Source organism: Nocardiopsis lambiniae (genome assembly GCF_031845465.1).
Taxonomy (GTDB): domain Bacteria; phylum Actinomycetota; class Actinomycetes; order Streptosporangiales; family Streptosporangiaceae; genus Nocardiopsis; species Nocardiopsis lambiniae.
Map to the genome: position 1 here is coordinate 1 of NZ_JAVREP010000003.1, position 113,733 is coordinate 113,733.

Annotated in this window: 101 protein-coding genes and 1 CRISPR repeat array (1 of these 102 only partly in view); of the genes, 42 read left to right on the top strand and 59 right to left on the bottom strand. The window is 71.0% G+C overall.

Translation table 11 applies throughout. From position 1 onward, the window contains the following. The coding region (locus RM479_RS06090; protein WP_311510737.1) for a trehalase-like domain-containing protein at positions 1 to 1,150 on the bottom strand (1,150 nt) is incomplete at its 3' end. A 516-nt stretch (positions 1,151 to 1,666) separates the two neighbouring features. Beyond that, positions 1,667 to 2,374 (bottom strand): class I SAM-dependent methyltransferase, encoded by a 708-nt coding sequence (locus RM479_RS06095; protein WP_311510738.1) that lies wholly within the window; start codon positions 2,372 to 2,374, stop codon positions 1,667 to 1,669. 142 nt (positions 2,375 to 2,516) lie between these two features. Between RM479_RS06095 and RM479_RS06100 the strand changes: the two genes are divergently transcribed. From RM479_RS06100 to hisG, 3 genes are all read left to right on the top strand, one after another. Continuing rightward, positions 2,517 to 3,350: an SDR family NAD(P)-dependent oxidoreductase gene (locus RM479_RS06100; RefSeq protein ID WP_311510739.1), complete on the top strand. Its 834-nt coding sequence runs from the start codon at positions 2,517 to 2,519 to the stop codon at positions 3,348 to 3,350. Positions 3,351 to 3,450: 100 nt separating this feature from the next. Next, a complete protein-coding gene (locus tag RM479_RS06105; RefSeq protein ID WP_014913038.1) occupies positions 3,451 to 3,714 on the top strand; it encodes a phosphoribosyl-ATP diphosphatase in 264 nt (87 codons plus the stop codon). A 76-nt stretch (positions 3,715 to 3,790) separates the two neighbouring features. After that, on the top strand, positions 3,791 to 4,645 hold the full coding sequence (hisG, locus tag RM479_RS06110; RefSeq protein ID WP_274810629.1) for an ATP phosphoribosyltransferase: 855 nt from the start codon (positions 3,791 to 3,793) through the stop codon (positions 4,643 to 4,645). Positions 4,646 to 4,698: 53 nt separating this feature from the next. Here the strand turns inward: hisG and RM479_RS06115 are convergent, their stop codons facing one another. Then, complete coding sequence (locus RM479_RS06115) at positions 4,699 to 6,117, bottom strand: cellulase family glycosylhydrolase (protein WP_311510740.1); 1,419 nt, start codon at positions 6,115 to 6,117, stop codon at positions 4,699 to 4,701. A gap of 54 nt (positions 6,118 to 6,171) precedes the next feature. Between RM479_RS06115 and RM479_RS06120 the strand changes: the two genes are divergently transcribed. Together RM479_RS06120 and RM479_RS06125 are read left to right on the top strand one after the other, a co-directional pair. Continuing rightward, a complete protein-coding gene (locus tag RM479_RS06120) occupies positions 6,172 to 6,684 on the top strand; it encodes a hypothetical protein (RefSeq protein WP_311510741.1) in 513 nt (170 codons plus the stop codon). A gap of 160 nt (positions 6,685 to 6,844) precedes the next feature. Next, positions 6,845 to 8,704: a hypothetical protein gene (locus tag RM479_RS06125; RefSeq protein ID WP_311510742.1), complete on the top strand. Its 1,860-nt coding sequence runs from the start codon at positions 6,845 to 6,847 to the stop codon at positions 8,702 to 8,704. A 22-nt stretch (positions 8,705 to 8,726) separates the two neighbouring features. Here RM479_RS06125 and RM479_RS06130 read toward each other — a convergent pair whose 3' ends face one another. Next, entirely contained in the window at positions 8,727 to 9,110 is a 384-nt protein-coding gene (locus RM479_RS06130) for a DoxX family protein (protein WP_311510743.1), read from the bottom strand. A gap of 304 nt (positions 9,111 to 9,414) precedes the next feature. Between RM479_RS06130 and RM479_RS06135 the strand changes: the two genes are divergently transcribed. Further along, positions 9,415 to 10,104, top strand: a complete 690-nt coding sequence (locus RM479_RS06135) for a spermine/spermidine synthase domain-containing protein (protein ID WP_311510744.1) — start codon at positions 9,415 to 9,417, stop codon at positions 10,102 to 10,104. Between the two features lie 191 nt (positions 10,105 to 10,295). Here RM479_RS06135 and RM479_RS06140 read toward each other — a convergent pair whose 3' ends face one another. The 7 genes from RM479_RS06140 to trxA form a co-directional block, all read right to left on the bottom strand. Beyond that, positions 10,296 to 10,511: an EF-hand domain-containing protein gene (locus RM479_RS06140; protein ID WP_311510745.1), complete on the bottom strand. Its 216-nt coding sequence runs from the start codon at positions 10,509 to 10,511 to the stop codon at positions 10,296 to 10,298. Positions 10,512 to 10,613: 102 nt separating this feature from the next. Then, entirely contained in the window at positions 10,614 to 11,516 is a 903-nt protein-coding gene (gene pstA / locus RM479_RS06145) for a phosphate ABC transporter permease PstA (RefSeq protein ID WP_311510746.1), read from the bottom strand. Further along, positions 11,513 to 12,520 carry a phosphate ABC transporter permease subunit PstC gene (gene pstC, locus RM479_RS06150; RefSeq protein ID WP_311510747.1) on the bottom strand — a complete coding sequence of 336 codons (1,008 nt, stop codon included), beginning with the start codon at positions 12,518 to 12,520 and terminating at the stop codon, positions 11,513 to 11,515. Before pstC ends, pstA begins: the two co-directional genes overlap by 4 nt. 173 nt (positions 12,521 to 12,693) lie before the next feature. Further along, on the bottom strand, positions 12,694 to 13,791 hold the full coding sequence (gene pstS, locus RM479_RS06155; protein WP_311510748.1) for a phosphate ABC transporter substrate-binding protein PstS: 1,098 nt from the start codon (positions 13,789 to 13,791) through the stop codon (positions 12,694 to 12,696). A 372-nt stretch (positions 13,792 to 14,163) separates the two neighbouring features. After that, on the bottom strand, positions 14,164 to 14,949 hold the full coding sequence (locus tag RM479_RS06160; RefSeq protein WP_274810639.1) for a winged helix-turn-helix transcriptional regulator: 786 nt from the start codon (positions 14,947 to 14,949) through the stop codon (positions 14,164 to 14,166). A 61-nt stretch (positions 14,950 to 15,010) separates the two neighbouring features. Then, on the bottom strand, positions 15,011 to 15,865 hold the full coding sequence (gene pstB, locus RM479_RS06165) for a phosphate ABC transporter ATP-binding protein PstB (protein WP_311510749.1): 855 nt from the start codon (positions 15,863 to 15,865) through the stop codon (positions 15,011 to 15,013). Positions 15,866 to 16,238: 373 nt separating this feature from the next. Further along, positions 16,239 to 16,610, bottom strand: coding sequence for a thioredoxin (gene trxA, locus RM479_RS06170; RefSeq protein ID WP_274810641.1), 372 nt, complete (start codon positions 16,608 to 16,610; stop codon positions 16,239 to 16,241). Between the two features lie 231 nt (positions 16,611 to 16,841). Between trxA and RM479_RS06175 the strand changes: the two genes are divergently transcribed. Together RM479_RS06175 and RM479_RS06180 are read left to right on the top strand one after the other, a co-directional pair. Further along, the gene (locus RM479_RS06175; RefSeq protein ID WP_311510750.1) at positions 16,842 to 17,201 is read left to right on the top strand and encodes a YidH family protein; all 360 of its coding nucleotides are present in this window, start codon (positions 16,842 to 16,844) and stop codon (positions 17,199 to 17,201) included. Further along, entirely contained in the window at positions 17,198 to 17,569 is a 372-nt protein-coding gene (locus RM479_RS06180) for a DUF202 domain-containing protein (RefSeq protein WP_311510751.1), read from the top strand. Before RM479_RS06175 ends, RM479_RS06180 begins: the two co-directional genes overlap by 4 nt. Positions 17,570 to 17,903: 334 nt before the next feature. Here the strand turns inward: RM479_RS06180 and RM479_RS06185 are convergent, their stop codons facing one another. The 3 genes from RM479_RS06185 to RM479_RS06195 form a co-directional block, all read right to left on the bottom strand. Then, a complete protein-coding gene (locus RM479_RS06185; protein WP_311510752.1) occupies positions 17,904 to 18,887 on the bottom strand; it encodes an NAD-dependent epimerase/dehydratase family protein in 984 nt (327 codons plus the stop codon). 109 nt (positions 18,888 to 18,996) lie between these two features. After that, positions 18,997 to 19,710, bottom strand: coding sequence for a PIG-L deacetylase family protein (locus tag RM479_RS06190; protein ID WP_311510753.1), 714 nt, complete (start codon positions 19,708 to 19,710; stop codon positions 18,997 to 18,999). A gap of 119 nt (positions 19,711 to 19,829) precedes the next feature. Beyond that, entirely contained in the window at positions 19,830 to 20,537 is a 708-nt protein-coding gene (locus RM479_RS06195) for a WbqC family protein (protein WP_397221586.1), read from the bottom strand. A gap of 388 nt (positions 20,538 to 20,925) precedes the next feature. On the opposite strand from RM479_RS06195, the gene RM479_RS06200 reads away from it, so the two are divergent. Both RM479_RS06200 and RM479_RS06205 read left to right on the top strand, forming a co-directional pair. Next, on the top strand, positions 20,926 to 22,425 hold the full coding sequence (locus RM479_RS06200; protein ID WP_311510755.1) for a glycosyltransferase family 2 protein: 1,500 nt from the start codon (positions 20,926 to 20,928) through the stop codon (positions 22,423 to 22,425). Positions 22,426 to 22,592: 167 nt separating this feature from the next. After that, entirely contained in the window at positions 22,593 to 23,000 is a 408-nt protein-coding gene (locus tag RM479_RS06205) for a DUF3817 domain-containing protein (protein WP_311510756.1), read from the top strand. Here RM479_RS06205 and RM479_RS06210 read toward each other — a convergent pair. The 4 genes from RM479_RS06210 to RM479_RS06225 form a co-directional block, all read right to left on the bottom strand. After that, positions 22,976 to 23,782 (bottom strand): SURF1 family protein, encoded by an 807-nt coding sequence (locus tag RM479_RS06210; RefSeq protein WP_311510757.1) that lies wholly within the window; start codon positions 23,780 to 23,782, stop codon positions 22,976 to 22,978. The genes RM479_RS06205 and RM479_RS06210 overlap by 25 nt on opposite strands. Positions 23,783 to 24,203: 421 nt before the next feature. Continuing rightward, the gene (locus RM479_RS06215) at positions 24,204 to 24,722 is read right to left on the bottom strand and encodes a type II toxin-antitoxin system RelE family toxin (protein WP_311510758.1); all 519 of its coding nucleotides are present in this window, start codon (positions 24,720 to 24,722) and stop codon (positions 24,204 to 24,206) included. Further along, positions 24,722 to 25,027: a prevent-host-death family protein gene (locus RM479_RS06220; protein ID WP_311510759.1), complete on the bottom strand. Its 306-nt coding sequence runs from the start codon at positions 25,025 to 25,027 to the stop codon at positions 24,722 to 24,724. The genes RM479_RS06215 and RM479_RS06220 overlap by 1 nt, the downstream gene beginning before the upstream one ends. Before the next feature lie 556 nt (positions 25,028 to 25,583). Beyond that, complete coding sequence (locus tag RM479_RS06225) at positions 25,584 to 26,102, bottom strand: DinB family protein (protein ID WP_311510760.1); 519 nt, start codon at positions 26,100 to 26,102, stop codon at positions 25,584 to 25,586. A 151-nt stretch (positions 26,103 to 26,253) separates the two neighbouring features. On the opposite strand from RM479_RS06225, the gene RM479_RS06230 reads away from it, so the two are divergent. Beyond that, a complete protein-coding gene (locus RM479_RS06230; RefSeq protein WP_311510761.1) occupies positions 26,254 to 27,018 on the top strand; it encodes an alpha/beta fold hydrolase in 765 nt (254 codons plus the stop codon). Between the two features lie 3 nt (positions 27,019 to 27,021). Here the strand turns inward: RM479_RS06230 and RM479_RS06235 are convergent, their stop codons facing one another. Beyond that, entirely contained in the window at positions 27,022 to 27,414 is a 393-nt protein-coding gene (locus RM479_RS06235; protein ID WP_274810653.1) for a VOC family protein, read from the bottom strand. Between the two features lie 372 nt (positions 27,415 to 27,786). On the opposite strand from RM479_RS06235, the gene RM479_RS06240 reads away from it, so the two are divergent. From RM479_RS06240 to RM479_RS06255, 4 genes are read left to right on the top strand one after another with little or no spacing between them, the layout of a single operon-like run. Further along, positions 27,787 to 28,671 (top strand): ABC transporter ATP-binding protein, encoded by an 885-nt coding sequence (locus RM479_RS06240; RefSeq protein ID WP_311511012.1) that lies wholly within the window; start codon positions 27,787 to 27,789, stop codon positions 28,669 to 28,671. Then, on the top strand, positions 28,668 to 29,525 hold the full coding sequence (locus RM479_RS06245; RefSeq protein WP_311510762.1) for an ABC transporter permease: 858 nt from the start codon (positions 28,668 to 28,670) through the stop codon (positions 29,523 to 29,525). Before RM479_RS06240 ends, RM479_RS06245 begins: the two co-directional genes overlap by 4 nt. After that, on the top strand, positions 29,515 to 29,796 hold the full coding sequence (locus RM479_RS06250; RefSeq protein WP_311510763.1) for a helix-turn-helix transcriptional regulator: 282 nt from the start codon (positions 29,515 to 29,517) through the stop codon (positions 29,794 to 29,796). The genes RM479_RS06245 and RM479_RS06250 overlap by 11 nt, the downstream gene beginning before the upstream one ends. 27 nt (positions 29,797 to 29,823) lie before the next feature. After that, entirely contained in the window at positions 29,824 to 30,369 is a 546-nt protein-coding gene (locus RM479_RS06255) for a hypothetical protein (protein WP_311510764.1), read from the top strand. 3 nt (positions 30,370 to 30,372) lie between these two features. On the opposite strand, the gene RM479_RS06260 is transcribed toward RM479_RS06255, so the two are convergent. Beyond that, positions 30,373 to 31,035, bottom strand: a complete 663-nt coding sequence (locus tag RM479_RS06260) for a class II aldolase/adducin family protein (protein ID WP_311510765.1) — start codon at positions 31,033 to 31,035, stop codon at positions 30,373 to 30,375. Between the two features lie 293 nt (positions 31,036 to 31,328). On the opposite strand from RM479_RS06260, the gene RM479_RS06265 reads away from it, so the two are divergent. The 6 genes from RM479_RS06265 (at position 31,329) to RM479_RS06290 (ending at position 40,830) form a co-directional block, all read left to right on the top strand. After that, positions 31,329 to 32,879, top strand: a complete 1,551-nt coding sequence (locus RM479_RS06265; RefSeq protein WP_397221479.1) for an aldehyde dehydrogenase family protein — start codon at positions 31,329 to 31,331, stop codon at positions 32,877 to 32,879. A gap of 102 nt (positions 32,880 to 32,981) precedes the next feature. Beyond that, positions 32,982 to 34,553: a GMC family oxidoreductase gene (locus RM479_RS06270; protein WP_311510767.1), complete on the top strand. Its 1,572-nt coding sequence runs from the start codon at positions 32,982 to 32,984 to the stop codon at positions 34,551 to 34,553. After that, complete coding sequence (locus tag RM479_RS06275) at positions 34,550 to 35,860, top strand: quaternary amine ABC transporter ATP-binding protein (RefSeq protein WP_311510768.1); 1,311 nt, start codon at positions 34,550 to 34,552, stop codon at positions 35,858 to 35,860. Before RM479_RS06270 ends, RM479_RS06275 begins: the two co-directional genes overlap by 4 nt. A gap of 10 nt (positions 35,861 to 35,870) precedes the next feature. Beyond that, complete coding sequence (locus tag RM479_RS06280; RefSeq protein WP_397221588.1) at positions 35,871 to 37,823, top strand: ABC transporter permease; 1,953 nt, start codon at positions 35,871 to 35,873, stop codon at positions 37,821 to 37,823. A 37-nt stretch (positions 37,824 to 37,860) separates the two neighbouring features. Beyond that, complete coding sequence (locus RM479_RS06285) at positions 37,861 to 38,775, top strand: glycine betaine ABC transporter substrate-binding protein (RefSeq protein ID WP_311511013.1); 915 nt, start codon at positions 37,861 to 37,863, stop codon at positions 38,773 to 38,775. Positions 38,776 to 38,928: 153 nt separating this feature from the next. Next, entirely contained in the window at positions 38,929 to 40,830 is a 1,902-nt protein-coding gene (locus tag RM479_RS06290) for an endonuclease/exonuclease/phosphatase family protein (protein WP_311510770.1), read from the top strand. 9 nt (positions 40,831 to 40,839) lie between these two features. Here the strand turns inward: RM479_RS06290 and RM479_RS06295 are convergent, their stop codons facing one another. From RM479_RS06295 to purS, 6 genes are all read right to left on the bottom strand, one after another. Further along, complete coding sequence (locus RM479_RS06295) at positions 40,840 to 41,094, bottom strand: hypothetical protein (RefSeq protein ID WP_311510771.1); 255 nt, start codon at positions 41,092 to 41,094, stop codon at positions 40,840 to 40,842. Positions 41,095 to 41,286: 192 nt separating this feature from the next. Continuing rightward, entirely contained in the window at positions 41,287 to 43,581 is a 2,295-nt protein-coding gene (gene purL / locus RM479_RS06300; RefSeq protein ID WP_311510772.1) for a phosphoribosylformylglycinamidine synthase subunit PurL, read from the bottom strand. Positions 43,582 to 43,659: 78 nt separating this feature from the next. Next, positions 43,660 to 44,187 carry a hypothetical protein gene (locus tag RM479_RS06305; protein WP_311510773.1) on the bottom strand — a complete coding sequence of 176 codons (528 nt, stop codon included), beginning with the start codon at positions 44,185 to 44,187 and terminating at the stop codon, positions 43,660 to 43,662. A gap of 46 nt (positions 44,188 to 44,233) precedes the next feature. Then, on the bottom strand, positions 44,234 to 44,929 hold the full coding sequence (purQ, locus tag RM479_RS06310; protein WP_311510774.1) for a phosphoribosylformylglycinamidine synthase subunit PurQ: 696 nt from the start codon (positions 44,927 to 44,929) through the stop codon (positions 44,234 to 44,236). Positions 44,930 to 45,226: 297 nt separating this feature from the next. Beyond that, complete coding sequence (locus tag RM479_RS06315; protein WP_311510775.1) at positions 45,227 to 45,721, bottom strand: ATP-binding protein; 495 nt, start codon at positions 45,719 to 45,721, stop codon at positions 45,227 to 45,229. 193 nt (positions 45,722 to 45,914) lie between these two features. Then, positions 45,915 to 46,160: a phosphoribosylformylglycinamidine synthase subunit PurS gene (gene purS, locus RM479_RS06320; RefSeq protein WP_274810668.1), complete on the bottom strand. Its 246-nt coding sequence runs from the start codon at positions 46,158 to 46,160 to the stop codon at positions 45,915 to 45,917. A gap of 377 nt (positions 46,161 to 46,537) precedes the next feature. Between purS and RM479_RS06325 the strand changes: the two genes are divergently transcribed. The 4 genes from RM479_RS06325 to RM479_RS06340 all read left to right on the top strand — a co-directional run bounded on the left by RM479_RS06325 (position 46,538) and on the right by RM479_RS06340 (position 51,274). Beyond that, on the top strand, positions 46,538 to 47,134 hold the full coding sequence (locus tag RM479_RS06325) for a sigma-70 family RNA polymerase sigma factor (protein WP_311511014.1): 597 nt from the start codon (positions 46,538 to 46,540) through the stop codon (positions 47,132 to 47,134). A 616-nt stretch (positions 47,135 to 47,750) separates the two neighbouring features. Next, complete coding sequence (pdhA, locus tag RM479_RS06330) at positions 47,751 to 48,857, top strand: pyruvate dehydrogenase (acetyl-transferring) E1 component subunit alpha (RefSeq protein WP_274810670.1); 1,107 nt, start codon at positions 47,751 to 47,753, stop codon at positions 48,855 to 48,857. 2 nt (positions 48,858 to 48,859) lie between these two features. Further along, positions 48,860 to 49,837: an alpha-ketoacid dehydrogenase subunit beta gene (locus tag RM479_RS06335; RefSeq protein ID WP_311510776.1), complete on the top strand. Its 978-nt coding sequence runs from the start codon at positions 48,860 to 48,862 to the stop codon at positions 49,835 to 49,837. Between the two features lie 21 nt (positions 49,838 to 49,858). Continuing rightward, complete coding sequence (locus RM479_RS06340) at positions 49,859 to 51,274, top strand: dihydrolipoamide acetyltransferase family protein (RefSeq protein WP_311510777.1); 1,416 nt, start codon at positions 49,859 to 49,861, stop codon at positions 51,272 to 51,274. Between the two features lie 127 nt (positions 51,275 to 51,401). Here RM479_RS06340 and RM479_RS06345 read toward each other — a convergent pair whose 3' ends face one another. From RM479_RS06345 to RM479_RS06355, 3 genes are all read right to left on the bottom strand, one after another. Continuing rightward, complete coding sequence (locus tag RM479_RS06345; protein WP_311510778.1) at positions 51,402 to 51,956, bottom strand: DUF397 domain-containing protein; 555 nt, start codon at positions 51,954 to 51,956, stop codon at positions 51,402 to 51,404. A gap of 208 nt (positions 51,957 to 52,164) precedes the next feature. Next, entirely contained in the window at positions 52,165 to 52,347 is a 183-nt protein-coding gene (locus RM479_RS06350) for a DUF397 domain-containing protein (RefSeq protein WP_311510779.1), read from the bottom strand. Then, on the bottom strand, positions 52,329 to 53,216 hold the full coding sequence (locus RM479_RS06355; RefSeq protein WP_311510780.1) for a helix-turn-helix domain-containing protein: 888 nt from the start codon (positions 53,214 to 53,216) through the stop codon (positions 52,329 to 52,331). Before RM479_RS06355 ends, RM479_RS06350 begins: the two co-directional genes overlap by 19 nt. 227 nt (positions 53,217 to 53,443) lie before the next feature. On the opposite strand from RM479_RS06355, the gene RM479_RS06360 reads away from it, so the two are divergent. The 7 genes from RM479_RS06360 to RM479_RS06390 all read left to right on the top strand — a co-directional run bounded on the left by RM479_RS06360 (position 53,444) and on the right by RM479_RS06390 (position 57,482). Further along, positions 53,444 to 53,620: a hypothetical protein gene (locus RM479_RS06360; protein ID WP_311510781.1), complete on the top strand. Its 177-nt coding sequence runs from the start codon at positions 53,444 to 53,446 to the stop codon at positions 53,618 to 53,620. Beyond that, positions 53,620 to 53,790, top strand: coding sequence for a hypothetical protein (locus RM479_RS06365; RefSeq protein ID WP_274810678.1), 171 nt, complete (start codon positions 53,620 to 53,622; stop codon positions 53,788 to 53,790). The genes RM479_RS06360 and RM479_RS06365 overlap by 1 nt, the downstream gene beginning before the upstream one ends. Further along, positions 53,784 to 54,137 carry a hypothetical protein gene (locus tag RM479_RS06370; protein WP_311510782.1) on the top strand — a complete coding sequence of 118 codons (354 nt, stop codon included), beginning with the start codon at positions 53,784 to 53,786 and terminating at the stop codon, positions 54,135 to 54,137. The genes RM479_RS06365 and RM479_RS06370 overlap by 7 nt, the downstream gene beginning before the upstream one ends. A 174-nt stretch (positions 54,138 to 54,311) precedes the next feature. Then, entirely contained in the window at positions 54,312 to 54,524 is a 213-nt protein-coding gene (locus tag RM479_RS06375; RefSeq protein WP_274810680.1) for a hypothetical protein, read from the top strand. Continuing rightward, the gene (locus RM479_RS06380) at positions 54,524 to 55,675 is read left to right on the top strand and encodes a methyltransferase domain-containing protein (protein ID WP_311510783.1); all 1,152 of its coding nucleotides are present in this window, start codon (positions 54,524 to 54,526) and stop codon (positions 55,673 to 55,675) included. The genes RM479_RS06375 and RM479_RS06380 overlap by 1 nt, the downstream gene beginning before the upstream one ends. 126 nt (positions 55,676 to 55,801) lie before the next feature. Next, positions 55,802 to 56,868: a CRISPR direct-repeat array (repeat unit 29 nt; unit sequence GTGCTCCCCGCGCACGCGGGGATGGTCCC). Positions 56,869 to 57,039: 171 nt separating this feature from the next. Beyond that, positions 57,040 to 57,225, top strand: a complete 186-nt coding sequence (locus RM479_RS06385; protein ID WP_311510784.1) for a hypothetical protein — start codon at positions 57,040 to 57,042, stop codon at positions 57,223 to 57,225. 62 nt (positions 57,226 to 57,287) lie between these two features. Next, positions 57,288 to 57,482, top strand: a complete 195-nt coding sequence (locus RM479_RS06390) for a type II toxin-antitoxin system RelE family toxin (RefSeq protein WP_311511015.1) — start codon at positions 57,288 to 57,290, stop codon at positions 57,480 to 57,482. Positions 57,483 to 57,860: 378 nt separating this feature from the next. Here the strand turns inward: RM479_RS06390 and RM479_RS06395 are convergent, their stop codons facing one another. After that, positions 57,861 to 59,762: a serine hydrolase domain-containing protein gene (locus RM479_RS06395; RefSeq protein ID WP_311510785.1), complete on the bottom strand. Its 1,902-nt coding sequence runs from the start codon at positions 59,760 to 59,762 to the stop codon at positions 57,861 to 57,863. Positions 59,763 to 60,004: 242 nt separating this feature from the next. On the opposite strand from RM479_RS06395, the gene RM479_RS06400 reads away from it, so the two are divergent. Beyond that, positions 60,005 to 61,639, top strand: coding sequence for an OmpA family protein (locus tag RM479_RS06400; protein ID WP_311510786.1), 1,635 nt, complete (start codon positions 60,005 to 60,007; stop codon positions 61,637 to 61,639). Positions 61,640 to 61,696: 57 nt separating this feature from the next. Here the strand turns inward: RM479_RS06400 and RM479_RS06405 are convergent, their stop codons facing one another. Continuing rightward, entirely contained in the window at positions 61,697 to 62,626 is a 930-nt protein-coding gene (locus RM479_RS06405) for an AEC family transporter (protein ID WP_311510787.1), read from the bottom strand. A gap of 122 nt (positions 62,627 to 62,748) precedes the next feature. On the opposite strand from RM479_RS06405, the gene RM479_RS06410 reads away from it, so the two are divergent. Continuing rightward, positions 62,749 to 64,065 carry a PQQ-binding-like beta-propeller repeat protein gene (locus RM479_RS06410; RefSeq protein WP_311510788.1) on the top strand — a complete coding sequence of 439 codons (1,317 nt, stop codon included), beginning with the start codon at positions 62,749 to 62,751 and terminating at the stop codon, positions 64,063 to 64,065. A 2-nt stretch (positions 64,066 to 64,067) separates the two neighbouring features. On the opposite strand, the gene RM479_RS06415 is transcribed toward RM479_RS06410, so the two are convergent. From RM479_RS06415 to eccCa, 6 genes are all read right to left on the bottom strand, one after another. Then, positions 64,068 to 66,506, bottom strand: a complete 2,439-nt coding sequence (locus RM479_RS06415; RefSeq protein WP_311510789.1) for a protein kinase domain-containing protein — start codon at positions 66,504 to 66,506, stop codon at positions 64,068 to 64,070. A gap of 40 nt (positions 66,507 to 66,546) precedes the next feature. Next, positions 66,547 to 66,867, bottom strand: a complete 321-nt coding sequence (locus RM479_RS06420) for a cytochrome b family protein (protein WP_274810687.1) — start codon at positions 66,865 to 66,867, stop codon at positions 66,547 to 66,549. 14 nt (positions 66,868 to 66,881) lie between these two features. Beyond that, positions 66,882 to 67,178 (bottom strand): WXG100 family type VII secretion target, encoded by a 297-nt coding sequence (locus RM479_RS06425; protein ID WP_274810688.1) that lies wholly within the window; start codon positions 67,176 to 67,178, stop codon positions 66,882 to 66,884. A gap of 35 nt (positions 67,179 to 67,213) precedes the next feature. After that, complete coding sequence (locus RM479_RS06430; protein ID WP_311510790.1) at positions 67,214 to 67,462, bottom strand: hypothetical protein; 249 nt, start codon at positions 67,460 to 67,462, stop codon at positions 67,214 to 67,216. A gap of 221 nt (positions 67,463 to 67,683) precedes the next feature. Beyond that, positions 67,684 to 68,817: a hypothetical protein gene (locus RM479_RS06435; protein ID WP_311510791.1), complete on the bottom strand. Its 1,134-nt coding sequence runs from the start codon at positions 68,815 to 68,817 to the stop codon at positions 67,684 to 67,686. Between the two features lie 544 nt (positions 68,818 to 69,361). Next, complete coding sequence (eccCa, locus tag RM479_RS06440; protein ID WP_311510792.1) at positions 69,362 to 73,264, bottom strand: type VII secretion protein EccCa; 3,903 nt, start codon at positions 73,262 to 73,264, stop codon at positions 69,362 to 69,364. Between eccCa and RM479_RS06445 the strand changes: the two genes are divergently transcribed. Both RM479_RS06445 and eccD read left to right on the top strand, forming a co-directional pair. Beyond that, positions 73,245 to 73,433: a hypothetical protein gene (locus RM479_RS06445; protein ID WP_311510793.1), complete on the top strand. Its 189-nt coding sequence runs from the start codon at positions 73,245 to 73,247 to the stop codon at positions 73,431 to 73,433. The genes eccCa and RM479_RS06445 overlap by 20 nt on opposite strands. A 133-nt stretch (positions 73,434 to 73,566) precedes the next feature. Beyond that, positions 73,567 to 74,901 (top strand): type VII secretion integral membrane protein EccD, encoded by a 1,335-nt coding sequence (gene eccD, locus RM479_RS06450; protein ID WP_311510794.1) that lies wholly within the window; start codon positions 73,567 to 73,569, stop codon positions 74,899 to 74,901. A gap of 19 nt (positions 74,902 to 74,920) precedes the next feature. Here eccD and RM479_RS06455 read toward each other — a convergent pair whose 3' ends face one another. The 3 genes from RM479_RS06455 to RM479_RS06465 all read right to left on the bottom strand — a co-directional run bounded on the left by RM479_RS06455 (position 74,921) and on the right by RM479_RS06465 (position 78,497). Then, complete coding sequence (locus RM479_RS06455) at positions 74,921 to 75,409, bottom strand: GerW family sporulation protein (protein ID WP_311510795.1); 489 nt, start codon at positions 75,407 to 75,409, stop codon at positions 74,921 to 74,923. 196 nt (positions 75,410 to 75,605) lie between these two features. After that, the gene (locus tag RM479_RS06460; RefSeq protein WP_311510796.1) at positions 75,606 to 77,657 is read right to left on the bottom strand and encodes a WD40 repeat domain-containing serine/threonine protein kinase; all 2,052 of its coding nucleotides are present in this window, start codon (positions 77,655 to 77,657) and stop codon (positions 75,606 to 75,608) included. Positions 77,658 to 78,134: 477 nt separating this feature from the next. Then, complete coding sequence (locus RM479_RS06465) at positions 78,135 to 78,497, bottom strand: hypothetical protein (protein WP_274810702.1); 363 nt, start codon at positions 78,495 to 78,497, stop codon at positions 78,135 to 78,137. A gap of 638 nt (positions 78,498 to 79,135) precedes the next feature. Between RM479_RS06465 and RM479_RS06470 the strand changes: the two genes are divergently transcribed. Then, positions 79,136 to 80,350, top strand: a complete 1,215-nt coding sequence (locus RM479_RS06470; protein WP_311511016.1) for an MFS transporter — start codon at positions 79,136 to 79,138, stop codon at positions 80,348 to 80,350. Positions 80,351 to 80,595: 245 nt separating this feature from the next. Then, positions 80,596 to 80,955 carry a VOC family protein gene (locus tag RM479_RS06475; protein WP_311510797.1) on the top strand — a complete coding sequence of 120 codons (360 nt, stop codon included), beginning with the start codon at positions 80,596 to 80,598 and terminating at the stop codon, positions 80,953 to 80,955. Positions 80,956 to 81,319: 364 nt separating this feature from the next. On the opposite strand, the gene RM479_RS06480 is transcribed toward RM479_RS06475, so the two are convergent. The 17 genes from RM479_RS06480 to RM479_RS06560 form a co-directional block, all read right to left on the bottom strand. Further along, positions 81,320 to 83,137, bottom strand: coding sequence for an acyl-CoA dehydrogenase (locus tag RM479_RS06480; protein ID WP_311510798.1), 1,818 nt, complete (start codon positions 83,135 to 83,137; stop codon positions 81,320 to 81,322). Between the two features lie 263 nt (positions 83,138 to 83,400). Beyond that, complete coding sequence (locus RM479_RS06485; RefSeq protein WP_311510799.1) at positions 83,401 to 85,119, bottom strand: thiopeptide-type bacteriocin biosynthesis protein; 1,719 nt, start codon at positions 85,117 to 85,119, stop codon at positions 83,401 to 83,403. A 40-nt stretch (positions 85,120 to 85,159) separates the two neighbouring features. After that, positions 85,160 to 86,464, bottom strand: coding sequence for a hypothetical protein (locus tag RM479_RS06490; RefSeq protein WP_311510800.1), 1,305 nt, complete (start codon positions 86,462 to 86,464; stop codon positions 85,160 to 85,162). Beyond that, on the bottom strand, positions 86,461 to 88,263 hold the full coding sequence (locus RM479_RS06495; protein ID WP_311510801.1) for a TOMM precursor leader peptide-binding protein: 1,803 nt from the start codon (positions 88,261 to 88,263) through the stop codon (positions 86,461 to 86,463). The genes RM479_RS06490 and RM479_RS06495 overlap by 4 nt, the downstream gene beginning before the upstream one ends. Before the next feature lie 78 nt (positions 88,264 to 88,341). Beyond that, entirely contained in the window at positions 88,342 to 89,910 is a 1,569-nt protein-coding gene (locus RM479_RS06500) for a hypothetical protein (protein WP_311510802.1), read from the bottom strand. After that, positions 89,903 to 91,039, bottom strand: coding sequence for a lantibiotic dehydratase C-terminal domain-containing protein (locus RM479_RS06505; protein ID WP_311510803.1), 1,137 nt, complete (start codon positions 91,037 to 91,039; stop codon positions 89,903 to 89,905). Before RM479_RS06505 ends, RM479_RS06500 begins: the two co-directional genes overlap by 8 nt. Next, positions 91,036 to 93,678: a lantibiotic dehydratase gene (locus RM479_RS06510; RefSeq protein ID WP_311510804.1), complete on the bottom strand. Its 2,643-nt coding sequence runs from the start codon at positions 93,676 to 93,678 to the stop codon at positions 91,036 to 91,038. Before RM479_RS06510 ends, RM479_RS06505 begins: the two co-directional genes overlap by 4 nt. Then, positions 93,675 to 94,538, bottom strand: coding sequence for an ABC transporter permease (locus RM479_RS06515; protein ID WP_311510805.1), 864 nt, complete (start codon positions 94,536 to 94,538; stop codon positions 93,675 to 93,677). The genes RM479_RS06510 and RM479_RS06515 overlap by 4 nt, the downstream gene beginning before the upstream one ends. Continuing rightward, positions 94,535 to 95,464, bottom strand: a complete 930-nt coding sequence (locus RM479_RS06520; RefSeq protein ID WP_311510806.1) for an ABC transporter ATP-binding protein — start codon at positions 95,462 to 95,464, stop codon at positions 94,535 to 94,537. The genes RM479_RS06515 and RM479_RS06520 overlap by 4 nt, the downstream gene beginning before the upstream one ends. A gap of 85 nt (positions 95,465 to 95,549) precedes the next feature. Then, positions 95,550 to 95,726, bottom strand: coding sequence for a thiazolylpeptide-type bacteriocin (locus RM479_RS06525; RefSeq protein ID WP_306368971.1), 177 nt, complete (start codon positions 95,724 to 95,726; stop codon positions 95,550 to 95,552). A gap of 335 nt (positions 95,727 to 96,061) precedes the next feature. Beyond that, entirely contained in the window at positions 96,062 to 96,244 is a 183-nt protein-coding gene (locus RM479_RS06530) for a thiazolylpeptide-type bacteriocin (protein WP_220564355.1), read from the bottom strand. Positions 96,245 to 96,649: 405 nt separating this feature from the next. After that, positions 96,650 to 97,207 carry a GNAT family N-acetyltransferase gene (locus tag RM479_RS06535; RefSeq protein WP_311510807.1) on the bottom strand — a complete coding sequence of 186 codons (558 nt, stop codon included), beginning with the start codon at positions 97,205 to 97,207 and terminating at the stop codon, positions 96,650 to 96,652. A 663-nt stretch (positions 97,208 to 97,870) separates the two neighbouring features. Next, positions 97,871 to 98,080, bottom strand: coding sequence for a hypothetical protein (locus RM479_RS06540; protein WP_311510808.1), 210 nt, complete (start codon positions 98,078 to 98,080; stop codon positions 97,871 to 97,873). A gap of 896 nt (positions 98,081 to 98,976) precedes the next feature. After that, a complete protein-coding gene (locus RM479_RS06545; protein ID WP_311510809.1) occupies positions 98,977 to 99,363 on the bottom strand; it encodes a type II toxin-antitoxin system VapC family toxin in 387 nt (128 codons plus the stop codon). Between the two features lie 5 nt (positions 99,364 to 99,368). Then, complete coding sequence (locus RM479_RS06550; RefSeq protein ID WP_311510810.1) at positions 99,369 to 99,599, bottom strand: FitA-like ribbon-helix-helix domain-containing protein; 231 nt, start codon at positions 99,597 to 99,599, stop codon at positions 99,369 to 99,371. Between the two features lie 201 nt (positions 99,600 to 99,800). Next, on the bottom strand, positions 99,801 to 104,819 hold the full coding sequence (locus RM479_RS06555; protein ID WP_311510811.1) for a DNA repair ATPase: 5,019 nt from the start codon (positions 104,817 to 104,819) through the stop codon (positions 99,801 to 99,803). A gap of 11 nt (positions 104,820 to 104,830) precedes the next feature. Next, positions 104,831 to 106,930, bottom strand: a complete 2,100-nt coding sequence (locus RM479_RS06560; RefSeq protein WP_311510812.1) for an SPFH domain-containing protein — start codon at positions 106,928 to 106,930, stop codon at positions 104,831 to 104,833. Between the two features lie 312 nt (positions 106,931 to 107,242). Here RM479_RS06560 and RM479_RS06565 point away from each other — a divergent pair, with 312 nt between their 5' ends. The 3 genes from RM479_RS06565 to RM479_RS06575 all read left to right on the top strand — a co-directional run bounded on the left by RM479_RS06565 (position 107,243) and on the right by RM479_RS06575 (position 109,556). Beyond that, positions 107,243 to 107,860: a hypothetical protein gene (locus RM479_RS06565; RefSeq protein ID WP_311510813.1), complete on the top strand. Its 618-nt coding sequence runs from the start codon at positions 107,243 to 107,245 to the stop codon at positions 107,858 to 107,860. Further along, on the top strand, positions 107,857 to 108,324 hold the full coding sequence (locus tag RM479_RS06570) for a hypothetical protein (protein WP_311510814.1): 468 nt from the start codon (positions 107,857 to 107,859) through the stop codon (positions 108,322 to 108,324). The genes RM479_RS06565 and RM479_RS06570 overlap by 4 nt, the downstream gene beginning before the upstream one ends. Positions 108,325 to 108,632: 308 nt before the next feature. Continuing rightward, a complete protein-coding gene (locus tag RM479_RS06575; RefSeq protein WP_311510815.1) occupies positions 108,633 to 109,556 on the top strand; it encodes a hypothetical protein in 924 nt (307 codons plus the stop codon). Between the two features lie 27 nt (positions 109,557 to 109,583). Here RM479_RS06575 and RM479_RS06580 read toward each other — a convergent pair whose 3' ends face one another. Continuing rightward, positions 109,584 to 110,225: an OB-fold-containig protein gene (locus tag RM479_RS06580; protein WP_311510816.1), complete on the bottom strand. Its 642-nt coding sequence runs from the start codon at positions 110,223 to 110,225 to the stop codon at positions 109,584 to 109,586. Positions 110,226 to 110,403: 178 nt separating this feature from the next. Then, positions 110,404 to 110,754 (bottom strand): nuclear transport factor 2 family protein, encoded by a 351-nt coding sequence (locus tag RM479_RS06585; protein ID WP_311510817.1) that lies wholly within the window; start codon positions 110,752 to 110,754, stop codon positions 110,404 to 110,406. 199 nt (positions 110,755 to 110,953) lie between these two features. On the opposite strand from RM479_RS06585, the gene RM479_RS06590 reads away from it, so the two are divergent. After that, positions 110,954 to 113,733 carry the 5' portion of an AfsR/SARP family transcriptional regulator gene (locus RM479_RS06590; RefSeq protein WP_311510818.1) on the top strand. The gene runs 202 nt beyond the window's last position, so the window shows 2,780 of its 2,982 coding nt (coding positions 1-2,780); it begins with the start codon at positions 110,954 to 110,956; its stop codon lies beyond the right edge, outside the window.

Consider the following 113,733-nt stretch of genomic DNA (forward strand, 5'->3'; position numbering starts at 1 on the left):
GCAACTCCAACACCACCGGGCGCTCGGAGGTGGGCTGCACGGTGGCGTGCGCGATGTCGTCCACCCCGTCGTGATCGATCCGCCAGGCCACCCCGGGCGAGTACAACGCGATCGGGAAGGGCGCCCCTTGGACCACCAGCCCGTCGGGGTGGGCGGTGATGCGCACCGGGGCCCGCCCGAAATCGGGGCGCGGCGCGAACTCCACCACCGCCGGCGCGGTCCCGGTGATGGCCCGCACCAGATCGGTGCGGCCCGGCCCGGTGTCGGTGGCCAGGTGATCGATGACCTCCAAACGCGAGAAACGGGTGCGCACCGTCATCGTGTCGGGCTCATAACGCTGGCCCAGGGGCCGACCCCGGTGCGCGGGGGCGATCGCGAACACCCCCGCCCCGCGCCCGCCCAGCAACTCCGCGAACAGCGCCGGGGAATCGGGTTCGGGGTGGCACAACCACAACAGGCGGGCGTCGGGGCCCACCAACGCCACCGACGCCTGGTTGGACAGCAACGACATGCGCTCGATGGGGGTGGGGCGCTCCCCGAACACCCAGGAACGGCGCTCACCGGCCAGCAGCGCCAACAGCGCCGCCGCCGCGGGGGTGTGGGCGACCCGGTGCGCGGCCACCGACGGCTCGGCCAGATCCCCCACCCGCACCCCGGCGTCCGCGCCGCCCAGGTGCAAGAACACCGGTTCCTCGCCGTCGCCGCCGCCGATGTAGAGCACGGCGGTGGCGTCGGTCTGGGTGCGCAGGACCTCCAGGGCCTCGGCCTTGCCGTGGGCGGAGGGGTCCACGATCAGGTCGGTGTCGAACTCGGTGCCGTGCGCGCCGACCAGGCGCACCTCGGCGGGCAGGCGGGACAGGGCGGCCAGGTCCCGCAAGGGGCGGGCGGAGATGACCGCGCACACCGTGCCGGGCAGCTCGGCCAGATCACGCAGGGCGCGCACGGCCTCGGGCAGGGGACGCCGGTCGGGGGTGGTGTCGGCGTCCAGGGGGGCCAGCGCGCCGTCGTAGTCACAGGCCACCAGCAGCCGCGAGGCCCGGGCCAGAGCCGACACACGCCGACGCACATCGGTGGGCAGGGGGTCGGGGGTCGCGCCGGTGGGCTCTTCCGGCATCTCCGGAGTCACCTCCGCAGCCTGGGTGAGCGTCACGTTGCCTCCTCCGCTGGTCCATGTACGACCTGGGGAAATGGGTGATCTGTAGGACTCCGCGCGCATACTTCCGGTTCACACGGAACTGGTGTGAAGAACGTAGAACCCTGGGCTTGTGGCGCGGGTGGGGCTTCAGGGGACTTGAGGCAGATCTCAGGAACTTTTAACGCGGATATGGATGAAAGGGATCGCGCGAGCCGTCAAGATCCGGTCCTCCGGAAGACAACGCGAGACTACCTGCGCTTTGTGGTTCCTGTGACATCGGAGTTGTGTGATGGGGATCACGAAAAGATGACTTTTCCGTGGTCGGCGGGATGCGTCCGAGAGGGAGGGTTTCCGCCCACCGCGGCTCTTCGGACGATGAGAGGCCGGTCCGACACGGCCGCGATCCCTCCCGCTTCCGGCGATGTGCCTTCCGACACCCCGGGTCGAACCCGAGGGAACGCCGATGACCTGCCAGGACGCCTGATCGAAGCGGATGGAGGGGGACCCGCCGCGAGGGCGGGCCCCGGACGGTCAGGAGGACTTCTCCGGCTTGCGCAGGTGGTGCACGAAAGCCGGCGGGACGTTGGCGAACACCTTGTCGGACCGGATGCCGTACCGGTCGATCCGGTCCTGCACCAGCCAACTGGTGCGCGCCTGCCGCAGGTAGTCCTCACGGCGGGCGATGACCGCCTTCACCTCCTTGGTGTACAGGTAGCCGTAGAAGGACAGGTAGCCGCCCGGGCGCAGCACCTCGAAGTAGTAGTCGAGGATGTCCCGCACGGTGTCGACGGTGAAGTTGGCGAACGGCAGGCCCGACACGATCACGTCGTAGGTGCGGTCGGTGCCCATCTCGTCGACCAACATGGCGTGCACCGTCGCCTGCGGGGCGATCGGTGCCAGCACGGGGTCGGTCTCCAGCAGACGTTCGATGTGGCCGGCGAACTCGGGGTTGGCCTCCACGAGGTCGACGGTGTCCCCCGGGCGCATGGCGGCTGCGATGCCACGGGTGATCGCCCCCGTTCCAGCGCCCACCTCCATGATCCGCAGTGGTTCTTCGGATACCGGACGGACGCGGACGTGTTCGGCCATCGCGTGGGCCAGCGCGGGGCTGCTCGGCACGATGGAGCCGGTGGCGTGGAAGGTCCGCAACGCCTGGGTGAAGAACAGCCTCGTGTCGCGCAGGCGCTCGTCCAGCCGAAGGGCGGACAGGGGTCCGGTGGTGCTCTGTGTCTCGGACATGATCGAACGCTAACCCCTGTCGGCCCCCGGCGGGTGACACGGGTGATCCCGCGTGGTGAATTCACCTGTGGACCATCCCACCCGGGTTTCGGGAACCCCGGCGGTACAGGGCATCGCGGGCCCTTCCCGCTACGCTTGTCCCATGAGCGAAGCGGTCGACACACCCGGAACCGACCGGGGACGCCCCCGGACCGCGCTGGTGACCGGCGCCTCCGCCGGGATCGGTGAGGAGTACGCGCGCCGCCTGGCCCAACGCGGATACGGGCTGGTGCTCGTGGCCCGGCGCGGGGAACTCCTGACCGCGCTGGCCGAGGAACTCGGCGAACTCTACGGCGTTCCCGTGGAGACGATCGCCGTCGACCTGGGCACCCGCGAGGGCGTCGATCGGGTCGTCCGACGCCTCACCGCCGACGGCACCGATGACCGGGCCCCCATCGACCTGCTCGTCAACAACGCCGGACGCGGCGACGGCGGACCGTTCGTCGACCAGGACCCCGACGAGATCGACGCCATGCTCGACCTCAACGTGCGCGCCGTCCTCCACCTCACCCGCGCCGTCCTGCCGGTGCAGATCGCCCGGCGCGCCGCCGACGACAAGGCGAAGGTGGGCGTCATCACCGTCTCCTCGCTGGCCGGCGAACCGGTGGTCAACCCCGGCGGTTCGGTCTACGGGGCGAGCAAGAAGTTCCTCACCCTGTGGAGTGAGAGCGTGTCCGCCGAGGTCCGGTCCTCGGGCGTGACGGTCACCGTGGTCCTTCCCGGGTTCGTGCGCACCGACATGACCCTGGGCGTCCAGGAGAGGGGGCTGCCCGAGTTCGCGTTCGTGCCCAAGGACCACATCGTCCGCGACTCGCTGCGGGCCTGGGCGGCGGGCCGCCCGCACGTCATCCCCGGTCCTCAGTACAAGACCGCCGACGGTCTGCTCAAGGTGCTGCCGCGCACCCTGGTCCGGGTGCTGGCCCGCCGGATGGTGTGACGTACTCGTGCCCGCATACTGAGACTTCTCGCCCTCCCTGCGGCGCCGGCCCTCCGGACCGCCTACCCTGGTAGCGCACTGTCGGTCGAGGAAAGACACCATGAAGACCTTCGAAGAGCTGTTCGCCGAGCTGTCCGAGAAGGCGCGCTCCCGCCCCGAGGGGTCCGGGACCGTCGCCCAGCTCGACGCCGGCGTCCATGCCATCGGTAAGAAGGTCGTCGAGGAGGCCGCCGAGGTCTGGATGGCCGCCGAGTACGAATCGGACGAGCAGGCCGCCGAAGAGATCTCGCAGCTCCTCTACCACCTCCAGGTCCTGATGCTGGCCCGTGGCCTGCGGCTGGAAGACGTCTACAAGCATCTGTAGGTCGGCGCGCCCCATCGGCGCGTGCGGCCGCTCGGACGTCTTCAACCACGCAGAGCCAACGACGAAAGCCAGACACATGCCCGACATGTTGAGAATCGCCGTGCCCAACAAGGGCCAGCTGTCCGAACCCGCCGTCGAGATGCTGCGCGAGGCCGGGTACCGGCAGCGCAAGAGCAGTCGCGACCTGGTGATGGTCGACCCCGACAACGAGACCGAGTTCTTCTTCCTCCGCCCCAAGGACATCGCCGTCTACGTCGGTGAGGGCATCCTCCAGGCCGGGATCACCGGCCGCGACATGCTGCTGGACTCCGGCGCCCCGGTGGACGAGGTCCTGCCGCTGGGGTTCGGCGGGTCCACGTTCCGGTTCGCCGCCCCGAACGGCGCGAACATGAGGGTCGCCGACCTCGACGGCAAGCGCGTCGCCACGTCCTTCGACGGTCTGCTCCGCTCCTACCTGGAGAAGGAGGGCATCGAGGCGCGCGTCATCCACCTGGACGGCGCGGTCGAGAGCTCCGTGCAGCTGGGGGTGGCCGACGCCGTCGCCGACGTGGTGTCCACCGGCACCACGCTGCGCCAGGCCGGGCTGGAGACGTTCGGAGAGCCGATCCTGGTCTCGGAGGCGGTGGTGATCCGTCCCGTCGACGCCGAACCCGAGCCCAAGTTCGACACCCTGCTGCGCCGACTGCGCGGCGTCCTGGTCGCCCGCGACTACGTGATGATGGACTACGACGTGCACGCCGAACGCCTGGAGGCGGCGGTGGCGCTCACCCCGGGCATGGAGGGGCCGACGGTCTCCCCGCTGCACCGGGAGGGCTGGGTGGCGGTGCGGTCGATGGTGCCGCGCCGGGACGCCCAGCGGATCATGGACGACCTGTGGAAGTTGGGGGCCCGGGCGATCCTGGTCACCGACATCTACGCCTGCCGTCTCTGACCCGGACGCTTTCAGGAGGGGCCCGCGATGTCCATCGCGGGCCCCTCGCTCTCTCAGGCCGGGACGACCGTGATGGCGTACTCGGTGCCGGCCCCGTGGCGGGGGATGTCGACGTACAGGATCCGACGCTCCTCGTCCCAGTCCGAGGTCCACCCGGCGGGGGCGTCCACCGTGAGTTCGTGGTCGGGGAAGGCGTGCGCCGGGAGGTGGATCTCGGTGGGTCCGGACACCCCGTCGCGCTCGGTGAAGCGGAGCCGGAACCCGGCGGCGTCGTAGGAGACCTCGACCGGCCGGCCGGCGACCGCACGGGGGTAGGCGCGGGACATGACCTCGACCAGCGGCCCCGGGGTGAGGTCCTCGTCCGCCCACGGGCCCCAGCCGTCGTGGTCGTTGGACCAGTAGGCGCGGCCGGTGGCCATCGACTCGGTCTCCTCCAGCATGCGTCGCACGTAGTCGCCCGCCCCCGGTCCCGACATGTCCAGGCCGAACTCGCCCAGCACGATGGGGGCCTCCAGGCGTTCGGCGGTGACGCGGACGCTGTCGGACCAGATCCTGATGCTCGTGTCGACGGTCTCGCGCGAGTCGCCCTCGTAGGACCGTCCCAGGTCCATCGGCAGCGGGTAGGCGTGCGGGGCGTAGACGATGCGGGGCTCTCCGTCACGGGGGTCGGTCAGGTAGGGCAGGGCGGAGGGGAAGCCCCAGTTCACGCCGACGGCCTGACCTTCGACGAAGACCCAGGTGTCCTGGTCGACCTCGCGGATCCGGGTCAGACAGCGGCGGTAGAGCTCGGCGAGGGGGCCCGCCTCGAAGTCCGGACCCTGGAGACTGCCGCCGAAGGGTTCGTTCATGAGGTCGTACCCGATGACGGCCGGATGGTCGGCGAAGCGGGCGGCCAGGTGGCGCCAGGCGGCGGCGTAGTCGTCCATGAGGCCGGGGTGGGCTCCGGTGGTGTTCCAGAAGTGGTCGAAGGAGCGCATGACGCCCGGCTCCAGGTAGACCAGCTCCCACATGTCCCGCGACTCCACGGGCAGGCCGTCGTTGTGGGTGGCCCACGCGGGGGCACCGTTGCCGGAGTGCTCCTCGGGGCTGGTGTGGCGGCCGTAGAGGTCCTGGTGCATGTCGAGGAGGACGTGGTGGCCCCGCTCGGCGTACCAGTCGACGCGCTCGGCGACGGCGTCGAGGTACTCCTCGTCGTAGACGCCGCGTGCGGGTTCGAGCGCTTGCCATTGGACGAGGAAGCGGACGAAGTTGGTGCCCATGAGGTCGTACTCGGTCCGGACGTCGTCCTCGGTGATCCAGGGGAGGTGCTCGGGGTCGCCCTTGGCCGAACCGGAGGTGTTGAAGCCGTGCAGGAACAGGGCGCGCCCCCGGTCGTCGGTGATGTAACGGGTGGGGCCCGGGTCGTGCCGCGTGAGCACGGCCAGGAGCCCGGGGAGGAGGAGTAGGACGGCGAGGACCGCCAGACGTTTCAAACCGCGTCCTTCGGGGGGTGGGGAAAGGAGACGTACGTCACTATCCTGCAAAACGTGAATCTTATTCGCAATATCCCGGCGGTCACGGCCGCCTCCGCGCTGCTGCCGTGCCTGCTGTTCGGCTCCGCGGGATTCCTCACCCGGCTGGGCGCGTGGAGCGCCTGGCCGATGCTGCCGAGCGCGCTGGGCGCGCCGTTCGCCGTGCCGGCTCTGAGCATCGTCCCGATCGGTGAACAGCCCTGGTCGGCGCTGACCGTCGAACTCGTCGCCGTCGCCGTCCTGGTCGCCGTCGTGTGGTGGTGGACCGCCCGATCGGTGCGGCGACGCCCCGACGCCTCCGCCGGGCGGGCGTTCTTCGCCGGGTGGGCGGCGTTCGCGCTCGGGGCTATGGCCTCCGGCGCGCCCCGGGCGCTGGTCCCGGCCTGGGAGATGGGGCTGGGGCCCCTCGGGTGGTACGCGCTGCTCGCGGGCGGCCTGGTGACCGGCCTGCTGTGGGGTTCGACACTCGGGTGGGTCTGCGGGGTCGCCCGCGTCGCGGTCCGGGGGCGGGTGACGGTCGCCGCCTGAACATCCGAGCCTTCGGGGGTTCCGGTCCCACCGCGCGTCGTCGACCGCCCGTTCGGTGGTGTTCACCCACCGTTCGTCCCCGCTGATCCCCGGTGGCCGAAGGTGGTCGTTTCCGGGGGAGGACGCGGGCGGTGACAGAGGACTGTGTAACGATGCCCGAATGATCGAAGACTTCCGCCGCGCCGTCGCCGACGTCGTCGCAGCCGCCCGGACACGGCCGCACGACGTTCTTCCGCTCGCCGGAACGCTGTTCCAGCTGGCGGGGCACGTACCCGTCGGAGAACGGTCCGAGGCGCTCGCGGTCATCGCCGAACGACTGCGCGCACCCGAGCGGATCGCGCTGGGCGCCGTGGCCGACCTGTCGGTGCTGTGCGGTGCGCTCGTCGAGGTGGGGACACCGGCCGGGCCCGCCGGCGTCGAGATCACCCGTCGGGCCCGCGAGGTCGGCGCGCAGGCGCTGCGCTTCGCCGAAGCCTGGGAGAGCACGGGCGACGACGACCCGCCCCACCCCAGGGAGACGGGAGAGCCGCACCGGGCCCGGGTCACCCCGGTGCTCGGCGACGCGGACATGTACACGCTCGCGGCGTGGGCGACGATGCAGCCCTACGGGATCGCCGTCCGCGCCGTCCTCGGCGACGCCGAGGTGCGCGTCGCCCTGCGCGAGGATCCTCGGGGGCTGGCCGAGCTGCTGGCGCTGGCCACCCGGATGCGCCGCCACGTCGAGGAGTTCGCGGAGGTGTACGAACTCCTGCTGATGGCCGAGGTCGACCGGTTGCTGGTGCTCGACCGCGTCTCGGGGCGGGCCTTCCGGGTGCGCTTCGACGGGGTGGGGGACAACTTCCAGCTGCACACCCTGCTCGCCGACGCGCTCATCGGGCCCGAGGGGCGCGGCGTCCCGGGACAGCGGCCGATGCCGGACTGGGTGGCGTCGGCCACCGACCTGCGCGACGATCCGCGACTGTCGATCGTCGACGGCGAGTGGGACCTGGTCGGCGGTGACGGCACCTGGGTGGGGAACGAGGCCACGCCGGGGGCGGTCCCCCTGGTGAACGGCGAACGGGTGCTGGTGCTGGAGCCGATCTCGCTCAAGCACACCTGGCGCACGGGGCGCCGCCACCCGCACATCCCGGGATGGCTGCGGGTCGAGGAGGAGCTGAACCGCGACGAGGCCGCCGCGTGGTGGACCCGGGTCCACGCGGCGGGCAGTGTGCTGCACCCCCTGGTCCAGAGCCAGGAGGAGACGTCGCCGGTGGTGGACGTGCCGCCGGAGGAGACCTCGGGCGCCTGGAACGCCGATGACGAGGTGACGGAGGTTCCGGAGCTCCTCGAATCCCGGGGTGGAACGGGTTCCTCGGGTGTTCGGAACACCGATGACGAGGCGACGGAGGTTCCGGAGTCCCTGGAACCCCGGGGTGGACCGGGTTCCTCGGGTGTTCGGAACACCGATGACGAGGCGACGGAGGTTCCGGAGTCCCTCCTGTCCCGACGCGGGCCGGACTCCTCGGCGGACGGTCCGTGGAGCCCCACCGGTGACAGGGCCGCCCCGCCGCCTCCGGAGCCGTGGGGTGTGCCCGCTGAGGAGCCCTTCGGAGGCCACGGGACCGCGCGGCCGTGGGACGCCCCCACCACCGGAACGCCGGGCGCGCACGAGCCCGCAGAGCCGTGGAGCACCGTCGGCGGGGAGACGCCCGGGCCCGCCGAGCCCCGGAGCGCCGAGAACGACCGTGGCGCCGCGGGGCGGCCCGGTGAGCCCGAGCCCTTCGAGTCCCGGAGCGCGCCCGATGACCCGGCCGCCGCCGGAGTCTCCGGTGGAGGGGAGGAACCCGGCGAGGGCTTCGTGCCGCCCGGGGCGTCGCTGGTGCCGCCTCCGCCCGCCGAGCAGTGGGAGGTCGAGGAGGAACCGCGGCCCGAGGCGGATCGCCCCCGGACCGATCGGGTCCCGCCCGGGGCCGGGCTGTTGGAGCCGATGCCCGAGGGCGTCTCCGACAGCAGCGGCTGGGGCCCTTCCTGGAAGTCCTGACCCGGAGACGCGCCCTACGGGGTCACGGTCGGTCGTCTGCCGGGCGGGACTGGAGGGCGGCCCAGATCAGCGGGATCTGCAACGGCACCCGGCCCCAGGCGACGACGCGGTTGTCGGCGAGCCCCGGCAGGCGGCCGGTTCCGGAGTCGAGGGCCATCCGTACGTTGGCCGGCCACACCGCCAGGAGGAGGCCCGCGCTCGCCGGTCCCGCCCAGCGGCGACGGGTCAGCAGCCCCAGGCCGCAGGCGATCTCGGCGACGCCGCTGCCGTACACCCAGGCGCGCCGGGCGGGCAGGGAACGGGGCATGATCGCCTCGAAGGGTCTCGGTGCCGCGAAGTGCAGCACCCCCGAACCCAGGAACAGACCGCCGAGGGCGTAGGGCGCCACCTTGCGCAGGGTCTTCACTGTTCTCCTCCCGGTGTCGGAGCACCTAAGTTACCCGTCGGTCACAAGCTGGGGAAGGGCTCGGGACCCCCGGTTTCCCGGGCTTGCGCTCGGCGGCGACGCGCACCGGGACCCGCCTCGACCACCGCCCGGCCCGGAGCACCCTCCCCGCGACCACGGGGATCCCGCCCTCGGCGGTGAACCCGTTCCCCGATCGCCGCCGACCACGGCGGAGCGGTCTTCGCGAGGTGCGGGGGGAGGCACCGGGGGCCGGTTCCGACGGTTCCCCCGCCACGGTCGGTGCCCCTACGGGCACAATGTGGGGATGGAGACACGACAGGTGCAGGAAGAGAAGGAGACATTGGCCCGTGTGAAGGGCGAGACGGGTGGGGATCTGGTGCTGCTCCGGGTGGGCGCGCACTACGAGATCTACTCCAACGGCGTGTTTCTCATGGACACCCGTGACGGCACCTCGGAACGGGAGATGGTCCGCGCCAGTCTGGCCGCCCTGCCCCGGGGACGCTCCCGGGCCCGGGTCCTCATCGGCGGCCTGGGGGTGGGCTTCTCCGCGCGTGAGGCGCTCGAAGACCCCCGCGTCAGCCTGGTGGAGGTCGTCGAGCTGGAACCCCAGGTCATCGCCTGGCACGACGGAGAACTCGGTGAGGCCGCCGAATACGTGCACCGCGACCCCCGCTGCCGGGTGCACAACGCCGACATCGTGGCCTGGACGGAGGCGGCGGCCACCCGCCCGCAGCGCTACGACGCGATCTGCCTCGACACCGACAACGGCCCGGACTGGACCGTCACCGAGGCCAACGACCGCCTGTACCAGGCCGCGGGCCTGGACCTCCTCAAGGGACTGCTGGCCCCCGGCGGCGTCCTGGCCTTCTGGAGCGCGAACGCGGTCGCCTCCTTCGAGGCGCTGCTGCGGGAACGCTTCGCCCACGTGGACGTGGTCGAGGTGCCGGTGGCCCTGGACATCCCGGACATCGTCTACCTGGCCCGGGCCGCCTGACCGGCGACGCGGCCGTCGGGGATCACCGGTGATGGACGGCGACCGGTCCCCGGGCCGTGTCCACCCCGGTCGTCGAGCGGTGTGGGCCCGCCCGTGAAAGCGCCGTGGTCCCGGTCTCGGGGCGGCGATCGCCGCCCCGAGACCGGGACCACCGTCAACGGTGCACGGGACCGCCGTGCGGGCCGCGCCGCCTAGCTCCGGGAGGACATGAACCGGGCGAACTCCTCCAGGGAGATCCGGGAGTCGCCGTCGGTGTCCATGGAGCGGACCACGTCGGCGGCCTGCTCGTCGGTGCACTCGTCGCCCAGGTTGCGCATGAGGGCCGTCAGCTCCTCGGCGGAGATGCGGCCGTCCCCGTCGATGTCGACCAGGGCGAACGTGGCGGCGTACTCGGAGGTCTCGGGCATTGTCTCTCCCAGGTGGGGGTCCGTTGGTGCGGAAAGGCTACCGGTAGGACGAAGGGCCGTGCCGGGTGGTTCTCACCCGTCACGGCCCTTCGGAGGAACGTGTCACCTGCTCACCGAGGCCCGGGAACCGATCCACCGGGCGATCACCGTGAACAGCAGCACCAGAAGGAACAGGGACAGCGCCGCGCCCCACGCGCGGTCGATGCCCGCCTCGAACGGCTGGGTCGCGCCCCGGTACAGCTGCATCGGCACCGCGCCCTGAGGCGAACCCTGGAAGGCGTTGACGATGATGCCGGTGCCGAACGCGGTCAACAGCAGCGGCGCGGTCTCACCGATGCCGCGGGCGACCGCCAGCATCGAACCGGTGGTCAGACCGGGAGCGGCGGCGGGCAGGACCGTGTGGACGATGGTCTGCCACTTGCGGGCGCCCAGACCGTAGCTGGCGTTGCGGAGCTCGTTCGGCACCAGCCGCAGCATCTCCTCCGCCGAGCGTGTGACGATCGGCAGCATCATCACCGCGATCGCGACCGCGCCCACGAACGTGCCGAAGCCCAGGGAGCCCCAGCCGATCACCAGCAGGCCGTAGACGAACAGACCCACGAAGATCGACGGGATACCGGTCATGACGTCGGTGAAGAAACGGATCGCGGCGGTGAGCCGGTTGGGCCCGTACTCCACGATGTACACGGCCGTGGCGATACCGAACGGGATCGACATCACGACCGCCAGCGCCATGATGTACAGGGTGCCGAAGAAGCCCGCGGCGTAACCGCCGCCCTCGCGCCGGGGCGGGGGCTCGGTCGCGGTGAAGAACTCCAGGCTCATCACGCCGATACCGCGCCGCGTGATCTCGAAGATGATCAGGACGAGCGGGATCATCGCGATGACCATGGCGGCGGTCAGTACGACCGTGGCCACGTTGTTCTTGAGGCGTCGGCGGCCGGAGCCGCGGGGGCTCACGCTCAGCGGGACGTGCGGGGCGGGTGTGAGGGTCGAGGTGCTCATACTGCGGCGTCTCCCGTGAACTGTCCCAGACGCCAGACGATGACGCGGGCCAGGATGTTGACGATCATCGTGACCAGGAACAGGGCGACACCGATCGCCATCAGTCCGGTCCGGGCCTCCGGCGAGGACTCACCGAAGGTCGCGGCGATGTGCGAGGCCATGCTGCTGCCGGTACCGAAGAGGCTGGCGCCCCAGGACTGGGAGCCGCCGATCAGCATCAGGACGGCGATGGTCTCACCGAGGGCGCGGCCCAGCCCCAGCATGCTCGCGGCGACGATGCCGGAGAAGCTGGAGGGCAGCACCACCTTGGTGATGACCTCCCAGCGGGTGGAGCCCAGGGCGTAACCCGCCATCTGCTGTTCCAGCGGCTGCACCGCGATGACCTCGCGGATGATCGCGGTCATGATCGGCAGGATCATGATGGCCAGCACGATGCCCGCCGGGAAGTAGCCGACGCCGCGCACCGGGCCCTCGAAGAGGAAGAACCACCCCAGGGTCGACTCGACCAGTTCGAAGAAGGGGCGCATCACGTTGGGCAGGAACCAGTGCAGGCCCCACAGGCCGAAGATGACGCTGGGCACGGCGGCCAGCAGCTCCACCGTGTAGGAGAGCGGCTTGGCGATGCGGCGCGGCGCCAGGTGGGTCAGGTAGACGGCGACCATGATCGCCAGCGGCAGGGCGATGGCGATCGCGATGGTCGCGGTGACCAGGGTGCCGTAGATGAAGGGCCAGGCACCGTAGGTGCCGGTGATCTCGGTACGCGATCCACCCGAGTCCCAGGTCTGTCCGAAGAGGAACCCGAAGAAGCCTTCCTTGGCGAAGACCGGCCATGCCTCGGTGGTGGTCCGGAAGACCATCAGCGCCAGGATGACCAGCACGGTGGTCCCACAGGCGGCGACGGTCCACTTGAAGATCGGGTCGGCGAACCGCCCCCTGCTGGACTGGAGCGTCCTGCGCTGTGGGTCCTCGGGAGCCTGCGGGGCCTCGGGGGCCTCGGTGGACATGTGCTTCTCCTCTGTGGCTTTCGTGGGGAGTGGAGAGCGTTCCCGCCCCATCACCACGGGGCGGAGGAGGGAGAGAGGGCGGTGGCCGGGACCCGGGGCTCGGGCCCCGGCCACCGCGGGTGGTCACCGGGAGGGGAGAGGGGATGCCTCGTCGCCCGGGCGACCGTTGTCGCCTAGTTGGCGGAGTTGGTCTTCTCCAGCTCGGCGACGACGCGCTCGGTCAGACCCTCGCCCAGAGGCGCGTAGCCCAGTTCGCCGGCCAGGTCGCGGGCGCTCTCGTCGGTCAGGGCCCAGGTCCAGAAGTCGATGATCGCGTCGGCGTTGGCCTGGTCGTAGCCGCAGGTGTAGGTGAAGATCCAGTTGGAGCCGGCGATCGGGTAGCCCTCGCCGCCGACGTTGTCGATCGCGAACTGGAAGTTGTCCGGGACCTCGACCTCCTCGGAGGCGGCGATGGTGGCCTCCAGGGTCGGCTCGATCGGGTTGCCGTCCTCGTTCACGATGCTGGCGACGGCCAGACCGGCCTCCTGGGCGAAGGACTGGTTGACGTAGCCCAGACCGCCGGGGTTCTGGGTGATGCCCTGGGCGACGCCGTCGTTCTGCTGGCCGCCGACCAGACCGTCGGCCCAGTCCAGCTCCTTACCCTCGCCGTACTCGTCGGCCCACCAGTCCACCTCGGTGCTCAGGTAGTGGCTGAACACGTAGGTGGTGCCGGAGCCGTCGGAGCGGTGGACCGGGATGATCTCGTCGCTCGGCAGGTCCAGGTCGGGGTTGAGCTCGGCGATGGCCGGGTCGTCGAAGCTGGTGATCTGGCCGTCGTAGATCTGGGCGATGGTCTCGGCGTCCAGGACCAGGCCGTTCAGGTCCTCGTTGTCGAACGCGATGACCACGGCGCCGAAGACGACCGGGAACTGGACGGCGACGCAACCGCGGGCCTCTTCGGCCGCGGTCAGGTCCTCTTCGTCCAGGTACTCCTCGGAGGAACCGAAGTCGACGGTCTGCTCAAGGAACTGCTCGACGCCGGCACCGGAGCCGACGCTCTGGTAGTTGATCTGGACGCCGGGCTGGACGTCGCTGTTGTAGGTGTAGATCAGGTCCTGGAAGAGCGGGTCGGGGAAGCTGGCACCCGCGCCGGTCAGCGAGGCGCTGAGCTGCTCGCCGCCGTCGCCGCCGTTGCCGTCGGCACCGTCACCGGTGTCGCCTCCGCCGCCGCAAGCCGTGGCGAGCAGGGGGATGGCCGCCAGGACGGCGAGCTTGGAACGCCCGTTGCGCATGTCGAAGTTCTCCTCGTTGAATCACCGATGTCGGGGCTGACGTGAAACGACGCTAAAGGCGGAGAAAGTCGTGCTGACATCGGAATGGCAGCCAGACGGTGGAAGTCGGATGAATGGCGGGTGAATGGCGGTAACATTTATGTAACGCGGAGCGTGTGGCCAGGTGGTGGAGTTCCGTTGCTGTGTTTGAACTCACCGTGATGACCTGCGGGTATGCCAAGAAGTGCGGGGTGTGCGCGATCATCGCGCCGATGTTCGTGGTTGTCTTCTCGTTCACTTTTGCGTCCGCTTCGACGTGAAGTGACGCGAACATGAACAAGGGGCCGCCCCGGCTGCCGCCGGGGGACCCTTGATGAGAGATCAGAACATGCTCTATCCGCCGTTCGCAGTATCCAATCGATAACCGATTCCGCGCACCGTGTGGATGAATCTGGGGCGGGCCTCCGAGTCACCGAGCTTGTGCCGGAGACGACGGATGTGCACGGCGATGGTGTTGTTCACCGGAGGCAGGGGTTTGCGCCAGACCTCGGTCCACAGCTCCTCGCGACTGACCACCCGGCCGGTGTGCCGCAGCAGGAAGTCCATGATCCCGAACTCCCGCAGGGCCAGGTCGACCGGGTCGCCGTCCACGAACAGCCGGTGCCCCAGGGCGTCCAGCTCCAGTGCCCCCGAACGCAGCGACGTGTGCGGCCCGCCGCCCTGTTCCAGCATGCCGCCCCCGTCCATCCCGGGAAGGGAGCCGCGCAACAGGGCGGCCAACTCGGGGATGCGGTAGGGGCGGTTGACGCAGGCGGTGGCCCCGGCGGCCAGGGCGCGCAGCGCCCGCTGGGAGTCACCCGGGCCCACCCCGATGAGGATCGGGATGTCGGTCGCCCGCCGGGTCACCCGCACGAGTGTCTCCAGGTCCACCTCGGGCGGGGTGGCGCTCGTCACGATCGTGTCCGGACGCATCAGTCCCACCCGCAGGAGGGCCTCGGCCCCGTCGACGCACACCGTGATGTCCACGTCATGACCGCTGAGCGAGAGCACCAACTGGTGCGACTGCTCCGACTCCGGCTCCACCAACAGGACCCGCAGCGGCCCCTCGGCGCGCTCCACGGCGTCGTCCAGCGCGCCCGAGGGGCGGGGGACGGACGCGGAGGCGGAGAGGGCGGTCATGGTCGTGGATCCACTTCGTCGAAGAGAGGTGTGTCGAAGAGGCGTGCGAAGGCGGTGCCGATCAGCCGAAGCGGCCGGAGATGTAGTCCTCGGTGCGCTGGTCGGCGGGCTTGCTGAAGATCTTCGCGGTCTCGTCGAACTCCACCAGGCTGCCGTAGCGATCACCCTTGTCGTCGACGCCCGCGGTGAAGAACGCGGTGCGGTCGGAGACGCGGGCGGCCTGCTGCATGTTGTGGGTGACGATGACGATGGTGTACTCCGAGGCCAGCTCGTACATCAGGTCCTCGATCTTGAGCGTCGCGATCGGGTCCAGTGCCGAACAGGGCTCGTCCATCAGGATGACCTCGGGGTTGACCGCGATGGTCCGGGCGATGCACAGACGCTGCTGCTGACCGCCGGAGAGGGCGAACGCGCTCTCCTTGAGCTTGTCCTTGACCTCGTCCCACAGGGCGGCCTTGGTGAGGGTCTCCTCCACCAGGTCGTCCATGTTGCTGCGCACACCGTTGATCCGCGGACCGTAGGCGACGTTGTCGTAGATCGACTTCGGGAACGGGTTGGGCTTCTGGAAGACCATGCCGATGCGCCGGCGCACCTCGATGGGGTCCACGTGCGGGGCGTACAGGTCCTCGCCGTGATAGGTGACGTCGCCCTCGATGCGGGCACCGGGGATGAGGTCGTTCATCCGGTTGAGCGTGCGCAGCACCGTGCTCTTGCCGCAGCCCGAGGGGCCGATCATGGCGGTGATCTGCCGCGGGCCCACCTTGAGGTCCACGTCGCGCACGGCCTTGTTGGAGCCGTAGAAGATGGAGAGGCCGGAGACCTCGAAGACGGGGTCGCCCAGTCCGGGCACCTCGCGGTTGTACCGGATGGCGTCGGGGGCGACTCCGCGAGCGGAGGCGGTGTTGCTGATGGACATGGGGCCACTTCCGGGTCGGACGGTGCTTGCGGACTCAGAGAGGGTGAACCGGCGGAGCGCGGTCGAACCCATGCAAATATGTCCGCGTGAAGCGGAGGTGAACGAATCTCGTTGCCCAGGTGAACGTGGGCGGTGGACTCGGATCCGTGATGACGCGCGCCGTTGTCGGCCCGTCACCGAACCGGTCGCTTCGGTCCCGACGGGGTGGCTGGGACACGCGTGACGGCCCGTCGGTCACACACGCTTCCGGGATGACCTGCGAGGACGTCACACCACTCCAGAGGGCGTGGCCGGACGCGATCGGCCATGTCCGTTGGCGGACACGACCGTGCCCCGGTCGACGCGGACGTCGACCGGGGCACCGGGGGTCTCCTCAGACGGATTCGCCGGACTGCTCGGCGATCTTCTTCTTGACCTCGTCCATGTCCAGCTCCCGGGCCTGGGTGATCAGGCTCTCCAGGGCCTCGGAGGGCAGCGCGCCCGGCTCGCTGTAGATGACGGTCTGGTCCCGCACGATCATCAGCGTCGGGATGGACTGGATCTTGAACTCGAAGGCGAGTTCCCGCTCGGCCTCGGTGTCCACCTTGGCGTGCACGATGTCGGCGTTCTTGTCCGCGGACTGCTCGAACACCGGGGCGAACTGACGGCAGGGGCCGCACCAGTCCGCCCAGAAGTCGATGAGGACGAAGTCGTTGTCCTTCAGCGTGTCCGCGAAGTTGTCCTTGGTCAGAGCGACGGTGGGCACGAGATCTCCTGGTCTGTCGATATCGGGGGGCCGGTGGGCCGACCACCCCCTTCTTCGGTGAACTACAGCGATGGTGCCCACTCGTTTGTTCCACAAGCGTGTGGAGCGCCACTGTCGGGCTCCACCGGCCCGACGATCTCCTACCCAACACGTGGTGCATACCTGTTTGGGTGGAAAGTGACGTTGGGGCTACGGTCGGACAGGAGGGATGAGAGAGCGGGGGGAGCTTCGATGGACGCCGACAAGGTCGATCACGGAGCCGACAAGGACGGGGCCGTCGACTACCGCTTCACCCTGGCCAACGAGAGGACCTTCCTGGCCTGGCTGCGCACCTCCCTGGCCCTGCTCGCGGGGGCCGTGGCCGTCCTGCACCTGCTCCCCCTGGGATGGGACGACGCGTCGCGCACGGTGGTCGGCCTCACGCTGGCCGCCCTGGCCGCCCTCATCACCGTCTACGCGCCCCTGCGCTGGTACCGGGTCCAGCGCATCATGCGCGACGGGGGCACGCTGAAACCGAGCCTGCTGCCCGTCCTGACGACGGTGGCCGTGGGAATGGTGTGCGTGCTCGTCCTCGTGGGGAACCTGCTGTGAGGAGTCCACGGGACCGGGGCGATCCCGGTCTGCAACCCGAACGCACCCTGCTCTCGTGGCAGCGCACCGTGGTCCTGCTGGTGGTGGTCGCGCTGCTGTTCCTGCGCGGCGAGCTTGTCCCGGGGGCGTCCTTCGTCCCCCAGGCGCCGCCGGTGCTGCGGGTGGCCGTGATGTTCGGGCTCCTCGTCGTCGCCGGTGTCCTGGGGACGCACCTGTGGCTGCGCTGGCGACGGATCGGCGAGGGCGTGCTCGACCCCGAGACCGGGCGGACGCCGACGGCGGTGGGCGCGCCCTGGGCCATGGTCGTGCTCTGCGCGGCCGTGCTGGCCCTGAGCGTGGTGCAGATCCTGACCATCCTCCTGGGCTGAGCGGCCGGGAGGGTGATCCGGCGCCTTCCGGGCCCGGCGCCCCGGCGCGGCGTGGACGCTCGCGCCCGTCTCGACCCGAGTGGGCGGACACCCCGGGCCGGATCGTCTTCCGTGTGTTCCGTCGGTCCCGGGCGGACGCGGTGGGGAGAGGAGGTCTTCGGGCGGCCGGGCTTCCCCTGGTTCAAGGGGGAATCCGGAGCCGGTGGCGAGTGGGGCCGGTCGTCTCCATGGGCGGGGATGGAGTGGTGTGCCCTGGACGGGCGAGAGGCGGGATCTCGGAGAACGTCCGGCGTTCCCGGCCTCGATCGAGTGGGGAACGTGCGTCGGGTGTGCCCTACACCGGCTGCGGAACGCCTTCCTGGGTCCGGCGGTACGTCACGATCGAGTCGATGATGGCGTTGAGGTCCCGGGTCGGTTCGTACCCGACCAGGGCCTTGGCCAGCGAGGTGTCCGGGTAGCGGCGCTGCATGTCCTCGTACCCCTCACCGTAGGCCTCGTCGTAGTCGATGTAGACGATCTCGCTGTTCGACCCGGTCAACTCCACCACCCGGTCGGCCAGCCCCTTGATGGAGACCTCCTCGTGTCCGCCCAGGTTGACGGCCCGGTTGTAGGCCTCCGGGGTGTCCATCAGCCGCAACAGGCCGGGGACCACGTCGTACACCGAGCCGAAGCAGCGGCGCTGCGCCCCCGTCCCGTACACGGTGATCGGCCGGCCCGAGAGGGCCTGCTCGACGAACCGGGGCACGACCATCCCGTAGCGTCCGGTCTGTCGGGGCCCCACCACGTTGAAGAACCGGGTGATCACGCACGGAACGCCCGACTCGGAACCGTGCACGTAGGCGACCAGTTCGTCCAGTCCCTTGGCGGCGGCGTAGGACCAGCGACTCTTGGTGGCCGAACCGTAGATCCGGTCGTCGTCCTCCTTGAGGCCGTCGGTGTCGTTCTTGCCGTAGACCTCGCTGGTGGACGCCACCATGTAGGGCACCCGGTTGGCGACCGCGGCCTCGACCACGTTCTCCGTGCCGTGCAGGTTGATCCGCAGGGAGCGCAGCGGGTTGTCCACGATGTTGTAGACGCCCACCGCCGCGGCGAGGTGGAACACGGTGTCCGCCTCCGCCACCAGGTCGTGGACCAGATCCCGGTCCAGGATGTCCCCCTGGACGAAACGGAAGCCCGGTGTGTTCTCCAGGTGGACCAGATTCTCCGATGAACCGGTCGACAGGTCGTCCAGGACGACCACCTCATGTCCCTGCGCGACGAGGTGGTCGCACAAGTGGGAGCCGATGAACCCGGCTCCACCGGTGACTACAGCCTTCATGGTTTCCCCTCCACTTTTTCACAGGCGTTGTGTCGTCTTGCTGCACGGGGTGATGGCGCGAATGGGATGGCGGGGGAGTCGTGTCGCCGGAGCGGGTGGCCGGCATCGGTCAGGCCAGGCAGCGTAGAACGTGGAAACCCTCTCCGAAGGCCACGCCGGCCTGCATGCCCCGGAGGGCCGCCAGGCTGCGCAAGGTCAACTCCGAGCGGGTGTGGGGGTGTCGGTGGCACTGCGATCCGTACAGTTCCATGGCGTGGATCTTGTCCCCCACCTCCTTCTCGGACAGTTCCACGATGAGGCCGGGGGAGCAGGTCGGCTCCAGCCGCCACTGGTCGGCGGCCTCCTCGTAGGCGAGCGCCAGTCGGGGGTGGTGGCGCAGCGCGCGGTCGGAGGGGCGCAGCGCGGTGTGCACGGCCTCGGCGATGGCCTGGTGGTCCTGGTTGTAACTGGTCCGGTGGGGCGCGACGACCACGGTGGGACGCAGGCGGGACATGGACAGCGGGCTGGAGGCCTCGATGATGTGGGCGATGTCCACCCTCGGGACGGCGTCCAGCCTCAGGTGGTACTCGTCGCCGGGCAGAGCCATGTGCCAGTCGTCCCAGCGGAAGTGGTCGGCGACCTTCTTGATCTCGGCGTAGCGCTCCTCCGCGGTGGAGAAGCCCTTCGGCGACTGGTCTGCGGTGTCCCCGACGGTGATGAACTGCACGAACACCTCGGCGCCGGCGGCCTTGGCCTTGCTCATGAGACCACCGCAGCCGAGTGTCTCGTCGTCGGGGTGGGGGGCGTAGACCAGGATGCGTTCCTGGGACCAGTCCGTCATCATGCTGCTTTCCCGTCCTTTGCCGAGTGAGGGGCGCGCCCGTCCACGACCGCTTCGAGCGTGAAGGCGTCCCGGGCGTCGCGGCGACCGGAGGGCCACCGCGGAGAGATCGACTCTTGAGATCAGCTCTGCGTTCTCGCCCGTCGGAGGATCTCCAGGGCGTCGGGACCCGCGTTGAACAGCAGGTCGAGTGCCGACAGCCGGGGCGCGAAGTCGTCGGCCTCTCGCTGGTGCTGGCGGTAGACCGGGTGCTGGAAGCCCTGCCACTCCACGTCGATCCCGTACCTCAGCAGGATCTCCGGGTTCAGGTAGTCCCGTGCGCCGTCGCCGGACAACAGGACGTCCGCTCCTGTCTTGGCGCAGATCTGGGCCAGCAGTTCGCTCTTCTGGCCGGGGAAGTCACCGATCTCGCTCGCGCGCAGGATCGGCGTGTCGATCCCGAAGCCGCGCATCACCGACCGCATCGTCGCGATGGCCAGCTCCGCGAGGTCGTTCCACTCGGTTTCGTACAGGTGAACGATTTCGTCCTTGAAATCGCTCCAGTAGGGCGTTTTGGAGTAGCAGTGTTCGGCCAGTGCCTTGTAGTGCTTGCTCCTCCATTTCTGGCTGTTGTCAATGACTTTGTCCAGAATTCGATCGTCGCGACTGCCCTGGTTCACCGGGACGGTCAGCAGTACCGGCCGGCCACGTCCGGCCACATAGTTGCGGTTTTGCCAACCGCGACGCTCGAACTGGACCGTATCGAGGACAACGAAACGGTCGCATCGGTCGAGTTTGTCGACCATCCCCAGCCACGGCAGGTAGTGGGGTTGGTGCACCGCCACCCGGATCCCCTGAGCAGGCCCCGACTCCTCGCTGGTGAGGGGTCGGTCCCCCGGCTGTCGGGCCGGAGTCTCGGGATCGGGATCGGGCGAGGGGGATGTGGATTCGCCGATCACGCCGAGCATTCTCCTTCTCTCCGTCCGTCATGCTTCACAGGGCTCTCCGAGGGGTTCGGTCGGCCTCGGATAAACCGGTGGCGCGTACGCCTCCGATCCCCTGTCTCAAATATCTTCTAATGGGTACCACCTCACGCAAGCCCGTGTATACGATTTGCGTGGCCTACATAGGACGCGAACTCGGGTGAACCCCTCCAGCTGGCAGGGCGTCAACCTAACGCAGACTTAGCGGGTTAACGTCGGTCCGAAACCGATGACTTTCGGGAGGGGTCCCAAGGCTGTGCGTATCGTACGTTTCGTCGGTGGTCTGTTGGTCGGGTCGTTCGCCCTGGCCTTGGCCGTCGCACTCTTCGTCTTCTGGTTCGACTTCGCGACCGACATGGCCGCCGCAGCCGGTCTCGGCCCCGTGGGGTATGTCTTCCTGTGGCTGGCCTTCGGCGCCAACCTTCTGCTCTGGACCGTCATCGGGCTGCTGCGCCTGGGCGACGACTCCGTCCGCGCCGTACTGAGGCGCGACTCCACCGCCGGCGCTCGCCCGGCGGTCCGTTCCCGTGAACGCGTCCTGGTCGGTTCCGGCGGCTCCGCCGGCGCCGGGGGGGAGGGCGCCGACACGGACACCGCCGTGGCGACCACGGGCGGGGAGGCCCCTCCGGACGCCTCCCTCGCCGTGATCATCCCGGCCCACAACGAGGAGCCCGTCATCGGCGGGGCCATCTCCTCGGCACTGGGGCTGTTCCCCCGGTGGGACATCTACGTGGTGTCGGACTCGTCCAAGGACTCCACCGCCGACATCGCCGCCAAGACCGGCGTCAACGTGCTGGAGTTGCTCACCAACCGCGGCAAGGCGGGCGCCATCGAGGCGGTCATCGAGGAGTTCTCGCTGACCGACAACTACGACGGCGTCCTCATCCTCGACGCCGACACCGAACTCGACGCCGGTTACGTCGAGGGGGCCCGACGCCAGCTGCGCGATCCCGGCGTCGCCGCCGTCGCCGGGTTCGTGGTGTCGGAGTGGAAGCCGAACGAGCGCACCTTCATCGGGCGGATGATCTCCGCCTACCGCGACCGCCTGTACTTCATGCTCCAGTACCTCATGCGGTTCGGGCAGACCTGGCGCGGCACCAACGCCTCGTTCATCGTCCCCGGGTTCGCCAGCGTCTACCGCAGCGAGGCGCTGCGCGAGATCGAGGTCAACCCCAAGGGCCTGGTCATCGAGGACTTCAACATGACCTTCGAGGTGCACCACAAGCGCCTCGGCAGGATCTCGATGAACCCCGACACCAAGGCCTACAGCCAGGATCCGTTCACGTTCGTCGACTACCGCAAGCAGGTCGGCCGGTGGACGCTGGGCTTCTGGCAGACGGTGCGGCGCCACGGTGTCTGGCCGAGCATGTTCTGGTTCTTCCTGGGGCTGTACATCCTCGAAGTGGTGGTGGTCTCCCTGATCCTGCTGCTGACCACGCTGATCGCGGGGTTCGTCCTGGTCGGGACGTTGGCGGGGGCGTCGTTCGTGGCCGTGCCCTTCGTGGGGACGTCCTTCACCGCGGTCAGCGCGTTCCTGCCGCTGACGGCGCTCGCGATGGGTCTGCTCATCCCCGACTACATGCTCACCTGCGCCATGACGGCGATCCGGCGGCGCCCGTCGTACCTGATCTACGGTCTGCTCTTCTTCCCGATCCGCGTGGTCGACGCCTTCATCACGCTCAAGATGCTCCCGAAGGCCTGGACCGCCGAGTCCGACGGCCGCTGGTCCAGTCCGGACCGCGTCGCCAAGAAGTGAACCGGGAGGGGCGCGGGATCCGGCCCGCGCTCCGAGGGCGTGTTCCGCGAAGTGAGGGACGGCACGCACCACCCCGGGGACGGCCGGTTCCGGACAGCGTCTAGCCTCGGGAAAGGGACCCCGACCCTTCTCGGGGTACGAGTCGTCCGAGTGGGTGGGAAGTAGCGGTGGACAAGAGCCGGGTGTCGTTGGTGTTGTACCGGGTGCTGGCCTATGTGACGGGCGTCTTCCTTCTCGGGCTGACCTTCGTGGCCATGCCCGCCAAGTACCTCGTCGGGGAGACCGCGCGCTTCTCCCTGGTGTCGGCGCCGGCGGGGCTGGAGCACTGGTTCGGCCCGGAGTCGCCGCTGATGCTGTTCATCGCGATGCCGCACGGCTACATCTACATGGTGTACGTGCTGGTGGTGCTCTGGGTGGCCCTGGACCGGCGGTGGAGCGCGCCCAAGACCCTCGGCGTCGTCCTGGCCGGCACCATCCCGATCCTCGGTTTCGTGGTCGAGCACAAGGTGGTCGAGACGGAGAAGGCCCGGGAGTCCGGAGCCGCGGAGGCTCAGGAACCCGCGACCGCCGGCTGATCCTCGCCCGCAGGGGCCTCCTCCGACGCGGAGGGGGTCCCTGCGTCGTCCCGGGCGGCTCGGGCGTCGGCCAGTTCGCGGCGCATCGTCAGGATCCAGAACACCACGCCGGAGACGCCGAACATCGCCCACTGGACGGTGTAGCTCAGGCTGCGCCAGTTGACGGTGAGCCCGGTGGGGGGCTCGGGCGGGGGCACGGGGGTGAGTCCCTCGGCCGCCGGGTCGCCCTCGGGCAGGACGACGTACCCCTCGTAGAGGGGGTGATCCCACTCGTTGACGAGCAGGGAGGTGGCGATCCGTTCGATCGTCCCCTCCTCCGTGGCGATCGGGGTGAACCCGCCGTCCTTCACGGGGGGCAGCAGCCACCCGGTGACGGTGACCTCGTCGGTGGTGACCTCGGGGATCTCCGCTCCCTCGGGGACCCAGCCGCGGCCGACCGTGACGGCGGCGCCCTCGGCGGTGACCAGCGGCAGGATGACGTCGTGGCCGCGGACCCCGTCCTGCTGACGCGGGACCAGCAGGAGGTCCTCGGGGGCGTAACGGCCGCTGACGGTCACCGCGGTGTTGGCGAAGCCGTCCGGGTGCAGGTACTCGCCGGGTTCGAGCAGCCCCTCCAGGGGCACGGCGTCGGCGAGGTCCTCCGCCGGGTTGGTGATGACCTCGCGGTCGGGCTCGAAGGCGCGGGCGAACTGCCAGGCGGTACCGGCGACGCACACAACGGCGACCAGAAGGGCGACGAGGTGGATGCCGATCCACCGAGGACTGAGCAACGGTGATCTCACCCGACCAGGCTATGCGCGCCTTCAGAGAGGGTGTTCATGACCCCGGGTTGACACTGCCCACGGCCCCTTGGCGCGGTGTCGACGGAGCGATGGCCATCACTTTAAGTAGTTTCTCGTGACTGAGGGTTGTCTTGCGAGGTCGTGGTGGGTAGTGTCTCTATCAACGCGGAACGACAAAGTCGCTCCGGGCCCCACGGGCCGCAGAGCGCACCGAGCCGACCGCGTGACAGGCCTTCAAGGCCGCGACTCCAGGGGGGAGGAGTCGCAGGCCGCTCCCAGCGCGAGGGTCGCTTCCGTACTTTGAGGGGGGATGCGGAAGCGATCCTCGCCACCTCGTAGACGGGGACGTTTCCACTGTTCGGTGGGGCGTCCCCGTTCTCGTTCCCACACTCTGGGATGCGGTGACACCCGTGCTGCCGGGTCAGTGGGGGCGGGCGCGGAAGTCGGCCCAGAGGTCCACGGCCTGCTCCAGGTCGAGAGCGGCCACCTTCTCAGGGAGCATCCCGACGGTGTGGATCAGGCGCTCGGCCAGCCAGTCCGGGACCGGATCCCGCCGGGGCGTCGGTTCCCGGGTCGCCGGTTCGGCCCCTCTGCCGAGGTGTTCGAGGACGGCGGCGAGCCGTCGGGCTGTGGGGGAGCCGTCCGAGGCCTCCCGTACCCGCCGGGAGGCCTCGGAATACACCTGGGCGTCCGCCCGTGCTCCCACGGCCCAGACCTCGCATACCTCCACGCTCTTGTCATCGGTGATCCGGTAGACGACACGCCAGGTGTTGCGCCCGACGATCAGCTTGCGGAACCCCGTGAGCCCACCTCCCAGGGGGTAGCCCGCCTCCGGGTTCTCCTCCAACAGCAGGACCTTCTTCAGGACCTTGGGTACGGCGTCCGGGCCGAGCCGCCGCAAGTCGTCGACGGCGGCATCGGTAAAGGTGATCTCGGCCATCAGTCCTCGGGGAGTTCTTCGAGTGAGGACCGGCTGTGCCCGAAGGCGGCCAGTACACCGTCCATGGAGGTTCGTCGCCCGCTCTCGGTGAGCTCTCGCGCCATGACCAGAGCGAGGTCCTTGAGGTCCGCCTCGGCCTGCTCCAGTTCGGCCAGTCGGGTGAACGCGACCACGGCCGCGACAGGTTCGCGCCGACGGGTCACGATGACCTCGGTTCCTTGTTCCGCGTCGTGGACGATACCGGCGACGCCGCGTCTGGCCGCATCGGTCACGCTGATCTCCCGGGTGTGCTCAAAGATCGCCATCTCCCAACTGTATAGAAAAATATACAGATTGGCGACGGTGGGGCGCCCGAACCGTTCCCGGCTCGGGCTCCCCACCGCTGATACTCGTCTTGATACCGCCGCCCGGGTATCCGAGTGTCCCCAGATGCTTCCGGATGTCCCGGGGGGCGCCCTGCCCGTCTCCACCTGGTCCTGGTGGTAGCCGGATGCTCCTGGTTCCGCTGGCCGCACGGGATGCGGAAGCGATCCTCGCCACCTTTTTCCACGGGGTGCGCCCATCGGGCGCACCCCGTCGGCGTGGCCACGGGCCTCGTCGCACTCCTTTGGCGGTTCCGCGCCCACCGCCCGCCGCTGATCCGGGAGGGCCCCACCTCGCGCGGAGCGAGCGTGCCCCCTTCCCGGGCCGTCGAGTGGTGGGCCACCGAACGCCGGATGCCGTCCCGGACGGCTCCGGCCTCGGGTGGATCGGGTGGACCACCGTGACGTCGAAGATCCTCGACGGCCTGCTCCGGGCGTCGGCGGGCACCATGGCGGTGCACGAGCATCCCCTACCTCACCGCGCCGGTCGCGGGCGTGGTCAGCCCATGGTCTTCCGGCCGTCGAGGGACTCGCGGATGATGTCGGCGTGCCCGCAGTGCTGGGCGGTCTCGCGCAGGATGTGCAGCAGCACGTCGCGGACCGAGTAGGAGGCGCCGCCCTCGAACCACGGGGCGTCCGGGAGCGGGTGGCTCGACTCCAGGTCGGGCAGGGACAGGACCAGCCGATCCGTCTCGGCGGCGACCCGGTCGTACTCGGCGAGGGCACCCTCCAGGGTCTCCCCGTCCAGGAGTCGGAAGCCCCTCTCGTGCTCGACGTGAGCGCTCGGGTCCTCGTAGTCGATCGGCTCGGTGGGCGGGCCGTCCACCACGAACCGCATCCAGTTCTCCTCGACCTGTGTCACGTGCTTCACCAGGCCCGCCAGGGTCAGTTCGCTCGCGGTGGTGCGCCGGGTCGCCCGCTCGTCGTCCAGTCCCTCCACCGTGTGCCGGAGGAAGCCGCGCTGGTCCGCGAGCATCCTCAGGAGGGAGGTGCGCTCGGCGTCCGTCACCGTTGCCATCATGACCACCTTCGCTGTCGCCGTGTCGGTGATCCCACCCTAGGAAGCGTGTAGGACGGATCCGGTCCTCCACTCGAAGGAGAAGGCAGGTGATCGTGGGGTCTTTCGGGTCCTTCCGGATACCCTGGCGTTCTGGCGACTCGGAGGCCTCATGACCATTCCGCTCCAGTACCGGATCGACGGACCGCGACACGCGCCCGTCGTGCTGCTCGTCCCGCCCTTCGGCACCACCATGTCGGTGTGGGAACCACAGATGCCCGAACTGACCCGCAACCGTCGTGTCCTGCGGGTCGACCACCGCGGCCACGGTTCCTCGCCCGCCTCGGCCGACGCCTGCGGCATCGAGGACCTGGCCCTGGACGTGCTCGGTCTGCTGGAGGTCCTGGAGTTCAACCGGGTGTCGGCGGTGGGCGCCGGGTTCGCCTCCTCGCTGCTGGTGTGGATCGCCGCCAATTCGCCGCGCACGCTGGAGCGGATCGTCCTCATGTCCGCCGCTCCGCGCACTCCGCTCATGCACCGCTGGGATCGGATCGCCGACCGGGCGCGTGAAACGGGCATGGAGGCCGTGGTCGCCGACGTGTCGCTGCCCTGGTTCACCCCGGACATGGCGGAGGAGCGCCCCGAGGTCGTCGACCGGTTCACCGGGAACCTCGGAAAGGTCGACTCCGACGCCTTCGCGGCGGTGTGCGACGCGGTGCACGGCATGGACCAGCGGCACCTGGTCGCGGGCGTGCGGGCTCCCACCCTGGTGGTGTCGGCCGCGCACGATCCGCTGCTGCCGCCCGGTCACGGGCGCAGGCTCGCCGACGGCCTCCCCGACTCCCGGTTCGAGGTGGTCACCGGGGCGGCGCACCTGCTCGGAGTGGAGCGGGCCGACCGGGTCAACGAACTGCTGGTGGCCCATGTGGCCCCGTGACGCTCACAGGAGCGGTCGGCTGATCTCCAACAGGTAGCCGTCCGGGTCGCGGAAGTGGGCGGCCCGGATCCCCCAGGCCGTCCAGTCGCGGGGCGCCATCACCTGGGGGGCGCCGTCGGCGACCAGTCGGGCCGCGGTGGCGTCCACGTCGTCCACCTCGAACACCACGGCCATGCGGTCCTGGTGCGGGAGTTCGGGGTCGGCGGTGTCGGTCTCCAGCGCCTCGGCCATGACCTCGCGCTGGTTGAGCGCGAGGCGGGTGCCGGACTCCACGTCGAACTCGGCGTAGCGGCTCTTCTCGTCGCCGCGCAGGACCGGGAGTTCGAGCACGTCGGCGTAGAAACGGAAGCAGGCCTCGTAGTCGTCGACGAGGAGCCGGATATAGCTACAGCGCATTCGGGGGCCTCCCAGCGGGGTCTGTGATCGTCGGCACCAGTGTGGGGTCTCGGGGTGACGTCCTTCCTGAGTATGCGTACCCGGTTTTCGGCTGATCCGTGGCGCCGACACGGGGAACGCGCGGATTTTCGCGTCCGGCCGCATGCGGCCACACCCCTGTCCTCCACCGCCGGTGGCCCCTCCGCCCGAGCCGTCTTCTCCCTCCATCGATATGTAGTGACTGTTCTTATTAATGTAGTACATGTACTATCGATCGCAGTAGAGAGACGACGATGAGGTGTGACCGTGACGGATGTCCGAGTGCGATCGGTGGCCCGCGACCAGACCTTCGGAAGCCCCGAGGAACCCGTGATCATCGTGCGCGACCTGCGCATGAACTACGGCCGGACCGAGGTCCTGCGCGGCGTCGACCTGACCGCCCGCCGAGGTGAGGTCATCGCCCTGCTGGGGCCCAACGGTGCCGGCAAGACCACCACCATCGAGATCCTGGAGGGCTTCCGGGCCCGCTCGGCCGGCCGGGTCGAGGTGCTGGGCATGGACCCCGCCCGCGGCGACGAACGCTGGCGGTCCCGACTCGGGGTGGTCATGCAGTCCTGGCGCGATCACGGCGCCTGGAGGGTGCGCGACCTGGTCGACCACTTCGGTCGCTTCCACGCCCCCTACTCCGAGCCGGGGCGGACCCGGCCCCACGACACCGACGGACTGTTGGCGGCGCTCGGCCTCACCGAGCACGCCCGCAAGCGGGTGCGCACCCTCTCCGGCGGCCAGCGTCGCCGCGTCGACGTCGCCCTGGGGCTGGTCGGCCGCCCCGAGTTGCTCTTCCTCGACGAGCCCACCACCGGGCTGGACCCGCAGGCCCGGCGTGACTTCCACGAACTGGTCCACCGGCTCGCCGACGAGGAGGACACCACCATCCTGCTCACCACCCACGACCTCGCCGAGGCGGAGAAGCTCTCCGACCGCATCCTCATCCTGGCGGGCGGGCGCATCGTCGCCGACGGCAGCGCCGACCGGCTCTCCACCCTGGTGGGACGACAGAGCGAGGTCACCTGGAGCGTCGACGGGGCCCGCCACGTGCACTCCACCGACGACCCGGCCCGGCACGTCGCCGAGCTGTACCGCGTACACGGCGACGACATCACCGACCTGCGCGTGCTCCGCCCCTCCCTGGAGGAGGTCTACCTGGACCTGGTCCAGCGCTCCGAGTCCGGCGACGCCGAGCGCGCCGCCGCCGAGTTCGCCGAGGAGATCCGATGAACCCCGTCCCCAACGCCGTCCGCGCCGGCCTCTCACGCGGCTGGATCGAGTTCAAGAACTCGTTCGCCAACGTGGGAGAGGTGCTCGGCGGCTACCTGCTCACCCCCGCCCTCTTCCTGGCCATCGCCGTGTTCTCCGCGGACTCCACGGTGGAGGGCGGGCGGACCCCGCTCTCCGCGTTCCTCATGACGACCGGTGTGACGATGCTCCTGCTGATGCTCGGCACCGTGACGATCGCCCAGGTCATCGGTAGTGAGCGTGAGGACGGCACCCTGCTGCGCGCCCGCGTCGCCCCCAACGGGATGCTCGGCTACACCGTGGCCAAGAGCTGGCACCTCCTCACGATGGCGGTCGTGTCGCTGGCGCTCATGCTGCTGCCCGGCCTGCTCTTCGTCGACGGCTTCGCCGTCCAGGGCGTCTCCGGCGCGATCACCCTGGTCTGGGTGTGCCTGCTGACCCTGCTCGCCCTGGCCCCGATCGGGGCCATCGTCGGCGCGGTCCTGAGCAACCCGCGCACCGGCGTCGGCCTGCTCATGCTCCCCGTCCTGGGACTGACCGGCATCTCCGGGGTGCTGTTCCCGATCACCTGGATGCCGGGCTGGCTCCAGACCGTCGCCCAGGTCTTCCCCGCGTACTGGGCCGGCCTGGGCGTGCGCGCCGCCGTCCTGCCCGAGGCCGACGCCGTCCTCGAACTCGCGGGCTCCTGGCGGCTGCCCCAGGTCGCCGTGGTCCTGGCACTGTGGGCCGTGGTCGGGTTCGCCGTCGCGCAGTGGGTGCTGCGACGGATGGCCCGCGGGACGTCGGGGTCGAGGGTCCAAGAGGCCAGGGAGAAGGCGATACAGCGTGGCTACTGAGGAGCAGGAGGGCGGTTCCGGCCGCCGCGGCAAGGCCGCGGCCGGGAACGCCGAGGTCATCCACAACCGCATCGCCATGCTGCGGGCCGAGCGGGACGTGTCACGGCGCCGGCTCGCCGAGGCGCTCGGGGTGCACTACCAGACCATCGGCTACCTGGAGCGGGGCGAGTACAGCCCCAGCCTCCACCTGGCGCTGCGGATCGCCCACTACTTCGAGGTCCCGGTGGAGGTCGTCTTCTCCACCGAGCCCTTCCCCCGCATCGGCCACTGACCCGACCCGAACCATCGAAGGAGCACCATGTTCATCGGACGACCCGACAGCCGGACCCAGGAGCGCATGCGCGCCATGGTCGAGAACCCGCGTCGGCGGGCGTTCTGGGCGGCGCGCTCGCGCCGCCGTATCGCGGTGGTCGTCCTGACGGCCACCACCCTGACGGCCGCGCTGTTCCTCGCACTCCCGCTCGTCGTCGACGCCGCGTGGTCGCCGATCCCGTTCATCTCGCTCGTCGGGTTCGTGGTCCTGATGCTGTCGACCATGGTGATCGCCACCCAGGTCAACATCGCCACCCGCTGGGTGGTGGGCTACCGGGGCGTGGACGAGTTCCAGCGCGCGGAGATGGACCGTGCCACCCTGCTCGGGCACCACGTGACCGCCGGCCTGGCGACCCTGCTCATCGCGGTGACCGCCGCCTTCGCCACGGCGGCGCCCGGGAGCGGCATGGGCGCGGAGCTTCCGCTGGCCGTCCTCGCCCCCTTGGTGGTGATCACCGCCATGACCCACGCCGCGTTCCCCGCCTGCTTCCTGGCCTGGACCCGCCCCGACGAGGTCCCCGACGACGAGTAGCCGTCACCAGATGTCGGGGCCTGCCCAGCCGTAGGTGTCGCGGTGGGAGATCGCGGCGAGCTCGTCCTCGGACAGGACGCGGGGCTCGCCCAGCTGCCGGGCCCGCAGGTAGGTGGCGCACAGCCAGTCGAGCAGGCGCAGGTTCTCCAGCGCGTGTTCCAGGCCCCGGCCCAGGGCCATCCCGCCGTGGTTCGACAGCAGCGCGGCGTCGCGGCCCTTGAGGGCCTTGACCGCCTGGTCGGCGATGTCCCCGGTGCCGTAGGTGGTGTACGGGGTGACGGCGACGGCCCCGCCGAGTCCGGCGGCGCGGTGGTGGATCGGGGGCAGCTCCGCCAGGACCGAGGAGACCGCGACGGTGTCGGCGGTGAAGGCGTTGACCACGGCGGTGACCTCGCGCCCGTGGTCCGCCGCCTGCCGGTGCACGGCCATGTGCAGCGTCGTCTCGGCGGCCGGGTCGCGGCGGCCCTCCATCATCCGGTCGTCCAGCGACATCACCGGGCAGTCCGCCGCCTGGATCTGGTCCAACGGCACCCCGTGAGGTGTGACCACCACCAGGTCACCGCTGCGGACGCTCAGCGTCGCGGACTCGCCCGGTGCCACGCCCGGGGCGGTGGCGAGGGCGCGGGCGGTGAGGCAGAGATCCCGTCGTTCCTGTTCCAGCAGCATTTTTCCTCAAGGGGTGCGCGGTCACGGCCCAGGGGCGGGCCGTCGGTGCTGGGCGCCCGAGGACCGGGCGAACCCACTTAGGTACACCTAAATGTACGTCAAAGACTCTCCCCTGTATTCCCCCGGGGCAGGGTGTCCTCGGTGACGGGAACCTCTCCGGGACGTAGTTTTTCACCCCGGCGTCACGCCGAGCCGACCACGGGTGACGGCTTCCGGGCGGGGCGTTCCGGTCGTTCGGAGCGGAACGCGCGGTTGTTGTGACATGAGTGACCCATGAGAAGAAACCGTTTGTGATGAACGAACCAGGGGAAACCGGACCCGTGAACGAACGCCATGAGACCCTGCCCGAGGCCCCCTACCTGGCGCCTCCGGGTTCGACCCGGGCCACCAGCCTCCACATCGACGGTACGTGGAGGGCCGCCCGGGACGAGCGGGTCAGGGAGATCCTCGACCCCGCCGACGCCTCCGTGCTGACCGTCGTGAGCGAGGGCGGGCGCGCCGATACCGAGGACGCCATCGCCGCCGCCAAGCGGGCCTTCGCCGGCCCCTGGCGGCGCACCACCGCCGGAGAGCGCGGGCGTCTGCTGGAGCGCGTCGCCGACCTCCTCCAGCGCGACCGCGCCGAGATCGCGGTCATGGAGTCCCTCGACACCGGCAAGACCATCGAAGAGGGCGGCATCGACGTCGACGACGTCACCGAGGTCTTCCGCTACTACGCGGGCCTGGCCGACAAGGACACGGGTCGCCTGGTGTCCGCGCCCGAGGGCGTGCACAGCAGGATCGTGTACGAACCCGTCGGGGTCTGCGGCCTCATCACCCCGTGGAACTACCCCCTGCTCCAGCTCGCCTGGAAGCTCGCCCCGGCCCTGGCCGCCGGGAACACCTGCGTGATCAAACCCAGCGAGGTCACCCCCGTCACCACCCTCAAGCTCATGGAGCTGGTGATGGAGGCGGGCGTCCCCGACGGGGTGGTCAACCTGGTCACCGGGAGTGGCCCCGAGGCCGGCGCGCCCCTGTCCGAGCACCCCGACGTGGACCTGGTGTCCTTCACCGGCGGCCTGGCCACCGGGCAGCGGATCATGGCCGCCGCCGCGCCCACGGTCAAGAAGATCGCCCTGGAGCTCGGCGGCAAGAACCCCAACATCGTCTTCCCCGACGTGGACCTGGACACCGCCGTGGACTACGCGCTCTCCGCCGCGTTCTTCCACTCCGGCCAGGTGTGCTCGGCCGGGGCGCGGCTCATCGTCCACGAGGACCTCCACGACGCCTTCACCGCCGAACTGGCCCGTCGCGCCGAGGCCATCCGCATCGGCCGCGGTCAGCAGGAGGGCGTGCGCTGCGGCCCGCTGGTCTCCGAGCAGCACCGCGCCAAGGTCGAGGCGGCCGTCGCCCGGGGCGTCGAGGAGGGCGCCCGGATCATCGCCGGCGGCCGACGCCCCGACGACCCGGAACTGCGGGACGGCTACTTCTACCGCCCCACCGTCCTCGTCGACTGCGACCGCTCCATGGACATCGTGCGGACCGAGGTGTTCGGCCCGGTCGTCACCGTCGAGCGCTTCCGCACCGAGGAGGAGGCGATCGCCCTGGGCAACGACACCGACTACGGGCTCTCCGGCGGCGTGTGGACCGACGACACCGGGCGCGGCGAACGCGTCGCCGCCGCCCTGCGCCACGGCACCGTCTGGATCAACGACTACGGACCCTACTTCCCGGGGGCCGAATGGGGCGGTTTCGGTCGCAGCGGCATCGGCCGCGAACTCGGCCCGTCGGGGCTCGACGAGTACCGCGAGGCCAAGCACGTCTACCGCAACCTCGCACCCGAACCGCAGCGCTGGTTCGGCTGACCGGGCCCCCGGGGCGACCCGCCCCGAGCCACGACGCACGACAAGGAAGCACGGGTCGATTTCCCCGGCATCCCCCGGTGACACAACGAGAGGAATCAGGCCGTGTCCCACGAGGAGACCTACGACTACGTCATCGTCGGGGGTGGCACCGCGGGATCGGTGCTCGCCCATCGGCTCACCGACGACCCCGACACCACCGTGTGCCTCATCGAGGGGGGGCCCGACGACCGGGACCTGGAGCACGTGCTCCGCCTCCGCGACTGGTTGAGCGTGCTGGACGGCGACCTCGACATGAAGTACACGACCGTCGAACAGCCGCGCGGCAACTCCCACATCCTGCACTCGCGGGCCCGCGTGCTCGGCGGCTGCTCCTCGCACAACACGCTCATCAGCTTCCGGCCCTTCGCCGAGGACCTCGACGACTGGGTCGCGGCCGGCGCCGAGGGCTGGGACAACGCCACCGTCCAGGGCTACGCCGACCGGATCAGGTGCAACATCGTCCCGGTCGCCGAGAAGGACCGCAACGCCATGGTCCGCGACTGGGTGGAGTCCGCCGCCGAGGCCACCGGGGTCCCGATCATCGAGGACTTCAACGCCGTGACCTCACACGGGGGCGGATTCGCCGAGGGCGCCGGGTTCCTGTCCATCGCCTACGACCCCTACACCGGGTACCGCTCCTCGGCCTCGGTCGCCTACCTGCACCCCATCATGGACGTGCGCGACAACCTCACCGTCCTCCTGGAGACCTGGGTGGACCGGATCGTCCTGGACGGCGACCGCGCCACCGGGGTGGAGGCCGTCGGCCGGGACGGGAGGCGGATCGCCGTCACGGCGCGGCGCGAGGTCATCCTGTGCGCCGGCGCCGTCGACACGCCCCGCCTGCTCCTGCTCTCCGGCATCGGCAACGCCGAGGACCTGCGCGACGTGGGCATCGAACCCCGGCACGACCTGCCGGGCGTGGGCGAGAACCTGCTCGATCACCCCGAGTCGATCATCATGTGGCGGACGAGCCGGCCGGTTCCGGAGAACACGGTCATGGACTCCGACGCCGCCCTGTTCGTCCGGCGCGACGACTCCGACCCGCGCCCGGACCTGATGTTCCACATCTACCAGATCCCCTTCGACGACAACACGAAGCGCCTGGGATACGCCTCCCCGCCCGACGGGTACGCCGTCTGCATGACGCCGAACATCCCCCGCTCGCGTTCGCGCGGCAGGCTCTACCTCACCAGCGCCGATCCCGAGGTGAAACCGGCCCTGGACTTCCGCTACTTCACCGACCCCGACGGCTACGACGAACGGACCATCGTGGACGGTCTCAAGATCGCCCGGCGGGTCGCCGAGACCGAGCCGTTCCGGTCGTGGCTGGAGGAGGAGGTCGCCCCCGGGCCCGGGATCCGCAGCGACGAGGAGCTGTCCGAGTACGGCCGACGCGCGGCCCACACCGTCTACCACCCCGCGGGCACGTGCAGGATGGGCGCCCCCGACGACCCCGACGCCGTCGTCGATCCGCGCCTGCGGGTGCGGGGTCTGCGCGGTCTGCGGATCGCGGACGCCTCCGTCTTCCCGACCCTGCCCACCCCCAACCCCATGGTCATGGTCCTGGCCGTGGGCGAGCGCGCCGCGGATCTGGTGCGCGAGGACCACCGGGCCGAACGCGAGGAGAGCCGATGAGCACTCTGACCACCGAACCCACCGTCCCTCCGGGGCACGCTGACGTCACCTTCTCCGTCCGCAACCTGTGGAAGATCTTCGGCAAGAACGCCGACTCCATCGTCGGCACCGACCTGGAAGGGGCCGACCGGGACCGGATCAAGGAGGAGACCGGCTGCACGGTGGCGGTGCGCGACGTCTCCTTCGACGTCCGCCCCGGTGAGATCTTCGTCGTCATGGGCCTGTCCGGGTCCGGCAAGTCCACGCTCATCCGGTGCCTGACCCGGCTCATCGAACCCACCGCGGGGCAGGTCGTGCTCGACGGGGAGGACATCGGCACGGCGAGCCCGCAGCGGCTGCGCGAACTGCGCCGCTACAAGATCGCCATGGTGTTCCAGCACTTCGGGCTGCTGCCCAACCGCAAGGTCATCGACAACGTCGCCTACGGCCTGGAGGTGCGCGGCATGACGCGCACCGAACGGTACGAGCGGGCCGGTCGGATGATCGACATGGTCGGCCTGTCCGGCTACGAGGACTCCCGGCCGGGAGAGCTGTCCGGCGGCATGCAGCAGCGCGTCGGCCTGGCCCGGGCGCTGACCGTGGACCCGGAGGTGCTGCTGTTCGACGAACCGTTCAGCGCCCTGGACCCGCTCATCCGACGCGACATGCAACAGGAGGTCGTCCGCCTCCAACGCGAGCTGGCCAAGACCTCGGTGTTCATCACGCACGACCTCCAGGAGGCGCTCAAGCTGGGCGACCGCATCGCCATCATGCGCGACGGCGAACTCGTCCAGGTGGGCACCCCCGAGGAGGTGGTGGGCCGACCGGCCAACGCCTACGTCGCCGACTTCACCTCCGACGTCGCCCGCACCACCGTGCTCACCGCCCGGTGGCTGGTGCGCGACGCCTTCCCGGAGGAGAGCACGGACGGACCGATCACCGCGCCCGGCACGGTCCTGGCGGAGGTGCTGCCGATGCTCGCCGCCAGCACCGCCCCGGTGCGGGTCGTGGAGAACGGCCGGCTCCTCGGGTACGTGGGCCGCGACGACGTGCTGCGCGCCATCGCCGAGGACCAGTTGGACGACGCCTCCGTCGCCGCCGCGATCGAGCAGGAGACGGTGGGGGAGCTGTCGGACCACCTCGTCGACCACGGTTCCGACAACCGGATCTCCGATGTCGGCGCCGCCGGACCCGACCGGCCGGGCGAGGACGGGCCGGCGGAGGCGGCGGTGCCCAGGAACCCCGACGCCGGCACCCGGGCCGACGGGGACACCGTCGTCGACCCCGACGGATACGGCGGACCGGCGCCGACGGGGAGCGGTGGGTGACGTGACCGCGATGACCACGCCCTCGAACAGGGGCGCCGCGGCACCGGACGGGGCGCACCCACGACGCGAGGCGGCCCCGGGCTTCTCGGTGTCCCCGTGGTTCCATGCGCTGCTGGTGATCATCGTCCTCGTGGTCGGCTACGTGATCGCGCGCTCCCTCGGGGTCGGCGGCGGGTTCCCCGGCACGACCGGCGAGCGTTTCATGGCATGGCTGGACGGGATCTACGCCTGGATCGTCGTCAACCGCAACGACAGCCCGCTGTTCCTGTACTTCTTCAACTACGTCTCGGTGGGGCTCGGGTCGGCCGTGGTCCTGATCGACCGGCTCCTGGGGCTCCTCACCTGGCCCGGTGTGACCGTCATCGGCGTGCTCGCCGCCTGGCGCGTCGCCGGGTGGCGGGTGGCGCTGCTGGTGCTCGTCACCTTCGGCGTGTTCGCCCTGACCGGGCTGTGGGACGAGTCGATGACGACGCTGGCGCTCATCATCACCTCGGTGTCCATCGCCCTGCTGTTCGGTCTCCCGCTCGGCATCCTGGCCGGGCGCAGCGACCGCTTCCACCGGGCCATCCGGCCCGTGCTGGACTTCATGCAGATCATGCCCGCGTTCGCCTACCTGCTGCCGTTCGTGCTGCTGTTCGGCATCGGCAACCCGGCGGCGGCCGTGGTCACCGCGGTCTACGCGATCCCGCCGGCGGTGCGCATCACGGCGCTGGCCATCCGCGGCGTGCCCAAGGGCGCGATCGAGGCGACCACGTCGCTGGGGTCGACGCCGTGGCAGATCCTCACCAAGGTGCAGCTGCCGTCCGCCCGACGCACCATCCTGTTGGGCGTCAACCAGACCATCATGCTGGCCGTCTCCATGGTCGTCATCGCGTCGGTCATCGGCGCGGGCGGCCTGGGCGACGCCATCTACCAGGCGCTGTCCAAGGTCAACGTGGGGCAGGCGCTCCAGGCCGGACTGGCGATCGTCATGCTCGCCATCGCCATGGACCGGGTCACCGGCGCAGTCGGGCACGGGGCGCGCACACCGGACATCCCCGACCGCTACCGGCTGCCGCTGCTGGGCACGGGACTCATCATCTCCATCGTCACCGTCGGGGTGGCCCGGCTGCTGGGGGTGGAGGGCTGGCCGCGCGACCTCTCCGTCGACATCAGCGGTCCGGTCAACGCCTTCGCCGACGGGCTCCAGTCGGTCATCGGTCCGTTCACGACGGCCCTGGGCACCTGGACCCTGGACTGGGTCCTGAACCCGCTCAGCGCGGTGCTGGGCGGCGCCCCCTGGCCGCTGGTCGTCCTGTGCGCCACCGCCCTCGGGGCGATCTTCGGCGGATGGCGCGCGGCCCTCGTCTCGGCGGGGTCGTTCCTGGCCGTGGGGCTGCTGGGGGTGTGGGGCAACGCGATGGACACCCTGTCCCAGGTGCTGGTGGCGTCGTTGCTCACCATCGCCCTCGGCGTGGTCGTCGGGGTGCTGATGTCGCGCAACGACGTGTTCGCCGCGATCCTGCGCCCCGTCCTGGACGCCATGCAGACCCTGCCGCCGTTCGTGTACCTGATCCCGGCGGTGGCGCTGTTCGGCATCGGCCGGATCCCGGCCCTGGTGGCGGCGGTCATCTTCGCCCTGCCGCCGGTGATCCGCCTCGTCAACGACGGCATCCGGGGCGTGCCCCCGGCGACCCTGGAGGCGGCGACCTCCCAGGGGTCCACCGGGTGGCAACTGCTGACCAAGGTGGAGTTGCCCATGGCGCGCGGTTCGCTGCTGCTCGCCGTCAACCAGGGGCTCATCCTCGTCCTGTCCATGGTGGTCATGGGCGCCCTCGTCGGCGCCGGATCGCTGGGCTTCGACGTGGTGTTCGGCCTGGCGCAGAACCAACTGGGGCTGGGTCTGGCCTCGGGTCTGGCCATCGTGTGCCTGGGCCTGTTCCTGGACCGGGTCACCCAGGGAAGGAAGGTGCGACGTGCGTAGGGGACGTCTCGTCCGGGCCTCGGCGGTCGCGGTGGTGATGGTCCTGCTCTCCTCCTGCGCGGTGCGCACCGACCAGCTCGCCCGGGACCCGGGCACGGTGCGCATGGCCCTCAACGGATGGGTGGGGTACGAGGCCAGCGCCGAGGTGCTCGCCCACATCCTCCGGGAGGAGATGGACTACCAGGTGCAGCTCGTCCGGGTGGACGAACAGCCGTCGTGGCAGGCCATCGATCAGGGCGTCATCGACGTCATCGTGGAGAACTGGGGCCACGAGGACCTCATGGAGCTGTACGGGCCCGGAGGCAACGGCACCGCCGTCGACGGGGGTCCCAACGGCAACGAGGGGGTGATCGGCTGGTACGTCCCCGCCTACCTGGAGGAGGAGTACCCGGAGATCACCACCCTGGAGGGGCTCAAGGAGAACACCGACATCTTCCGGACCGCCGAGACCGGCGACCGGGGCGAGTTCCTGGGCGGCGCGCCCGGGTTCGTCACCCAGGACCAGGGGATGATCGACGCCTTCGACCTGGATCTCCAGATCGTGTTCGCCGGGTCCGAGCCGGCACAGATCACGGAGGTGCGCCGGCGTTACGCCGAGGAGGAGCCGGTGCTCTTCTACTTCTACGAGCCGCAGTGGCTCCAGGAGGAGCTGGACCTGGTCAAGGTCGACCTGCCGCCCTACGAGGAGGGCTGTGCCGACGACCTCGAAGAGGTCCCCTGCGATTACCCGGCCTACGAGCTGAACAAGATCTTCCGGGCGGGCTTCGTGGAGGAGGACGACCCCGCCTACCGCTTCCTCGACAACTGGACGTGGACCAACGACCACCAGAACGAGGTGGCCCGGATGATCGCCGACGAGGGGCTGGACTCCTCCGACGCGGCGGAGATCTGGGTCGAGGAGAACCCGGAGGTCTGGCGCCCGTGGATCCCCGCGGGGTTCGACGCCGGCTGACCTCGACCGGGCCGGGGCACGCCCCCGGCCCGGGACCGGCATGGAAACCGGTTTCGGGGGAATCGGGTGATCCAGGACCCTTGTCCGTCCGGATGAGAGACATGAGAATTATTCATGTCGCGGAGTGCGGGCCGTCGGATCACCGGGAGGACCATGCGCTGGGACCGATTCGCCGTCGCGATGGGAACGGTGTTGTTCCTGGACGCCCTCAGGGTGTTCCTGCCCTCGCTCATCACCCTCTTCGGGCGGGCGGGGGAGACCTCGCCCGAACTCATGGGCCTGTACGCGCTGGCCTGGTTCCTGGCCCCGCTCCCCTTCGTCGTCCTGCACCACCGCCTCGACCCGGCGCGCACGGCGCTCGTCACGGCCGCCGTGCTCGCCGGCGGACGCGTCGCCCTCCAGGCGACCGACGGCGGCGGCCCCCAGCTGTACCTGTCGTCGTTGCTGGTCGGCGTGGGCGCCGTGTGGCTGGTCACCACGGCCATGGCCACCGTCGACGACCCCCGGTTCAGCGGACACGGGGTGATGGTCGGCGTCGTCACCGGCATCGCCGCCACGGCGGTGATCCACACCCTCCTCAACACTGTCGACCTCGTCTGGCGCGACGGTGTCCTGCCCTGGATCGGGGTGCTCGTCCAGATCGGCCTGTTCGCCTGGGCCCTGTTCGGCGCGTGGCGCCACGACACCGGCGGCTCCGGCCCCCGGCCCGCCTCCGCCCTGGCCTGGCTCGCCCTCGGACCCCTGCTGTTCCTCAGCGGCCTGTACACCGCGAACCCCGCGGTGGGCGAGGTCATCGGCGACTCGCCGGTCGCGGCGGCCCTGGTCACCACCACCGCCGTCCTGTCGGTGATGGTGGCCGCCGACCCGCGCTGGTTCACCGGGCACCCGGTGCTCCCCTTCGTCCTCCTGACCGGATCGCTCATCGTGCTGTGGGCGTCCCCCACCGAGGTCGGCGGCGTTCCCGGGGTGTGGCCCTCCTGGGCCCTCATGGCCCTCGTCATCGGCCAGATCGGCCTGGCCGGCTGCGCCGGATGGGCCGTCCACGGAGCGGTGCGAGCGGGCCGCGCCGCCACCGGACGTGCGGCCTTCGGCGGCCTGTTCCTGCTGGTGGTCCTGGTGTTCGCGTTCTACGCCTCCTACGACCTCCACTACGACAACGCCCTGGTGTCGTTCCTGGCCCTGATCCCGATCGTGTTCGCGATGACCGGTCGGGGTCCGGCCCCCGACCGCGGCGGACGCCCCTGGCTCACCGCCGGGGCCGCCGCGTTCGCCCTGATCGCCACCGTCACCGCGCCCTCCCTGCACACCGGGTTCCACGTCGAGCGGGAGCGCGTCCGGGACCCCGATCCGGGGCTGCGGGTGGCCGCCTACAACGTGCGCATGGGGTTCGGCATGGACGGGCGCTACGCCCTGCACGACCAGATCGAGCTGCTCGACGAGGACTTCCCCGACATCGTCGTCCTCAGCGAGGTCGACCGGGGGTGGCTGCTCAACGGCGGGCACGAGGCGCTGAGCCTCATGGCCGAGCGGCTCGGGATGCGGGCGTACTGGGCGCCCGCCGACGGGCCCCTGTGGGGCGACGCGATCCTGACCTCCCGAGAGGTGATCGAGGTGCGCGGCCACACCCTCACCCCCAGCGGTCCGACCGGCGCCCAGGCCCTGGAGATCGTGCTGCCCTGGGAGGACGGCACCCGGGTCAGCGTCATCGCCACCCACGTCCAACCGGAGACCTACGACTTCACGGCCGAGAGCTCCCGGGAGCAGTTGCGCGACCTCGCGGGCCTCGTCACCGCGGCCCGGGCCGAGGGGCGCCCGGTCGTCCTGGCCGGGGACCTCAACATCGAGCCCGAGAACCCGGCCTGGTCGATCCTGACCGACGCGGGCCTGCACGACCCCTTCGAACGACCCTTCAACACCATTCCCAGCCTGGCGGGGCCGCCGCAGGAGATCGACCACATCCTCGTCACCTCGGAGTTCTCCGCCGAGAACCCGGAGAACCGGGACGTGCCGTACTCCGACCACCGGATGATCTCGGTGGCCTTGGAACTGGACTGACCGGGCCGATCAGTGACCGGGGCGCTCGTAGCGCAACCGCCGGGCCACCCAGTACACGTTGACGCAGCCGGCCGCGAACCCGGCCGCCAGCACCACCGTCAGCCACACGGGGGCGTCCATCAGGAACGCCGCCACCGTGCCCGCCAACAGCACCAGACACCCGAAGACCGCCATCACCAGCCGGAAGCCGAGCGCGCTCGCCGGCCGTTCGTGGCTGCCCAGCGGCCCCTTCAGCCGGCCCCGCCGCAACTTCTCGCGTCCCATCGCGAACACCTCCCCTCCACTCCTACCCCACCTTCCGAATCCGCCCCACCGGAGGGGTGCCCGACGACACCGGGCCCGCGAAGACGGCGGAGGCCGAGGGCCCTCCGTTTCCCCACCCGTGACGGCCGGAACGCGCCGGAGCGGGGACGCCGTGACGGCGTCCCCGCTCCGGGCGGGGGTGGAACCCCGTGTCTACACGTCGCCCATCAGGGCGGGCAGCGCGGCCTCGTAGGAGGCGCGCAGCTCCGTCAGCGGGATCTCCACGGCACCGCCCGGGTGCGTGACGCTCAGCGATCCGCCGCCCACGGTGCCGATCTGCTCCACCGGGACGCCGTGCTCGGCGGCCAGCGCCACGAACGCCTCCTCGCCGCCCGGGGCCACCGAGACGATCGCGCGGGCACCGGACTCGCTGAACAGGGCCGTGAACGCGTCGGTGGACACCGTCACCCGCACACCCAGGCCGCCGCGCAGCGCCGACTCGGCCAGGGCCACGCCCAGGCCGCCGTCGGACAGGTCGTGGGCGGCCTCCGCCAGACCCCGCTCGGCGGAGGTGGCCAGCACCTCGCCCAGCGCCGCCTCGGCGGCCAGGTCCACCCGCGGCGGCAGCCCGCCCAGGTGGCCGTGGATCGTGTCGGCCCAGGCCGAACCGCCGAACTCCGGCCGGGTCTCGCCCAGCAGGAAGACCCGGGCGCCCTCGGTGCCGAACGCCGACTTCAGGCGGGTGCGCACGTCGTCGATGACGCCCAGCACACCGATCACCGGGGTCGGGTTGATCGCCACGTCACCGGTCTGGTTGTAGAAGCTCACGTTGCCGCCGGTCACCGGGGTGCCCAGCGTCCGGCAGGCGTCGGCCAGGCCGCGGGTGGACTCGGCGAACTGCCACATGACGCCCGGGTCCTCCGGCGAGCCGAAGTTGAGGCAGTTGGTCACCGCGAGCGGCCGGGCGCCGGTCGTGGCGACGTTGCGGTACGCCTCGGCGTACGCCAGCTGCGTGCCCACGTACGGGTCCAGACGGGTGAACCGGCCGTTGCCGTCGGTGGACAGGGCCACGCCCCGGTGCGAGTCGTCGGCGATGCGGATCATCCCCGAGTCGTGCGGGGTGGACACCACCGTGTCACCGCGCACGTAGGAGTCGTACTGCCGCGTCACCCAGGTGGGGTCGCCCACACCGGGCGCGCCGAGCACCCGCAGCAGCTGCTCGCGCAGTTCCGCGTCGGTCGTGGGCCGGGGCAGCGCCCCGGCGTCGTCGGCCTGAAGGGCGTCCTGGGAGGTGGGGCGGGCGTAGGGACGCTCGTACACCGGGCCCTCGTCGGAGGCGGTGCGCGGCGGCATGTCCACCACGGTCTCCCCGCGCCAGGTCATCACCAGTCGGCCCCCGCGCTCGGCCTCCTCGGGGGTGACGTCGGTGACCTCGCCGATCTCGGTGGCCAGGATCTGCCACTTGTCGCAGATGGCCAGGAAGTCGTCCATCTTCGACGGCTCGACGATGGCCATCATGCGCTCCTGCGACTCGCTCATGAGGATCTCCTCGGGAGTGAGTCGCGGGTCGCGCAGCGGCACCAGGTCCAGCTCGATGCGCATGCCGCCGGTACCGCCGGCCGCCAGCTCGGTGGTGGCGCAGGAGACGCCCGCCGCGCCCAGGTCCTGGATGCCCACGACCATGTCCTTGGCGAACAGCTCCAGGCTGCACTCGATGAGCAGCTTCTCCATGAACGGGTCGCCGACCTGGACGCTGGGCCGCTTGGCGTGCGACTCGTCGTCGAAGGTCGCGCTGGCCAGCACCGAGGCGCCGCCGATGCCGTCGGGGCCGGTGGTGGAGCCGAACAGCACCACCTTGTTGCCCGGGCCGGGCGCCTGGGCCAGCTTGATGTCCTCGTGCTTCATCACGCCCACGCACAGGGCGTTGACCAGCGGGTTGCCGATGTAGCCGGCGCCGAAGCCGATCTCGCCGCCGATGTTGGGCAGGCCCAGGCAGTTGCCGTAGAAGGAGATGCCGGAGACCACGCCCGGCAGCACCCGCTTGGTGTCATCGGCGTCGGCCGGGCCGAACCGCAGCGCGTCCATGACCGCCACCGGGCGCGCGCCCATGGTGAGGATGTCGCGGACGATGCCGCCCACGCCGGTCGCCGCGCCCTGGTGCGGCTCCACGTAGGACGGGTGGTTGTGCGACTCGATCTTGAAGGTCACCGCGCGGCCGTCGCCGACGTCGACCACACCGGCGTTCTCGCCCATGCCGACCAGCAGGGCGTCGCTCTCGGGGGCCTTCTCGCCGAACTGGCGCAGATGCACCTTGGACGACTTGTACGAGCAGTGCTCGCTCCACATGACCGAGTAGATGGCCAGCTCGGCGGAGGTGGGGCGGCGGCCCAGGATCTCGCGGACCCGCTCGTACTCGTCCTTGGCCATGCCCAGTTCGGCGTACGGCTGGGGCGTGTCCGGGCTGCTCTGCGCCACGGCGACGGTGTCGAGACGAGGGACTTCAGACATGCGTGGTTCCGTTCGGGATGTGCGGGTGTGAGCCGGGCCGTGGCGTCCGCCGACCGGCGCGGAGGGTCGTGGAGCGGGTCACCGTTGCGGGCCCGAGCCGATGAGCAGAAGGACCGTCGGTCCGTCCGCGCCGGCCGGGGAGCTGTCGGCGACCATGACGGTGCCGTCGGTCAGCACGTGCTCCTCCAGGGGAAGGTCCTCGGGGTCCTCCACGTCCGAGGGGAGCATGATCTTCCAGTCCCGGTCGAGCAGGTCCTCGTAGATCTCCCGCACGGCGGCCGTCGAGTCCTCGGGGGTCTCCCCCTCCTCGGCGCCCACGGTGACGAGTCGGCCGCACCCCTGCTGCTCGCAGTAGATGTCGGCCTCCGGGTCGGAGGAGTAGGACAGGCCGGACGGTGGATCCCCGAGCGCGGAGACGTCGGGGACGTCGGGCTCGGAGGAGGCGCCGGGCGGGGCTCCCCCCTGCCCGCCCTGGGGCGCGGTGCCGCCGACGGGCGCCGTGCCGATCGAGTTGAACAGCCCGATGGCGGCCGACACCACCAGGCCCGCGACGACGATGCCGACGAGGACGAACATCGTCGTCCGGGAGCGCAGGAGCGCCATCATGGCGAAGATCGTCCCCTTGATCGGTGTGCGGTGGTCTCCGGCCCGGTCAGACTCCGGCCGGGGTCCGGGCGGCGAGATGGGCGAGGATCGAGGTGAAGAAGCCGAGGCCCTCGGTGGACGGCCCGGTCAGCGCCTCCACGGCGTGCTCCGGGTGCGGCATGAGGCCGACGACGTTGCCGTGCTCGTTGGTGATGCCGGCGATGTCGCGGCGCGACCCGTTGGGGTTGGCGTCGACGTACCGGACCACGACCCGGTCGGCCGCCTCCAGCTCGTCGAGGGTGGCCTCGTCGGCGACGTAGCTGCCCTCGCCGCTCTTGAGGACCACGAGGATCTCCTGACCCTCGGTGTAGTCCCCGGTCCAGGCGGTGGAGGTGTTCTCCACCCGCAGTCGCTGCTCGCGGTTGACGAAGCGCAGGCTGGAGTTGCGGGTGAGCGCGCCCGGCAGCAGGTGGCTCTCGCACAGGATCTGGAAGCCGTTGCAGATGCCCAGGACCGGCAGGGCGCCGGAGCGGGCGGCCGGGACGAGTTCCGACATCAGCGGGGCGAACCGGGCGATGGCGCCGCAGCGCAGGTAGTCGCCGTAGGAGAAGCCGCCGGGGAGGACGACCGCGTCCACGCCCTTGAGGTCGGCGTCCCCGTGCCACAGGGAGACGGGTTCGGCGCCCGCCAGCGCGACGGCGCGCGCGGCGTCCTTGTCGTCGAGGGAACCGGGGAAGGTGACGACGCCCACACGGGCTGTCATGAGCACACTCCGAGTCATTGTTCGGGTCCCTCCCCGCGGCTGCGGGGAGTGTCGGCGAGGAGGATGGCGGCGCCCTCGCCCCCGTGACCGGGGGGCACCGCGTCCGCACTTGGCAGCGTACCCGCTCACCTGTGCGCGGGTACGACGCTCACCCCCGTTGAGGGGGGTGCTTTCGTGCGATTCTCCCGATCGGGGAGGCTTCGAGAGGCCTCGGGGTGTGCGACCCGACAGGTCCCGTGGTGTGGGACACAGTTCTCGGGGCGCCCCTCGAAGGCCTCTCGGAACCTCCCCGGTCGATCAGACCCGGACCGACAGCCGGGCGTCGGCCCCGCCCGGGAAGGCCCCGGACCGGAGATCGTCGGTCCCCTCGTCACAGCCGGTGCGGCGCTTGCGCAGGAGTACGGTGACCCGCGGTTCCCCCTCGAAGTACACCTCGTCCATGAGGCGTCGCATCAACAGAATGCCCCTGCCCGATTCTGAGTCCAGTTCGGGGAGGGGCGGGGGTCGTTCCGAGGAGAAGCGCTCCGCGAGCGCCTCGGAATCGGGCGCTCTGCCGGTATGGGATATCCGTACCTCGCACCAATCGGGGTCGATCTCGGCGTCGATGCGGTAGACCGCGGTGGATCCACCGTGTTCGATCGCGTTGGCGGATGCCTCGGAGGCGGCCAGGAGGAAGTCGTCGACGCAGCCTCGGCATAACCCGGCCCGCGACAGGAGGGTTCCGAGGATGTCACGTACGACGGCGACCGTGTACGCCCGCCGTGGGAGGGAGATCGAGAAGACGGCGTCCATGAATAACACCTCTCGTGCTCCGTTGTCGCTCGTGGGCTCTGTGCGTCAAGGAGCCTTCCCGAGGGAGCCGTACGTAAAACGACCGGTGACTCCCTCATGGGACATCGCCGGTCGTTTCATGGCACATCAGGCACGGCGGACACTCGGCACGCTTTCGGTCAAAGACCTTTATTCGCGTGGGTGTCCGGTCGGATCAGGAGGCCACGTGGACCCGGAACTCCTCGATGACGGTGTTGGCGAGGAGGGTCTCGGCCAGACGGCGGACGTCGGCGATCTTGGCCTCGTCCACCTCGCCCTCGACCTCGACCTCGAAGCGCTTGCCCTGGCGGACCTGTTCGATCCCCTCGAAACCCAGACGCGAGCAGGCACCGGCGATCGCCTGACCCTGCGGGTCCAGGATCTCGGGCTTGAGCATGACGTCAACAACGACGCGGGCCACAGGGTCCTCCACAAGAGAAATGGGTGTGCCGCCCTCGGTCCGGCCGCGGCTCCCCGGCCGGGCGGACCCCTCTCCGTACTGCTCGGAGCGGGCGACGCCAGAGTACGGCACACGCGGGTGCGGTGCGGTCGATGAGTCCTTCGTCACTCCGGGGGAGCGCGTTCGGAACCGCCGATGCCGGGAATACACCCAAGTCCCCGTGGTGTCGAAGAAAGCGAGGTTTTTTACCGCATGCTGACCCCTGCAAGCGAGTGTTTCGGTACGTTCGTGACTCGGATCACTCCGATTGATGTCATCATTGAGGACACGAGGTGGCGTCTAACAGGGTGGAAGTGATCGTCCGGTCGTCCTGAGGGGGAATCTTGACGACTATCGAAATGGAACGCACCGCCACGCGGGACCACGACGGGGAGCAGTCACTCGACTTCGCCACCGCGGTCACGCCGTTCGCCGACCAGCTCTATCCCACGGCCCTGCGGATGACCCGCAACCCGGCCGACGCAGAAGACCTCGTTCAAGAGACGTTCGCCAAGGCCTTCGCCAATTTCCACCAGTTCCGCGCCGGCACCAATCTGCGTGCCTGGCTCTACCGGATCTTGACCAACACCTTCATCAACAGCTACCGCAAGAAGCAGCGGGAGCCTCGTCAGGAGACCACCGACGAGATCAAGGACTGGCAGCTCGCCGCCGCCGAGGCGCACACCTCCTCGGGTATGCGGTCGGCCGAGAACGAGGTCCTGGACCGCCTGCCCGACTCCGACATCAAGCAGGCGCTCGCGCGACTGCCCGAGGAGTTCCAGGAGGTCATCTACCTCGTCGACATCGAGGGCTACGCCTACAAGGAGGTGGCCGAGCGCATGGGCACCCCGTTGGGGACCGTGATGTCCCGGTTGCACCGCGCCCGTCGCCAGCTCCGCGAGATGCTCACCGACTACGCCCGCGAACGCGGCATGCGCGTGCCGGCCGAGCGCTGACACGCCCCCGGGTCGCGCGCCGAACGCCCATCGGTGGGACACGGCCATGGGCCCCCGGCGCCCGACGGGAGGGCTGGAACCCCGAACCCGTGCCGCGGACCCGCCCCGCGTCGTCGATCGACGCCCACCGGCATCCCTGTCCCGGGTGCCCCGTCCCCCGGACGTCCCGAAGCCCGGACTCCCGGCGCCTGCGGGCTCCCGGCGTCCCCGGAATCCGGGGACCCCGAGGCCCGGAAACCCCGAGAGCCGCCCCGAGAGGGTTTTCGGACAGACCCCTTCGCCACGCTCCGTGGCCGGACCCGGCCGCACGTCGCTCCGCGGCCGGACGCTCCCGACCCCGTGCCGGGGTTCTTCCCGAACCGGCGTCCCCATGGGCCGCCCAAGTCGTTGGAAGGCCTTGTACATGCTAGGAAGCCCTGCTAAACGCCCCTGTCCGGCATCGGGGATCATGGGGCGCGCAGCTTAAAAGGTGATGCTGAGGTCTTGCGCTCGCCATGGTGAGTTCTGTCACCATATGGTGAGGTCTGCGCGATACCCACCACCCCGGGTGCGCGCGGCGATCCGGCCGATCAGCGTTCACCCACGCGAATTCGGCCCCGAACACCCGAGGAGCGACGTGTCGGACACCACCGCGCACGAGGAACCGGAGCTCATCCAGCTCCTGACACCGGAAGGGGAGCTGACGGGACACCCCGGCTACCCCCTGGAGATCACCGCGGACGAGATCCGCGACCTGTACCGCGACCTGGTACTGGTCCGCCGGGTCGACAGTGAGGCCGTCTCCCTGCAACGCCAGGGCGAACTGGGCCTGTGGGCCTCGCTGCTGGGCCAGGAGGCCGCGCAGATCGGCTCCGGCCGCGCCCTGCGCGAGCACGACATGGCCTTCCCCTCCTACCGCGAGCACGCCGTCGCCTGGTGCCGCGGCATCGAGCCCAAGGAACTGCTCGGCATGTTCCGTGGCGTCACCAACGGTGGCTGGGACCCCCACGAGCAGGGTTTCCACCTGTACACGATCGTCATCGGCAGCCAGGCCCTGCACGCCACCGGATACGCGATGGGCGTGCAGCGCGACGGCGCCGTGGGCGAGGACGGCACCGCTGTCATCACCTACTTCGGCGACGGCGCCACGAGCCAGGGCGACACCAACGAGGCGTTCAACTTCGCCTCGGTGAACAACGCCCCCGTGGTGTTCTTCTGCCAGAACAACCAGTGGGCCATCTCCGAGCCCCTGGAGCGCCAGGCCCGCGTGCCCATCTACAAGCGCGCCGCCGGCTTCGGCTTCCCCGGTGTCCGCGTGGACGGCAACGACGTGCTGGCCGTGCTCGCCGTCACCCGCGCCGCCCTGGACAACGCCCGCGAGGGCAACGGGCCCACCCTGGTGGAGGCGTTCACCTACCGCATGGGCGCCCACACCACCAACGACGACCCCACCCGGTACCGCGACGCGGCCGAACTCGACGAGTGGAAGGCCAAGGACCCGATCCTGCGGGTGCGCCGGTACCTGGAGAACAACGGCCTGGCCGACGAGGAGTTCTTCGCCTCGGTCGACGCCGAGGCCGACGCCCTCGGCGAGCGGGTGCGCACCGAGTGCCGCGCCCTGCCCGACCCGGAGCCGCTGGACATCTTCCACGAGGTGTACGCCGAGCCCAACGTCCACATCGACCAGCAGCGCGCCGAGTTCGCCGAGTATCTGGCCTCCTTCGAGGCGGAAGGGGCCCGATAGCCATGACCAACCTCACGATCGGCAAGGCCATCAACGCCGGCCTGCGCGCCGCCATGGAGCACGACCCCAAGGTCCTCGTCATGGGCGAGGACGTCGGCAAGCTCGGCGGCGTCTTCCGGGTCACCGACGGCCTGTACAAGGACTTCGGGGCCGACCGGGTCATCGACACGCCCCTCGCCGAGTCCGGCATCGTCGGCACCGCCATCGGCATGGCGCTGCGCGGCTACCGGCCGGTGGTGGAGATCCAGTTCGACGGGTTCTTCTTCCCGGCCGCGAACCAGACCTTCACCCAGCTCGCCAAGATGCGCCGGCGCTCCGCGGGCAAGCTCAGCGTTCCCATCGTCATGCGCATCCCCTACGGCGGCGGCATCGGCGCGGTCGAGCACCACAGCGAGTCCCCGGAGTCCTACTTCCTGCACACCGCCGGTCTGCGGGTGATCAGCGTCGCCAACGCCGTGGACGCCTACTGGATGATCCAGCAGGCCGTCCGCAGCGATGACCCGGTGATCTTCCTGGAGCCCAAGCGGCGCTACTACGAGAAGTCCGAGGTGGACACCGAGGCGTCCATCACCGAGGCCGCCCCGATGGGCGCGGCCCGGATCGCGCGCCCCGGCACCGACGTCACCCTCCTCGCCTACGGGCCCATGATCAAGACCGCCCTCCAGGCGGCCGAGGCCGACACCGAGCACTCCATCGAGGTCATCGACCTGCGGTCGCTGTCCCCCGTGGACTACCCGACCGTCTTCGAGTCCGTGAAGCGGACCGGGCGCCTGGTGGTCGCGCACGAGGCCACCCTCACCGGCGGGCCGGGCGCGGAGATCGCCGCCCGGGTCACCGAGGCGTGCTTCTACCACCTGGAGTCCCCGGTCATCCGGGTCGCCGCGTTCGACACCCCGTACCCGCAGTCCCGGCTGGAGGAGTACTACCTCCCGGACCTGGACCGGGTTCTGGACGGGGTCGACCGGGCGTTCGCGTACTAGGGATCGGGGAGACCGAAGGACATGGCGATTCAGAAGAACGCCCCCGCCGTGGGCGGCGTGCACTCGTTCAAACTGCCCGACGTGGGCGAAGGACTGGTCGACGCCGAGATCCTCACCTGGTTCGTGAAGCCGGGTGACGTGATCGAGGTCAACCAGATGATCTGCGAGATCGAGACCGCCAAGGCGGTCGTCGAGCTGCCGAGCCCGTTCGCGGGCACGGTCAAGGAGTTGCTGGTCGAGGAGGGGCAGACGGTGGACGTCGGCACGGTGATCATCACCGTGGACGACGGCACCGGCGGCAGCGACGCCCCGGACGCCGGGTCCGGCGCCCCGGCCGAGGCCGAGGAGGTGCGGGAGAAGCCGCTGGTGGGCTACGGCGAGAAGGCCGCCGCCACCCAGCGTCGGGCGCGTCGCCGCCCGGGGGCCCCGGGCCCGGTGTCGCCGACCCCGGCCGCCAAGCCCGCCGCGACGCCGGCCCCACCGGTCGCGGTGGCCCCGGCCGCCGTGGCGACCCAGGGACGGCCGCTGGCCAAGCCGCCGGTGCGCAAGCTCGCCAAGGACCTCGGGGTGAACCTGGCGACGGTCACGCCGTCGGGTGCGGGCGGGGTCATCACCCGCGACGACGTTCACTCGGCCGTCCAGGGCACGACCGCCCCGGAACCGGTCGACGCCCCGACGCCGGAGGCCGCGCCGGTCGCGGCACCGGAGACCGCCGGTGCGGTGGACCGCTCCGCGCGCGAGCGGCGCGTGCCCATCAAGGGCGTGCGCAAGGCGACGGCGGCGGCGATGGTGGGCAGCGCGTTCACCGCGCCGCACGTCACCGAGTTCCTCCAGGTGGACGTCACCCGCACGATGAAGGCCGTCGCGCGGCTGCGCGAGCACCCGGACTTCGCGGGTGTGCGGGTGTCGCCGCTGCTCATGGTCGCCAAGGCGCTGTTGCTGGCGATCAAGCGCAACCCGGAGGTCAACGCCTCGTGGGACGAGGCGAACCAGGAGATCGTGGTCAAGGACTACGTGAACCTGGGGATCGCCGCCGCGACCGAACGCGGTCTGGTGGTGCCCAACGTCAAGGACGCCAACGCCAAGACGCTGCCGCAGCTGGCGGCGGCGCTCAAGGAGCTGACGGACACGGCGCGGTCGGGCAAGGTGAGCCCGGCGGACATGTCGAACGGGACCATCACCATCACCAACGTCGGTGTGTTCGGCGTGGACGCGGGAACCCCGATTCTCAACACGGGTGAGGCGGCGATCCTGGCGTTCGGTCAGATCCGCGACATGCCGTGGGTGCACAAGGGGAAGTTGAAGATCCGCAAGGTCACGACGCTGTCGTTGTCGTTCGACCACCGGCTGGTCGACGGGGAGCTGGGGTCGAAGGTGTTGCGCGACATCGGCGCGGCGCTGGAGGATCCGGAGCTCACATCGCTCGCATGGGGGTAGTCTGCTGCGAACCGCGCCGTCGGGGCTGACGGTGCGATGCCGGCCCTCGGGGACTCGTCCCCGGGGGCCGCGCGCGTGTCAGGGGGCGTGGCCTCGGGGCGCAGAGGGCTCGGGGCCCGGGGGCGGCTCAGGGGGCGGCGCGGGAGGCCGGTCCGAACCGTTCCAGGGCGCTACGGAGGCGGGGGAGTACGGGGTGACCGTGTTCGTCGTGTTGGTCGGGGGACACGAGGAAGGCGATGGGGGCGTCACCGCGCGGGTTCGTCACCCCGGTGCGTTCGCTCCACTCGTGGTCGGGTTCCCGGTCTTCCACGAAGGTGAGGAGCACGGCGTGGGCGGAGCCCTCCCGGGTGGGCGATACCCGGACTTCTTCCAGGTCGGCCCATTCCACCGAGTAGCTGCGGTCGGGGCGGCGTACGCGGCGCAGGTCCAGGACGGTGGGCCTCGGTGGTGGGAGAACGGGGGCATGAGGGCTCCTGACGCTCGGCTGGGGGACCCTGTCGGGAGTTGGACGTGCCGGTGTCGTGGGGGGTGCGGCGTTAGGCCCGTTCGGGGGATGGTGAGGGGAGGTGGCCGGTGGCGTGGGGGAGTCCCGGACCAGGGTGTTCCCCGCCAGGCCGGCCACCTCCACGCAGTCGCTCGGGTTGCCGTACGAGGACTTGCGGGAGTCGTGGGTGAGAGCCATGGTCCACCCCTCGCCGGTGTGGTGGGGTCGGTTCGGCACCACCGGTCTACCCGTAGTCCGCCACGTTCATGGCGGCCATGTCCGGTCCGGCTCACTTCTGTGCGGGCGGAAGCCATCGGGGCGGAGCCGATGCGGGATCGCGCCAGGTAACGCGATGACCCCTAGAATCCACCCACCAACAGTCGGGACCTTGTCCTTGTGCGGCTGTTCAGGACCGAAGCGTGTCGATCAGGGCCGTCCATTCCCGTAGGCAGAAGGCGAGATGTCCGGCCTCGCGGTTCTGGGTGTCACGGACCGCTGCGCCGCCGGGTAGGTCCGCTACCTCAACGCAGTTCTCGGTTCGGGCACCCGAATAGGAGGACTTGCGAAAGATCAGGTCGTGGGATTGCATCTCATGCTTCCTTGGCTGGGTGGGTCGGGTAGCAGGTCCTCCATGAACTGGATGGACTCCTGGACCCCCAGGGCGCTTGCGCTCACATACTGATACACCAGGTCGAACGCCTCAACGTCATTTGCGTCGTCAAGCACCTGTTGACGGGCCGCGCTCTCGGTGTACACCAACCCGGAGTCTTCGGCGAAGTCCAGGATGGTGAATCCTCCAGCGATAGCGGCGTGCAGACCTGCGATGTCCGGGAGTACCTGAACTCTCAGGTCAGGGCGCTGAATCGTGATGAGGTGCTGGATCTGTTGCTCGCGGAGCTCGACTGGGATCTTGCGCAAGGCGGCCTCATCAAGGATGCACCAGTAGGTGGGACCATCGGCTTGAGGATCGAGAATCCGTTGCCGGAGCATGCGGGCTTCGACTCGTCGATCGATCTCTTCCTGATCCACGATCCCACCGCCGACCACGACCGCACGGGCGTACACCTGTGTCTGCAAGAGCCCGGGAACCACGGTCAGACCGACATCACGGATGCGTGAGGCTCCGGGTTCCAGCCCGGTCAGCTCACCTTGGCCGATCACATCGGCGTAGCTGGCCCACCATCGCTTCTGACGGGCTTCCTTGGCGAGCCGCATGAACTCGTCGCGCTCAGAGAGATCGGAAATCCCGTAGATGTCGAGCAGGACCTCGACGTCCTCAAGCTTGGGCCTTACCCACTCATCCCGTTCCAGACGGGTGATTTTTGATGCGGACCACCGAGTGGCACCCAGTTCCCGTGCTCTTTCGGTGACCTGGTCGGCCGTCAGCCCCGCAGTTTCCCTGCTCTCGCGCAACAGACGTGAGAGCCGTCGCTTGCTCAGGGGAGGAGAACTGGTCATCAGGACTCCTTGATCGGAGGCGGACTGCGATGTGCTCCTTGATCCTACGCTCGCACCTTGGTTTCCGGACATTTTGACCATCGCCAACCTTAAAGTTAGGGATCTACGGAGAATGTTCTCACCAATTTGAAAGTTGGTCTTGCATTTTTTGGGCCCCGGGCTGACCATGGAGCTACCTGATGCAGTTGCCGGGCCTCCCCGGCACCCCTTACCGGAGGTGTGCGCCCATGGCGCGATACCTGAACTGTTCCGAGCTGGTGGCCGCCCGCTACCTGGCCCTGGAAGCGCTGCGGTGGCGCAGGCCCCGTCGCGCTGCACGAGCCCGCATGTACGTCGTCCACTGGGGGCGTGACCTGACCCCGCTCGCCAGGGTCGTGCGCCGCTGGTTGCAGGAGGTGGCCTGATGGGCATCCACATGAACGACCTTTTGGCCGAGGCCATCGAGGCCCTGAACGGCGACCCGGCCCCGGCCGTGGTGGCGGCGGTCCGTGACGCGCTGTCCCGGTTGCGCGAGACCGACGACCCCGTCCTCGCGCTGGCAGGGTTGGACGCGTTTTTGGAGGGGGGATGTTGATCCCGCCGCTCTGTAACGAATCCCGTCTGGACCATCAGGGCCGGTTGAGCACCTGCCACCTGGAGACCGGGCATCCCGGCCCGCACGAGGACGCCAGGGGCGAGACCTGGGAACCCCCGGGCGTCGTGCTGGAACGCCTGCGCAAGACCTGGGGCCGTACCCATCGGATCGCCTGGACCGGTTCGTTGTGGATGGCCACCGCCTACGACCGCACCTCGCACTGGCGCACCGAGATCGAGCCCACCCCTGATCAGTTGGAGGAACGCCTGCGTACCCGCGCCAAGGCCGCGCCCTCCCCGATTCCGCGACCGCGCGCTTCCGGCCTGGACGCCACCGAGCCGCGATGACCGGGGCGTGCGGTCCGTCCGCAGGGGGCGTGCTCGGTGTCCCGTACACGACGGAACCCGGCCCTCCCGGGGGGACCGCCCGCCTTACCCACCGCAACACGTCCGGGCGCGGGCGAAGGTGTGCGCGCGTCCGGACGGCCTTTCTCCCCCGCGATATTCCGAATAGGAGACGACATGGCGGCTTCCGCTATGAGGATCGCTCGCATCGACGCACCGGAACCGGCACCGACCCGGGCCCTCGTCCTTCTTCCCACCCCCACGGCCGCTGTCTGCGGCATGTGCAACGGGCAGCGCGGATGGTGGGAGACCACCGACGGCCAGTCGCCGGGCAAGGCCATCCGCCGTTGGATCGCCTGCTCGGGCTGCAAGGGAACGGGGGAGGTCTGATGGGGAACACCGAGAACATGGACCACCTCTCCTCGGCCCTGTCCCTCGCCGACGACCTCCTGACGAACGGCGTTCCGGACCGGATCGCCGGGCTGTTCGGCAAGGTGCCCCGGCACCTCTTCCTCCCGGACCTCCTCTGGACCGAGGACCGTCGTCGGCTGGACCGCGCCACCGAACCCGACGAGTGGTGGGACGCCGTCTACAGCGATCAGGCCCTGGTCACCCAGCGGGACGACGGCCGCCCGAACGGACCGGGCGTCCCGACCTCCTCGTCCTCCGCGCCGACGGTGATGGCGCGCATGCTCATGGCGGCGGTGTGCGAACCGAGGCGACACGTGCTCGAAATCGGCACGGGAACGGGGTTCAACGCCGCGCTGCTGTCGGAAGTCGTGGGCGACGACCACGTGACCAGTGTTGAGATCGACCCGGGCCTGGCCGGTGTCGCCCGCGCCGCACTGCGTGAGGCGGGGTACGCGCCCGGGGTGATCACGGGGGACGGTGAGGCGGACCTGCCGGACGGCGCGTTCGATCGGCTCATCGCCACCTGCACGTTCTCCAGGATTCCAGGGGCCTGGCGGCGTCGGCTCGTCGACGGCGGGCGGGTCGTCGCCCCGTGGGCTCCGGATCCGGGGCTGCCGGGCGGGGCGCTCGCGGTTCTGGACGCGGTCGCTCCGGGAGTGCTAGAAGGGCGTTTCGAGGGGACGCTGTCGTTCATGTGGGCGCGCGGTCAGCGCTATGTGTCGGGGCCGGCCCCGGACCCGGAGGCGACACCGGACCGGGCGGAGTCGCGCGACGGGGATCCGCGTGAGCCTTTGCTGGAAGGGGAAACGACGGTGCTGCTGTCACTGCTGGTTCCGCAGTGGCGGATGGGCATGCACGTGGAGCCGGGGGCGGTGGAGCCGTATCTCTGGGTGGCGTCCACAGGCTGTGGATCGTGGGCGCGACTGTACGGGGACGGGCGTGTGGAGCAGAGCGGATCTCGTCTGCTGGTGGACGAGTTCGACGCGGCCTTGGGGCGGTGGCGGTCGTGGGGTGAGCCCGGGGTGGAACGCTTCGGTTTGACGGTGGACGCTCGGAGCGGTCTTCATCGCCTGTGGCATGAGACCCCGGAGCGGCTGCTCTGGTCTCTGCCCCACCCACCAGAGGCATAGCGCACGCCCGCCTTCACGAGGTAGAAACGACTGCGAGGACCACATGAACCCTTGGGGGATATGTCCGTTTCTTGGAAAGTTGCAAAATCGGCTGGTTTCCATTGGAATCTTCGCAGGTCATTTACTGTGCTCCCCGCGCACGCGGGGATGGTCCCTACGGCTACTCCGGGACCGTGGACGCGGTCAAGTGCTCCCCGCGCACGCGGGGATGGTCCCACGCCCCCACCCGGAAACCTACCGCCGGATCAGTGCTCCCCGCGCACGCGGGGATGGTCCCTGGTGGGCGATCGAAGGATGGGCGCTCGCGCAGTGCTCCCCGCGCACGCGGGGATGGTCCCTGTGGTGCGACCTGACGGACGGGCACGACGGGGTGCTCCCCGCGCACGCGGGGATGGTCCCCGGCTCGGCGTCCTCGACGGGTGCCGGCTGCTGTGCTCCCCGCGCACGCGGGGATGGTCCCGCGCCGCTGCCCCCGCCCTGGCTGTCCGAGCAGTGCTCCCCGCGCACGCGGGGATGGTCCCCCTGGTCGCCCTCGGGATGGCGGTGACGGCGAGTGCTCCCCGCGCACGCGGGGATGGTCCCGCGACCAGGCGCACCCGGTGCGCGTCGACGGGGTGCTCCCCGCGCACGCGGGGATGGTCCCCTCATCCACCCGGGCCAGCACCAGCGGGTAGGGTGCTCCCCGCGCACGCGGGGATGGTCCCGCCTTCTCCGCGTGGTCGGCGGACCGGTGGTCGTGCTCCCCGCGCACGCGGGGATGGTCCCGCGGCCACCAGCGGGGCCGGGGGTGCCCCGATGTGCTCCCCGCGCACGCGGGGATGGTCCCGCGGCCTCGGGCACGCCATGGAGCATCTGCTCGTGCTCCCCGCGCACGCGGGGATGGTCCCGTGGGGCGGCCGGGCCGCGGGTCCCGACCGTCGTGCTCCCCGCGCACGCGGGGATGGTCCCGCCCCGGTTATGGACTCGATCAGGGACCCGTCGGTGCTCCCCGCGCACGCGGGGATGGTCCCGGGTACAGCACCGGGGTGGGTTTCGGAACGGGGTGCTCCCCGCGCACGCGGGGATGGTCCCGAGGCGCGTCCCGACAGGCTGCTCGACTCTGTGTGCTCCCCGCGCACGCGGGGATGTTTCCAGCGACTGGAAGGAGGTGAACGGTGATGGCTAGTGCTCCCCGCGCACACGGGGAGGGTCCCGGGTTGTTCCTTCGGTCAGAGATTTCGCCAATGTGTTTCTTATATTTGAGGCAAGGGCGAAAATAGTAGACAAGGGTCAATTGTTCTCAAAATGGACACCTGGAATCTCTGTCATCTAACGGTGGTCGCGGATGAACGTCATGGGTGGGTATAGTTCGGGGAGAAAAATTCATGACAGCTGAACCGGTCGAACCGCACGGCATGGCGGCCGAGTTGGCCGAAGCTCTGGCCGACCGTGGTCTGATCCTGGTATCTGCCGCCTACTTGGAAGAGCTTGAGGGCATCGCTGATAGCGCGGTGATCAAAGCTCGCGCCGACGAGGAGACGGTCCCTTTTCGGGTCGAGGACTACGAGTGAGCTGTTGCACGGTCGAGATCACCACTTCGGCGCAGAAATAACTGCGTAAACTTGACCCCTTGGTGCGTAAGCGTGTCGTCCAATCGATTGCCGATCTCGCCGAGGAACCCCGCCCTGTCGGCTGCAAGAAACTCAAAGCCAGATACGGTTATCGCATTCGCATCGGAAACCACCGAGTGATCTACACGATCGATGACGGCCAAGTCACCGTCGTGGTCGTCAAGATCGGTCCTCGCGGAGACGTGTACGACCGGTGAACTCCGTCCGTCTCTCTGCCGCCTTGCCGTGGCCGACCAGCCGGACTCTCACACTCGACTCCGTACGAACTCCGCTCCGGCACATGCTGATCTCGCCACCACCAAGAGTGCTCCCCGCGCACGCGGGGATGGTCACATGCCCTCGGGTACGTGCACGGTCAACTCACCCGACCCCCACATGCGGACGGAACACAGAGGGCCGGTGCGCTGTGCGCACCGGCCCCGACCGCGAGGTGGGGCCCGCCCCCCAAGGGGGAGGGGGACGGACCCGCAACCCTGATTGTTCCCCGGCGTGTCGGTGCGGACACCTGAGGTTTCCCGCTCCCGAACCAACACCCCCGACACCCCACCGCCCTACCGACCCACCGGTCGGCCCGGTCAGATCGGCGAGATGACCAACCCGTACACCAGCCCGATCGCCGTCACCGCCAGCCCAGCCAGGGCCGCCAACGACAGGTGGACCCGCGAGAACGGCCGCAGCCACCCCCGTGCCAAACACACCCCGACGAGCACCGTCGACACCAGCGCCAACACCCCCGCCACCGTCAGCGGCACCGTCAACGCCGGCGACCTCTCGATCAACCAGATCTGGGCCCGGTGCAGGTCCATGATCCCGTAGACCAACAGCCCCACCCCTGTGAACGCAGCCAGCGCCGTCGCCGTCAACGTCACCCGCGTCGCCAGGGTGAACCCGTTCCCCGACCGCTGCACCGGGATCAGCACCGTCAACAGCACCAGCAGCCCCGCACCCGCGATGAGCAGGTGGGTCGCCGGCGTCCCCAGGGCACCCGTGCGGGTGTACACGTTGGTCGGGTTCGCGTCGAAGGCCACGGCGACCACCTGCCCGTCGCGTTCCACGAAGCCGAGGACGTCGGTGCCGTTCTCGGCGACGAACACCCCCTCGTCCACCGACACCGGCAGCCACCGCTCGTCCGCCGCGAACTCCCCGATCACCGACAGGGTGCCGTCACCCGCGTCGCTCACCGTCACGTTGTCGAACAGCGTCACCAGCTTCGCCGGCCCCGACACCGGCCGCCGGGAGGTCACGTACGTCCCCTCGAACCCGCTCAGGTCGGCAGCGGGATCCGCCGCCCCCGCGGGCGGCTCCTGCGGCGCGAACGTCTCCAGGAACTCGGTGACCACGGCCATCCGCAGGTCCAGGAACGGGTTCCCCTCCGCCGCGTCGTCCCCGTTCACCGCCACGAACACGCCCGCGCCGAGCTCCGGCACGACCGCGTACCCCGTGTGCATCCCGGGCAGGTCGCCCCCGTGCCCGAAGGCCGGTGAGTCCCCGGCCCGCCACTGGTAGGTCCCGTAACCCATCCCCGTGATGGCGGGGTGCATCTCCTGCTGCCGGCCGAGCATCGCCTCGACCACCCCGGCGGGCAGCGCCTCCTCCCCGTCGACGCGCCCCTCGTCCAGCAGGGCCGTCATGAACCGGCCCATGTCGTCGACGGTGGTCACCGCCGCGCCCGCGGGTGCGTCCATGATGTACAGGTCCTCCGCCGGGGTGCCGTCCACCAGGTGCGGGGTCACCAACGGGCGCTCGGCGCGGGCGTCCGGGATCTGCGTGAACGCCGTGTCCTCCATCCCCAGCGGCTCGAACACGTGCAGGCGCGCGTACTCCTCGAAGGGGACCCCCGACACCTCCTGCACGATGTACCCCGCCAGCGCCAGCCCGTAGTTGGAGTAGGCCGTGTACTCGCCCGGCGCGAACAGCGGCTCCGGGACCGCCGTGCGGACGGCCTCACCGAGTTCGCTGCCCTCGTCCCCGCCCAGGCGTTCCAGCATCTCCGCGAACCCCGGGGTGTGGGTGAGCAGGTCGTGCAGGGTGATGGTCTCCCCCGGCAGCCGCACGTCCTCCGGAAGGTAGGTGTTCACGTCCTCGGTCAGGTCCAGCCGACCCTCCTCCACCAGCGTGAGCACGGCGGCGGCGGTGAACGACTTGGCCACCGACGCCGTCGGGAACACGTGCACCGCCGGGTCCAGCGGCGACCCCTCCGCCAGGTCGGCGTGACCGTGGGCGACCGTGGCGATCGGCCCGTCGGCGGTGACGATCGTCACCGCCACCCCCGGCGCCCCGTACTCCTCCAGGAGTTCGGCGACCCGGGTGTCGGTGAACTCGCCGGCGCTCTCCACGGTCAACGGCGTGGCGGCGGCCGAGACCGCGGGTGTGGGGACTCCGGTCGGATCGGCGGAGGCCGGAGTGGCCGCGATCGGGACGGCGAGCACGAACGCGGCCGCCGCCGGTGAGACGAGGCGCGTCATGAGACCGGGCATCGGTTCTCTCTTCGTGGGGGGTGGATGTCCTTTCCGAACCTATGTCCCCGTACCGACGGGAACACTGATGCCAACAGGCCGAAGCATGGTGGTACTCACCCCACCTCCGATGGGGGCCGGCACCCCCGTCCGGGCGGTCCGCCCGGCGACCGTCCGAAGCGACCTCCCCTTCACGGAACCGACACCGTGCCGCCGGTGTCTCACGAGGTATCGGGAACGATCGAGCCGAGGAGTCACCCCCCATGACCTCACCACCCGCCATCGCTCCGGCGCGGGCCGTGGCCGTCTGCGCGTCGGTGACCGCGTCGGCACTCCTGCTGACCGGTTGCGGCATCGTCCTCGACCTCACGGGCGGACGCGAGACACCCGTCGTCGAGGAACCCACCGAAGAGGAGGTGGACCCCCGCCCCGAACCGGCCGACCTGGCCTTCCCCTACACCCGTGAAGGCCAGATCTTCCAGGACAACGGGCAGGACTCCACCCTGCGCTTCGCCATCACCGGCCTGGAGCGCACCGACGAGTACACCGTCCTCTACTACGAGAACACCTACGTCGACCACTTCCAGGGCATCGTCACCAACCTGTCCATGCCCAACACGCTCATCGACCCGGTCAGCGGCCGGGCGTTCTGGGAGATCACCGACGAGGAGGGCTACTACTACGGTTCGGTCGCCCCGACCCCCGACGGCTACCCCGTCGAGGTGGGCGCCACCAACCGGTACCGCCGCTACTTCCCGCGCCTGCCCGACCAGATCAGGCAGATCACGTTCGTGGGCAGCGGACTGGGCGCGATGACCGGCATCCCCGTGGTGGACGTCGAGGAGGAGCAGCCCGACCCCGAGAACCCCAACGGCCCCGACCTGGTCGTCACGGGACCCGCGTACGGCGACATCGTCGAGTTCGAGAACCGGCGTCCCGACCCCGGGGCCGAGGAGTGGATCGGCGAACAGGAGAGCTTCGTCGACTCCGACGTCGCCTCCACCACCCGTGAGGGCGACACCGAGACCGTGGCGCTGAAGGCCGACGTCATGTTCGACTTCGACTCGGCCGAACTCACCGACGAGGCGGAGGAGGTCGTGCGCAGCGCGGCCCGCTCGGTGGAGCGCAACATCGACCCCGCCGACTCCGAGATCACCGTCATCGGGCACACCGACGGGCGCGGCTCCGACTCCTACAACGAGGAGCTCTCCGAGGAGCGGGCCGAGACCGTCCGCGACGTCCTGGAGGAGGAACTGGGCTCCGGCTACGACTTCGTGGTGGAGGGCCGCGGCTCCGAGGAACTCATCGCCGAGGAGGGCGGCTCCGACGACGAGGAGGCGCGCGCCCGCAACCGTCGCGTCGAGTTCTCCTACGTCGTCGACCGCTCCGACGAGGGCGCCACCTCCGGGCGGGACGAGGGTCTGCTGGGCTCCAGCGAACGGCACGTCTTCCCGCCGGCCGGATTCGTGGAGGACGACACCGCCGAGGTGGTCGCCTCCGCCACCGACGACGACGTGCGCCTGGACGTGCATCCGCTGCGCCGCGACGGCGCCTACGTGATCAGCACGGTGTCGCTCACCAACACGGGGGACGAACCGGTCCTGCCCGACATGGGCGGCGGCGACGCCGTCATCCCGGGCGCGCCCACCGAGTTCAGCCAGGGCGCGCTGGGCGGGTTCCAGCTCTTGGAGCCCGACACCGACCTGGTCAGGTACGTGACGGTGCTCAACTTCGGCGGTCAGAGCTACACGGGCTTCGCCGACGAGGTCCACGAGATGCAGCCCGACAACACCTACCAGCTGGTCGCGGTGTTCCCCGCGCCGCCCCGCGACGTGGAGACGCTGACCCTGCGCGCCGGTCCCTTCGGTGAGATCGAGGACGTGCCCTTCACCGAGTGACCTCCCGGGAACGGCCCGGACCGGCCCCGTCTCCGCCGCGCGGAGGCGGGGCCCTCGTCAACCGAGCAGGAAGGTGGCGGCGAACAGCACCGGCACCGTGGCGAACGTCGAGATCAACACCGCGTCGCGCACCGTGTCCACCTCCACCCGGAAGCGCAGCGCGTAGGTGAACACGTTCTGCGCCGTCGGCAGCGCCGCCAGCACCACCACCGCGAACAGGTCCGGGCCGGCCAGGTCGAACAGCAGCGCGCCCAGCGCCCAGGCCACCAGCGGTTGCGCCACCGACTTCAGCGCCACCGCCAGCAGCACCGACCCCCGGTGCGGCCCCCGGCCCGGCATTCCGGAGCCGTGCAGGGAGATCCCGAACGCCAACAGCATCGCCGGGACCGCCATCCCGCCGATCAGCTCGAACGGTTCGAGGAAGGGCGTCGGCGGAGCCCACCCCGCCGCCGACACCGTCACCCCCGCCAGGGAGGCCAGCAGCAACGGGTTGCGGATCGGGGTGCCCAGGGCGCGGCGCAGCACCGGGCCCGCCCCCCGCACCTCGCCACCGGCCAGGTCCAGCACCGTCACGGCGATCGGCGCCATCACCAGCATCTGCGTCAACAGGATCGGCGCGACCAGGGAGGCGTCCCCGAGGACGTAGGAGGCGATCGGCAGGCCCAGGTTGCCGGCGTTCACGTACGAGGAGGTCAGTGCCGACATCGTGGTGCGCGAGACGCCCCATCGGCGCACCAGGCCGATGATCACCACGACGGCGACGACCACGGCCACGCTCAGGGCGCTCACCACGACCTTGCCCGACCACAGCACCGACAGGTCGGTGTCGAGGAGGATCGTGAACATCAGGGCCGGGCCCGCCACGTAGAAGGCCAGGGCGCTGAGCACGTCCCGGGCGCCGGGGCCCAGGAGGGAGAGCCGCCCGAGCATGTAGCCGATGACGACGACGCTGGTGATGACGCCGAAACCGGTGACCACGCCCGACACGGCGCCTCCAAGGGTAGGGAAACCGTTCGCAACCTACTCTCGGCGATGGCGGCCCGCCAGGACCGGGATCACACGGGCTACGCTCGTGCCCACCCCTCCCCACACCCCGAAGGGCGGACCCCGTGGCCGTTCGGACCCCATGGACCATCGCCGTGTCCGCCGTCGTCGTCGCCCTGGGGGTCATCGCCGCGTTGGTCTGGGCGAACGCCCGGGTGGACCATGCCGTGGTCGAAGGACACGCGCCCCGGCCCGAGACGATCGGCACCGTGTCGGAGGTCGCCTGGGCATGGGAGACCCCCGAGGGACATCGCCTCCACCACGTACTGGCCGGGGTCTCCGGTGCCCTGATGGTGGTGGACGACGGGGTGATCGCGCTCGACGGGGAGACCGGCGACGAACTCTGGCGGTACCGGGCGCGGGATCGACAGGTCGCCGACGCGGCCGTCACCCCGGACCGGGAGACCCTGCTGCTCTCGTACGCCGCCGGGGACGGGGGCGAGGGCGATGGTGAGGACGTGCTGGTGTTCGCCACCGGTACCGGGGAGATCGTCGGTGAGCACCGGACGCGCGGCGGGGACGCCCGGCGGGGGTACCTCGGTGACGGTCTGCGCGTCTCGGTGGGCGACGGGGACCCGGTCACGGTGACCGCGGAATCCGTGTACGACGGCGCGCCGGTCTGGTCACGGGCACTGGAGGCGCCGATCCCCGACCCGACGAGGTTCCACCTCGCGGACGGGGTGATCACGCCCGAGGCGGTGATCGTCGCCGGATCCTACGAGGGAGCACACGAGGAGTACACCGTGCTCGCGGTCGCGCTCGAACCGGACACCGGGCGGGTCCTGTGGGAGCGGGAGTACGCGTACACCGACGCCACGGCGGCCGACGTCGGACTCACCGTCTCACCCGACGGCTCGGTACTGCTGCTGGAGATGCCCTACACCGACACGGACGGGCGGTTGATCCACCACCTGCTGGAACCGGCCTCGGGGGCGGAACCGGCGGGGACCTTCCTCCACGACCGGGAACGGCGACGGGTCTGGTTCGGGGAGGACGGGTACGTGGACCACCGGCTCGACGGCGAAGTGGTCGAATACCGGTACGTGGCCTTCGACGGCACCGTCCGCGAGGAGGTGACCGCCCCGGCCCGCCCGGGGGAACCGGAGACCCACCGGGGGTGGGCGCTGTCCGACGGGGTGCTGCGCGTCCATTTCCCGGAAGGGGCCGAACACGCGCGCGGGCCGGTGACCGTCGAGGTCCTCGCCTGGGACGGAGGGGTACGGCGCATCCCGGTGGACCTGTCCGCGGGGGAGCCGTGGCCGGGGGACGAATCCCGTGCCTTCCGGGACGGTCCGGTGATCGTCCGGGTGCCGGGGGCGATCCTGGTCACGGAGGACACCGGGCGGCGCAAGGGGGCCTGGCGGGTCGTCGCGCTGCGCTGAACTCAGTCGCCGGGGGAGGGCGCGGGAGAGGGTTCGGCTTCCTCCTCCTCGGCTTCCTCCTCCTCGCGTTCGCGCTCCGCCTCCTCCTCGGCCTCTCGCTCGGCCTCGGCCCGCGCCTGCCCCCGGGTGGTGCACACCTCGGCGGCGGGGGCGGAGGAGCCCTCGACGGCGATGACGGTGAAGCAGTACTCCAGCACCGTGTCCTCGGTGATGACCTGGGCGGACACCACACCGGGGCCGGTGCGGGCGACCGTCACGGGGTCGTGGCCGCTGAGGCCGCCCAGTACGAAGAACGAGGCGGTGCCGCCGCTGTTGTCGGTCCAGGTCAACAGCACGTTGCCGAGGTTGTCCTGGAGCGCGACGCCGGAGGGGGCGGCCACCTCGGGCGGGGCGCTGGGGGAGACGACCTCGTCGGCGGCGGGCTCGGGGGCCTGCGGCTCGGGGGAGGGCTCCTCGGCCGCCGCCTCCACCGGTGCCTGCGGTGAGGCGGCGGCGAACACCCCGGAGACGGTGGTGAGCAGGAGGATGCCGCAGACGGAGACGACGATGTGCAGGTGCCGCCGCCACCGGGCGGGGGGCGCGGGGACGTGGGTGAAGTCCCGGTCGTCGGCCTCCTCCCGCGTGACCTCGTCGATGGGGAGGAAGGCGGATTCGGTGTCGCCGGTCCACCCTTCCAGCCGTGACCAGGCGCGCAGCGGGGAGATCTCCTCGCCGCGCAACTTGGCCATCATGATCTCGGCGGTGCCGCCCGCGTCGAGGGCGGGCGACCGGCTGCCCTCCAGGCCGGTTCCCCGCGCGCCGAGCGGTACCGGGTACGCCCCGGCGGTCGACCCGGGCCCAGGCGTGCCCGTGTCGCCGGCCTTCCGGAGGTCCTGCGGCGGCCGGGGTCCGGCCGGGGCGCCGCCGGGCCCCCAGTCGGTGGCCGGGGGCCGCGCTCCGGAGGGCGTGTACGCCGGGTGTGGACCGGAGGGCGCGGCTGCGGGCCGAACCGGGGTGCCGGGACCCGTGGGTGCGCTCGGGCCCGTGGGCGTGTGCGGGGCGGGCCCCCGAGCGGTGGTCGGGGGCCGGGCTCCGGAGGGCGTGTGGGCCGGGTGTGGACCGGAGGGTGCGGCTGCGGGGGGCACGGGTGCGCCCGGGGCGGTGGGCGTGTGCGGGGCGGGGTGGCCTTCGGGGACCCACGCGGCTGCGGACGGTCGCGCTCCCGAGGGGACCGGTGTGATCCCGGGCGTTCCCGTGGCCGGTGGTGTGCGCGGACCGGTGGCCGCCCGGTGGTCGGCCGCTTCCCCGGAGCCCGCCGAGGGCCGGGCGCCGGAAGGACCGTACGCCGGGTACGGGCCGGAGGGGGCCGTGCCCAGGGGCTGAGCCGGCGTGTTCCCCGGTGCGTCCGTGGTCCGTGGTGCGTGGGCTCCGGACGGGGAGGGCGTGCCCGGATCCTTCGGCGTGGGCGCGCCGGGTCCCCACGCGGTGGCCGGGGGCTGTCCCCCGGAGGGGGCGTACGCCGGGTACGGGCCGGAGGACGCGGTCCCCGGCTGCGCGGAGGCGCCTTCCGGCGCGGTGGGGCCGTTGCGGCCTTCGGGGGCCCTCGCGGCCGAGGGCCGCCCCCCGGAGGGGGTCGGCGCGTGTGCGCCCGAGGCGCCCGCGCTCGTGGAGGCGCTCTGCGCGGTGCGGGCCTGCTCGAAGGCGTTGGCGAAGGCCGCCGCGCTCGGGTAGCGCTCCTGCGGGTCCTTGGCCAGCGCCCGGGTGAGCACGCCCCGGAGCTTGCGCGACACGTCCTGACGCGGGACCGGGCCGACCTCCTGGGTGAGCACCCGTTCGGCGTGGGCGCGGGGGTCGAACGGGCCGTCGGCGAACGGAGGCCGCCCCACCAGCAGCGTCCACACGGTGGACGCCAGCCGGTACACGTCCGACGCCGGGGTGGGGGGTTCGCCGCGCAGCGCCTCCGGGGGCGCGTGCAGGAACGACTCCGAGGCCGGATCGGGTGGCGTTGGGACCTCGCCCGTGCGGTGGACCGCGCCGAACCCCGTCAACACCGGTGTCCGACCGGCTCGCAGCACGTTCCCCGGGCACACGTCACCGTGCACCCACCCGCGCCGGTGCATCGCCTCCAGCGCGCTCGCGACGCTGCGCGCCACCGCCGCCGCCTCGTGGATCGGCGCCGGTCCCTTGCCCGCCAACAGCTCCGCGAACGAACCGTCCGAATAGAACGGCAGGGCCACGAACATGTTCCCGTCGGAGGTGCTCCCCGCGTCCAGCAGCGGCACCACCCCCGGCACCCCGCTCAGGTCCCGCAGCCGTTCGAGCTCGGCACGTGCCCACCGGGGGGACATCACCTTCAGCACGACGTCGGCCCCACTGGTGGACCGGGTCGCGCGCACGATGCGGGCCCGTCGCCCCTGCGTCAACAGGACCGGCGTTTCGTACCCGGGCGCCCATGCGGACATGAGGGACCCCCTGAAGGTGTTTCGTGGTGGTGGCGGCGGGTCAGGGCCGCGCGGACGTCTCCTGGCCGTTCATGCCCCATCCGCGTTCGGAGTTGACCTCCTGCTGTTTGCCGAAGGCCCCGACGAGGGCGATGACGCCGCAGATCAACGCGACGAGGATCAGTCCGCCGATCACCGCGGGCCACACCTGCTGGCGTCGCCGCCAGTAGCGGCTGGATCCGTACAGCAGGGCCGACCGCAGCTGGCGGTGCCGCAGAGCGTCCGCCTGGAGGACGTACTTCTCCTCGTTGGGCGTGTAATGGAACGCCTCGGGCAGCTGCGGTTCCGGGTCGGCCGGGGGAGCCGGGGATGGGGTGGACATCGTCGCAGAGCCTACTAGAACAGACCGTCCAGGTAGCGGGTGAGCTTGCCGTAGTTGTCCGCGGTGTCGCTGGTCGCGGCGATCAGCGTCGCGAACGCCGAGTTCACCTCGGAGAAGTGGGTGTCGAACTCCTGCGCCTTGCTCTGGAACTGCGGGCTGCCGGACCCCTCCCACTTGCTGACGGTGGACTCCGACTGCTCGTTGATCTGGCTCATGATCGCGGTGAACCGGCCGAGGTGCGCCTGCTGGTCCTCGGCGAGACCCTGGATACCGGCGACGTCACCGTAGACGTCGTAGTTGGAAGCTCCCATGGGGGCCGCCCTTTCTGGAAAAGGAGAAGTGGGGGTCAGGCGTTGATCGGTCGGGAGATGCCGCCGAGGTCACTGGCGGACTGACCGAGGACGTCACTCGATTCCTGGTCGGTGAGGTTGAACTGGGTCTGGCCCTCGTTCAACTTGATGCCGTTCTGGCCGCACCAGGTCATGAGCTCCTCGAAGCGGTCGGACAGCGACTGCTTCGCGGTGTTGAAGTCGGCGAGCGCCTGGCCTTGCAGGACGTTGGCGTCCTGGCTCATGTCGTCGATGAGCTGCGACATCTGGGTTCGGAGGTTGTCCGATTCCTGTCCGAGCTGTTCTCCACCGGTGGAGAGGGCATCGTGGTTCTCAATACCGACGTGCGACATCAGGGCCTTTCCAGGGGTTCTCGGGGGTTCCTCTCGGGTGGATTTCGCGCCACCGTGAGAAAGGAGGGGATATTACGGACGATAGTAACGATGGTGCCTCAGGGTCAACGTGGGATCGCGCGCTGGAATCTCCTTTACCCGGTGGGACTCGGGGATTCGATGGCGACCGGTGTGCGCACCCAGCGCACGGCCAGCGGCCACCCGTCCATGGAGGAGTCGTGGAAGCGGGGGAAGAGCTCCTCGGTGCCGGTCACCGTGCCGTTCTCGTCGAGGTCGACCCGGAACCAGGCGGTGGGGGTCTGCGCCAGGACGGCGTCGCGTTCGGCGGGCAGCGCGTACTGCGCCACCGGTCCGTCGGCGTTCTCCAGGATCCTGGTGGCGGTGTGCCCCTGGGCGTCGACGGTCACCAGGTAGGCGCCCTTCGGGGGCTCGCCGCCCGAGCCGTCCGACCGCAGCAGGGCGGTCCCCGCGCCCCACACGGGCGCGTCGTCGAAGCTCTGCCACTGGCCCCCGTCGACGCTCAACGTGGCGTTGACGACGCTGTCCCCCGTCTGCCGTACCACCAGGTTCCCGCCACCGCCGACCTGGCGGGTCTGCACGCTGTCGCGGATGTGCAGGGCGCCCTCCGGGGTGAGCGACCAGTCACTGGGGCGCCGGTTCTCGCCGAGCGGCAGGGACCCCTCCTGGTTGGGGGTGCCGGAGGGGGCCGACAGGGGTACCGACAGCACCCGGGGCGGGTTGGCGTCCTGTGGGTCGTCGGAGACGAACCACAGCCGGTCGCCGTGCACGACCGGGTCGGACAGCACCTCGCCGGCGGACGGGGCGATGCTCTCCACCGGTAGGTAGAAGAACGCCGACGGCTCCTCTCCCTCGGTGGGTTCGGCGGTCGGCGGCGTCTCCTCGGAGTCGGTGAGGACGGCGATGTGGACGGCGTTGGGCTCGCGGGTGGCGTACACGAAGAACGCCCAGTCCTCGGAGAAGCGGGCGTGTACCGGCGGCTCGGTGGCCATGGGGTCGACGGACCCGTCGGGAAGGTCGAAGCGGTGCAGCGGCTGTCCGGTGACGGCGTCGTGGAACACCAGGACCTGGTCGGTCTCGGGGTCGCCGCCCTCGTAGCCGCGGTGCACCAGGGCCAGCCCGGAGGGCCCCTCCTCGGCGAGGTCCTCGACGGTGTCGGGCACGCTCTCGACGGTGTCGTCCGCGGTGCCGGTGCACGCGGTGAGCGCGAACAGGCACACGGTCGAGGCCAGTGCGAGGGTGCGCCGCATGGAGGACTGCCTTTCGGGGGAGCGGTGCCGGGGTCGGGGCGTGCGAGAGGTGGGATGCCCAAGGGAAGATTACGGTTCGAAAGGTCACAGAACGTCGTCGGGGGCGGCGTCGTGGAACCGGGTTCCCGAGCGTACGAGGTGACGTACCGGCTCCGGTGGGACGAAGTGGCCGGAATCGGCCACCCGTCCCCACGGGGACCGCCCCGCCGCGGGGGCCGTGGCGGCGGTCGGCCCGCCACGTCGGCTCATCCCAGAAGGCGGCGCCGAGAGGATCGCCGCGTCCGTCGAGGACGCGGTCGATCCCCAGGGGGTACCGGGGAGGGCGTCGCCGACCGTGCCGCCCGCGGGAGCGGACGCCTCGACGGTTCCTGAACGGCGCGGAGACCGCGGCTCGTGCGCGGGGAGGGCACGCCACCCCATCGGCGGTCCGGCCTTCCGGCCGGCAGGGGCACGCTCCGACACCGGGGCTCGGCCGCTTGCGGTGGCGCACGCGCCCACCCGACGACGGCCACGGCACCGAGCCTCGTCGACCCGGCGAGTCCCGTCAGGCGGGGGGTTCGCTCCAGCCGACCTGGAGGAGGTCGGGGCGCTGGCCCCGGCGGGCGAGGAGGGCACGGCCCTGGGGCAGCTGGCGGGAGGCCGTGCCGTTGGACAGACGGCCCTCCATGCGGTCGCCGGAGAAGAGCACGCCCGGCGAGGCCATGTCGTTGAGCGCCTGGAGCACCGGCTCGAACATGGCGCGGGCCGCGCCGCCCGTGCGGCGGGCCGCGATCACGTGCAGCCCCAGGTCGGCGCCCTGCGGGATGAACGGCGCCAGCGGCCCCAGCGGGTTGGCGCGGGACCCCGTCATGTCCATGTCGTCCACGACGACGTACAGGTCCAGGCCCTTCCACCAGCTGCGTTCGCGCAGCTGCTTGGGCGTGACGTCCGGTCCCGGCAGGCGCTCCTTGAGCGACCCGGCGAGATTCTTGGCGACCGCGTTGGTCTGCTCCGCGCTGGTGCAGTACGCCAGCAGGTACTCCTCCGGCACCAGCTCCAGGTGGCTGCGCCGGAAGTCCACCATGACGATGCCGACCTCCTTCGCCGGCCGTCGCATGATCTGCTTGACCAGCCCGCGCAGCAGGGTGCTCTTGCCGCTCTGCGGGTCGCCGAACACCACCAGGTGCGGGTCGCGGGTGAGGTCGGTGGTGGCCGGGGCCAGGGTGCTCTCGGCCATGCCCAGCACCAGTTCGAGCCGTCGGCCCCGGGGCGCCCGGCGTCCTTGGAGCAGCTCGTCCAGCTCCACCCGGGCGGGCAGGGTCTTGACGCCCTGCACCGCCTTCTGGGGCCAGCGCTCGGCGACACGGGCGATGAGGTCGGCCAGCCCGTCGGACAGGTCGGCGTCGGTGGCGGAGCCGTCCACCCGGGGCAGCGCCACGTGGGTGTGGTTCTCGTCGGAGTTCAGCCCACGCCCCGGGGTGTCCTTGGGCACCTCGTCGGCGATCTTGCGGCCGATCCCCGAGTCCATCGGGTCGCTCAGCCGCAGCTCGAACCGGCCGCCGAACAGGGCCTGGAGCCGGGAGCGCACCTGGGAGGAGGCGGCTCCGGTGAGGATGGTGTGCACGCCCAGGGACGGCCCCCGGGTGGCGATGTCCATGAGGAACTCGTCGGCCTCGTCGAAGGTGTCCCGCACCGACGACCACCCGTCGATGAGCAGGAACAGGTCGCCCGCGACGCTCTCCGGGACCCGCCCGTCGGCGCGGGCCTGGCGGAGGGCGGCGGGCGAGTCCAGCTTGTGCGTGCGGAACGCCCGCTGGCGCCGGTCCAGCTGGGCGCGCACGTCCACCAGGACCCGCTGCACCTTCTCGGGGTCGGAGCGGCCGGCCACACCGGCCACGTGCGGCAGCCCGTCCAGGGACTGGAGCCCGCCGCCGCCGAAGTCGATGGCGTACACGCCGACCCGGCCCGGCGGGTACCGCCAGGCCAGGGAGGCCACCAGGGTCCGCAGCATCGTCGACTTGCCGGACTGGGGTCCGCCCAGGATCACGACGTTGCCCTCACCGCCGGTGAAGTCCAGGGTGGCGGGCACGGTCCGCTGCTCGCGGGGGATGTCGGTGAACCCGAACACGACGCGCATCTCCGCCGCCGGCGGTTCCACGCCCGGCCCCTCCAGTCCGTCCTCGCCGAGTTCGGCGAGGACGGCGTCGAGGGTGAGGCACTCGGGCAGCGGCGGCAGCCACACCGGCCGCACCGACGCGGCGCCGGAGGCGACCAGCCGGTCCACGATGATCTGGAGGATGGTGCGCTTCTCCTCCCGGGGCCCCTCCCGGCGGCCCTTGAGCGAACCGATGAGGGAGTCCACCAGCGACCCGGCCCCGGTCACCTTGTCCAGGCCGTTGTAGGACAGCAGCGGCAGGACGGGTTCGTGCTCGTCCTTCTCCTCCCGCGCGGGCGGCTCGTAGGGGCCCGACACCATCGCGGCCTTGAACCGCTCGAACACGGAGGTGTCCACCTTCAGGTACCCGGATCCGGGCTCGGGCGGCAGGTGGTAGGCGTCGCCCACGCCGATCGCCTCACGGCTCTCCGCCTCGGAGAAGGTCCGCAGGCCCACGCGGTAGGACAGGTGCGACTCCAGGCCCTTGATCTTGCCGGACTCCAGGCGTTGGGTGGCCAGCAGCAGATGCACGCCGATGGAGCGGCCGATGCGGCCGATCGCCACGAACAGCTCCGCGAAGTCGGGATGCGCGGTCAGCAGCTCGGAGAACTCGTCGATGATGATGAGCAGGTGCGGCAGCGGTTCCAGCGTCGGGTCGTTCTCCCGCGCCGCCTCGTAGGCGTGCAGGTTGGGCAGGTTCCCGGCGTCCTTGAGGATCTGCTGGCGCCGCACCAGCTCGCCGAAGGTGGCCTCGCGGAACCGGGCCACCAGGGAGTCGTCGTCGGCGAGGTTGGTGATGAGCCCGGCGCTGTGCGGCAGCCGGTCGGTGTCGGCGAAGGTCGCGCCGCCCTTGAAGTCGACCAGCAGCAGTGCCAGGTGCTCCGGCGAGTGGTTGATGACCAGGGACGCCACCATGGTGCGCAGCATCTCGGACTTGCCCGAACCGGTCGCGCCGACCACCAGGCCGTGCGGTCCCATGCCGCCGAACGCCGATTCCTTCAGGTCCAGCAGCACGGTGTTGCCGCTGGGGCCGATGCCGATGGGGACCCGCAGGTAGTCGCCGGTGCTGCGCTTGCCCCAGGTGCGCCGGGTGTCCAGATGGGCGACGTCGGGCACGCCCAGGATCTCGGGCAGGCCCACGGTGGAGTGCATGGCGTCGTCGCCGTCGGCGGCCGTGATGCCGTAGGGGGCCATGACCCGGGCCAGGGTGGTGAGGTGGGCGACGTCCGCCCGGTCCGCCTTCCCCTCGATGGGAGGGTGGGCGGGCACCTCGTCGTCGGCGCGGGCGGCGGTGTCCTGGGTGAGGGTGCCGTCGGCCTCCACACGCAGGCGCAGGTCGACCGACTCGGGCTCCTCGCGCTTGTCGGAGACCAGGGCGATGATGTGGATGCCCAGGTCGGCCAGGGACGGCACGGGGGGTTCGGCGGCCAGGCCGGACAGCGTGGACTGGTGCTCCCCGTCCAGGACGATCACGAGCCGCTGCGTGCCCGGGCCCGGCGGGCGGCCACGTCGGCGCTGGAGGTCCACGGTGCGGCGCTCGATCTCCTCGGAGAGGAGCTGGGCGGCCTGCACGGTGTTCCCGGCGACGAACCGGGCGGGCATGGGGCCGTCCACGGCGTCGTCGAAGGTGTTGTGCGGCAGCCACTTGAGCCACTCCCACCGGTCGCGCAGCCGACCGTCGCGGATCACGCCCACGCGCAGGTCGTGCGGGGAGTGGAACACGGTCAGCTGGGCCAGCAGCGAGCGGGCCAGGGACCGTCCGGCGGTGCGGTCGCCGACCACGGAGATCACCCCGTACTCGCTCAGCGGCAGCACCAGGGGCATCTCCGGTACGTCCGCGTACAGCTCGATGAGCTGGTCGGCGGCGCCCTGGCAGACGGGGTCGTAGACGATCAGCGGCGAGGAGGTGTCGACCTTGAGCTTGAGCCGTCGGGCCAGGGGCCGGGTGCCGGAGCCGACGCGCACGTCCAGGAAGTCGGGGTCGGTGGCGCGCCGCTCCCACCGGCGGGCGCGCGACCTGGCCGGTTCGGTGAGCAGGTCGGGGGAGGGGTGCCGGAAGGCGTTGTCGGCCCGCTGGGTCGAGGCGACGTCCCGGACGATCTCGCGCAACTGGTCGAGGTAGTCGAGGTAGCGTTCGCGCTGCTCCCGGATGCGCTTGCGGGGACCGTTGTGCTGCGCGACGAACATGATGATGCCCACGACCACGCTGGCGAGCATGATCATCACACCGGCGACCGCCATGAGCGGCCGGTGCCCCATCGTGATGGACATCAGCAGCGAACCCGATCCGGTGATGATCGGCATGATGATCATCGCGCCGGAACTCGACGCCGGAGCGTTCTCCGGCATCTGCGGCGGAGCCGCGATGACCAGCGGAGACGTCCCGGGAGCGGGGGGAGTGCTGCGCGCCGGCCGGGAGACGGTCCTCGTCGCCACGGGCACCTCTCTTCCGTCCACCTACAGGGGGCTGGTGTCTGGGTGACTACGCTAGGGCGTGCCTTGGGCATGATCTCGCGAACGCGGCGAATCGCCTAATTTCACGTCAGTCCCACCCCCGAACGGCCATGACGTCGCAGAAGCGGCGTCAGGGCCGCGACGACGAAGGAACGATAGGTGTGAGTGGATACTGCCGGGTCACCGTGACCGGTCCCGAGCGCTGGGCCGATCTGGCGCTGCCGGGAACGGTGCCCGTGGCCGCGCTGATGCCCCGCATCGTCGAGGTGTGCGCCCCCGATACCGAGGCGTTGGAGCCGGCGGCCTGGACGCTCACGACCGTCGACGGCGCCCCCGTCCACCCGGACGAGCCCCTGGAGGGCGCCGGGATCCACGACGGCGACGTGCTGTTGCTGGAACGGCGCACCGCCCCGGGCCGGCCGGCGCACGTGGACGACGTGCGCGGCGCGGTGGAGGACCGCGTCGACGAGACGGCGCTGATCTGGAACCCCACCACCACGTTCGCCTTCGGGCTGCTGGTCGCCGCGATCGGGCCGTTGGCCGTGCTCGGGGCGGCGATGCGCCTGCACCCGTCGTCGTGGCACCTGGCGGTGGCGGTGCTGGGCACCCTGTTCTGCATCGGGGCGATGGTGGCGGCAGCCCGCCGGCCGCTGCCCGCCGTCGCGCACGTCCTGTTCGCCACCTCCTGTGTGTGGGGCGGGGTGACGGCGGCGACCGCCGCCGGTCTGGTCACCCGTTCCGAACCCCTGGTGACGTTGGCGTTCGCCCTGGTGGGCGCGTTGCTCGTGGCGGCGGTCGGCTGGGCGCTGCACGAGACCGGCCTGCCCTACATCGCCGGTGCGGGCGTGGTCGCGCTGGTCGCCGCCGTGCTGGTCGTGGTGGGCATCTTCGTGTCCCCCGTGTACGGGGCGCGGTCGATGGCCATCGCCCTGGCCCTGTGCGTGGGCGCGCTGCCCCGGGTGGCGATGGTGATGGGCGGGCTGTCGGGGCTCGACTACGAGGTGGGGCGTTCGGGGCAGGTCGCCACGGAGCGGTTCGAGGACACCTTCACCAACAGCGACCGGCTGCTCCTGGGCCTCGTGACGGGCGCGTCCGTCGCCGGGGGAGGCGCCGTGGTCCTGCTGGCGATGACGGCCGGAGGGCTGCCCGACCTGCTGCTGTGCGGGCTGCTGTCGACGCTGCTGGTGCTGCGCTCGCGTCTGTTCGACCGGATCCGGCACGTGCTGCCGCTGCGCCTGGCGGGGGTGCTGGGGTTCGGGGCGACCGGGTTCGCGGCGGTGTCCGAGTACGGGTTCCTCGCCCCGTGGCTGCCGGTGGTGGCCCTGTCGGCCGGTGTCGTCCTGGCGTCGCTGAGCTGGGTGCGCCTCACCGACGTGCCGCGCGCGTCGCTGCGCCGCCTCCTCAACTGGACGGAGATCCTGGTCGTCATCGCCATGTCCGGTGTCTTCGCCTGGGGCATGGGCCTGTTCGACCTCGTCGCCCGCATGACGGGCTGACCCGGGGCCGCCGTCCGGGTCACTCCCGCGCGCCGGTCTCCTGCTCCGACGTCTCCTCGGCCGTGGCGACGGTGCCCGTGGCGATGGCGGCCTTGGCCGTGATGCCGCGCCGGCGTCGCGCCTCGCGCAGGGACACCCCGACGATGCGGGTCGCCACCACCGCGCCGATCACCGCCAGCGGCAGGACGAGCGTCGTCACCGGCTGCCGGATCGGCTGGAAGCGCGCGCCGGACCCGTCCAGCACCACGAACCCGGCGGGGCGGGCCCGCAGCAGGCCGAAGCCGCCGGCCCCGTCACCATCGGAGACCAGGAGCCGTCCGGAACCGCCCCCCATCAGCGTCAGCGACGCCACCCGGGCCACCGGGACGACCGTCGTCGCCCCCTCGGTGACCGGCGCGCCGAACACCGTCTCGGCCCGCGCCCCCGCGCCGATGCGCTCGATGAGTCCGGACAGCGCGGCCACGGCCGGATGGCGTGCGGCGCGACGTGCCGCGGCGGATTCCGACATGTTGATCTCCCTGAATGCGAAAGCGGACTTTCACGCTATAGCGCCCTCCCCCGGCGGGGAACGGAATCCGTTCCCGTGGCGTGTTCCGGCCACCCGGTCACGGCCGCCGTGGAGGGGGAGAGGGAGGGTGTTCCCGTCAATGTAGCGGTCGGGTGACGAAGCGTGCGTGAGGCGGTCGAACGCGGACCCGGGAAGATCATTCGGACAGGATGCCCATGAGCGTCATCCCCATGTCGTACACGGCGATGTCCCCGGTCTCCGGGCGCACCCCCGCCAACCGCGAACCGTCCGGGGAGATCGCGATGGGGAACAGCGCGGGCGGCGACCACGGGGTGCGCACCGGCTCGCCGGTCTCGAAGTCCCATATCGACAGGAACGCCGCGTCGGTCTGCGGTGCCAGCCTGGCGGCCAGGACCCGCCCGCTGGAGGGGCTGTGCACCACGTCGACCGGGACACCGTGGTCGTCGGCGGGGACGAACGCCCGTACCTCCCGATCCATGGTGGGGTTCATCAACAGGACCCGGTCACCGCGTATGACCAGCACCCCGCCGTTGCCCGTGACCACGTCGAAGGCGCCCGCGCCCGCACCGTTGCGGTCCCGGACCAGGCCGATCCGGGCACCGCCCGGGGCGCGCCAGGTGGCGACGCCGCCGCCGGACTCGCCACCCGCCACCGTCCGACCGTCGAGCGTGTACCGCACGGCTCCCAGCGAGCCCGACCCGGCCAGCGCGGTGGTCGGCTTCCAGGTCTCGGTGTCGTACAGGTGCAGGAACCGTCGGTCGGGATCGTTGTCGATGGCCAGGGCCAACTCCGCGCCGTCGGGGCTGAACGCCACCGAGCGGATGGTGCGGCCCGCCGCGATCGTCCAGGAGCGGCCCGTGGACAGGTCGGTGACCAGCGCCCCGTGCAGGGAGGCCTGCGCGATCAGGCACCCGTTGGGACTGAACGCCGCCGGGGCCGGCGGCAACGGCGCGGCCTCGTTGGGCACGTGGGCCACGGCGGACGAGGAGCGCCAGTTCCACAGGGTGGTCCCGTCGCCGGTGGTGACCGCCAGGGTCGCCCCGTCGAGGGAGAAGGCCAGCTCCACCAGGGTGTCGGGGGAGAAGGACGCCTCGGGGGCCTCGGGCGGGGGCAGCGTCTCGGAGGGTCCGTTGTGCGGGGAGCAGGTCGAGGCCGCGGTTCCGGAGGCCTCCTTCTCGGCCCCGGACAGCGAGTACACGCCGAGCACCGCGAACAGGAGGAGCACGGACACCAGGGCGCACACCCGCAGCAGGGCGCGGCCGTGCGGTCGGGGCCCGGTGGCGCGGATCGCGACGGGGAAGGGATCGAAGCCGGGCGGGGGCAGCGGGCCCAGGGTGGGGGCCGCGACGGAACGGTAGGCCTCCTCGGCCCGGATGACGGGTTCGCGTGACCGCGGCGGCAGCCAGGAGGGCACGGGGGGTTCGTCGGGAAGGGGACCGCCGAGCTCCTCCAGGAGCCGTGCCGCCGAGGGCCGGTTCTCCGGGAGCTTGTCCAGGCAGGCGGCGATCGTGTCGCGTAACTCCTCGGGAACCCCGGACAGGTCCGGTGGTTCCCGCAGGACCCGGGCGGTCACCTCGGCGGACCTCCCCTCGCCGAAGGGGACGCGGCCGGTGCCGGCGAAGAGCAGGACCGCGCCGAGCGAGAACAGGTCCCCCTCCGGCAGGACGGCCCGTCCGGCCAGGTATTCGGGCGCGGTGTAGGCGGGTGGCCGGGTGGACCTCCCCCTCCCCACGGGGGAGCCTTCGAGGGCGCGGCCGATGCCCAGGCCGATGAGCTTCGGTCCGGTGGCGTCCACGAGGACGGTGGTGGGGGACAGGTCGCGGTGGACGCACCCCTGCGCGTGCATGTGCTCCAGGGCCTCGGCCAGCCCGCGGGCCAGCAGGCGCAGCGCGGGGCCGGGCAGGGGACCGCCGTGGCCGACCATGTCGCGCAGGCGGGGGCCGGCGACGAAACCGGTGGCCAACCAGGGCCGCTCGGCGGCGAGGTCGTGACCGAGGAGGGGAGGGATGAAACGGCCGCGCGCCCGGGTGGTGTCGTCGGCCTCACGGGTGAAGCCGGTGCGGAACGCGTGATCGGAGGCGTATTCGAGGCGCACGGCACGCACCGCGGCGGGTCGGCCTTCGGGGTCGACACCCAGGTACACGTCACCCAGATCGCCGGAGCCGAGGTGGGCGATCAGGCGGAAGCCGCCGAGGCGATCGGGCTCATCGGGGGTGAGGGGGCGCATGGGTCCTCTGGGGGGTCCAGGGGCGGATGAGGACGCGGTCGGGACGAAGAGGGGTAGGGGACACCTTAGTCCGTCGGCATCGCCGTTAGGGCACGATTCGGGACCAAGGTCGCCCCTGATGCCTTTTCTCGCACAAGGTCCCTTTGCGCGTCGATCACGTCACTTTCCGTGCCGACCATGGGGCCTGTGGGCCCTACGTCACCTGAGTGAGAAAAGTTCGAAAAAGAGGGAACCGCGAACCGAACGGGACCGCGTTAGATGTCGTGCCGGTGGATCGGCCCCGTGAGGACGGCAGGGGGCGGATCGCCGTGCGAGCGGCCCGGGGGGGCTCCGGGTCAGGCGGGTCGGCCGGCGAACACCACGACGGCCGACCCGCCGCGTGATGCGGCTGGATCGGCCGTGGAAGTGTGGATGGGCGTTCCGTGGCCGGGCCACGGCGCCGTCACGACCGGGTGGGCGCCCGATCGTGGAAGGGGGTCAGGCGGCGACCGGCTGGGAGCGGTAGGACGGCTCCGGCGAGTAGGCGAAGGGGTTGAGCATCGCGGCGGCGCCGGCCGGGTCGCTGGCGGGGTGCGAGATGGTCCCGCCCTGGAAGAGGTCGTTCCAGAAGAAACGGCCGTCGCGGCACCACACGTTGACGTCGTGCTTCACCGACATGACCGCCAGTTCGGAAGTCCCCGACCAGTAGAACTGGCGGGAGGTGGAGGCGGTGAGTTCACCCAGCAGGGCCGTGATCGCGCGCTCGGCGCAGAACGCGTGGCGGGGCTTGTGCTTGACCCGTCTGGCAAGTGCCGACTTCACCCGGGAGACCCGGGGGTTGTTCAGTCGCCAGTGACTCAAGGTCGTCTCCAGTGTGTCTCGTTTGCCGCGGTTCGGACCGTGTGTGGCGATTGCGGCCACGTTGCGGCGGTTCAAGGTCCACCGTTCCGCCCTGGGGGCGTTGACGGCTTCCCTCCACAAAGTTGGTGAGGTTCAGAGGTTGTCGTTACCTCGTAGTTATTCTTTGCGCTCCGGATGCTAGCAGCACCTGACCCCCGGTAGTCGAGACTTCTGAGAGTGACCAATGTCACATTTAACGAAAGGGTCTCGGTCGCATGTTGTTGTATATGCGCAGTTCAGAGCATGTCTATCGATGGTGTGTACGATTTTTTCGGGAGCGATTACTCGCGAGTAATCCCGGGTCTGCTGTAGGAAGTGTCACCGGTTCCAGCAGCGCATAGCGCACTAGATGTCACTCAAAGTGACTTTGCCCAGCTTGGAGGCCCTTGACCCTTCTCACGCCCTTCCTTGCCCTTGTCGGGTCCGGCTGTGCCGCACCCGCCGGCGTGGTGTTTTGCGTTCGTGGTAACCCCGGTGTAATAGGCGCGCGCGCGTCTGAAGGAGACTGGAGAGGTCGTACCTCTACGAGAGAAGCACCCGTGACCCAGACTCAGACATCCGGTGACAGGACAACCGGGAGCCAGGCTCCCCAGGAACCCATGGGCGGTGCCCGCGCCTGGCTGGTCTGGGGCGTCGCCGTGGGCGGCTACTTCCTGGCGATGCTCCACCGCAACGGACTCGGCGTCGCCGCCCTGGAGGCCCAGGAACGCTTCGACGTCGGCCCCGCCCTGCTCTCGCTGCTGCCGATGCTCCAGCTTCTGGTCTACGTCCTGCTCCAGGTGCCCGCGGGGCTGCTCGCCGACCGCCTCGGCCCCCGTTACACCCTCGTCATGGGCATGATCGCGATGGCGGTGGGCTCCTGCCTGTTCGCCCTCGCGCCCGGTGTCGAGGTCGCCATCGCCGGCCGTTTCCTCATCGGCCTCGGCGACGCCCTCGTCTTCCTCAACGTCATCCGGCTGGCCGCCCTGTGGTTCCCCCGCGCCCGCTACGCCCTCGTCAGCGGGCTCACCGGTGTCGTCGGCGGCACCGGCCAGGTCGCCAGCGCCGCCCCCCTGGCCTGGGCGCTGGGCGGGATCGGCTGGGTCGCGGCGTTCCTCGTCACGACCGGGTTCACCGTCCTCATGGCACTGCTCGTCCTGCTGGTCGTGCGCGACCGCCCGGCCGGCGCCGCCGGTCACTCCACGGTCATCGACCCCATCCCCGTGTGGGCCGCGCTCAAGGAGGCCCTGGCCGCGCGCGGGCCGCGCATCGGCATGGCCCACCACGCGGCGGTGATGGCGCCCTTCACGATGATGATGGTGCTCTGGGGCTACCCCTTCCTCGTCACCGGTCTGGGGCTGGTGGAGGGCACCGCCGCCCTCACCCTCACCGCGCTGGCCGCCGGGGCGCTGTGGCTGGCCCCGGTCGTGGGCGCTCTCGTCGGCCGCCACCCGGCGCTGCGCGGGGTCCTCGCCCTCTTCCTGGGCACCGTCCTCTCCCTCGGTTGGCTGCTCCTGGTGGTGTGGCCCGGCGGGGTGCCCACGGGGGTCGGGCTGGCGGTCCTGGCGGCGAGCGCCGTGGGACAGACGCTGGCCCCCACGATCTCCTTCGACTTCGCCCGCGACGGGATCCCGGCGGGCCGCACGGGGGTCGCGTCGGGTCTGGTCAACATGAGCGGGTTCACGACGGCCGTGGTGTGCACCGTCGCGGCGGGCGCGGTCCTCCAGGCCCTCCCGGAGGGCCCCGACGCGTTCCGTGTGGCGTTCGTGCCCATGTGCGTCACGACGATCCTCGCCACCGCGGTCCTGTACCTCTTCATCCTCCGCCGCCCCTGACGGCCCCACACGGCCTTCTCCGGCCTCCGGGGCGGCCCGGGGAGTCCCGGTGCGCCTTCCTCCGTCGTCGTGGACCCGGGCGTTCGCCACCTCCGGGTGGACGCCTCCCCGGGCAGCGCACCCATCCTGCGCCGCCCGGGCTTCACGGCCGCCACCACCACGCCCCCCTGCGTCCGGACACCGCCGACGCCGGGGTGACGGCCCGGAGCAACGGGAACGTCGGTGGGATGGCGCACGATGGGCGTATGACGTCATCTCAGCACCACCGCATCGACTACGTCGAGATCCCGGCCGCCGACCTGGAGGCGTCCAAGCGCTTCTACGCCGAGGCGTTCGGCTGGGAGTTCAACGACTACGGACCCGACTACGCGGGCATCCGGGGTCCCGGGGACCGGGAGGCCGGCGGTCTCACCCCGCACGGGCCGCAGCACCGCGGCGGCGGCCCCCTGGTCCTGCTGTTCTCCGCCGACCTGGACGCGTCGGTGGCGGCGGTGGAGAAGGCCGGGGGGCGCGTCCTCCAGGGTCCCTACGCCTTCCCCGGCGGTCGCCGGTTCCACTTCGCCGACCCGGCGGGCAACGAGTTGGGCGTCTGGGCCGAGTCCTGAGAGGAACCAGTGGCTTCTCCGCGAGATCCGGTGGTGATCCGAGGAACGCCGCGGGGCGTCCGCCGTTGTCGGTGATGCCGGTCGAGTACCTGACCCCCGAGACGGAGGAACGGGCCGTCGGGGTTCGGGTTCTGCTCGCCGACAGAGGTCGACATCGCGCTCCCGGAGCGCCTGATCTCCTCGTGGCCGCCGTGGCCGAGAAGGCGGCGTTGGTCCTTCCGCACGTGGACGAGGACTTCGAGCCGATGGCCGAGGTCACGGGGCGGCCCGTGGAGCGTTCGAGGACCGTTCGATCGACACGGAGGGGGCGGGGCCGCGACGCGGCCCCGCCCCCTCCGTGTGGCGGTTCGGTCCCCGTGTGGCCCTAGAAGGCGGACTCGGGAACGTCCATGAGGTCGTTGGTGACGTTCTCGGCGATGCGGCGCTCGGCGGCGACGCGCGGCAGGAACTGGTCGGCGAAGAAGCGCGCGGCGGCGATCTTGCCGGTGTAGAAGTCCTTGTCGTCGCCCTCGGCGCCGTCGACCCTGGCCAGGGCGATCTCGGCCTGGCGCAGCAGCAGCCAGCCCAGGACCACGTCACCGAAGGCCATGAGCAGACGGACCGAGTTGAGGCCCACCTTGTACAGCTCGCGCGGGTTCTCGGCGGCGCCCATCGCGTGGCCGACCATGATCTCGACGATCTTCTCGACGTTCTCGGTGGCCTCCAGGAGCAGCTTGCGCTCCTCCTTCAACTGGCCGTTGCCGGCCTCGCTGTTGGCGAAGGCCTTGATCTCGCCGACGAGCGTGCCGAGGGCCTGGCCACCGTTCTTCAGGATCTTGCGGAAGAAGAAGTCCTGGGCCTGGATGGCCGTGGTGCCCTCGTACAGCGTGTCGATCTTGGCGTCACGGATGTACTGCTCGATCGGGTACTCCTGCAGGAAGCCGGAGCCGCCCAGCGTCTGGAGCGACTCGGCCAGCAGCGCGTAGGAGCGCTCGGAGCCGACACCCTTGACGATCGGGAGCAGGAGGTCGTTCATGGCCTCCAGTTCGGTGTGGTCCTCACCGTTGGCCTGGGCGATCTGGATCGCGTCCTGCTGGGTGGCGGTCAGCATGATGAGGGACCGCATGGCCTCCACGTAGGACTTCTGCGTCATCAGGCTGCGACGCACGTCCGGGTGGTGGGTGATGGTGACCTTCGGGGAGTTCTTGTCGCCGGCGAGGTCGTTGCCCTGCACGCGCTCCTTGGCGTACTCCAGGGCGTTGAGGTAACCGGTGGACAGGGTGGCGATCGCCTTCGTCCCGACCATCATCCGCGCGTACTCGATGATGAGGAACATCTGGCGGATGCCGTCGTGCTTGTCGCCGACGAGGTAACCGATGGCGGGGTGCTTGTCGCCGAAGGTCAGCTCACAGGTGGTGGAGGCCTTGAGGCCCATCTTGTGCTCGACGTTGGTCACGTAGGCGCCGTTGCGCTCACCGAGGGAGCCGTCCTCGTCGACCAGGTACTTGGGGACCAGGAAGAGCGAGAGGCCCTTGGTGCCGGGGCCGGCGCCCTCGGGGCGGGCCAGCACCAGGTGGAAGATGTTCTCGGTCATGTCCTGCTCGGCCGAGGTGATGAAGCGCTTCACGCCCTCGATGTGCCAGGTGCCGTCGCCCTGGTCCACGGCCTTGGTGCGGCCGGCGCCGACGTCGGAGCCCGCGTCGGGCTCGGTCAGCACCATGGTGGCGCCCCAGCCGCGCTCGATGGCCTGCCGGGCGAACCTCTTCTGCGCCTCGTTGCCCTCGGAGTGGAGGATGCTCGCGAAGCCCGGGCCCGCGGAGTACATGTGGATGGAGGGGTTGGAGCCCAGGACCAGCTCGGCCGCGGCCCATACGAGGGAACGGGGGGCGCCGAGACCGCCGAGCTCCTGCGGGAGGTCGATGTTGTACCAGCCGGCGTCCATGTAGGCCTGGTAGGACTTCTTCAGGCTCTCGGGGAGCTGGACGGTGTTGGTCTTGGGGTCGAAGACCGGGGGGTTGCGATCGGCGTCCTCGAACGACTCGGCGATGACGCCGGTCGCGAGGCGGTCGATCTCGTCCAGGATCGTCCGCGCGGTCTCCTCGTCCAGCTCCTCGAACGGGCCCTGCCCCAGGATGTCCTGGCGCTGGAACAGCTCGAAGAGGTTGAACTGGATGTCGCGCAGGTTGCTCTTGTAATGCGTCATGGACAGCTCCGCTGTGTCCCTGGCCGCGGTGTCTGTACACGCGGATCTACCGACTAGTAACAAGTCAATGTTACTACCGAGTAGCGCTCAATGCCAGTGGGGGTAGGGGACCTGTGTCCCGCAGGACAGGGAAGAGTGGCGAAATGCCTGGTGGGAACGGGGTCAGAGTATTCCCGAGTGGGGATGGGAACGCTCCCGGCCGGAACGTCGGTGTGTCGCCCGGCCATCGGACGCCCGTCGTTCGTCACCGTCCGTCACCGCTCTCACGGGGCGGACGGCCGCGGTCCCTCCGCTCCGCCGCCCACCGGGATCAGGGTCATGACCGTCCGGTCGATGCCGTCCAGGTGCAGCAGCGCGTGCGCGGCGTCGTCGACGAAACCGGAGACGACCAGGCTCCGCAGTCCCAGGGCCGTCGCGCACAGCGTCAGGTTCTGCGCGATGTGCCCCGCCTCCTGGAGGAGCAGCCGCAGCGCCCGCTGCCCGTAACCCGCCCGCAACCGGCCCACGTCGCCCACCAGGAACACGATCGCCCCCGCGCTCGCCGTCACCATGCCGGGCATCCCGTCCGCGGACGGGCGCAGGAACGGGGACAGCGCCGTCAGCCGCTCCACCGGCACCGGCCCGTCCGCCCGCACCAGGGCGTGCCCCTCCGGCCGGTACCGGTACACCCCCGGGTCCACGCCGGTGACGTCGCGCACCACCGCCCACACCTCGGTCGCGTAGGCCGCACCCGGGCTGGGGTACCGGCGCGGCGGCCGGTGCCTGCCGGGCTCGTCGGCCCGTTCCGCGCTGACCCCTGCGGCGTGACCCAGCAACGACGAGAGTTCCGCGAGCGACAACCCGGACCCGTAGTCGCCGTGGGCGCTGGCCCGTCGCGCGAGCACCTCTCCCAACGGCGCGGTGAGCGGCATCGGCGGCGGCAGCTCCGCGACCGGCGCTCCGAACGCCTCGGGACGCTCCGTCTCCACCGGCACCGGGCGCGGCAGTTGGGTGGTCGCGATCGCCTCGGTCCGGTACTTGGCGGCCTCGGCGTAGGCGCGGTCGGGCGCGCTCGCCCCGTCGGAGAAGTAGTCCTCCCGCGCCTCCCAGCGCGGGTAGGCCAACGAGGCCAACCAGGCGATCCGCCGCTCGTTGTCGATGTCCAGCCCCAGCCGGTTGTGGTTCATGTGCACCAGCGACCACACGATCCGATCGATCCCGTTGGTCAGCGGTCGTTCGGCGTGCAGCGCCCGCAACCGGTCCACGGTGTCGCCGAGCGCCCGGGTCCACAGATGGTGGGTGCTGTTCCCCTCGGTGGCGACCAGCCGCTCCAGCAGCGAACGCCGTTGCAGCCACCGCGACGGCGAGGAGTGGAACAACCGCTCGGCCTCCACCCGGGGCCGGTCGTCGCCCCGGGCCACCTCCGCCGAGAAATCCCAGGCGGCGTGGTACCCGCGGGCCTGGCGCACCGCCGTCACGTCGTCCCACCCCAGGATCCCGAACGCCAACGACACCAGGTCGGCGGCGATCGCCTGCCGTTGCCCGGCCCGGGGCGCGGACCGCAGGACGGCCACGGCGATGGCGGTGCTCGCGCAGAAGAAGTCCTCGCACACCTCCAACGCCTCGGGCCCCCCGTAACGGGCGGTCTCCGGTTCGTAGACCGCGTCGACGACCTCGCCGTCGGCGTGCCAGTCGTCGGGGTCGGCCTGCGGCAACCGCGCGTAGTAGGTCGCCGGATCCACGTCCAGGACGTCGTCGGAGGTCTTCGCCGCCGCCGCGCGCACGTGCTCGGCGAACCCGCGCACCGCCTCGGCCGCGGCGTTCAGGAACCGCACCCGCAGGTGGGGGCCGCCCGCCCAGTACCGGATGAAGAACCACGCCTGCGCGTCCCCCGCGGCGACCACCGCCTCGGCGGCGGGCGCCACGTGGTCGAGCAGGAACGCGTCGATGTTCTCGCGGCCTCGGTGCAGGTGGACGTACACGGCCGACCAGGTGCGGGTCATCGATCTCCTCGGGACGTTCGGGGGAGGGGGAGACGGTGGGTCAGGGTGCGGCGTCCACGGGCAGGTCCAGGTAGGTTCCGCGTTCGGCGCGCACCCACAGCTGGTAGGCGGGGGTCGAACCGGGGTCCAGGCCGAGCACGGCCGCCCACTCCGACTCCGTGTGATTGCGCATGGGCCGTGCGCACAGGCCGGTCGCTGCCGCCGCCAGACAGCCCCACTGGGCGATCCACCCCAGCAGGGGGTGCAGGGCGGTCTGGGCGCGGTCGCCGAAGGCGCGCGCCCACGGGGCGAAGTCGACCGACAGCGTGTAGCCGAGCGAGGACGACACGTTGGTCTCCCCGGTGCGCGGCACCGGGCGGGGCGGCCCCGGGGCGCCGTCGGGGCGCAGCTCGACGGCGACCCGGTCGTCCACCCGGTCCTCGACCAGCACGATCCGGTCCAGCCGCAGCGTGTCCGCGGGTATCGCGGTGACCGAGGCCGCCAGCGCGGCCACCAGGGCCCCGGTGACCTCCGCGCCGTCATCGGGGGAGACGTACGCGCTGGTCACCAGATTGGCGGAGGAGACCCCGCTGGTGCGCTCGTCCAACCACCGGCGCAGGCCCCTCCCGCTCGCCCCGTGCGCGGCGACGTCGGCGACCCCGACCAGGGACGGCGGGTCGATCACGACCGCCCCGTCGGCCGCCGGCCCCACGGTGAGAACGGCGCAGGGGGCGAACCCCTCCGGCACCGGGGTCCCCTCGGGGGCGAACACGGTGCGGGGCGTCAGTCCGGCCCGGGCCAGCGTCAGCCCGAGGGTCGCGGCCAGGTGACCGCCCTCCAGCAACGCCAACGACGGCCGCAACCGGCCGTACTCGGGCGGGTAGCGCCGGTGGTCCACCGCCACCACCATCCGGGCCCCGGCCAGGGCTCTCTCCAGGTCGTCCGGTACCGACGACGCGCCCCACGGCCGCAGGGCGTGCGTGCGCGGGTCCACCCGCAGGCACCACGGGTCCTCCGCACCCGCCTCGGAGACCAGGAACAGGTCGGCGCCGAACAGCCCGCGCGGCGACGGGTAGGCCCGGTGCACGGGGTACCGGTCGGCGGGGGAGAGCCGGCGCACCCGCACCGCCTCCACGCACGCCGCCGCCAGCCGGGCGCCCGGCGACCACGGCCCGGCGAGCGCCGGACCGGCGGCGTCCACCTCGCGCAGGGCCGCCAGCGCCGCCGACGGCGCGCGCGGACCGGACTCCGCGCGCAGCGTCGCGTCCCCCAGCCCCGGGCCGAAGAACAACGTCTCCACCGGTGTGACGTCCTTGTCGTGCGACTGCGCGTGGAACGCCGCGAGCGCCCGGGTCGCCTCCGTCACGGGAACGGATGCGGAACCGGACGGACCTCGCCGGGTCGCTCCCATGGGACTCCTCCCTCGAACAACGTGGACGCCCGGGCCAGTCGCTCCAGGCCGCGGGTCCGGCGGTGGGTGTGGCCGAACGTCATCGGCAGCGCCCCGGGCACGATCACCTTCACCGACCGCACCCCGGCCGCCGCCGTGTAGGGGGCGCTGCTCTGGTCGACCACGATGACGTCCAGGCCCAGCGCGTGCATCGCCGCCAGGCGTTCGCGCAGGATCGCGCCCAGGTCGGCCCCCGCGAACGACGCCGGGCCCCGGGCGGCGAACGCCTCCGCCGACACGGCCCCGGACGGGTGCTCCAGGAACTCCCAGTGCCGGCGGGCCTCCCACAGCCCGTGCATGCCGGTGTGGTCCTCCAACGTCCTCACCAGCGTGAAGTCGTCGAGCATGGGGCGACAGCGCTCGACGTTCACCGACTCCCGCATGCGCACCCACTTGGGGTACATGAGGGCGTTGGTGGCGGTCTCCTCGACCGCCGCCATCAGGGCCCGGCGGGGATCCGGGTGGGTGCCGGTGGCCAGGCTCATCGCGGGGGCGGTCCCGGCGCGCACCACCTCCTCCGGTGCGGTCACCGTCGCCAGCGCGGTGGGCACGCCCAGGTCGGAGGTGAGGTCCAGGATCCGCAGTCGCAGGCCGCGCTCGGTCAACAGGTCCACGAGATGGACCAGGTCGGGGTCGTCGGGCGTGGCGATCTCCCGCAACCGGGTCCGGGAGTACCAGGCGAGCAGGAAGGCGTCGCGCTCGATCACCTCGAACAGGCCGTACAGGACGGCCTCGGCCAGGTCGCCGCCGACCGCGCAGCCGTTGGAGGACTCGTACAGGAAGCGGGTGTCGCCGGTGCCGGCGTGCCAGAACGCCACGTGCTCGGGCACCAGCACCCGGCGGCCCTCCAGGGTGGACCAGGCCCACACCCAGTGGGTGGGGGTGTGCGGGGTGTAGGGGATCGGTTCGAACGCCGGATGGCCGTGCCATTCGGGTTCGTGCAGGCCCAGACGGGCGGGGTCGACGGCGTCCTCGGCCAGGGCGGAGTAGGAACCCCACACGCGGGGCGCGCCGGAGTGCCGGTGGCCGCCGGTGACCCGCTCGACGCCCTCCAGCAGGGCGGGGACCTCGCTGTCGGCGAACCGGATGGAGCGGCCGTACCCGCCTTCGCGCCGGGCGTGACCGGGGGAGACGGTCTCGCAGGTCACCAACGCCAGCGGGGACTCCTCGTCCCGGTACACATGGGCGGCGGGGCCGAACCGGAAGTCCAGCAACCGTTCGCGCAGTTCCGCGCGGTCCATCCGCCGTACCCGCAGCGCGTCGCCGGGGATCGGGCGCGCGACCTCCGTGTCCAGACCGCCGGGCACGGTCAGGCCCTCCCCGTCGGGGAAGCAGTGGCCGCACCGGGGGTGGGGGACGAACGTGTGGCGGGTGATCTCGCCGGTGCGGCAGTCCAGCGCCCACAACGCCAGCCGCAGCGACTCGGGGGCATCGGCCGCGGCGCGGGTCAGGACGGTCCAGACATCGGCCCACAGGGGGAAGAGCGGGGGCTCGTCGCCGACGGGGGAGGTGTCGCCCTCCAGGTCGCGTCGCCACCGTCCGGCGCACCGGGCGCACCCGGTCCCGTCATCGGCGGTCCACGGCCCGATCACCGCCAGCCCGCCGCTCATGCCCAGGTACAGGACGCCGTCGCCGACCCGGACGGTGCGGGGCTCCGCCAACGTGGCCCCCACCGGCGACGGAGCCCGGACCTCCTCACACGCCACCGTGTCCATACGCCCTCCTCCCGCCCCACGGTTCCCGTCGTCGGATCCCACCGGCGTCGCGGTGCGGACCGGTCATCGAGAGCACGGTCACGTCCACGTCGCCACCGCCGTGTGGACCCCGTGGGCGGCCCAGGCGGCGGCGCCCTCGGGGGCGGCCACCCGGACGCGGCCGGAGACGTCCGCCCAGGCGGCCAGGGACAGGGCGGCGTCCGGTGTGCGCGCGGCGCGCACCGCCAACCCCGGCGGGTCCTCCCGCACGACGGCGACGGCGCGCACCAGGGCCTCGCGCAACGCGGGGTCCGGCTCGGCCGCCGCGCCGACGGCCAGCGCCGACCCGTCCGGTCCGACCACGTCCACCCGCCACAGGCCCAGGTCCTCCAGCTCGTGGAAGCGCGCCGTCGCCGCCACACCGGAGCGCAGCGTCAACGCGGCCCACAGGCGGCGGGCCCGCGCCGACATCGGTTCCGGCGGGTCCGCCTCCTTCCACGGCACCGTCTCGCGCAACACCAGGTCGCCGACGGCGTCACCGATCGCCTCGGCGCGGGTCGAGCCCATCCCGTGTCCGGCGAGCGCGCTCCTGCGGCCCCAGGCCACGGCGTGCAACGACCCCGTCAGCGCGTCCAGCCGCGCCTCGGCGGTGGTGACACCGCAGCCGCTCCCGCCCCGGCGGGCGGTGCGGGCCAGGCCCACCGGCAACTGCGGCAGGTCGCCCGGCAGCGGCTCGCCCACCGGGCCGAACACGCGGTCCCACAGGGGAGCGAGCGCGTCCAGCCGGTCGGTGACCAGCGCTGCGGGCGCGGAGACCTCCGGGAACGCCCCGGTGACCTCCGGATCCAGGGCGGGCAGCAGCGGCAGGCGATGGGGCTCGGAGACGAGTTCGTCCGTGGTCACCATGAACTCCGGATCCCGGGCCTGAGGGGTCCCCTCCGTCACCCGGGCCACGTGCGCCACCAGTGCCAGCGCGAGCTGCGACGCCACCAGGGTGCGGGCCACCTCCGACTCCGGCGCGTCCGGCCCGATCCCCGGCGGCTCGTCGAGCGCGGCGGCCCACGCGCGCAGCCCGTCGAGGACCTCCGGGGTCGCGGTCGCGTCGCGCGGGCCCGAGACCCACACCCCGCGTTCGGCGACGATCACGTGCACCGCCTCCGGATGCCCCGGCACCGTCAGCCGGGTGCCCACCAGGACCCCCGGCAACGGCGCCCCCGTGTCGGCGGCCACGTCGCGAAAGCCCGCGCGCCCCAGCGCCCGCCGCACTCGCGCCTCCACACGCGCCGACTCCGACCGCACCCGCACCGAGGACCCCGCCAGCGCCCGCAGCGCCGCGAACGGCCGTGCCGTCAGCGGTTCCAGGTGCGGGTAGGCGGCCCGCTCGGACTCGTCGAGGTCGTGTTCCTCCTCGACCTCCCGGAGGAACCCGTGCTCCTCCAACCGATCCAGGATCCCCACGAGCACGGCTCGGCCCCGTTCGGGGAAGCGCTCCACCAGCGCCTCCGGGGTGAACCCCGAGCGCAGCACCGGTTCCAACGCCCGCCACACCGCGTCCGCGGGTGCGCCGCGCAGCACCACCGCGGTCGCTCCCATGCTCACGGCGACCCCCTCGGCGGCCAGGGACCGGGCCCGCACGGCCCGTTTCAAACGCAGCGTCGGCTCAGACATCGCCCACCCACGGCAGCGTCGGCCTCAGCTCCGGGTCGCTCTGCTGGTGCGCCACCACCCGTCGCACCGTCTCCTCCCAGGTCTCGCCCACGACCTCCTGGGCGGCCTCGGTGAACAGGTACGCGATCGAGTACCGCCGGATCGGCGACACCCCCATCAACGGCAGCAGGTCGAAGAAGCAGTTGATGACGAACCGGAACGCCGCGAACCCGTACCCGTCCCCCAAGCGGGTGAAGTCCAACTTGCGGAACTCCCGGTGGAAGTCGCTGTAGGACCGCTCGTCCGACCCGCTCCACCGCACCCGCACGTCATCGCCGAACCGCGTCGCCGTGTCCAGCCGGTCCTGGTGCGGGTAGGGCAGGATGTGGTCCCGCCGCGCCAGCTCCACCGCCTCCGGCAGCCACCGTCGCGTCCACCCCAGCCACGCCAGCGCCGACGGGTCCCGGGTGGTCCCCTCGTGGATCGGCCCGAGCAGCGCCACCAGGTCGGCGCGCTGGTCACGGTAGGACCCGGCCAACCGCGCCTGGGCCCGCCCCTCGGGGTCCGACCAGTGGAAGTACTCCTTCCAGTGCGACAGGAACGCCTGGTACCCCGACCTCAGTCCCCACTCCGGGTACCGCGAGGCGATGGCCCCCATCCCGGCGAACACGTGCGCGGTCGCCCCGTTCCCGTCCACCCGGTCGGCCACCAGCGCCAACCCGTCGGTGAGCACCCGGCCCTTGAGCGCGATCGCCTCGGGACCGCGCAGGAACGTGTCCACGGGGTCGCCGTCCAGTAGGCGGATCGAGTTGTCCGGCTCCAACGGCGCGTACGGCGGTTCCACCAGCTCCAACCGGCCCATCCGGGCCGAGAACTCCGCGTACCGCTCCGGGTCGATCGTCGCCGTGGACGGCCGCCGCTCCAGGAACGACCGGGCCCGCGCCTCGACGTCGGCCGCCGCGGTCGCCACCGCCGCGTCCTCGCCGTCCAGGTACAGCGAACAGTGCGGACCCAACCGCCAGTGCAGGTGCGGCCACGCCGCCGTGACGCCCGGCCGGGCCGCCGCGTCCAGGGCGGCCGGGACCAGGCATTCGCCCAGCAGGGCGGTCTTGTCGCTGTCGTAGTAGGTCACTCTGAGTCCGACGGTCACGGGACCAGCCTCACTTCGCCTGGGGGACGGGCCGCCTCGACGGCGGCGGGCACGACGGCCAGTTCGAGGAACACCTCGGTGGCGTGCCGGCCGTGCGGGCCGCTCAGACCCGCCCGCTCCGGGCACGGGTCCAGCTCCTCGACGAGCAGGCTCGGCCCGAGGTGGTCGAGTCGTTTGGCCGCCGTCGCCGTGTGCGACCTGCTCAGGAAATCCACGTGCTGGGGCTTGGGCGCCATCGCCCGCTCCAGCGGCCCCAACCGGGCACCCTGGAGGGGGCGGACGAACACCTGGTCGGGGATGCCCCGGGTCAGCCGGGCGACGTTGATCCGCCGGTGCAGTTCCTGGGCGGACTCCCCGGGCCGGGCCGCGAGGTCCCCGGTCTCCAACGCCCACCGCCGGCGGAACAGCGTGACGTCGCCGGACCGGATGCGCGGCACCGGGCCGGTGAACCCCTCGGTCTCCCAGCGCGCGTGCAGGTCCATCACCGTGTCGCCGAAGGAGAAGAACGGCGAGTCCGCGATCATCGCCACGAGCATCTCGTCGTAGGGCAGCGCGTGGGGGACCAGGAAACCGGTGTAGATCGGGTCGATCTCCCGCCCGTCACGGCGCCGTACCAGCCGCAACCCGTCCGGGGTGTGCACCAGCGCCAGGTCGGCGGTGGCGGGACCCGAACCCGTGACGGGTTCGTCGCGCAGCGCCAGCTCCTCGTCGGCCAGCGGCGGCGTCAGGTTCGCGTTGAACCCGAGCGTCGACCGCATGTGCACGGTGGGGGTGCCGGGCGGGCCCGATCGCCGCACGTGCTCGGCGACCCGGTCGCGGGCCCGCGCCGGCAGAGCGGACAGGAACCGGCTGAAGTACCGGGCCCGCCCGCCGTACAGGTGGTTGAGCACGAGTCGGCCCCCGTCGGGCTGACCGAACACGGCCAGTGACCGCCGCGCCCTGAACTCGCGCTCGGGAAGGAGACCGGCGATCTCGGCGACCACCGCCGGATCGACCTCGACCTCGTCGGCGTCGCTCCGCGCCAGCCCGGCGAGGTGATCGACGGCCAGCCGCCGGGCGGCCACCAGCCGGCGCAGCTCCTCGCCGGCCCCGTCGGTGTCGCCCGCCATGAGGCGCTGCGTCATGGGGAAGGCGGCGCGCGCGTTCCCGGCGAACCCGTCCAGGTCGTCGCAGCGTCCGCCCACGCCGTAACGGGAGACGAACACGCTCTCCAGGGCACCGGAGAGCACCCGCTGGTCGTCGAGGGCGAACAGCAACGGCATGATCCGCCGCAGGTCCGCCGCCCAGCCCCGGGTCCACGCGCGCGGCACCGGCGCCCCGCGCGACACGTGGCAGTCCTCCACCAGCGGTGACGAGGCCACCTCCGGGTCGGCGGGCGGCGCCCCGGGCGGCGTGACGGCCTCCGCCCACAGGCGTTGCAGGTGCGCCGTCGAACGGGCGCGCGCGGCCCCGTCGGCCTCGGCGAACCCCTTGAGGACCTCTTCGGTGGCGTCGAACGCCGCCGCCATCCGGGCGGCCACCGGCCCCGGCAACCGACGGACCGCCTCGTGCCAGCGCCGGTCGTGCTCCGGGTCCTGTTCGGCGACCGGCGCCCACGGCACCAGCACGCCGGCGTCGATGAGCTTGACCAGGACCCCGAGCAGCGCCTCCGGCGGCTGCCCCAGCTCCGCGGCCAGCCCGTCGCGCAGGTCGGCCAGCACCACCGGGCGGGCGGCCCGGCGTTCCAGCGCCGAGACCAGCGTGCCCCACGCCCCGCTCAGGGGCAGGCGCACCTCCTCCTCGCCGAACGCCTCCGCCCGCGCACCCGCGCTCGGCGGCGCCCACCGCCGACGCCGCACCGTCAAGCGGTCGCCGTCGCGGCGTGCCCCGCCGGTGAACACCCACTCCATCTCCAGGCGCGCCCTGGGGTCGGCGGCCAACGCCCGTGCCGCCTGCCGCACCAGCAGCCGGCGCAGGCCCGACACCGTGGAGAACCGCAACGGCTCCCCGTCACGGGTGGCCGACGACGGAAGCCCCAGGTCGTCGAAGAACACGCCGGTGTACAGCGAGTACGGGCTCACCTTCACCGTGGACCGCGAGTGGTAGCGCACCAACGACGGTTCGGCCTTGCGCATGCGCTTGTCCGGCGCGCGGTCGGCGGGCACGGCCGCCCGCGCCGCCACCGCCCGGTGCAGGTCCGGGCTGGACAGGGCGGTACTCCGGTCGGTGGCCGGATCGCGCGCCCACGCCACCAGTTCGGCGCGCTCCTCCACCAGGGCGGCGGCGTGCGCCTCGTCCAGGGTGGCCGTGGCGAGCCGGGTCCGCTCCCAGCTGTCCGCCCACTCCCCGAGCGCGCCGATCCGCCACGCCAGCGGGTGCCCCACCAGCGGGGTGCGGGGCGGGCGCCGGTTGAACACGTCGCGCTTGACGGCGAGCGCGGTCCGCCGGTCGTCCTCGTCCTCCAGGGAGGGGGTGAGCAGGTGCAGGGTTTCCAGGAGTCGGTCACGGAGGAACTCCCGGTGCGCCTCCTCGTCGGTGAGGGTGTGCAGCAGGTCCCGGTCCAGGTCGACGCGGTCGGACCGCAGCGGCCGGTAGGGGTACAGGTTCACGCGGGAGACCAGGTAGGGGCCCTCCACGAGATCGAAGGACGTCGCGCTCACTCGCCCTCCGCGTTCTTGCGCCTACCCGCTCCGAAGCCGCGCGGCTCGCGTTCCGACGCCCACCGGAACCAGCGCAGCGCCACCACGGTACCCAGCAGGGACCAGCCCAGCAGCAGCCACACCGACGGCCAGTCCCACACCGGACCGCTCTCCGACAGCGCCCCGTGCAGCAGGATCGTCAGCGGCCGACCCGGCAGCACGTCCACGATCGCGCTCAGGGTGTCGCCCAACGGCAGGACGACGAACCCGCCCGCCAGGAACGCCGCGGGGAAGAAGACGCCGTTGATCATCGGCACGGCGGCGTCGGCGTTGGGCGGCAGCAGGGAGGCGGCGGCCCCCAGCGGCGCCATGCACACGAACCCCAGCGCGATCGCGGCCAGCACCAGGGGGATCCGCTCGGGGGCGACGCTCACGCCCATGCCCAGCAGCCCGATCGCGGTGACCACCGCGACCACGATGACCGTGGTGAGGAGCGTGTTGGCGAGGTAGGCGCCCATGACGGTGACGGGCCGGACCGGCGTCGTCCGGAACCGTTTGAACAGCCCGTGGTGGCGGCGGATCGCCAACCCGATGGCGACGTTGGCGAACGCCACCGACATCAGCGCGAACCCGAGGACGCCCCCGAAGCTCAGGTTGGCCTGGGTGATCTCGTGTTCGCCGAGGATCCGGATCTCGTCGGCCTGGGAGCGGAACGCGAATCCGAAGCCGACGTAGAACATCACCGGCATCAGGACGATGAACGCCAACGTGATGGGGGAACGCCAGAACTCCTTGAGTTCCCCGTCGACGTGCAGGAGGAAGGTGCGCAGGCCGTTGGCCCGGCGGGGCCGGGTGGCGGGTGCGGTGTCGGTGGTGCTCATTCGGCCTTCCCCGTGGTGGTCCCGGTCTTCTCCGCGCCCGTGTCGAGCATCGCCAGGTAGGCGTCGTCGAGGGTGGGCGGCACGATCGTCAGCCCGCTGACGCTCGTGTTCTCGCGGTCGGCCCAGGCCTGGACCTCGCGGACCACGGCGTCCTGGTCGTCGGTGTGGATGCGCACCCGGCCGTTGACCAGGCTCGCGCCTTGGGGCAGGCGGTCGGCGGGCACGCCCGGGTCGGCGAACTCCACGACGGTGAACGCGGAGGAGGAGCGGACCAGGTCCTCGGGAGTGCCCGAAGCGATGAACGATCCCTCGCGGATGACGTCCACCCGGTCGGCCAGCTCCTGCACCTCGGCGAGGTCGTGCGAGGTGAGGATGACGGTGGTGCCGCTGTCGCGCAGGCCCGAGACCAGGGCGCGGATGCGGCGGCGCGACACCGGGTCCAGACCGGTGGTGGGCTCGTCGAGGAAGAGCAGCTCGGGGCGGCCGGTCAGGGCCAGAGCCAGGTCCAGGCGGCGCAGCTGGCCGCCGGAGAGGGACTTGACCAGGGCGCCGCGCTTCTCGGCGAGGTCGACCTGGTCGAGGATCTCGTCCAGGCCCACCGGGTCCGGGTGGTAGGAGGCGTGTCGGCGCAGGATGTCGCGGACCGACAGGCCCGGTTCCAGCATGGTCTGCTGGAGGACGACGCTCATCCGGGTGCGCAGCCGGGCGAAGTCGCGGCGGTTCCCGGGGTCGAGCCCCAGGACGGACAGCCGGCCGGAGGTGCGGCCGCGGTGTCCCTCCAGAATCTCGATGAGCGTGGTCTTCCCGGCGCCGTTGGGGCCCAGCAGGGCGGCGATCGTACCGGTGGCCACCCGGTAGTCGATGCCGTGGAGGACCCGGCCCTTGCCGTAGTCCTTGGTGATGTCGGTGGCGTTGATGGCGTGCACGTGCTGCCCTCGGTGTTCTCGTGGGGGTGATGCGGGGGGAGGGGCGGCCCCCCGACCGGTGGGGAACCGCCCTACGCGGGCCGGATCAGCCGCACGACCCCGAGGAGCAGCAGCTGCTGGAGCCGCAGCACGAGGTGGAGGTGCAGCTGCTGGAGCCGCTGGTCGCGCCGGTCTCGGGGACGGCGACGGCCTCGCGGACGCTCATGACCTCCATGTCGGAGAAGTCGAGGTCGGGCAGCTCGATGGCGGGGGAGTCCTGCATGGGGAACCTTTCGCGGAGGGGAACAGGGGATGGACACATCGGAGAAACGGTATGTCGTTCGTTCACGCTTTGACCGGATGAAACGGCTGGGACATTTCCCTATCTGAGCAGTGGGATATTCCGGGTTCTCAAGAGGCCCGGGGCATCCTCTGGGAAGGGTGTCATCCGTGCCGATCATCGGGTTATCGAGGCTGCTGCCAGCTTTTTCAGCGCGAAAATGCACATGGGTGTTTGGGGGGGCGGACAAGGGGGGATGACAGCAGGTCGCGCCGCACGTGGACACGGCCCGAGAGGGACGCGCCGGAGCCCGTCCCAGGTCTGTCGCGGGGCGCGGATCAGCCGCAGGATCCGCCGGAGCAGCAGCTGCTGGAGCCGCAGCAGGAGGTGGAGGTGCAGCTGCTCGAACCGCTGGTGGCCCCGGTCTCGGGCACCGCGACGGCCTCGCGAACGCTCATCACCTCCATGTCGTCGAAGTTCAGCTCGGGCAGGTCGATGTCCAAAGCCGTCGATTCGGGCATGGTGAGCCTCTTCGGGTAGTTCGTTTCTTGCACAGTCCCCCGGGCGGCTCGAAAGTAACATGTCGTGAAGAAACTCGATAGAGGTTGTATAAACCGTTATCCGTAGTGTGTCTCCGGGTTCGCGGGACCGTTACGGAGAGAACGTCGAAGTGTCACGGATGGACTCACGTTCCTTTCGGTCCGCAATTCCAGTCGCGGGATTCGGAGGAGGGCCGCGTGGTCCGGCCACCCGGGCCACCGGCCGCGGGTCGGCGACCGCGGCGACGCCCCGGGGCGCGGCCCCGGCGGCCCCATGGGCCGGCGCGTGTCGGAGCCGGTCGGGGCGTCTTCGTTCACCCGGCGGGAAGAGGGCCCGGGTCATCCCGGAGCGAAGGGCTCACGGGGAAGCCCGGAGAAGGCGGGACCTCAGGACTCCGCGCGGGCGGCACGCCACTCCGGGGCGAGCACCGACCAGACCTCCGTGTCCTGACGGCGCCCCCGGTACGGGTGGTTCTCGCGCAGCACACCGTCCCGGCTCATCCCGAGCCGTCGGGCCACCGCGATGCTGGCGGCGTTCTTCGACGCCACGTGCCACTCGACGCGGTGCACCCCGCGCTCCTCGATCGCCCAGTCGATGAGCAGCCGCACCGCTCGGGTCACCAGGCCCCGGCCCGCCGCCGACGGTTCCAGCCAGCACCCCGCCTCGGCGGTTCCCTGGTCGGTGTCCAGGTTCGGCAGCATGACCCCGCCGACCAGTTTGTCGTCCAGCCAGATCCCGCAGATCCGGCCGGTGTCGGCGGCCGTCTTGTCCGCGTGCCGCTGGAGGTACGCCCGGCTCGACGCCAGGTCCGTGACCAGGTCCGGCATCCCGACGTAACGGCCGATGTACTCGCGCCCCCGGTCGATGTGCTCCAGGAACTCGCGCGCCCGCCACGGTTCCAGCGGTCGCAGCTCGGCGTCGTCCCCCAGGGAGATCGCGTACATTCCGCTCCTCGTCCTCGAAATCCGTCACCGGAGACGGTACTCCCCCGAGACTCCGGGCACCCGCGGTTCCGGGCGCGCTGCGTTCGCCTCGGCCGGGTTCGGCGTGACGCCTTTCGCGCCTTGGTCCCGGTCGCTCCACGGGTTTCGATGACCGGTCCGGCCGTCCCGTCCTGGGTCACGATGAACGCACAGCGCGTCACCCGGCCGACGGACCGCATCGCTGCCGGTTCCGACCACGTCCGCTCTGCCGCCGCCGTCACCGGGAGGCGCGACAGGGGAGAGGGCGGCGCCGCCATCCCGATCATCAGGGGCGCGATGCTCGCGAACACGGCGGAGGAATCAGGAGGCCCGGCTGAATCCATTCAGAGCCATGCCGGTCCGGGAAGTGGCAAGGGCGGGTAGCCGTAACCCCGTCGGCGCGACCGCGGGTCCGCTCAAGAGCGTTGCCCGTATTCGTGGTTGATTCTGTCGTTATGTATATCTTTGGGTGGTCGTTCGGTCGAATGAGTTCGCAACCCGAGGCGGACCAGGGATTGAGGGATGATAACTTCATCGGATGATGAGCAAAATGGTCGGGCATGATTGAGGCCTCACGCCACGGAGGTGCGTGAGGCCCAAGATGCGCGAGAGGATTCCTGCAAGAGCTCTCGTGCCTTCAGAGCGCTATCGGTCCCACTTCCTGATCAGGGAGTCGACGATGAAGCCGGCCACAGTGGGTACGCCGACCGCGTAGAACGGGTCGTATCCCGCGAGCAGGAGCACGATGATCGTCGTGACGACGATCGCGAAGAGCGTGATCCTGGGCCAGGGAGAGTGGGACCCCGGCCGGGGGTGCGGAGTCTGATCGGTGGTCTCGCGCTTGTTCTTGGGCATGTCAAACCTCGGTTTCGAAAGTAGTTAATCCTGGTTACTAGTGCTTAGAGAAAATCGTGTTACTAGTGGTCGAGAAAATCGAAAACAAGTTCTAGGGCGGCTTGCTCGGGGGCTTTCCGGCGTTCGTCATGTGTCACCTCCTGTGGCCGATTATTTCATGGTGGGTGGCCCTTGGCGAACCTTCGCCGGGATGAGGCTTGATTGTTCGCCATGGGTCCTTTGTTTCCTATAGTGCAATTTGATTTTCATGGGCTTCATGCTTTGTATGTTCCCTGGGGTACCCCAGGGGCGTCGTGCGCGCCATCGGCCTGGGGGCTCTGCTCCGAGCGTGGAGATCCGGGGTATCTCGTGTGGGCGAGGTATGATGCCCGCGACGAGTTCGCCGAGGAGGCACGTCCTCGACCTCGGTGTTCTTGTGCGGGGTTCGGTGGGAACCCTGTAAAGCCCCTAGGGCATGGTTGCTAATCGCGCTTCTAGTTATTGAGAAAATCGGGGCGTTCCTCGTTTTCGAGGAGCCGTCGGATGGCCCATACCACCGACTGCCTGTCGCTCTGAGCCGTGCCGACGGGAGGCGCACGTCCGCGAGGGCGGGCACTCTCCTGCCGGACACGGGTGTGGGGCGGGTCGTACGACCCGCCCCACACCCGTGTCCGGGCCGTGTCGCCGCTCGGGTTCCTCGGACCCTGCTGCCGAGGCCGACACCGGTGAAGTCGTGGCCGTGCCCCTCCGATGTGTCTTCGCGTGGGGTCGGGTGGTGCCCGGCCCCACGGCCCATGTGGTCGTTCGCGCCGATGGCGCGGGTCATCGGGTCGTCCTCGGCGCCGCCCAGAGCCCGGCCGCGTCGGAAGGCCGCCTTGACCTCCGCCCGGCGGGCCTCCTGCTCCGGGGCCCGGTGCCTAGTCGAAGACCTCCACCGGACAGCGGGCCGCACCGCTGCGGGCTATGCGGGCATCGCTGGTGACCAGTACGGCTCCCAGGGTCTCGGCCAGTGCCACGTAGGTGGCGTCGTAGGCGGACAGGTTCGCGCGAAGGACCTTGACACGGGGCCACAGGGGAAGCGAATCGTAGCGGTCGATCGGTAGCCGTTCATAGGCGGCCATCGCCGTGTCCACTTGGTCCGACGTGATCTTCCCGCCGCGGGCCATGCCCAGAAGCGCGGACATGACCTCGGTGTCGAGGAGGTGCGGGGCGCACAGGACGTCGGCTTCGGCCACCCGCGCGGCCACGGCCGAACCGACCGGGCCGGCCGCCGTCAGCATCTCCACGAGCGCTGAGTCGTCCATGACGATCAACGCCCGGCTCGCCCCTCGTCGATGGCGGACAGGACGTCGGAGACGGTGACGTCGGATCGGGCGGTACGGCGGGCCGCCTCCACGGCCTCGGCCAAGGTCGGTTTGGAGACCTCGCGGGTGAGCACGGTGCGGGCGTAGGCCTGGAGGGACTGTCCGGCCTTGGCGGCTCGGATCTTCATCTCCCTGACGACTTCTTCCGGCATGTCACGGATGGTGAGAGCAGTCATGAAAGCATTGTGCCTTCAATGGAAGCACTATGCATTCAATCTGTCCGAGCGCGGGCCCGGTGACCGGGGAGGGGATCCGTGCGCGGTTCCGCGAGTGCCGCGCCGCCTCGGCACTCGTGGGCACGGTCGTGTCGGGGGTTCCGACAGGCCGTGGGGCCGGGCGGTGCCCGGCCCCACGGCCCATGTGGTCGTTCGCTTCGGTCAGGTGCGGTCGCGGTCGAGGGCCGCGCCGATCTCGCCGACGCGGTCGGCGAGCAGGCCCATCGCGCCGATGGCGCGGGTCATCGGGTCGTCCTCGGCGCCGCCCAGAGCCCGGCCGCGTCGGAAAGCCGCCTTGACCTCCGCCCAGCGGGCCTCCTGCTCCGGGGTCATGGTCCCCCGCAACTCCGCCAGCTTGAGCAGGTTGGACTCCGCGCCCGAGGTCAGGGTCTGCGCCTCGCCCATGTAGTGGTCGTCGATGACGGCCTCCACCTCGGCGTCGTTCATGACCGGCACGATCTTCTCCGCCAGCCGGTTCATGTTCCGGTACGACCCCTGGAGTCGGAACGGCGGCTCGGTACGGGCGTCCTCCGACTGGGCCGCCGAGGCGATGTAGGCCTGGTTGTTGGCCATCACCACCTCCTGCACCCGCAGCATCTTGCGCAGCACCGACACGATCCGCTCGACCTCGACCGCCGAGTACGGGTGGCTCATCCGGTCCAGGGTCACCGAGTCATCGCCCCGGGCCATCCGCACGAACCGGTACACGTCCTCCCGGTCCCGCGTGGACAGCGGGGCCAGCATCGGGTTGGAGGTGAGCGCGTTCTCGATGTAGCTCAGCGCGAACAGCTCCTCCTTCCCCGAGAGCACGTCGCCCAGGTTGTACACGTCGGCGCGGTTGGCCAGCATGTCCGGGATCCGGAAGCGCTTGCCCTGCTCCGTGTACGGGTTGCCGGACATGCACACCGCGAACCTCTTGCCCCGCAGGTCGTAGGTGCGGGTGCGGCCGTTCCACACGCCCTCCATCTTGCGCTGCCCGTCACAGAGCGAGATGAACTTCTGGAGCAGCTCCGGGTTCGTGTGCTGGATGTCGTCCAGGTACAGCATCGTGTTGTTGCCCATCTCCAGGGCGAAGGAGATCTTCTCGATCTCCTGCCGGGAGGTGGCGTCGGGCGCCTCCGCCGGGTCCAGCGACGTGACCGCGTGCCCCAGGGCGGGCCCGTTGACCTTCACGAAGACCAACCCGAGCCGGCTGGCCACGTACTCCATGAGCGTGGTCTTTCCGTAACCCGGAGGGGAGATGAGCAGCAGCAGGCCGCTCTGGTCGGTGCGCTTGTCGTCCCCCGCCGCGCCGAGCTGCTTGGCGAGGTTGTCGCCGATGAGCGGCAGGTACGACTCGTCCAGCAGCCTGTTGCGGACGAACCCGCTCATCACCTTCGGCTTGTACTCCTCCACCCGCAGGCGGTCGCGTTCGGCCGCCACCAGGGTGTGGCGCCGCTTCTGGAAGTCCCGGTAGGCGGGCACCTCCTCCAGCCGGAACCGGCGGGTGCGCGGCAGGATCTCGTCCAACCGCACCTCCAGGGACCGGTCCCGCACCCGCGGGTGCGAACCGAGGAGCCCGGTGACGGTCTCGTGCACCGCCGCCGACGACTCGTACCGGTCGACCTTCGCCAGGGAGATCGCGGTCGCCTCGGGCAGGTCCTCGGCGTCGACGTCGTCTCGGGTGGCCGTGTACGCCTCCAGCCACGCGGAGACCAGCTGGTGGCGGGCGGCCAGGTCGTCGCCGAGGCGGCGCAGGTCCTCCTCGAAGGACTTGCGGGTGGTCTCCCGGGTGCTGCCCAGCGCCCGGGAGAACCGGTCCAGGAGGGTGCGCGCGCCCGCGCCGGACACGAATCCGCGCTCGGTCGGGGTGTCCGCCGCCAACTCCTCGAACAGGTACTCGCCGACCAGGTCCAGGTCGGTGTCCCGGTACAGTCCCGTGTCGGTGAGGAACGCGTCCACGGCCCCGGCGAACTCGGTGCGCAGCGCGTCGATGGCGGCGGAGCGCCGGGCCCCGAACACCGCGCGGGCGCGCGCCAGCGACGCCGCCCGGGTGGCCCAGGCCTCCTGCCGCTGCCGTTCGGGGCCGAACGCCCAGAACAGCTGGGCGACCGCGCGCACCCGGCCCGGGTACCGCAGCAGCCCCGCCCCGGTGCGCAGGCGCAGCAGGGACGACAGGATCCTCGCCGCGTCGTGGTCGTGCACGCCGCGTTCGTAGCCCTCGTCGTAACGGGTCTCGGCGGCCTCGCGCACCAACGACAGCAGCGACGACCCGTTCTCGGGGTGCAGTTCCGCCTCGTTCAACCGCTCCAGGGAGAGCCCGCCGGCGCCCTCCTCGGCGGCGGCCAGGATCGACGTCGCCAGGTGCTCGGCCCGGTACACCAGCGGGCTCTCCGACACCAGCGGGCGGTCCCACAGGTGCCGGGTCCTCGCGAACCCGGGATCGGTGACCGGCTCCCGGAAGTCGGTTCCGGTGATCGACAACGCCATCTCCCCGTGATGCGGGGTGAGGGTGAGGTCGATCGGCTGGGAGTTGATCGCGAACCGGTGCCGCCCCAGGCGGAGCGTCTCGCCGTCGTACAGGTCGGTGCGGTCCTGGAGGGCGCGCCCCGCCTCCTGCCGGGCGGCGAGGATCCGCCCCTCCAGTTCCTCGGCGCGCACGGTGTCGCCGAGGACGCGCATCTCCTCGACGGTGCGGCGCAGCCGCGTGACCATCGCGTCGGAGGCGAAGTAGGTGTTGACGTCCTCCAACGTGCCCAGGGTCGACACCCGACGGTGCACGCCCTCCAGCACGCGTTCGGCGGAGGCCGCCAACCGGTCGGCCCGGCGGGCCCGCTCGTCCACCAGGGTCTGCTTGCGGCCGGAGAACGCCTCGTACACGTCCTCGCGCTTGTCCGACAACTCTCCGAGGAAGTCGTCGAACTCGGCGAACCTCGACTCCAGGTTCTCCAGCTGGAGCATGATCCGCCCCAGCTGTTCGTCGCACCGCTCGGGGGTGTCGGCGGCAGCCAGCGCGCCGGTGACGGCCTGCCCGAGCAGCGCGAACTCCGCGGCGAACTCGGCCCGGCCCTCCAGCGCCGACAGTTCCCCGCGCCGGTTCTCCAGCGTCGCCCGGGCCCGGTTGATCCCGGCCAGGACCTCGCTGACCCGCTCCAGGATGCGGGTCCGCACCTGGGCGTCGCCGATCTCCAGCGAACCGATGACCTCGGTGACCGTTCCCAGGCCCTCGGTCTGCGCGGCGATGCGCTCGCCGACGGCGGTGGCGGCGCTGACCGCCTCGATCGACCCGGCCTCCTCGACCAGCCGCTCCACCTCGGAGTGATAGCCGTCGAACGCGTCGTCCTGTTCCAGGAACGCGACGGTGCGCCGACCGACGGAGGTGATCTCCTCCTCCAGGGACCGGTCCAGCTCCGCCAGCCGGTCGGCGTCCACGTAGCGCGTCTCGCTCAGCGTGGCCGCCCGCCCCTGGGCGCGGCGCAGTTCCGTCAGCCGGTTCACCCACCCCTCCGCGGACCGGGGGGTCTCCCCCCGGGACGTGCGGATGAGCGCGGTCGCCCTCGCCTCGGCATCGGCCAGGGACTCGGCGGCCTGGGCGGTCAGGGCCTGGACGTTCTCGAACTCCTCCAGCACGCGTTCGGCGGTGGCGCGCACCCGCGCCAACGGCCCCGCCAGGTCGCCCAGTTCCTCCTCGCCCAGCCAGTGGAACCGGTCGGACACCCGGCGGCAGGCGGCGATGAGCGCCTCGAACACCTCGGTGGAGGGCCGCATGTCCTGGGCCATCCGCGACACCGACAGGCAGTCCGACACGCCCCGGACCAGCTCGGCGTTGCCGATCCGCTCCAGCGGGCCGGTGCCCACGGGCTGGGAGGCGGCGTACTCGTCGGACACGTACGGGGTCTGCCACACCTGCATGGGATGCACCCGGGTGGGCTCGCCCGACGTCTCCCGGAACACCGTCATGGTGCCGTCGTCGAACAGCGAGTACCCGTGGCAGACGACCGGGTTCGCCACCTCCTTGCGGATGGTGTTGTACGACAGCAGCAGGCTGCGCCCGTCCGTCCGGGAGTGGAAGACGTACAGCACGTCCTCTCCGTTGGGCGAGCGCACCACCCGCTCGAACTCCAGGTCGGTGACGTCGGTGTCGAACGTCCGGGCCGCCCCGGTGGCCAGGTAGTAGCCGCCGGGGAAGATCAGCCCCTGGTCGTCGGGCAGCCGGCGGCAGGACTGGCCGATCCCGTCGAGGCGCAGCACGTCCTTGGTGTGCCGGTTGAAGACCAGGTGCCGCCACTCGGTCTCGTTGTAGGGCAGGATCCGCAGCAGGATGAGCGGACCCGCCTCGGCGTGGAACACCGCGGCGTCGGCCAGGCTCTGCAACGCCTCGTCGACGGGCTCGCTGTAGATGCCCTCGCCGACCTCGGTGTTGTTCTCGATCTTGATGGTGAGGTCGCCGCCGACCGTCTCCACGAACAGCTCGTCGAGGACGGAGATGTGCGGGTGGCGGCCGAGCACGTGGTCCTCGCGGCTGGTCTCCACCCACGTGAACTCGTGCGACGGCGGGAACACGTGGTCGCGTTCGCCGCGATCGTCGAGATAGGCGATCTCACCGGTGGGCGCCACCGACCACCGGAGCACCCGCACGTCCTCCGTCCGCGGCCCGATCTGGAAGACGGCCAGCAGCCGGTCCTCGATCCTGCGCAGTTGGAGGAGGCGGGCGTCGCGGTAGTAGCGGTAGAGCTGACCGAAGTCCTGCCGGAACCGGTCGTCCTCCAGCAGCCCGGGGAGGGCGCCCTCGGGTGTCCCGGTGAAGGAGAACCCGTCCTCGTCGTGCCGGTAGCGGTGCAGCGAGAACACGTCGGGGACGTGCGTCTCCCGCTGCATGCCGATGAAGACGTTGTAGCCGAACAGGATCGTGTCACCGGTGCCGCCGTCGGCGCCCGCGCCGACGGAACGGCCCACGCTGACGACGTCCCGCGGCGTGCAGTTGTGCTCGGTGCGGATGCGCTCGGTGCCGAGCAGGGTCAGTTCGGTGCCGCCGAACACCTTCAACCGCCGGGTGTTCAGCTCCTCGGTCCGGCGGGCCAGTTCACCGGTCTGCTCGCGGAGCCGGGCGCGGAGCACCTCGTAGGTGCCCGCGTCCAGCGCCCGCTCGTCGACGGTGTCCGGCCCGGGGCCTGCGGTCTCCTGGGACAGGGCCTCGGTCACGGAGGACTACCTCACTGCTTCACGGCGTTGACGGAGTTCACGGTGGGGGCGAGCGCGGTCACCGGCAGCTGGTCCAGGCCCATGGAGCGGGCCGTGGTGAGCAGGCCGTTGAGCCTGCCGCTGTCGCCCCGGTCGGCGTTGATGAGCTTGAGCAGCAGCGCGGAGACGGTGAGGTTCTTGACGTCCTCGGTGTCCAGCGACGCCACGACCTTCTTGAGGTCGCCGACGAAGTCGCCCTCGCCGTTCAGCCAGTCGCCGCCCAGCGCCCGCATCGTCTCGGAGTTGCCGACGAAACCGTCCACGGCCTTGCCCAAGCCGATGGAGTTGACCATACGGTCGAAGAACACGCCGTCGCCGCCGACGATGTTGATGTCGGCGTTCTCCAGACCGGTGGCCAGGACGGTGGCCTGCGCCTCGGCGACCTGACGCTGGACGTCGATGCCGGCCAGACGGACCTCCTTCTCGGCCTCCAACCGCAGGCGGTACTCCTCGTGCTCGCGGCTGACCTGGTCCAGGGCGGCCATGGCTCCGGCCTTGTCGGTGAGGCCCGCGGCCTCGGCGCGCAGCTTCGCCTCGATGCCCTCGGCCTCGGCGAGCATCTTGGCCTGGACGGCCCTGGCCTCGGCCTCGGCCTTGAGGCGGGAGACCTCGGCCTCGGCGGTACCGACCTTCTCGATGGCGGCGGCGTCCTGCTCGCGGACCTGGACGTCGGCCAGGCCCTGCGCGGCGGCCTCGGCCTGGACCCCCTCGGCGAGACGGATCTTGGCGCGGGTGTCCAGCTCGGCGGCCTGCTGACGGGCCTCGGCGAGGGTCAGCTCCTCGGCGGCCCTGTGCTTGGCCGCGGCCTCGGCGGCCTCGGCGGCCTTGATGTCCTTGACCAGGCGCTCCTGCGCCTCGGCCTCGGCGTGGATGATGATGGCCTGGCGCTGGCGCTCGGCCTCCTCGACCGCGCGCAGACGCTTGATGGCCTCCTCCTGCTCGGCCACGGTGCGGTCGACGGCGATCCGCTCGCGGACGACGTCGGCGACCTCGCGCTTCTCGGCCTCGACCTCCTTGTCCTTGGAGATCCGGCTCAGCTCGGTCTCGCGCTCGCGGCCGATGACCTCCAGCATCCGGTCCTTCTCGATGCGCTCGGTCTCGATGGCGATGACGCGCTCGCGGTTCTTCTCGGCGACCGCGATCTCACGCTGCTGGTTCTGGTGCTGGACGCCCAGCGCCTCGGAGGTGCGGATGTTCGCGGCCTCGGACTTGAGCCGCTCCTCCGCCTGGACGCGGGCGGTCTCGGCCTCCTCACGGGCCTTGATGATCTCGATCTCGCGCTTGGCCTTGGCCGCCGCCTCCTCGCGCCGCTTCTCCAGCTCGGCGAGGGTCTCGGAGGTCTCCGTGTTCTGGCGGTCGATCTCCTTGCGGCGGTCGTTCTCGAAGGCGTTGGTGCGCTTGTGCTCGGTCGCGGTGCGCTCGGTGATCTTCGAGATGCCCTGCGCGTCGAGGATGTTGTTGGCGTCGTGCTGGTGCAGCGGGGTCTGCTCCAGGTAGTCGATGGCCACGTCCTCCAGGACGTAACCGTTCAGGTCCGAGCCGATGACCTCGACGATCTGCTGGCGGAACTCCTCGCGGTGGGTGAACAGCTCCTCGAAGTCGAAGCGCTTGCCGACGGTCTTGAGCGCCTCGGCGAACTTGGCGTTGAACAGTTCCTGGAGCGTCTCCGGGTTGCTGGCGCGCTCGGTGCCGATGGCCTTGGCGACCCGCTTGACGTCCTCCTCCGTCTCGTTCACCCGGATGAAGAACTTCACGCTGATGTCGGCGCGGATGTTGTCCTTGCAGGTGAGGCCGTCGCGACCACGCCGGTCCAGGTCCAGGGTCTTGACCGAGATGTCCATGTACTCGGCCTTGTGCAGGACCGGCAGGATCACGGCTCCGGTGAAGGTGACGTGGACGTCGCGCGTCTTGGAGATGATCAGCGCCTCGCCCTGCTTGACCTTCTTGAACATCTTCAGGATGAAGACGAGGAGAAGGATGAGGACGAGGAGGGCGACGCCCAGGGCGATGCCGAAGGTCAGGAAGGCCGCGTCGGCGGCCTCCTGACCTGTGGACGGAGCGCTCAGCAACACGTGTGGGGGCCTTTCTGCGAGTGACCGTGCGGGGTCGAGCGTGGCCGGGAGGGGCCTGTCGGGAGGGGGCCGCGGGCAAGGGAGGCGGGGCCCGCGATGGTCCCGGGGGGTGCGCTCGTGGCATAGGACGCCATCTGTACCGGAACGGTTCCCCGTACCCGAAGGGTCACGGTCGGCGGGCGGGTCGCCACCGCCCGTGAAAGGTCTCACTACCGTGGCTTTCCGCTGATGAACGCCTTGAACCGGGGATTCTCGGGGATACTGGTCGCACCGGACACGCCGTGTCCCCCGCTCGACATCCGGGACGGTTCCATGACGCGTCGCCCCCCGTACTTCACCCCCACCGGGCCGCCGCGGTGGTGGTACACGATCGCGCTCGGCCTCTGGTTCGGGTGCTTCCTCTTCATGGCCCTGGCCTGGTCCGCCGGTGACCGTGACGGCCTCCGGGCACAGGACATGGACCGCGCTCCGGCGGAGGAACCCCACACCGTCGAGCTGACCGTCGACGAGGCCGACTCCCGCGTCCTGTACCTGGAGTTCCCGCGCACGGAGGAGGGTCATCCCTGGCACCTGACACCGTCGTCGGAGCGTTCGATCGCGATCTGGGTGGAGCCCGAGCCGGACGGCGACGCGGTCCGCTTCGTCAACGGTCTCGCCGACTACACCGCCGAGGTGGACGGGACGGCCGTGTGGGGGTTCGGGATGGCGGAGATCGACCTCGAACCCGGTGAGCACGTCCTCTACGTGGAGTCGGAACTCTCGTTGGACGACGCCCGCCTCGCGGTCGGGGAACCGGTGCGCGAGACCACGGCGACGCCCGCCCTGATCGTGTTCGCGCTGGCCCTGTGCTCCGGGGTCGTCGCGCTCGTCACCGCTCTGGGACGGCGGCGTGCCGCCAAACGGATCACCACCACGGCCCAGGGGGCATGATGGCGTACTTCGACCCGATCGCCGAGAACACGGCGAAACACATGCACCGCATCAACGAGCTGGAGGAGGCCGAGGCCCAGCGGAACCGGGACGCCGACGTCGGCTGCCTGCTCACCATGCTCGCGATCGGCGTGCCGCTCTACCTCGCGGTCTCGTTCGTGTTCTCCACGGTCACCGCGGGGATCGGTTCGCTGGGCGGGTTCGTGTCCTGGCTGGCGTCGGAGAGCCTCCTCGCGCCGGTCTTCCCGGCCCCCGGCGACGGTGCGGCGCGGTCCGCCCTCTCCATCGCCACGTTGCTGCTGCTCCTGTCCGGGGCCCCGCTGTACCTGTCCCACCTGCTGCGCGGCACCCGTCTGGCGGTGCTGCGGTGGGCGCTCACGCCCCTGGGCCTGATCATGGTCCCCGTCACCGCGTGGGCCTGCGGCTCCCAGATGATCGCACCGATCGTGAGGCTCGCGTCGTGAATCCTCCGTTCCCGCCCTCCGAAGGTCCGCGCCCGCCGGGACCGCAGGGGCCGCCGCCGCAGGATCAGCCGTATTCCGGGGCCTCCCCCGGCCCGTTCCCCGGACCCGTGCCGCGGAGCACTCCCGCACAGGGCCCGCCGCAAGGTCGGCCGCCGCAGGGTCAGTCGCCGCAGGGTCAGCCGTACCCGGGGGCGGCCCCCGGCCCGTTCCAGGGCGTCCCGCCTCCCGAACCCCCGCCGCAGAGTCCTCCCGCGCAGGGTCCGCCGCAGGGTCCCCCACCGCAGGGACCGCCCGCACCGGACACCCCGGTGTGGAGACTCCTGCTCGCCCGGCTCTCGGGCGGGACCTCTCCGTGGTTCCCGCTCGCCCTGGGCGGCTCCGTCCTGGTGGCCCTGGCCGGCCTGCTCCTGCCGTGGGTGGGCGGACCCGACGCGGACCTGGTCGTCCACGGCTCCCGGACCACCCCCGACGGAGTGGTGGAACTCGGCTCCCGCGCCGGTCTCCAGGGCGGCGACGGCCTGCTGCTGACGTTCGCGGCCCTGGTGGCCGTGCTCCTGGCGCTGCTGTGCCGGTTCCGCGCGCCGGGACCGGCCCAGCGGACGTTGCTCATCCTGGTCGGTCTGCTGATGCTGGCCTGGTCGATCGTCGACATCGCCGATGTGGGCCGATTCGCCGACGCGGGCGGCGGGGAACTGCGGCTACGGCCGTCCGTCGGCGGATTCGTCTCCTGCCTGGGCGCCTTGGTCGTCATCGCCGCCGGTGTCCTTCTCCCCCTGGACCCGGAGACCGCTCGGCGGCGCCGGCTGCTCCGGGCGGCCGGACTCGCGGACCGGGGACGCCACCGGGACGCGCTGGAGGAGGTGCAGGGCCTGATGGCCCGACCGGCCCCGGCCACGGTCGACCCCGATGGTGAGATCCGGTTGCGCGAAGGCGCGATCCACGCCCTGATCACGGCCATGGCCGGCCAGGTCGACCGGGCCGACCGGGCGGTGCGCGCCCACCTGGAGCTGGTCGAGGGGCTGCGCGGGTCCGACCCCGAGGAACTGCACCATCACCGGGTCGAGGCGGCCCGGACGATCGCGGTGTACGACGCGGCCGGCGCGCTCACCTTCCTGGACGGGCTGCGCCGCGAGGCCCACGGCCGCTGGGGCCCGGGACACGAGCGCGCGCAGGCGGCCGACCGGCTCCACGAGGAGATCTTCACCGCCTACTACGGGCGCCCCCCGTACTGACGGTCCGCCGCCCCGCGGGACGGCGGATCAGTCCCTGCCGGGGTCCAGGGCGGGATCGAAGCGGGTCACCAGGAACACGTCCTGTTCGTCGCTGTGGTCGAAGATCAGGGCGGTGCTCCCCGAGGGCAGCGTCTCGCCGCCGATGGTCCGCACCGGGATGGTGATGGAGGCCCCGCCCGCGGTGAGGATCTCCGCGTGCCCGAAGGTCTCACTGGCGGTGCCGATCCTGATCACACAGGTCCGGCCGACCAGCTCGCGCTTGGACGACCCCTTCGGCTCGGGCAGGAACCGTTGGAGGGCCATCACCGCGCCGCTGGTGAACGCCCACGCCGCGATCACGGCGATGAGGAGGACGACCGCGCCCAGCGCCCAGGCCGCCGCGCTTCCGGGGGTGGTGAAGAGACTGGCCACGATCCCGCCCATCATGCTCACGAACCAGGCGGAGAGCACCAGCACGGTGATCTCCACGGTCACCGGGGCCTTGCCCAGGCCCAGCCGGCCCATCACCGCGCTCGCCCCGACCGGGTCGCCGTCGGCGTCCACGGAGTCGAGCGACTCCGCGTCGGCCAGGCCGACCGCCGCGATGATCCAGTAGACGACGATCACGAGGAGCATGGGCGTGAGGAGCACGGTCGGGAAGCCGAGGGCCGTGCCGAGGAACAACCCCACGCGGGTCACACTCCTTCGCGTCCGGGATCCCCGGCGGCACTCGGGGGAGGAACGTGCCGTCAGGACGGGGACCGTGTCCGGAACTCTACCGAACGCCCCAGTTCAGGACGGCGCAGGGTGACCGGCGTCGGCCGGAATCGGCCACCGTCCTCGGGTTCGGGGCGCGGCCGGGCCGGAATCAGCCCTGCCAGGAGTACCGCCGGCGGGTGAGCAGGAGCCCGAGGTCGGTCAACGTGAATACGTCGGCGAATTCCGCCGTCTTCTGGTTTCCCCGCACGTCGTCGCTGGTGAACCTGCCGACGACGATGACGGTGTCCCCTTCGGAAACCGTTTTGAAAAGCGAGTGCCGACCACCTGTGCAGCCCAGTCGCTTCATGCTCCGGAAGGCCTCCGCGGGGCCGCGGGCGACTCGTTCGCCCGGGTGGTGGAACCGCGTTTCGGGATCCAGGAGGGACATGTAGCCTTCCGCGTCCCCGAGATCGAGGTAGTGGTACGAGAGGCGCGCGTGCTCCGTGCCGACGGTGGTCACGGAATCACTGGCGGTGATGGCCATGGATCCGGCTCGGGGGTACATGGGAAGTCCTTCCTGATGGAATGCTTTCATGCTGCACCGGCGGGCAATCCGAGGGCTATCTCGCCGCTATCGCATTTTTCAAATGAACTCAATCCACGTCTCCCTTTTGTTGTATTTCGTGTGATAGAAATCTTTGCGGGCGTTACCGTGTCCGATGTTGCAGCGCAATTGGGGTGTCACGATAAGTACCGCAACAGAAGCCGAGAGCGATATTCGGCACGGATTTTTCCGTCTCCTCGGGTCACTGGAGGTCGAAGGGCCCGGTGGCCCCCTGCGGGTGCCGCCGGGTCGCCAGCAGGTGGTCCTGGCCTCCTTGCTGCTGGACCTGAACCGCATCGTCTCGACGGACCAGTTGGTCGACGTCATCTGGTCGCACGATCCGCCGGAGACGGCCCGGACCCAGGTGCAGATCTGCGTGTCCCGGCTCAGACGCCTGCTCGTCCCGACCGGGGCGGTGATCGACACCCGGACTCCCGGTTACCTGCTGCGCGCCGGCCCCGAGGCGGTGGACGTTCACCTGTTCCGGGTCTCGGTGCGCGACGCCGAGATCCTCGCCAGGGAAGGGCGCGACGAGGACGCGGCCGACTGTCTGCGCGAGGCCGTCGGGAGCTGGCGCGGCCCCGCGCTGTCCGGCCTGGAGGGGGAGATCCTCCGCAACAAGGCGGTCCTGCTCGACGAGGAGCGGGTCGCCGCCACCGAGGCCTACGTCGACATCGAACTGCGACTGGGCCGCCACGCACGCCTGCTCGGCGAACTGCCCGACCTGGTGGACCGCCACCCCACACGGGAGCGGTTGCGCGCCCAGCTCATGCTCGCCCTGTACCGCTCGGGCCGCCAGGCCGACGCCCTGCGCGCGTACCGCCTCGGACGCGACCTGTTCATCGAGGAACTCGGGCTGGAACCCGGCACCGAGCTGCGGTCGCTGGAGGCGTCGATCCTGCGGTCGGACCCGGCGCTGGACCTCCCCCGCGCCCCGGTGCCCCCGGCGCCCCCTGTCCCCGCCGAGCACCGGCCCGCCGACGGCCCCGGAGCAGCCGACGACGGCCCGGCGCGGCGCGACCGGGAGGAGGCGCCGACCGCCGCGGCGACCCCGGTCCCCGGCCCCTTCCAGCTCCCGACCGCCGCCGCCGACTTCGTGGGCCGACCCGAGACGGTCGCCGCGGTGCAGGAGGCCCTGGCCGGGGGCCCCGGCGCGTCCGGTATCGCCGTACTGCTCGGCCGCCCGGGAGTGGGCAAGAGCGCCACCGCCGTCCACATCGCCCACCGCCTGGCCGATGAGCACTTCCCCGAGGGGCAGCTCTACTGCGACCTGCGCGGCAGCGGCGGAGAACCGCTGACGGCCCTCAACGTGCTCGGCAGGTTCCTGCGGGCACTCGGCGTCCCCGGACAGGCCGTCCCCGACGACCTCGACGAGCGCTCCGGGATGTACCGCGGCATCATCGCCTCCCGGCGCCTGCTCGTCGTGCTCGACGACGCGGCCTCCGAGGCCCAGGTCCTCCCGCTCCTGCCCGGCCGCGGCGGGTGCGGGGTCCTCATCACCTCGCGCGCCCGGATCACCGGCCTGCCCGGGGCCCACCGCATCGAACTCGACATCCTCGACGAGTCGGCCGCCCTGGACCTGCTCGTCCGCGTCATCGGCAAGGACCGGGTCGAACGGGAGCGCGAGTCCGCCCGCGCGCTGGTGCGCAGCGTGGGCCGCCTCCCCCTGGCACTGCGCATCGCCGCGGCCCGGCTCGCGGCCCGACCGCACTGGTCCGTGGCGGCGATGGTGACCCGTCTGTCCGACGAGCGGCGCCGACTGGACGAACTGGCCCACGGCGACATGACCGTCCGGTCCAGCCTCTCCCTCACCTACGACGGGTTGGACGCGGTCACCGCCCGGGTCTTCGGCCTCCTCAGCGCCGCCGAAGGTCCGACCGTCCCTTCCTGGGCCGCGGGCGCCCTGCTCGACGACCCGCGCCCCTTCCCGGCGGACCTGACCGAGCCCCTCGTGGACGCGCGCATGCTCGACGCCACCGGCATCGATCCCGCCGGGGAACCCGTCTACCGTTTCCACGACCTGGTCCGTGAGTACGCGCGGGAGAAGGCCGACGAGCAGGGCCTGCCCACCCCCGACGGCCACCGTCGCCTCATCGGCGGCTGGCTCGCCCTCCTGGAGGAGGCCAACCGCAGGATCCTGGGCGGCAACCTCCTGCGCGTGACCGGTACCGGCGAGCGGTGGCGCCCGCCCGCCGCCTACACCGACGTGCTGCTCGCCGACCCGCACCGGTGGATCGACCTCGAACGCCCCGGCCTGCTCGCCGCCATCACCCAGGCCGCCCGACTCGGATTCGACGAGCAGTGCTGGGAACTGGCCTCGCAGTTCTGCGTCTACGCCGAGAGACGTGGGTACTTCGACGAGTTCCGGGAGATCCTCGAAGTCGTCTCGGAGGCCGTGCGCGCGTCCGGGAACCGGCGCGGCACCGCCGCCATGGACTTCGTGCGGTGCCTGCTGATGACCAACGACCGTCGTCCCCGTGAGGCCGACGCGGCCCTGTCTGCGTCCTTCGACGGGTTCACCGAGGTCGGGGACCGCTTCGGACAGGGGCTGTGCCGGGCCTGGATGGCCGACTCCGCCTTCGCCGCCGGCGACCGGGCCGGGGCCCGCGCGTTCTGCGCGGCGGCCCTGGAGGACTTCGCCGCGGTGGGGGAGACCGGTGCGGCCTGGCGGCCCCTCATCTCGCTGGGCCGCATCTCCCTCGCGGAGGACGGGCCCGGTGAGGCCACGACCTTCCTGGAGCGCGCCCTGGCCTGCACCCGGGAGACCGGGGATCCGCGCGCCCAGGCCCAGGTCCTTTACCAGATGGCGCTCCGCGACATGGAACTCGGCGAACACGCCGATGCCCGCACGCGGTTCGAGGAGGCCCTCGGGCACGTCACCCGGCCCGGGGACCC

Bases quoted from the DNA above. Each gene is read 5' to 3' on its own strand.
- RM479_RS06095 (WP_311510738.1), bottom strand. From the start codon at position 2,374: ATGTCCGAGACACAGAGCACCACCGGACCCCTGTCCGCCCTTCGGCTG.
- RM479_RS06100 (WP_311510739.1), top strand. From the start codon at position 2,517: ATGAGCGAAGCGGTCGACACACCCGGAACCGACCGGGGACGCCCCCGG.
- RM479_RS06105 (WP_014913038.1), top strand. From the start codon at position 3,451: ATGAAGACCTTCGAAGAGCTGTTCGCCGAGCTGTCCGAGAAGGCGCGC.
- hisG (WP_274810629.1), top strand. From the start codon at position 3,791: ATGCCCGACATGTTGAGAATCGCCGTGCCCAACAAGGGCCAGCTGTCC.
- RM479_RS06125 (WP_311510742.1), top strand. From the start codon at position 6,845: ATGATCGAAGACTTCCGCCGCGCCGTCGCCGACGTCGTCGCAGCCGCC.
- RM479_RS06135 (WP_311510744.1), top strand. From the start codon at position 9,415: ATGGAGACACGACAGGTGCAGGAAGAGAAGGAGACATTGGCCCGTGTG.
- RM479_RS06140 (WP_311510745.1), bottom strand. From the start codon at position 10,511: ATGCCCGAGACCTCCGAGTACGCCGCCACGTTCGCCCTGGTCGACATC.
- pstA (WP_311510746.1), bottom strand. From the start codon at position 11,516: ATGAGCACCTCGACCCTCACACCCGCCCCGCACGTCCCGCTGAGCGTG.
- pstC (WP_311510747.1), bottom strand. From the start codon at position 12,520: ATGTCCACCGAGGCCCCCGAGGCCCCGCAGGCTCCCGAGGACCCACAG.
- pstS (WP_311510748.1), bottom strand. From the start codon at position 13,791: ATGCGCAACGGGCGTTCCAAGCTCGCCGTCCTGGCGGCCATCCCCCTG.
- RM479_RS06160 (WP_274810639.1), bottom strand. From the start codon at position 14,949: ATGACCGCCCTCTCCGCCTCCGCGTCCGTCCCCCGCCCCTCGGGCGCG.
- pstB (WP_311510749.1), bottom strand. From the start codon at position 15,865: ATGTCCATCAGCAACACCGCCTCCGCTCGCGGAGTCGCCCCCGACGCC.
- RM479_RS06175 (WP_311510750.1), top strand. From the start codon at position 16,842: ATGGACGCCGACAAGGTCGATCACGGAGCCGACAAGGACGGGGCCGTC.
- RM479_RS06185 (WP_311510752.1), bottom strand. From the start codon at position 18,887: ATGAAGGCTGTAGTCACCGGTGGAGCCGGGTTCATCGGCTCCCACTTG.
- RM479_RS06190 (WP_311510753.1), bottom strand. From the start codon at position 19,710: ATGATGACGGACTGGTCCCAGGAACGCATCCTGGTCTACGCCCCCCAC.
- RM479_RS06215 (WP_311510758.1), bottom strand. From the start codon at position 24,722: ATGGCCGAGATCACCTTTACCGATGCCGCCGTCGACGACTTGCGGCGG.
- RM479_RS06220 (WP_311510759.1), bottom strand. From the start codon at position 25,027: ATGGCGATCTTTGAGCACACCCGGGAGATCAGCGTGACCGATGCGGCC.
- RM479_RS06225 (WP_311510760.1), bottom strand. From the start codon at position 26,102: ATGGCAACGGTGACGGACGCCGAGCGCACCTCCCTCCTGAGGATGCTC.
- RM479_RS06230 (WP_311510761.1), top strand. From the start codon at position 26,254: ATGACCATTCCGCTCCAGTACCGGATCGACGGACCGCGACACGCGCCC.
- RM479_RS06235 (WP_274810653.1), bottom strand. From the start codon at position 27,414: ATGCGCTGTAGCTATATCCGGCTCCTCGTCGACGACTACGAGGCCTGC.
- RM479_RS06240 (WP_311511012.1), top strand. From the start codon at position 27,787: ATGAACTACGGCCGGACCGAGGTCCTGCGCGGCGTCGACCTGACCGCC.
- RM479_RS06245 (WP_311510762.1), top strand. From the start codon at position 28,668: ATGAACCCCGTCCCCAACGCCGTCCGCGCCGGCCTCTCACGCGGCTGG.
- RM479_RS06255 (WP_311510764.1), top strand. From the start codon at position 29,824: ATGTTCATCGGACGACCCGACAGCCGGACCCAGGAGCGCATGCGCGCC.
- RM479_RS06260 (WP_311510765.1), bottom strand. From the start codon at position 31,035: ATGCTGCTGGAACAGGAACGACGGGATCTCTGCCTCACCGCCCGCGCC.
- RM479_RS06265 (WP_397221479.1), top strand. From the start codon at position 31,329: ATGAACGAACCAGGGGAAACCGGACCCGTGAACGAACGCCATGAGACC.
- RM479_RS06275 (WP_311510768.1), top strand. From the start codon at position 34,550: ATGAGCACTCTGACCACCGAACCCACCGTCCCTCCGGGGCACGCTGAC.
- RM479_RS06280 (WP_397221588.1), top strand. From the start codon at position 35,871: ATGACCACGCCCTCGAACAGGGGCGCCGCGGCACCGGACGGGGCGCAC.
- RM479_RS06285 (WP_311511013.1), top strand. From the start codon at position 37,861: ATGGTCCTGCTCTCCTCCTGCGCGGTGCGCACCGACCAGCTCGCCCGG.
- RM479_RS06290 (WP_311510770.1), top strand. From the start codon at position 38,929: ATGCGCTGGGACCGATTCGCCGTCGCGATGGGAACGGTGTTGTTCCTG.
- RM479_RS06295 (WP_311510771.1), bottom strand. From the start codon at position 41,094: ATGGGACGCGAGAAGTTGCGGCGGGGCCGGCTGAAGGGGCCGCTGGGC.
- purL (WP_311510772.1), bottom strand. From the start codon at position 43,581: ATGTCTGAAGTCCCTCGTCTCGACACCGTCGCCGTGGCGCAGAGCAGC.
- RM479_RS06305 (WP_311510773.1), bottom strand. From the start codon at position 44,187: ATGATGGCGCTCCTGCGCTCCCGGACGACGATGTTCGTCCTCGTCGGC.
- purQ (WP_311510774.1), bottom strand. From the start codon at position 44,929: ATGACAGCCCGTGTGGGCGTCGTCACCTTCCCCGGTTCCCTCGACGAC.
- RM479_RS06315 (WP_311510775.1), bottom strand. From the start codon at position 45,721: ATGGACGCCGTCTTCTCGATCTCCCTCCCACGGCGGGCGTACACGGTC.
- RM479_RS06325 (WP_311511014.1), top strand. From the start codon at position 46,538: ATGGAACGCACCGCCACGCGGGACCACGACGGGGAGCAGTCACTCGAC.
- RM479_RS06335 (WP_311510776.1), top strand. From the start codon at position 48,860: ATGACCAACCTCACGATCGGCAAGGCCATCAACGCCGGCCTGCGCGCC.
- RM479_RS06340 (WP_311510777.1), top strand. From the start codon at position 49,859: ATGGCGATTCAGAAGAACGCCCCCGCCGTGGGCGGCGTGCACTCGTTC.
- RM479_RS06345 (WP_311510778.1), bottom strand. From the start codon at position 51,956: ATGGCTCTCACCCACGACTCCCGCAAGTCCTCGTACGGCAACCCGAGC.
- RM479_RS06350 (WP_311510779.1), bottom strand. From the start codon at position 52,347: ATGCAATCCCACGACCTGATCTTTCGCAAGTCCTCCTATTCGGGTGCC.
- RM479_RS06355 (WP_311510780.1), bottom strand. From the start codon at position 53,216: ATGACCAGTTCTCCTCCCCTGAGCAAGCGACGGCTCTCACGTCTGTTG.
- RM479_RS06360 (WP_311510781.1), top strand. From the start codon at position 53,444: ATGGCGCGATACCTGAACTGTTCCGAGCTGGTGGCCGCCCGCTACCTG.
- RM479_RS06365 (WP_274810678.1), top strand. From the start codon at position 53,620: ATGGGCATCCACATGAACGACCTTTTGGCCGAGGCCATCGAGGCCCTG.
- RM479_RS06370 (WP_311510782.1), top strand. From the start codon at position 53,784: ATGTTGATCCCGCCGCTCTGTAACGAATCCCGTCTGGACCATCAGGGC.
- RM479_RS06375 (WP_274810680.1), top strand. From the start codon at position 54,312: ATGGCGGCTTCCGCTATGAGGATCGCTCGCATCGACGCACCGGAACCG.
- RM479_RS06380 (WP_311510783.1), top strand. From the start codon at position 54,524: ATGGGGAACACCGAGAACATGGACCACCTCTCCTCGGCCCTGTCCCTC.
- RM479_RS06385 (WP_311510784.1), top strand. From the start codon at position 57,040: ATGACAGCTGAACCGGTCGAACCGCACGGCATGGCGGCCGAGTTGGCC.
- RM479_RS06395 (WP_311510785.1), bottom strand. From the start codon at position 59,762: ATGCCCGGTCTCATGACGCGCCTCGTCTCACCGGCGGCGGCCGCGTTC.
- RM479_RS06400 (WP_311510786.1), top strand. From the start codon at position 60,005: ATGACCTCACCACCCGCCATCGCTCCGGCGCGGGCCGTGGCCGTCTGC.
- RM479_RS06415 (WP_311510789.1), bottom strand. From the start codon at position 66,506: ATGTCCGCATGGGCGCCCGGGTACGAAACGCCGGTCCTGTTGACGCAG.
- RM479_RS06420 (WP_274810687.1), bottom strand. From the start codon at position 66,867: ATGTCCACCCCATCCCCGGCTCCCCCGGCCGACCCGGAACCGCAGCTG.
- RM479_RS06425 (WP_274810688.1), bottom strand. From the start codon at position 67,178: ATGGGAGCTTCCAACTACGACGTCTACGGTGACGTCGCCGGTATCCAG.
- RM479_RS06430 (WP_311510790.1), bottom strand. From the start codon at position 67,462: ATGTCGCAGCTCATCGACGACATGAGCCAGGACGCCAACGTCCTGCAA.
- RM479_RS06435 (WP_311510791.1), bottom strand. From the start codon at position 68,817: ATGCGGCGCACCCTCGCACTGGCCTCGACCGTGTGCCTGTTCGCGCTC.
- RM479_RS06445 (WP_311510793.1), top strand. From the start codon at position 73,245: ATGATCGGCATGATGATCATCGCGCCGGAACTCGACGCCGGAGCGTTC.
- eccCa (WP_311510792.1), bottom strand. From the start codon at position 73,264: ATGATCATCATGCCGATCATCACCGGATCGGGTTCGCTGCTGATGTCC.
- RM479_RS06455 (WP_311510795.1), bottom strand. From the start codon at position 75,409: ATGTCGGAATCCGCCGCGGCACGTCGCGCCGCACGCCATCCGGCCGTG.
- RM479_RS06460 (WP_311510796.1), bottom strand. From the start codon at position 77,657: ATGCGCCCCCTCACCCCCGATGAGCCCGATCGCCTCGGCGGCTTCCGC.
- RM479_RS06470 (WP_311511016.1), top strand. From the start codon at position 79,136: ATGGGCGGTGCCCGCGCCTGGCTGGTCTGGGGCGTCGCCGTGGGCGGC.
- RM479_RS06475 (WP_311510797.1), top strand. From the start codon at position 80,596: ATGACGTCATCTCAGCACCACCGCATCGACTACGTCGAGATCCCGGCC.
- RM479_RS06480 (WP_311510798.1), bottom strand. From the start codon at position 83,137: ATGACGCATTACAAGAGCAACCTGCGCGACATCCAGTTCAACCTCTTC.
- RM479_RS06485 (WP_311510799.1), bottom strand. From the start codon at position 85,119: ATGACCCGCACCTGGTCGGCCGTGTACGTCCACCTGCACCGAGGCCGC.
- RM479_RS06495 (WP_311510801.1), bottom strand. From the start codon at position 88,263: ATGGACACGGTGGCGTGTGAGGAGGTCCGGGCTCCGTCGCCGGTGGGG.
- RM479_RS06500 (WP_311510802.1), bottom strand. From the start codon at position 89,910: ATGTCTGAGCCGACGCTGCGTTTGAAACGGGCCGTGCGGGCCCGGTCC.
- RM479_RS06515 (WP_311510805.1), bottom strand. From the start codon at position 94,538: ATGAGCACCACCGACACCGCACCCGCCACCCGGCCCCGCCGGGCCAAC.
- RM479_RS06525 (WP_306368971.1), bottom strand. From the start codon at position 95,726: ATGCAGGACTCCCCCGCCATCGAGCTGCCCGACCTCGACTTCTCCGAC.
- RM479_RS06530 (WP_220564355.1), bottom strand. From the start codon at position 96,244: ATGCCCGAATCGACGGCTTTGGACATCGACCTGCCCGAGCTGAACTTC.
- RM479_RS06535 (WP_311510807.1), bottom strand. From the start codon at position 97,207: ATGTACGCGATCTCCCTGGGGGACGACGCCGAGCTGCGACCGCTGGAA.
- RM479_RS06540 (WP_311510808.1), bottom strand. From the start codon at position 98,080: ATGCCCAAGAACAAGCGCGAGACCACCGATCAGACTCCGCACCCCCGG.
- RM479_RS06545 (WP_311510809.1), bottom strand. From the start codon at position 99,363: ATGGACGACTCAGCGCTCGTGGAGATGCTGACGGCGGCCGGCCCGGTC.
- RM479_RS06550 (WP_311510810.1), bottom strand. From the start codon at position 99,599: ATGACTGCTCTCACCATCCGTGACATGCCGGAAGAAGTCGTCAGGGAG.
- RM479_RS06565 (WP_311510813.1), top strand. From the start codon at position 107,243: ATGACGCGTCGCCCCCCGTACTTCACCCCCACCGGGCCGCCGCGGTGG.
- RM479_RS06570 (WP_311510814.1), top strand. From the start codon at position 107,857: ATGATGGCGTACTTCGACCCGATCGCCGAGAACACGGCGAAACACATG.